The organism is Paractinoplanes deccanensis (assembly GCF_016862115.1).
Taxonomy (GTDB): Bacteria; Actinomycetota; Actinomycetes; order Mycobacteriales; family Micromonosporaceae; genus Actinoplanes; species Actinoplanes deccanensis.
Genome location: NZ_BOMI01000057.1, coordinates 1 through 89,840 on the forward strand (window position 1 = coordinate 1; position 89,840 = coordinate 89,840).

The following is an 89,840-nucleotide window of genomic DNA, read 5'->3' on the forward strand; positions in this document are numbered from 1 at the left end:
GCGAAGGGCAGGGGAGACAAGCAAGCGAAGGGCAGGGGAGACAAGCGAGGAAAGGGCCGAGGAGCCAACCCGGGAGAACAAATCCGGCAGGCATCGCCGAGACACCGGACGGCGAGCTCGTCGAAGCGCGCACCCCCGACGCGTAGCGGCAGCGTCACGTGCGGCGCGATGCCCTGAGGGGCGCCGGCCGCGCGGACCGGCGCCCCAGGAGCTACGAGACGACCGTGCCGGCCTGGACGACCGTGCGGTTGGCCGGGCCGGCCCACAGCACCGACGCGTCCTCGAACGGGTTGCCGTCGATGATGAGGAGGTCGGCAACGCAGCCGGGGGCCACGCGGCCCAGATCGTCGCGGCCGATCAGGGCGGCGTTCACCGAGGTGGCCGACTGCAGGGCCGTGGCTACGCCGTCCACCTCCACCTGGAGGCGCAGGCCCTGGAGCTGTTCCTCCTCCAGGACGCCCATCAGGTCCGTGCCGAAGCCGACCCGCACGCCGGCGGCGCGGGCCAGCTCCACGGCCCTGCGGCCGGCATCGAGGACCTCCCGGTTCTTCCGCTGTGACACCGGCGGCATGCCGAGCGCATCGCCGCGGCGGTCCATCGCGTCGTACGCGGCCAGGGTGGGCACCAGGAAGGCGCCCTCGGCGGCCATCAACGACGCGGTGTCGGCGTCCAGCAGGTTGCCGTGCTCGATGGTGCGGACACCGTTCGCGACCGCGTGCCGGATCGCCTCCGGCGAGTAGGCGTGGGCCGCCACATAGCTGCCCCGCCTCGCCGCCTCCGAGGTGACCGCGCGAATCTCCTCCGGCGAGTACTGCGGGATGCGGATCGGGTCGGTCAGCGACACCACGCCGCCCGACGCCATGATCTTGATGGCGTGGGCGCCGCGCCGGAGCCGGTCGCGGACGGCCACGCGCAGCGGATCCACGCCGTCGACCACCTCGACCGTGTGGGCGTTGCAGCCGCACACGTCCGAGTCGGCCGCGCGTACGTCACCGTGTCCTCCGGTCTGGCTCAGCGCCGCACCCGTCCACAGATAGCGCGGCGACGGGATCAGCCCCTCCCGGACGGCCCGGTCCAGCCCCGCGTCGCCGCCGGACGGGTCGCGCACCGTCGTGAAGCCCCGCCTCAGCGCACCCGCCAGCCGCTTCGCCGCGGCCAGCGCCACATAGCTGAGAGGCCGCGACTCCAGCGACAGCATGTTCAGATCGATGCCGTACGCGTGGCAGTGCGCGTCGATGAGCCCCGGCAGCACGGTCCGCCCGCGCGCGTCGAGCACCCGGTCGGCGTCGGCCGGGGCGCCGCCGCCGACGGCCGTGATCCGGCCGTCGGCGACGTGCACCGAGCCCTCGACGAGATCGCCGTTGACCCCGTCGAAGATCGTCGCGTTGATGATCGACAGCGAGCCGCTCACGCCGGGCTCCCTGCGCACAGCTCCCCACCACGGGACCCGCCCTCCCAGGGGGCCTCCCCATCAGCCATTCTCCTGGAGAGGGGCTTGATCGTGCTGGAGGGCTGTGGATAAGTCGCTGCTGTGGACAACGGGAGCGGGGTCATGCCGGCATCGCGGTGCGCAGTTGGGTGGTGGCCTCGGCGTCGACCTCGAAGGTTACCGGGTCCACGACGACGCCGTAGGAGGCTGCGGCGGCCCCGGCCGAGACGAAGCCGTTGCGGACGTCGGCTGCCACGCGGGACGGGTCGCGTTCGAAGGGGTTGCCGTAGCCGCCACCGCCGCCCGTGTTGTTGACCAGGACGTCGCCCGCGTCGAGCAGGTTGTAGCTGCCGCCGGTCACCTTTTCGCGGTCGGTGCCGGGGTTCAGGACGATGTGGTTGTTGTCGCCCTCGCGGCCGCCCTCGATGGGCCACGGCTTCGTCTTCGTCTTGTAGACGATGCAGATGCCGGTGGACGGCGCCGTGAAGCGGTACGACCTGCCGACCCCCACGCCGCCGCGGTGCTTGCCCGCGCCGCCGGTGTCGGGGCGGTAGCCGTACGACTCGATGAACATCGGCGACTTGGTCTCGAGCACCTCGACCGGGTTGTTGCGGCAGCCCGGCTCGGACAGGTGCATGATGCCGTCCGCCCCGTCGCCGCCCGCGTGGCCGCCGAAGCCGACCGCCTCGTTCGTGGCCTCCAGCCACGCCTCGCCGTTGCGCGGGTTGACGCCCAGCCCCATCATCGAGCACACGTCCCCGCCCGAGCAGGCCGGCACCAGGTCCGGCATGCCCTGCGCGAGCGCCTTCAGCACCACCTCGCCGCCGAGCAGGCCCGTCCAGAGCGTGAACGTCGGCATCGGCGGCACCGCGTGCATCACCGAGCCGGGCTCCGTGATCACCCGCAGCGGCCGGAAGTTGCCCGCCACCACCGGCGTGTCCGGTGTGGTCAACGACTTGAAGATGAGGCTGCAGAACGCCTCCGTCTGCCCGACCGGCAGGTTGATCGGCCCGCGCACGTCCTTCTCGCTGCCGGTCCAGTCGACGATCATCTCGTCGTCCGTGACGGTCACCGTCACGTTCATCTTGATCAGACGGTCGAGGTCGACGCCGTCCTGATCGACGAAGTCGTACGCCGTCCAGGTGCCCTTCGGCAGCTTCGCCAGCGCCAGCCGGGCCAGCTTCTCGCCGTGGTCGTTGATCGCCTCCATGGCCTCCGTCAGCACCGGGGCGCCATATTTCGAGGCGATCTCCTGGGTACGCCGTACGCCCGTGACGCACGCCGACACCTGCGCCTGGAGGTCGCCGATGGTCCGCTCCGGCATCCGGCTGTTGAACCGGACCACGTTGAAGACGTCCTCGTTGGCCACCCCCTCGCGGTACAGCTTGGCCGCCGCGAAGAAGATGCCCTCCTGGTACATGTCCGTCGAGTCGAGCACGTACCCGGCGTCCTTCTGCTTGAGGTCGAGCACGTGGATCCGGCAGGACGCGAAGCCGATCAGCGTGCCGTCGCTGTGGATCGGCGCGAAGACCAGCGGGTCCAGCGTGTGCGCCGACGACCAGTACGGATAGTTGAGCAGGAACACGTCGCCGGGCAGCATCTTGTCGGCGCCGAGGAACTCCACGGCCCGCTTGATGCCGTGGTCGTTGCCGCGGGTGAACACGGCGATGCCGGGCGCGTCGGCGACCACGTCGCCCGCCGCGTCGTGGATGCCGATGCCGTAGTCGTGGATCTCGTAGACGACCGTGTTGTACGCCGTCCGGCACAGGTTGCGGGCCATTTCCTCGGCGGCGGCCAGCAGACCGTGCCGGATGACCTCGATGGTGATGGAGTCGATCATGATGCCGCCTTGATGGTGATGACCATTTCGCCGTGCGAGCCGACCCGCAGGTGGTCGCCGGCGTGGATGACGGTGGTCGCGGTGTGCTCGTGGATGACGGCCGGCCCGGCGATCTCGTCACCGGCCAGCAGGGCCTCGCGGGTGTAGAGCGCGTACGGGACGGCGGGCTCGGCGGCGGAGACGTACACGTCGCGGGTGCCCTCGGCCCGCACGGGGCCGGAGTCGCGCTCCGGCAACAGCGAGAGCGCCGGCTTCTCGACCCGGCCGGTGGCCCGCAGGCGCAGCGTCGTGACCTCGATCGGGTCGTCCATGACGTGCCCGTATTGCCGCTCGTGAAGCTCCGTGAACTCCCGCATGACAACGGCGGCAAGGGAGGTGGGGGCGGGGGAGAGGGAGGTGGGGGCGGCGGCAAGGGAGGTGGGAGCGGCGGCAAGGGAGGTGGCGGCGGGGGAAAGGGAGGTGGGAGCGCCGGCAAGAGAGGTGGGGGCGGCGGCAAGGGAGGTGGGGGCGGGGGCAAGGGAGGCGGGCGAGGTCAGGGCGGCGGCGGGCGAGGTGCCGGCAGGGGGCGTGGCGGGCACGGGGACCGTGACGCTGTGCTCCTGGCCGGCGTAGCGCACGTCGACGCTCCGCGTCAGCACCTGAGCGTCCGCCCCGAAGCCGTCGGCGGCCAGCGCGGCCGCGGCGTCGAGGCCCATCTCGGCGAAGGAGGCCTCGACCTCGGGGGAGTCGAGCGAGGCGAGCGGCGTCACCGCCGTCCGCGCGAAGTCGTGCTGCACGTCCGCGAAGAGCATCCCGAAGGCCGAGAACGCCCCCTGCCCCGGCGGCACGATGACCCTCGGGATGCCCAGCTCGTGCGCCACGTCGACGGCCACCAGGCCGCCACCGCCGCCGAAGGAGAGCAGCGCGAAGTCCTTGGGGTCGCGGCCCACCTCGACCGTGATCGCCCGTACCGCTCCCATGATCTTGGTGGTGGAGATCCGGATGATGCCGCGCGCGAGAGCCAGCGGCGACATGTCCAGTTTGTCGGCCAGCAGCGACAGCGCGTCCAGCGCGGCACGATCGTCCAGCGTCAGCCGCCCGCCGAGCGCCGCCGAGCCGCCCATGTAGCCCACCGCGAGGGCCGCGTCCGTGAAGGTCGGCTGCGTGCCACCCTTGCCGTACGACGCCGGCCCGGGATCGGCCCCCGCGCTCTGCGGCCCCACCTGGAGCGCGCCGGCCCCGTCGAGCCAGGCGATCGAGCCGCCGCCCGCGCCGATGGTGTGGATGTAGAGCGACGGCGTGTTGATCGGCAGGCTCTCGAACTCGGCGCCCTGGTGCAGCACCGGCTGGCCGTCGATCACCAGCGACGCGTCCAGGCTCGTCCCGCCCATGTCGATCGTGATCAGATTGTCCGAGCCGATCAGCTTGCCGAACTCGGCGGCGCCGATCACGCCGCCCGCCGGCCCGGACAGGATCAGGCTGACCGGTTGTTCCCGGGCCGCGCTCGCGGTCATCGCGCCGCCGCCCGAGCGGGTCATCAGGAAGCGCCCCTCGAACCCGCCGGCGGCGAGCTCGCCCTCCAGCCGGGTGAGGTAGCGGCGCACGATCGGCTTCACGTAGGCGTCGAGCACCGCCGTGCTGGTCCGCTCGTACTCGCGGTACTCGCGGGAGAGCTCGTGCGACACGGTGACGACCACGTCCGGCGCGACCTCGGCGAGGATCTCGCGCATCCGGGTCTCATGGGCGGGGTTCGCGTACGAGTGCAGGAAGGCCACCGCCACCGAGTCGTATCCGCGCGACGCGATCTCGGTCGCTACCGCACGGGCCGCGTCCTCGTCGAGCGGCAGGTGCACCGACCCGTCGAAGAGGCTGCGCTCGGGCACCTCGAACGTGTCGTACCGCTCGAGCAGCGCCGGCGGCGGCCGGTAGGTGATGTCGTAGTTCGTGCGCCGGTCGGTGCGGCCGAGCAGGTAGACGTCGCGGAAGCCGGCCGTGCCGATCACCGCGGTGCGCGCGCCCGTGCGGGTCAGCAGGGCGTTGAGGCCGAGCGTGGTGCCGTGGGTGAACATGCCGATGTCGGCCATCGGCGCCCGCGTGGTGCCGAACGCGTCGAGCACGCCGGCGGTCGGCTGGGACGGGGTCGTGGGCACCTTGCCGAACCGGATCTCCCCGGTGGCCGGCGTCAGCTCCACGACGTCGGTGAAGGTGCCCCCGACGTCGATGGCCACGCGGCTGGTGCTGGTCATGGTGTTCGCCTTTCGCCAGAGCGCATGCGGCGGCGGAGCCAGGAAGGCATGCGGGAGGAGACGGCTGTCAGAAGGAGCCGAAGGAGAATCGCCGGTTGGCGCGGCGAGAGGCCGAACGTTTCACGGGGTCAAGAGCCGTGTCAATCGTGAACGGCGGGCACGCCGGCGCCGCGGGACAGCGCCCGAACGGTGCCTGCACAGCGAACGGCCGCGCCGGTGTGCTCGGCGCACATCCGTGGCGGACCGGCCACCGTCAGCATTTGCCAACTCCTGAACCCGTGAGCACCGGGAGGTCCCATGTTCCGCAGCGTTCTCACCCTCCGGGCGGCGTCCGGCAAGGCCGCCGACCTCGAAGCCTTCTACGCGGACCACCGGGTCCTGGAGCGCGCCCGATCGTTCCCCGGGTGCCGTGCCGCCGAACTGTTGCGATCCGTCGACGCCGGCGCCGCGACCCACATCGTCACCGCCGATTGGGACACCGCGGCCGACTACGGCAACTGGGTCGCCGACCCGTGGCGGGCCTCTTTGTCCGAGGGGCTCACCGCACTACTGGACATCCGGGAGGACGAGCCGCTCGTTGGCGGAGTTTTCGAGCTCGTCGAGCCCTCTTCGCAGACAGAGGAGCACCAGTGATACGAGTTGCCCGTTATGTTGGAGCCGGCCTGGCCGCCGCGCTCCTGGTCGCCGGTTGCAGCAAGCCGGACACCGAGGCCGCCGGCAGCGCCGCCACGGCCGCCCCCGCCGGCAAGAAGCTCAGCATCGGCTTCTTCGGCTTCGCCAAGGCGAACTCCTTCGCGCAGGCCACCTGGGCCGGCATCCAGGAGTACGCGGCCGCGAACAACGCCGAGGCCACCTTCCTCGACTCGAACTTCGACGGACCCACCCAGGTCAACCAGCTGCAGGACGCGGTGACCTCCAAGCGGTACGACGTCATCATCGTCCAGGCGAACGACGGCACCGCGATGGTCAACCCGGTGAAGCAGGCCGTGGCCGCCGGCATCCCCACGGTCATCGAGTTCACCCCGGTCGGCGGCAAGTACGACACGGCCGACCCGCAGATCCCCGGCACCATCAACATCATCGACCCGCCCACGGTCAACGGCGACGGCCTGGCCAAGCTCGGCACCGAGGCGTGCGCGTCGATCGGCGCCGCGACCGGCTGCAAGGTGGCCTACTTCCAGGGCTTCGCCAACTACCCGCTCGACACGGCCCGCACCGACGCCGCGGTCAAGGCCCTCAAAGCGGGCGGCGCGTCCGAGGTCATCGCCAACTTCGTCGGCGGATACACCCCCGACAGCGGTCGTACGGCGATGCAGAACCTGCTCCAGGCGCACCCCGACGTGGACGTGGTGATCGGCTCGTCGCAGGCGCTCGAGGGCGCCACGCCGCTCGCCGCCGGCAAGAAGATCACCTTCGTCGGGAACGGCGGCTCGACCCAGGCCTACGACTACGTCAACAAGGGCACCTGGTACGGCGTCTACTCGGTGCCCGAGAAGAAGTCCGGCGCGAAGGCCGCCGAGCTGGGCCTCGCCAAGGCGCGCGGGCAGAGCGCTCCGGAGTCGACCGTGGTCTGCACGACGCTGACCACCTTCAACTGCCTCGGCACCAAGACCACCCTCGCGGGCCAGACGGCCGACTACTCCGACTGATGAGCACCGACGGCAACCGGGCCCCGTCCATCTCGGTGCGGGGCATCGGCAAGAGCTACAGCGGCGTCTCCGTCCTGCGCGGCGTCGACCTCGACATCGCGCCGGGCGAGGTGCACGGCCTGGTGGGCGAGAACGGCGCCGGCAAGAGCACCCTGCTGAAGATCCTCGGCGGGGCGATCCGGGCGGACGCCGGCACCATCGGCTTCGACGGCGAGCAGGTCAGCATCGCCAGCCCTCGCGACGCCATCGCGCACGGCGTCAGCCTGATCTCCCAGGAGGGCGCCCTGGTGCCGGCGCTGTCCGTGCTGGACAACGTCTTCCTGGCCGGCTGGTCGCACCGCGGCGGCCTGGTCCGCGCCCGGCGCGACAAGCGCCGGCTCGCCGAGCTGGTCGAGCTGACCGGGTTCACGGTCGACCCGGACGCGCGGGTCGACCGCCTCCCGATCGGCGTGCAGCAGCAGGTGGAGATCCTGCGCTCGCTGGCCCGCGGCGCCCGGGTCATCGCGCTCGACGAGCCCACCGCGGTGCTCGGCGAGCACGAGAAGGAGAATCTGCTCGGGCTCATCCGGCGGCTCGCCGCCGCGGGCACCACGGTCATCCTCATCTCGCACTTCCTCGACGAGGTGCTGTCGGTGGCCGACCGGATCACCGTGCTGCGCGACGGCAACCTCGTGCGCACCGGGGACGCGGCGGACACCTCGCCGCGCGACCTGGTCGCCCAGATGGTGGGCCGCGAGATCGACGTCCTCTATCCCGACCCCGATCCGGTGCCCGACGGCGCGCCCGTCGTGCTCAGCGCCCGCAACCTTCGCCGCGGCCTGGTGCAGGGCATCGACCTGGAGGTGCGGGCCGGCGAGATCCTCGGCATCGCCGGCCTGGTCGGCAGCGGGCGCACCGAGACCCTGCGGCTGCTGTTCGGCGCCGACAAGCCGGCCGACGGCGTGGTCGAGGTCGACGGCGTGGAGATCAAGCGGGGCGCGCCGCGGCACGCGATGGCCGCCGGGGTGGCGATGGTGCCCGAGTCCCGCAAGGAACAGGGCCTGGTGATGGTCCGCTCGGTCGCCGAGAACGTGGCCCTGTCGTCGCTGCCGGGCCGCCGCGTCGGCCCGTTCGTCCGCAAGAGGGCCGAGGGGGCGGCGGTCGGCGACATCTCGCGGACCGTGGACATCCGCGCCGCGAACCCGGCGGCCGCGATCGAGACGCTCTCCGGCGGCAACCAGCAGAAGGCGCTGTTCGCCAAGTGGCTGCTGCGCGCACCGCGGGTGCTGCTCATCGACGAGCCCACCCGCGGCGTGGACGTGGCCGCCAAGACCCAGATCCACCACCTCATCACCGGCCTGGCCCGCGACGGGATGGCCGTCGTCTGCGTGTCGTCGGAGATCGAGGAGCTGCTCGCGCTCTCGCACCGGGTCCTCGTGCTGCGGCACGGCAGGCCGGTGGGGGAGTTCCCGCGCGGCACCACCCCCGAGACAGTCATCTCAGCCGCGTTCGGCGATCAGGAGGTTCCCACGTGAGCGTGGACGTATCCCCTCAGGCGGTGACCAAACCCCCGGCCGCCGCGAACGTGTCGAGCCTCGCCTTCCGGCTGCGCGACTACGGCATCGTGGCCGCCTTCGTGGTCATCGTCATCGCGCTGTCGGTCAGCACCGACACGTTCCTGACCAGCGCCAACCTCGTCAACCTGCTGGACCAGACGGCGGTGCTGGGCCTGCTGGCGGTGGGCGCGACGGTCTGCATCATCAGCGGCGTCTTCGACCTGACCGCGTCCGCGACGCTGGCCCTGTCGGCGATCATCGGCGTGCAGATCGTCAAGGTCACCAACGTGTACGTCGGGTTCGCCGGCGCGGTCGCCGCGGGCGCCCTGCTCGGCTTCGTCACCGGCATGGTGGTGACCCGCAGCGGCGTCAACTCGTTCGTCGGCACGCTCGCGACCAGCCTCGTCTATCGCGGCCTGGCCGTCATGGTGACCGGCGGCGCGATCGTCTACCCGCTCGCCACCCAGGCCGAGGACTTCGGCATGCTGACCTGGCCGTCGCTGTTCGGCCTGACCTCGGCGACGATCGTCTTCGTCGTGGTGGTGGCGGCGATCGGCGTGATCGTGGCCCGCACGACGTTCGGCCGCCGGCTGTACGCGGTGGGCGGCAACGCCGAGGCGGCGCGGCTCTCCGGCATCCGCGTCGGCTCCATCCACGTGTCGGCGTTCGTGATCAGTGGCGTCTGCTCGGCGCTGGCCGGGTTGATCCTCGCCTCCCGGGCCGGCTCGGCGCAGTCGACGATGGCGACCGGCATGGAGCTGACCGCGATCGCCGCGGCGGTGGTGGGCGGCACGAGCATCCTGGGCGGCGAGGGCGCGGTCTGGCGCGGCGTCGTCGGCGCGCTGCTGCTGACGCTGATCGGCAACGGCTTCAACCTGCTCGGCTGGGACACGATCTACCAGCAGGTGCTCCAGGGCTGCCTCATCCTGTTCGCCGTGACCATGGACCGCTGGCTGCGAAAACGCACACGATAGCGGATTAGGATGTCGCAATGTCGGCACCAACCATCGGGGTGAGTCTCCGGCCCGAGAGGGCATACGCGGCGGTGGTGCACGGCGCCACCGCCGTGCCGGTGGAGCCCGTCGCGCCGGCCCGCAACGACGCGGACGGGGTCATCGCGGCGGCGGTCGCCGAGGCGCGTCGGGCGGCCCCCCAGGGCGCCGACGCGGTGACCGTGGACATCGCGCCGGTGCTGCTCGACGCTCTGCTGCGCCCGGACAGCGAGATCCCGCCCGTGGCGGTGGTGCGCGTCGTGCCGCGCGCCGCCACCGACCCGGTGCTCGCCCAGTCGCCGGCCGCGGCGGTGGAGCGCCGGGTGGCCGGCCGCTGGACCGTCGGCGGCGGGCACGACCTGCTCGGCAACGAGCTGCGCCCGCTCGACCGGCCCGGGCTGGCCCGCATCGCCGCCGAGCTCGCCGCCACCGGCATCCGGCACGTGGCCGTGGTCGCCGCCGGGTCGCAGGCCCGCCCGGCGCACGAGCGCGAGGTGGCCGACGCGATCCAGGCCGCGGTGCCCGGCGCGCGCATCTCGGTGGCGAGCGACTACGGCGGGCAGGGGCTGACCGCCCGCGAGGCGACGGTGGTGCTCGACTGCGCGCTCACCCCGCTGGCCGAGCGGCTGCTCGACCGCTGCGAGCGCACCCTCGCGCGGCTGCCCGGAGACGTGCGCTTGCGGGTGGCCCGCGGCGACGGCGGCTACAGCACACCCTCGCGCATCCGCGTCACCCCGGTCATGGCGTTCGGCGCGACCGACGCGCTGGAGCTGTGCGGGGCCGCCCACCTGGCCGGCCTCGACGACTGCCGGGTCCTGCTCGACCGCGACGGCAGCCCGGCCGCGGGCGAGGTGCGGCACCGGCTCGCCGTCGTCCGCCTGGCCGAGCAGCCCCAGCTCGGCACCGAGCTGGTGGTGCCGACCGCCGCGCTGACGCCGGAGCCCCCGGGGTCGCGGGGCGGCGACGTGCCGGTGATCCGGGCCCCGCACGACCAGCGCCTGCTGGCCTGCGTCGGCGCGGCGATCGCCCGCCCGGCCTCGTGGCTCGACGAGGTGGCGTTCATCGAGTCGGCCGACGAGCTGGAGCGGGTCCGCCGCGACGCCGAGGAGCGCGCCACCGCCATGGTCATGGCCAACGGCGCCGCGCCGGGCACCACCCACATCGCCGAGATCTCCACGGTCGCCGTGCCGTACAGCCCGTCCGGGACGGTCCGGATTCGCGTGCGCGTGGCCGGCGCCCCCGACGACACCCCGGCCGGCCGATGAGCGGCACCGCCGGCTACCTCGGCGCGATGGCGTCGATCAGCGCCGAGGACGTGCCCGCCCTCTACGAGGGGGCCAAGTTCTACTCGCCAGCGGTCGGCGACGCCGGCCGCTCCTCGGTGACGTCGTGGCTGGCCGGGCTGCTGGAACGCAACGGGCCGGTGCCGTTGATGCGCGTCGAGTCGGTCGCGCCCGACACGCAGTGCGTCGCGGTGTGCGTGCTCGGCTCCGGCTCGGCGATGGCCGACCTGCCGCCCGCGGGCGACGAGTTCGTGCTCGCCGTACGCCAGATCGAGCGCCTCCAGAAGGTGCGGTTCGGCGCCGTCTACCCGCTGGCCGCAGCCACGATCAGCGCCCTGGTGCCGGTCGTGACGGCCGCCCAGCTGGGCGTGCCGCTGCTCGACGCGGACGGGATGGGCCGCACCTTCGCGCTGATCCACCACACCGCGATGCACCTGGCCGGGGTGTCGCCGACGCCGCTGGTGGCGGTCGGGCCCACCGGCGAGAGCGTGCTCGTCGAGGTGCTCTCCGGCCCGCGCGCCGATCGCATGCTGCGCGCCAACGTCGACACCGTGGGCGGCTGGGCGGCCCTCGCCGCGTACCCGGTCGATGCCGGAACCCTGCGCCGGGCCGCCCTGCCGGGGACGATGTCGCGGATCACCAACGTCGGCCGGGTGCTGCTGGAGACGACCGACCCGGAGGCGCTGGTGACCCGGCTCGGGGCGATCACCGGCTGCCGCCGCGTCGCGCGCGGGCGGATAGCCGAGCTCGAGCACCTGAGCCGGCAGAACGACGTCACCATCCCGGCCCACCCGTCCAGCCTGGTCGTGGAGGAGACCGGCGGGCTCGGCCGGCAGCTGCGCATCGAGCTGCGCAGCGAGATCGTCGCGGTCTTCGCCGACGGCGCGCTGATCGCGGGCGCGCCCGACCTGATGTGCCTGCTCGACGTCTCGCGCGGCGCGCTCGCCACCCTCGACAGCCTGGAGCCGGGCGACCTGATCGACGTGCTGGTCACCCCGGCCGACGCGGTCTGGTATTCGCCGGAGGGGATGGAGATGGTCGGCCTGGCCTCGCACGGGATCCCGCTCGAGCACCCGAGGCGCCGATGAGAGCGCGCCCGTCGACGTCGCCGATCACGCTGGGCGAGCTGGCCCGTATCCGGCCGCTCGCCGGCGCGGAGCTGCACCTCGCCGATCCGGCCCGCACGGTCGAGCAGGTGGTGCTGGCCGAGACCTTCGACCGGCTGCGCCACTGCCTGCCGCACGAGCTGGTGGTGCTGCACGACGAGGCGGCGACCGGCGGCTGGTCGCTGGCCGCCGCGCTGCACCTCGCCTGGGAGCGCAACCTGTCGGCGGTGGTCGTCTCGCGCACGGTGGCCGGCGCGTCCAGCGCGGCGCTCGCCGAGCGGCTCGCCATGTCGCTGATCGTCGTCGAGGACGACCCGATCGAGGTGGCCCTCCAGCTCGCCGGGCAGGTCAGCGCGCCCGCCGCGGCCCGCGCCCAGCGCCAGGCCCGCATCGCCGAGCTGCTCGCCGAGCAGACCGGCATCCGCGGCGTCCTCGGCGTGCTCAACCGGGAGTTGCAGGGCGTCCCGGTGGCCCTGGTGGTCGGCGAGGTGGTCGTGGCCGGTCAGGCCGCCGCCCTCGCCGAGCGGCCGCAGGCGCGCCAGATCGAGGTGGAGGTGCACGCGGCGGGGGAGCGGTCGGCGGCCCGGCTGGTCGCCGCGGCGCCGGTGCCCGGCCCGGCCGGGGTCGACCAGGTCGCCTCGCTGCTGCGGCTGGCCCGGCCGTCGCTGCAGGCCGCGTGGGCCCGCAGCCGGCTCGACGCGGCCGCCCGCGCGGCGCACGAGCAGGCGGCGTTCGGCCTGCTGCGCCGCCTCGGCGACGGCGAGGCGCCCAGCTGGACGGCGGAGCTGGGCTGGCAGGTGGGGCTGCACAACCGCGCGGTCTGGCTGGCGCCCGAGCGCCCCGAGGGCGAGCCGTCCGAGGAGGTCACCTACCTGATCCGGGCGTCCTGGCAGCGCGGGCACGGCGGCTGGCCGCTGATCGCCGAGGGCGACGGCTGGATCTCCTGGCACAGCGGGCCGGACGCGGACGACGTCGCGGCGCTGCGCCGGGCGCTGACCGGCTTCCGGGACTCGGCGGTCGCGCACCGGCTCGTGGTCGGTGTGGGCCGCGCGCACGAGGGCGTCGGCGGGCTGATGCGCTCGGTGGCCGAGGCCCGGCTCGCCGCGCACGTGGCCCGCGAGGCCGGCGCCGGGTCGGTGCAGTGGTTCGACCAGGTGGGCGCGGCCGCGGCGCTGGCCTGGCTGCCGACCACCGAGATCGCCCAGGTCGCCGACCTGACCCTGGCCGAGCTGATGGCCGCCAAGGACCGGGCGCCGCTGGTGCAGACCGTGCTCGCGGTGCTCGACGCGGGCGGATCGCTGAGCCAGGCGTCCAAGCAGCTCGGCGTGCACCGCAACACGGTGCTGGCCCGGCTCGCGCGGGCCCGGCAACTCGGCCTGACCTACGACGAGCCGGGCCAGCGCCTGGCCCTGCACGTGCTCTGCTACGCGCTCACGACGCTGTGGAGCCGATCCCGTAGCGGGAGCGAGCCGTCTCCGCCGTGATGTTGCGGTCGAGCACGTCGGCGCGGACGTCGTCGGCCGACCGCTCGGTCGGGTCGCCGTAGCCGCCCCCGCCGCCCGTGGCACACCGGACGACGTCGCCCTTCTTGATCTTCATGCCGTTGATCTTGAGGATGCGCCGCTCGTCCGGGCGGCCCGGGTTGATCACAACCTCGGGGCCGACCGCGTCCTCGCCGCCGAACAGCCCCCAGGCGGGCTGCCGCGACCGCTCGAACCACAGCGACACCGCCATGTCGGTCTGCGCCTCGTACTCGCGGATCACGCCGTTGCCGCCGCGCCACCGCCCGGCGCCGCCCGAGTCGGGCCGGATCCGGTACTCGGTGATCCGCCACGGGTAGCGGGTCTCGTGCACCTCGATCGGGATGTCCTTCAGCGAGCCGTTCACGTTGTTGATCAGCGCGCTCTCGCCGTCCGAGCCGTTCCAGGCGCCCCAGCCGCCGACGGTCGCCTCCAGGCTGACGAAGTCGCGGCTCACCCGCGGATCCGTACCGGAGCTCAAAATGATCATCGAGTCGCCGTGCGACGCGCCGGCCACCTGGCCGGGCAGCGCCGGCGCGAGCGCCCGGGCCACCATGTCGATCAGCAGGCCGAGGTGCGAGAAGTACCACTGGCAGGCCGCGGGTGACCGCGCGCCGAGGACGGACCCCTCGCGCACCTGGGTCGTCATCGAGCGGAACGAGCCGCCGTTGCCCGGCAGGTCGGGGCTGACCAACAGCTTGTAGCCGACCCGCAGGGCCGAGACGGCCTGCGAGACGCCGCAGTTGACCGGGCCCACGGTCTGGTCGGCCGACTCGGTGACGTCGAAGTCGATCTCCTCACCGGTCACGGTGATCCGCAACCGGATCGGGACCGGGGTGTCCAGGTCGACGCCGTCGTTGTCGAGCACGCCCTCGGCCGTGTAGACGCCGTCCGGGATCTTCGCGATCACCGCGCGCTCGAGCAGCTCGGTCTGGTGGAAGATCTCGTCGCGCGCGGCCTCGAGCGTGTCCAGGCCGAACCGCCGTACGATCTCCTGAAGCCTCCGCTCGCCCATCTGGATGCAGGCCATCATCGCGTGCATGTCGCCGGTGGTGGGGTAGGGGAAGCGCACGTTCGTGCCGATCGTGTCGATGACCGCGCGCTCCTCCACGCCGCCCGAGACGAGCTTCTGCGGGCCGAGCCGCAGCCCCTCCTGGAAGATGGAGATCGAGTCCATCGAGCCGCCGGGGTCCTTGGAGCCCACGTCGATCCAGTGCGCCCGGCTCGCGGTGAAGCCGACCAGCGTCCCGTCGACGAAGACCGGGCCGAAGATGGTGACGTCGTTGAGGTGCGTGCCGCCCAGGTAGCTGTCGTTGAGGATCCACACGTCGCCCGGCTGCCACACCTCGCGGCCGAAGCGCTCCTCGGTGGCGAGCGTGCACGTCTCCAGGTTGCCCAGGAAGATCGGCAGGCCGGCGGACTGGCCGAGCACCTGGTGGTTCGCGTCGAGCAGGGCCACCACGCAGTCGCCGCACTCGTAGATGATCGGGGTGTACGCCGAGCGGATCAGCGTGGCGTTCATGTCGTCGGCGGCCGCGTTGAGCGCGTTCCGGATGATCTCGACGGTGACCGGGTCGATCATGCGTTCTGGTCCTTCCTGATCACGAGCGAGCCGATGTCGTCGACGCTCACGCTGTAGCCGGGCGGTACGACAGTGGTGGCGGTGTCCTCGACGACCACCGCGGGACCGGTGAAGGTGTGGCCGACGAAGAGGTCGTCGCGCCGTGCCACGATCGCCTGCCGGGGCTCGCCGTCGAAGATCACTTCCCGGACGGCATGGGGGAACTCCGTGCTGGTCGCGGCGGGCCACTTCTGCGGCTCCGGCCTTCCGAGGTCTCCGAAGGCGGCGGTGCGCAGGGCGACGAACTCGATCGGCGCGCCCAGGTTGGCGTGGCCGTAGCGGGACTTGTGCAGGTCGGCGAAGCGCTGGGCGACGTTGGCGAGGAAGTCCTCGTCGTTCGGCTCGTCGGCGCTCGTCAGCGGCACGGTGAGCGTGTACTCCTGAGCGGCGTACCGGATGTCGACGGCGTGTGTCGCCGACCTCTGCTCGGCCGAGACCCCCTCGTGCGTCAACGCCGCCAGGCCGTCCGCCTCCATACGGGTCAGCCGCGCCGACATGTCGGACGTGTTCAGGTCCTGGTCGAGGAAGAAGTACGGCTCGGTCCAGTCCTGCCGGATGCGCGTCTGCAGCATGCCCCACGCCGAGAACGCGCCCGGGAAGCGCGGCACCACCGTCTCGGCGATGCCGAGCTCGCGGGCCAGGAAGACGGCGTGCATCGGCCCGGCCCCGCCGAAGGCGACCAGCGCCGAGTCGCGCGGCTCGATGCCCCGGGAGACCGTGATGGTCCGGATCGCCTGGGCCATCTTGGAGTTCGCGACGTCGCAGATGCCCTCGGCCATCGCCGTGGTGGTCATCCCGAAGACCTCGGCGAGCCCGTCCACCGCCGTCGACGCCGCCTCGGTGTCGAGCGTCATCTGCCCGCCGGCGAAGCCCTCCGGGTCGATGCGGCCCAGCACCAGGTTGGCGTCGGTGACGGTCGGCTCCGTGCCGCCGCGGCCGTAGCAGGCCGGTCCGGGCCGCGCTCCCGCCGACCGCGGGCCGACCCGCAGGCCGCCGGCCTCGGCCCAGGCCACCGAGCCGCCGCCCGCGCCGACGGTGTGGATGTTGACCACGCTCATCAGCATCGGCAGGCCCTCGAGCTGCGCCTCGGCCGACACGTCCGGCTCGCCGTCGACGATCAGCGACACGTCGAAGCTCGTGCCGCCCATGTCCACACCGATCAGATGGGGGCGGCCGGTCTGGCGGGACAGCTCGGCGCACGCGATCGCGCCGCCGACCGGCCCGGAGAGCAGCGTCTGCAGCGGGCGGCGGCGCGCCGACTCGGCGGTCAGGACGCCGCCCGACGACTGCATGACGTGCAGCGGCACCCGCAGGCCCCGGTCCGCCAGCCGCCCCTCCAGGTCGAGCAGGTAACGGCGGACGATCGGGCCCGTGTACGCCTCGACGACCGCCGACGACGTGCGCTCGTACTCCCGCCACTCCTTCGCCGCCTCGTGCGACACCGACACCGTGACGTCGTCGCCCAGCTCCTCGTGCAGGATCTCGCGGGCCCGCAGCTCGTGCGCCGGGTTCTTGTAGCTGAACAGGAACGCGATGGCGACGGCGCCCTCGACCCGCCGGGCGGCCGAGCGGACCGCGTCCTCGTCCAGGGGCACGAGCTCGGTGCCGTCGGCCGCGATGCGCCCGCCGATGCCGAGCACGTCGCGGCGCGGCACCAGCGGCTCCGGCTTGCGGTAGTGCAGGTCGTAGAGCCTGGTCCGCGGGCCACGCGCGATGTGGTAGCTGTCCTCCACGCCCGCGGTGCCCAGCAGCAGCACGGGCACGCCCCGGCGCTCCAGGAACGCGTTGAGGCCCTGCGTGGTCCCGTGCACCAGGAAGTCGATGCCGGCGGGCTCGTCCACCACCGCGCCGAGGCCGGCGAGCACGCCCTCGCTGAGGTTGCCCGGGGTGGTCGACGCCTTGGTGGCCGCGAACGTCCCGCTCTCCTGGTCGTACGTCACGACGTCGGTGAACGTGCCACCGATGTCCATCGCTACTCGATACCGCCCCATCTGTTCTCCCTCGATCGGTCCTCGCAAGCTAGGGGCGGGCGGTGCGGGGAAAGTGTGCGCGCTGCCCAGCGTTCCGCCGCCGCTGCGTGCTTCGCGCACGATCGCCCCCGCGGGCGGCTCTGAAGACTGCGGCCATGACTGTCTTCGCGAAGCGCGACCGCCGGGCCGAGATCGAGGCGGCCATCGATGCGGTGACCTCCTCGGGAACGGCCGATGACGCGGTCGCGCTGGCCCGGCTGCTGACCAGCGCCCCGCCGAACCTGCTCACCCCGGCGGCCGCCGCCTCCTGGGCGTCATCTCTTCCCGGGCTGACCGTCACCGTGCTCGACGCCGCCGAGTTCGGCGCGCTCTCGGCCATCGGCGGGGGCTCCCCGAACGGCCCCCAGATGGTCAGGCTCGACTATCTGCAGGGCCCGCCGCGGGTCGCCCTGGTCGGCAAGGGCATCACCTTCGACAGCGGCGGCCTGTCCCTGAAGTCCCCGGCCGCCATGCAGTCGATGCGGATGGACGTGGCCGGCGCCGCCACCGTGCTGGCCGTGATGGCGGCGCTGCCCGCGGCCGGTTGCCCGGTCCCGGTCACGGCCGTCCTGCCCTTCGCCGAGAACCTGCCCGGCCCGGGCGCGGCTCGCCCCGGCGACGTGGTCACGGCCTGGAACGGCACCGAGATCCAGATCCTGGACACCGACTTCGAGGGCCGGGTGATCCTGGCCGACGCCCTCGCCCTCGCCGCCTCCCTGTCGCCCGCCCTGCTGATCGACCTGGCCACGCTGACCTACCAGGCCGAGATCGCCCTGGGCCCGGAGATCGCCGCCGTCCTCGGCCGCGACGACGACGCCGTCGCCCGCTTCCTGGCCGCCGCGTCCCGCGCCGGCGAGCCGATGTGGCGGCTGCCCTACGACGAGCGCTACATCGACCAGGTCCGCACCCCGTACGGCGTGCGCAACCACCCGTTGCACGACTCCGGCCGTGCGATAACCGCCGCCCTGTTCCTGGGCGAGTTCGTCCCGCCGTCGATCCCGTGGGTCCACTGCGACATGACCGGCCCGGCCTGGAAGGGCGACGCCTCGGCCGACGGCGCCACCGGCTTCGGCGCCCGCACCCTGCTCTCCCTGCTCGCGTGACGGCTGTTACGCCCGTGACGAGGGGCACCCATTTGTTCATCGCGCTTTCGTGGTCCGCCGGAGGCCGACCGAATAGGTTGAGCTTGCAAGCAACGATGAGGGGGGACCATGGGTTTCATCACCACCAATGACGGCGTCGAGATCTTCTACAAGGACTGGGGCTCGGGTCAGCCGATCGTCTTCAGCCACGGGTGGCCGCTGTCGTCCGACGACTGGGACGCGCAGCTGATGTTCTTCCTTCGGCACGGCTACCGGGTCATCGCGCACGACCGCCGCGGGCACGGCCGCTCGACGCAGGTCGCCGACGGCCATGACATGGACCACTACGCGGACGACCTGGCCGCGCTGACCGCGCATCTCGACCTGCACGACGCGATCCACGTCGGGCACTCGACCGGTGGCGGCGAGGTCGCCCACTACATTGCCCGGCACGGCGAGTCGCGGGTCGCCAAGGGCGTCCTGATCAGCGCCGTTCCGCCGATCATGGTGCAGACCGAGGCCAACCCGGGCGGCCTGCCCAAGAGCGTGTTCGACGGCATCCAGGAGCAGGTGGCCACCAACCGCTCGGTGTTCTACCGCGACCTGCCGGCCACCGCGTTCTACGGCTTCAACCGGCCGGGCGTCGAGCCGATCGAGGCGATCATCCAGAACTGGTGGCGCCAGGGCATGATGGGCGGCGCGAAGGCCCACTACGACGGCGTTGTCGCGTTCTCGCAGACCGACTTCACCGAGGACCTCAAGAAGATCACGGTGCCGGTGCTGGTCATGCACGGCGACGACGACCAGGTCGTGCCGTACGCGGACTCGGGCCCGCTCTCGGCGAAGCTGCTGCAGAACGGCACGCTCAAGACGTACGCGGGCTTCCCGCACGGCATGCCCACCACCCAGGCCGACGTGATCAACGCCGACCTGCTGGAGTTCATCCGCTCCTGAGCCGGCCTATCGCGGCGGCCGGCGCGCGGTGAGGAGCACCATCCCGGTGGTCTCGTAACCGTCGCTGGTCGCCACGGAGTCGACCCGGTCGATCGCCAGCTCGTCCGTCAGCGGCGCGAAGACGTCCCGGACGATCGCCGAGTCGACCGGGTGGCCGGGCCACACCGGACCGTCGCCGATCCGGTAGCGGCCCATGTTCTCCATGAACGCGGCGACCAGCCACCCGCCCGGCCGCACCGAGCCCGCGAACGCCCGGCACAGCTCGCCGAACTCCGCCGGGCTCTCGGTCGCGCTCTCGGCCACGAAGTGCATCGAGGCCAGGTCGTACGAGCCGGGCGCCAGCTCGAAGGCGCCGCCGCGCCGCACGCGCACCCGGGCCAGGGCCTCGCCGAGGGTGCCCGGCAGGGCCGGCTGCAAGGCACGGCACCTCCGGTAGAAGACCTCCCAACTGGCATCCGCCCCGTCGCGCACCTGCCGTTGCAGGTAGGCGACGCTCGCCGCGCTCGGCTCCACGGCCTCGATCTCGCGGCTCACCGCGGCGGCCAGCATCAGCGGATACAGGTTGGGCCCGGCGCCCAGCTCCAGCGACCGTCCGAAGTGTCCCGCGGCGAACCGCCGGTAGAACGCCGAGTGGTGGACGAGCACCGCGTCGTCGTCCGGCTGCACGGCCCGATAGAGCTCGTCCACATAGTCGTCCACCGGCCACCGATCCCAGTCGGCGTCCCGGTTGCGCATCTCCATCGGCCGATCATCCGCCTCTTCCGCGGTTCGCGCAGAGCCGCCTCCGCGCTTCACGGAGGTGGCTCCGCGGGCACGATGCGGAGGGTGAGCCGCCGGCCCGCCCCGGCGAGGACGCCGGCGCCGGAGTCGAGCCTGCCCAGCCGGATCAGGCCCGGCGCGGGCACGGTCTGGCCGAGGTCGTCGTAGTAGAGGGCGATGACGCCGGTCGACGGCCAGTAGTAGATCTCGCCCGGTGCCGGGTCGTGGATCGGCGTCTCGCCGGCCGGGTCGAGCGGTTCCGGCAGCGGGCCCGATTTCGCCTGGCCCCACACGTCGCGGAGCGGGACGGTCAAGGGCAGCATCGCGGCGAGCCGGCGCGGCGGACAGCCACTGACGATGGGTGTACTCCCAGGGCATTCCACGGCTCGGCCACCCGTCGTACGGTCGGGGCGTGGACAACCGAGCGGAGGTGCGCGAGTTCCTCACCACCCGCCGCGCCAGGATCACGCCCGCGCAAGCCGGGCTGCCCGACTTCGGGCAGCGCCGGGTGAAAGGGCTGCGGCGCAGCGAGGTCGCGAGCCTGGCCGGGATGAGCGTCGAGTACTACGCCAAGCTCGAACGGGGCGCGCTGGCGGGCGCGTCGGCCGGGGGTGCTCGAGGCGCTCGCGCGGGCCCTGCGCCTCGACGACGCCGAGCGGGCCCACCTGCAGCGGCTCGCCCACGAGGCCGACGGCACCAGCGCCCTGGTGCGCCACCCGGTTCACCTTCCTCGACGGCGCCGCCCGCCGCTTCTATCCGGACTGGGAGCTGGCCGCCGACATGACGGTGGCCAACCTGCGCACCGCGGCCGGCAAGGACCCGCACGACCCGGAGCTGCGCGACCTGATCGCCGAGCTGCGCGCCCGCAGCGACGGCTTCCGCCGCCGCTGGGGAGCCCACGACGTCCGCGCGCACGGTACCGGCGTCAAACAGGTGCGCCATCCCGTGGTGGGCGAGCTCGAGCTCTCGTACCAGAGCCTGGACCTGCGCGACGCCCCCGGCCTGACGATGACCGTCTACACCGCCGAGCCGGGCTCGCTCTCCGCTGAGCGGCTCGCGATGTTGGACATCGCGGCTAGGCCGCCCGCGCGTGCGGCGTCGCGCGCAGGAACGCCTCCAGGCCGGCCAGGTCGTCCGTGTTGATGTGGTCGACGTCGGCGGCGACGAGCTCGCGCCACACGGCCTCGCGCGCCGGGCCGGCGGTGTCCGGGGTGGCCCAGAAGCGCACCCGCCGGCCGGCGGCGTGCGCGTCGCCGACGAACTGGCGCAGCTTCGCGCGTTCGGCGGCCGGCATCGGGCCCACGCCCTGCCAGGTGAACAGGTTGTTCCAGTTGTCGCTGATCAGCGGGATGAGGCTCGCCGGCGCGCCGGAGTCGAGGTCGGCGCTGCGGCCGTCGTAGAACGCGGAGCGCACCCGCTGCGCGGCTATCAGGTCGCGCGGGCGATCACCGCTGATCACGACCGTCACGGCACCGGTCGAGACACGGCCGTTGCGGTAGGTGGTGAGCATGCTCCGATAGGAGCGCAGCACCCGGTCGAGCTCGGTGTAGGTCGCCGCGCCGGTGTTCTTGATGTCGACGAGGAGCTGAAGGGACAGGCGGCTGCCCCGGTAGACCTGCCCGTGGTTGGCGCGCACCCGGCGCAGCAGCGGATCGAGGTAGAGGCTCTGCAGCGTACGGCCGGCAACGACGTCCTCCGGGTCGTGCGCGACCAGCAGCTCGCCGCCGACCAGGTAGATGTCGGCCTCCACGCTGGTGAACCCGTGCGACAGGGCGTCGGCCAGCGGGCGCTCGTGCTCGTAGTCGTTGTGGGCGTGGGCGCGCGGCAACGGGCGCACGCCGTGGCCGCCACCCGCCTGCGCGGCGGCGGGTGCGAGGGTGAGCAGCGCGCACACGGCGGCGACCAGGGTCAGAGCTCTGCGAGTCATGCGGCGAAACGTAACGGCCCATCGTGAATCGTCGATGACGTGCGCATGGTGACAGGCGTAACCCCGTTCGTTCCGAGCGGGGCCGGCGCGCCGGTGCCAGGATCGGGGGATGAACCAGGAGCAGCTGTCGAAGGTCGGGTCGGGCCGGGGTTTCCTCGCGGCGCTGGATCAGAGCGGCGGGAGCACCCCCAAGGCGCTGGAGCAGTACGGTGTGCCGGCGTCGGCGTGGTCGGACGACGACGAGATGTTCGACCTCATGCACGAGTTCCGGTCGCGGATCATCACGGCGCCGTCGTTCACCGGCGACCGGGTGCTCGCGGCGATCCTGTTCGAGCAGACCATGGACCGCGACGTCGACGGGGTGCCCACTCCCTCGTACCTCTGGGACCGCAAGCGGGTCGTGCCGTTCGTCAAGGTCGACGAGGGGCTGGCGGAGGAGCGCGACGGCGTACGCCTGATGAAGCCTTTCACCCGGCTCGACGGGCTGCTGGAGCGGGCCACGGGGCGCGGCGTCTTCGGCACCAAGATGCGCTCGTTCATCGCGCGGGCCGACAAGGGTGGCATCGCGGCCGTGCTCGACCAGCAGTTCGGCTATGCCGAGCGAATCCTCGCGGCCGGGCTCGTGCCGATCATCGAGCCGGAGGTGGACATCCACAGTGGTGACAAGGCCGCGGCCGAGGACCTGCTGCTGGAGGGCATCGTCGACCGGCTCGCGGGCGTGCCGGAGGGCCGCCAGGTGATGCTGAAGCTGTCGATCCCGAGCCGCGACGACTTCTACGCCGGGCTGATCGCCGACCCCAAGGTGCTGCGGGTGGTGGCCCTCTCCGGCGGCTACACGCAGCAGGAGGCCGACGAGCGGCTGGCCCGCAACCACGGGCTGATCGCCAGCTTCTCCCGCGCCCTCACCCAGGACCTGCGCCGCGACCAGAGCGACGCCGAGTTCGACGAGGTGCTGGCCAAGGCCATTGCCGCCATCTCCCGCGCGTCGGGCACCTGAGAGGAAGCCGCGCGGGAGATCATCCGTTGGTCGGCGTCGGCATCACCGTTTCGGATGATGTCGCCAAGAGTTCAGCGGAGCATCATGGTCCGGTCTGATCGAGAAAGTGTGACCATGTTCAAGACAGTTGCCGCCGACTCCCGCTCGGCCACCGCGCACGAGATCGCCGCCCTGCTCCGCGCCCAGTACGTGGCGAGCGGCGACCGCGCCTACCTGCACGCCGCCGCCATCGCCCTCGGCCAGTCGGCCCCGGGCAGCACCAGTGCGCCGGAGCCGCAGCCGGCCCGCTGAGGGCGACTCTAGCGGTCCGCCCGGACGGGCCGGGACAGCGTCGTGATGATCCGGTCGATCTCGGTGAGGGCGTACGAGGCGAGCCCGCGCTGTGCCTCCTCGGCCGCCGCGCCGGTCTCCTCGAGGTCGCCGAGGACCACGATGTTCTCGTCGTTGAGCGTGGCGGCGGGCGCCGTGTAGTTGAAGCTGCCGGCGATGACCAGCCGCTCGTCGATCACCATCAGCTTGTGGTGGACCTTGCGGACGCCGTTGCCGGGAGCGTTCTCGAACAGCTGCGCGCCCGCCTCGCGCAACGGCCGGGTGGCCGCCCACGCCTGGCTGCCCTGCGCCCGGTCGAGCACGCCGCGCACCGCGATGCCCGCGCGCAGCAGCCACGCCATGGTGTCGTCGATGCCGGACGACTGGGCGAAGGTGAACATCGCGAAGTCCACCCGCTGCCGGGCCTTGAGCATCTGCTTCATGATCTCCATCTCGGGGCCCTGGTGCGGCGCGAAGATGGGCTTGACCCGCAGCTGCCCGAGGCGGAACTCGGCCGGCCGGGGTTCCCGCCGCTCGCGCAGCTCGCCGAAGGTGCCGCTGCGCAGCCGTTCGAACTCGCGCTGGTAGAGCGCGGCGGCCGTGCGGCCGCGCAGCACGAGGACGTGGTTGAGGTTGTTGCCGGGCTTGGCCTGCCCGCCGGGCGGGTTGGTGCCGGTGTCGGTCAGCGTGAAGTTCGCCGAGCCGGTGAGGACCGCGGCGGTGGGCTCGCCCGGGTCGCGCACGATGAACTTCTGGTGGAAGATCTTCGGGTTGAGGTCGGTGATCAGGTCGACGCCGCCGCGCAGCAGGGCCGCGTGGATCACCCGGTTGACCTCGTTGTCGCCGGCCAGGCTCCACGGGTCGGCGGCGGGCGGGTCCTCCAGCAGGTAGTCGCCCTCGAGGACGATCTGCACGCGCACCTTCTGGGCCTTGGCGGCCAAGATCTCCTCGGCGATCGCGCGGGAGTCGAGCTCCTGTACGGCGATCAGCAGCGACGTCGTGGCGCCGCCGATGAACTCGCGGATGACCCTGTCCAGGTCGTCCGGCCCGCCGAGCGCGGGCGGCCCGGCGTAGAGCTCCACGTTTCCCAGGTCGATACCCATGCCGCCAGTGTTCTGGCGATCGTGAGCGGCCGCAGTCGCGTCGGTGACTGATGCGCCTATCGAGCACGGAAGGCGGCTCGGTAAGCCTCCGGGCCCACGCCGCGCGCGCGGCGGAAGTGGCGGCGCAGGGTGTCGACGCTGCCGAAGCCGCATCGGCGGGCGACCGAGGCGATCGTGCCGTCGGCCCGCTCCAGCAGCTGCTCGGCACGGCGCACGCGCTGCTCGCGCACCCACGCGGCGGGAGTCGCACCGGTGGACGCGGTGAAGTGGCGGATGAACGTGCGCGGCGACATCGCGGCGCGGGCGGCGAGCGCCCCCACCGACAGGTCGGCCTCCAGGTGATCGGCGGCCCAGTCGAGCAGCTCGGCCAGGCCAGGCCCGGCGTTCGGCGGCGTCACCGGGCGGCGGGAGAACTGCGCCTGGCCGCCGCTGCGGTGGGCCGGCACCACCATCTCGCGGGCCACCCGATTGGCGACGTCCGCGCCGTGCTCCCGGCGGATCAGGTGCAGGCACAGGTCGATGGCGGCCGACGCGCCCGCGCTGGTGGCGATCGGGCCGTCCACCACGTAGATGCGGTCGGGGTCGACGGTGACGGCCGGGAAGCGGGTGGCCAGCTCCTCCGCGTACTGCCAGTGGGTGGTCGCCGTCCGCCCGTCGAGCAGGCCGGTCGCGGCGAGCGTGAACGCGCCGGTGCACAGCGCCGCCACGGTCGCGCCCCGGCCGGCGGCCCGGTGCAGCTCCGCCACGAGCTCGGCGGAGGGCGGCGGCACGGGCGGGGCGGCGCCGGTGACGATGATCAGGCCGGCGCGGCGGAGCCGGTCGAGCCCCGCCGACGGCGTCACCAGGAAGCCGGTCGAGGTGCGCAGCGGGCCGGGCGCCGCGGCGCACACCTCGTACCGGTAGCGGGGCAGCTCCGGGTCGGCCCGCGGCAGCCCGAAGATCTCGCTGGCGATGCCGAGCTCGAACGCCGGCACCGGCTCGCCGACGACCACGGCGACCTCGTCCGTCATGCCCCTCAGGATGGCACGAACTGCGGCACGGATGGCAAATCTGCCACCTCGACGCGGGTACGGCAGAGCCATGAGCTTCGTCGGACCGCTGATGATCGTGTACGTCGTGTGGGGCTCCACCTATCTGGCGCAGAAGGTCGGGCTGGAGGGCGTGCCGCCGCTGACGATGAACGCCGTCCGCTTCCTGATCGCCGGGGCGCTGCTCTACGCGTACTGCCGGTATCGCCGCATGCCGCACCCGGACCGCCCGCAGTGGCACGCCGGCGCGATCCAGGGACTGCTGCTGCCGGCGGCGGGCACGGGTGGCGCGGCGTGGGCCGAGCAGTGGCTCTCCTCGGGCATCACGGCGCTGTTCCTGGCCAGCATCCCGCTCTGGATCGTGCTCGGCCGCCGCGTCGCCGACCACGAGCGGATCACCTGGCCGGTGGCCCTCGGCCTGGCCGCGGGGTTCGCCGGCGTGGCGACGCTGGCCCGGCCCCAGGGCGGCGGCGACGCGGTGGCGATCGCGGTCGCCCTCGCCGGGGCGCTGTGCTGGGGCCTCGGCACCGTCTACGCCGGGCACGCGCCCCGCCCCGCCTCGGCCCTGATGGCCAGCGCCGTCGAGATGCTCAGCGCGGGCGCCGTCCTGGCCGTGCTCTCCGGCCTCACCGGCGAATGGTCCCGCATCGACGTGACCGCCCGCGCGGCGCTGGCCGTGGGCTACCTGATCGTCTTCGGCAGCCTGGTCGCCTACACCGCGTACACCTGGCTGCTGGACCACGTCGCGCCCCGGATCGCCGGCACGTACGCCTTCGTGAACCCGGTGGTGGCCGTCCTGCTCGGCTGGTGGCTTCTCGGTGAGCCGCTGACCGCGCGCACGCTGCTCGCCACCGCCGTCATCGCCGTGGGCGTCGCCCTGATCGTGCTGGCCCCCGCCCCGCTCGACCAGGACGAGCGCGCCGCGGCGGGCGCGCGTACGGTGAACGACCGTGCGGGATGAACTGCCGGAGGACTGGCCGCGGCCGCCCAGGTCGGCGCGCAGGGTGCTGACCGCCGCCGGCCTGGTGGTGTTCGCCCTGCTCCTGGTGTTCGTCACGGTGGGCGCCGCCGCCGACGGGGACGCCGGGGCGGCGTTGCTCCTCGGGGCCGGCGCCGTCCTGCTCGCGCATGTCGCGGGGTTGTCGGTCAGCCTGCTCCGGCGTCCCCGCGCGGCGGTGGGCGGCCCGGCCGAGGGCGTCACCGATCAGGGCGAGAAGGGGCGCGCGTTCCGGTACTCGCGATGGCCCTACTACTGGTTGTCGGTGACGCTGGGCGCTGCCGTCGTCCTCGCCGCCGGATACGCGGTGCTGCTCGCGCTCGGCGGCACGACGGCCGGGTTCGTGGTGGCCGCGCTCCTCGGCGGCGTGGCGCTCTTTCTCGGGTGGTTCCTCGTCGTGCTGCTGCGGCTGGCGCCCGGCGTGATCGTCGTGACGCCGACCGGCGTCTATCACCGCTCGCTGGTCCTGGAGCACTTCGTGCCGTGGCACGCCGTGACCGGCGTCGAGGCGCAGGGGCCCGAGCCGCTGCTCGTGGTCAAGGCGATGCCCACCCCCGACATGCGGGTGCGCCGGCACACCGGGCGGCTCGGCGCCTTCGAGGGGCAGTTCCTGCCGTTCCTGGTCGCCCGCGCCTTCTGGCTCGGCGGCAACGCCGTCCCCGCCTACGAGGCCCTGCGCGAGCTCAGGCCGCCGCGGGCTGACGCTGCCTGAGCAGGTCGTCGATCGCCTCGGCGGGCAGCGGGCGGGCGAAGTGGAAGCCCTGCGCGTGCCGGTAGCCGAGCTGGTGCAGGCGCCGGGCCTGCTCCGCGGTCTCGACGCCCTCGGCCACTGTGCGCAGGCCCATCGTCTCGGCGATGCCGGTGAGGGCGGTGACGATGGCCTCCTGCTCGGGGGTGCCGCCGAGGCCGTCCACGAAGGACTTGTCGACCTTGATGGCGTCGACCGGGCAGGTGCGCAGCAGGCCCAGCGACGAGTGGCCGGTGCCGAAGTCGTCGAGGGCGATGCTGACGCCCAGCGCCGACAGGGCCTTGACCGTGGCCAGGGCGCGGCCGCCGCCGAAGACCGCCGTCTCGGTGATCTCGATGGTCAGCCGGGACGGGGGTACGCCGTGCCGGGACAGCGCGGCGGCGACCACGTCGGGCAGGGCCGGGTCGAGCAGCTGCCGCGCCGAGACGTTCACCGCGACCGAGCGCAGGCCGGGCCACGTCGCGGCCCGGGCGCAGGCGGTGTCGAGGATCCAGGCGCCCAGCTCGACGATGAGGCCGGTGTCCTCGGCCACCGGGATGAAGTCGGCGGGGGAGACGACCTCGCCGGTCGGGCGGCGCCAGCGCACCAGCGACTCGACGCCGTCGAGCTCGCCGCCGGGCAGCGCGACGACGGGCTGGTAGAGCAGGTGGAACTCGCCGTCCGTCAGGGCACGGCGCAGGTCGGCGGCGAGCGTCGCCCGCTGGCGCAGCTCGCACTCGAGGGAGGCGTCGTAGCGGACGACGCGGCCGCCGGCGGCCTCGCGCAGCGCGATCTCGGCGTCGCGGTAGGAGTCGCCGATGCCCACCGAGACGTCGACGATCATGTCGTGACCGGCGGCGCGCAGCGGCTCCGCGGTGGCGGCGACCAGCCGCGCGGCGAAGTCCGTCGCGCCCGGCAGGAGCACGCCGAACTCGTCGCCGCCGATCCGGGCCACCACCGCGCCGGGGCCGGCCAGCTCGGTGAGCCGCCCGGCGAACGCCACGAGCAGCGCGTCGCCCGCCTCGGGCCCGAGCCCGTCGTTGATGGCACGGAAGTCGCGCAGGTCGATCATCACCACGGTGTGGCCGGGCGCGACGGCCTCGGTGAAGTGCCGCCGGTTGTACAGGCCGGTGAGGTCGTCGTGGGCGGCCCGGTGCGCGACGGCGCCGAGCAGCCGCGCGTTCTCGGCGAGCGCCACGGCCTGCCGCGCCACCACGAGCAGCAGCAGGGCCACCGTGCCGGCCACCTGCGCGGTGCCGAGGTCGCCGGTGCGCACGTACACGGTCGCCAGAAGCACGCTGGTCAGGCCGGTGGCGACCAGCGGGACCGCGGTGCCGCGGCGGGACGACTGGTGCGACACCGCGGCGGGGCCCTCGGAGCGCGCGGCCAGCACGCCGAGCAGGCCCACGAACGGCAGCACCGCGGCGCTGCCGTTGAGGTGCGGCCACGGCAGCAGCAGGGTCATCAGCACCGTGGAGAGCGGCCCCGCGATGCCGACCGGGGCCAGCCACCACAGGGCGGCCCGTGGCACCGGGCTCTGCCCGGCAGACATGATCTTGACGACGACCACGATGCCGGCGACCGCGATCGCCATCATCGCGATGTTCAGCCACCAGGCGGAGCCGCTCACGCCGAACCGGTCGATGAACCAGCCCTGGTACGCGGACGCGCCGATCCCGGCGGTCACCGCCACCACGGCCACGTCGAGCACGGCCGTCGTCAGCCGGCTCCGGCTACGGCCGCCGCCCGGCAATCGGAGCAGGGCCGCGATGGCGAGGAGCGTGCCCACCACGTACAGCAGAAGGGTCCTCGCCCCGATCGGCGGCATGCCCGACCAGGTGGTCGTGGCGAGGTCGGCGACCTGGCTGACCGCGGCCAGCAACACCGCGGTCATGGCGACCATGACGCGGCGCCAGAACGTCCGCAGGGAGCCCTCGGCCGAGGCGGTGGCGCTGCGATAGGCCGCGACCGCCAGCGCGAGCCCGGAGACGGCCGGCACCCACACGAGGAGCCACGAGAACGCGACGTGGGTGCCGACCGCGATCAGCACGATCTCCGCCAGCGCCGCAGCGACCGCCAACGGCGTGTACCAGGCCCTGGGCATGGTGGCTCCTCCCCTCATGGGGGAGTGATCGGCGCCGGAGCGGCCGAGCTGAGCGAATCTCAGGCCGCGGCGCGCACGTCCGGCCCCGGCTCCGGCCTCGGCGGCGCCTCGGGCCCGGCCTTGGCGTCGATGAACTCGTGCAGGCGCTGCCACTCGGTCTCGAGCACGGCGCCGTACGCCCGGGCCTCGTCGACCAGGTCGCGAGCCCGCGCGTAGTCACCGGCACCGAACGCGGCACTCGCCGCGGCGTTGGCCTGCCGTCCCTGCTCCCGGCGTATCTCGTTCCACTCCGCCGCGCTGCGGGCGGGCCCGGCCGGCGCCTTCTGGCGCTTCAGCCAGGCGAGCTCCTCCTCGCTCGCCTTCGTGATGCGCCCCACGTACGAGGGCCCCCACTGCTCCAGCGCCAGCAGCAGTTGCCGCTGCCGGATCGCCGCCCGCCGCCGGTCCAGGTCGTCCGCGTTCATCGTTCCCCCCTGAAGATCATCAAGGGGATCCATTTCCCCGGCCGCCGCGCGACTAACCGTGCCGTGCGACACGACCCGGTAACGGTCCGCCTGCCCGTACGGGATTTAAGGTTCTTTAATGTGCGGCGCTCATCCGGGGCCGTCGATCACCCCGTAGTTGTCGATCGAGAGAGCCCGACAGCTTCCGAGGAGCGATGCGATGTACCGGACCCGCCGCAGCACGATGTCCCCGACGACCCGCAAGGTGGTGCTCGGCGCGTCCGCCGTGGTGCTCGCGGGCGGCGCGTTCGCCGTCGGCACCGGGCTGAGCAGCGCGGGGGAGAACTGCGCCGGGCTGGACCAGGCGCTGCGGCAGAACCTTCAGTTCATCGCCGGGCAGCGGGCGGCGCCGGACGCGCAGTCGCAGGCGCGCATCGCCAACCGGCAGGCCGTCGTCGACCTGATCAACCAGCGGCGTCAGGTGGCGGGGTGCGACGCCGACGTGGCCGCCGAGGTTCCCGCGGCAGCGCCGGCAAATCCGGCGAAGCCGACGACGGCGGCCCCCGCGGCCCCGCCGGCCGCCGGGGCCGGCGAGGTCGTCTGCAAGGGCTCGACCGTCACGCTCTCCGGCGAGGCCGGGGCGCCGTTCGCGTCGAGCGGCACCTTCCCGATCGGCACGACCCTCAAGGTGACCAACCTCGACAACAACAAGAGCATCACCGTCAAGGTCGAGACCACGTCGGGCAGCTGCGTCCTGCTCAACAACGCCGCCTTCGAGCAGATCCGCGAGCCCGGCAAGTTCCTCGTCCGCCGGGCCGTGATCGAGCGCGTCGGCTAGTTACTTGCCGAGGTCCTTCAGGTCGACGACGTCGGCGGCGGCCGGCACCTTGAGATCGGCGAACGTCTCGCCGTACTCGGTGAACGCCAGGCTGCCGTCGGCGGCAGTCGGGCCGTCCAGGCGCAGCGGGTAGGGCTCGCCCTCGGTCGCGACGTAGAGGACGCCGCCGTCCTTGCCGTCCGCCGAGTCGGTCAGCGCGATGGCCTTCTTGCCGTCGACCTGCTTCGTCTCGCCCTTGGCGACGGTGCCCTCGTTCTTCAGGGCGTCCTCGATGTTCGTGATGCTGAACATGTCGGCCGAGCTCGTGTCGGACGGGTCGACCTTGACCCAGCGGTCGCCGATGGCCTTCGCCACGGTCTTGCCCTCGGCGCCCTGCGCGGTCCAGAAGGCCGGGTCCGGCCGGAAGAAGCGCTGCTGGCCCACCGCGAGCAGTTCGATCTTGCCGTCCTTCGTCGTGACGTGGCCCACGACGTCCTCACCGGCGATCTTGAGGTCGATGGTGGTCTTGTCGCCCTCCTCGACCATGCTGCCCGCGACGTGGTAGGACTTGGCGTCCTTGAGCGCGGCCCGCGCCTTGTCGAGGATCTCCTGCCCGGTGAGCGCCTCGACCCCGTTGCCGGTGCTGGTCGACGACGCCGCGGCCGGGCTGTCCTTGGCGTCGCTGTCGCCGTTGCCGCCGCAGCCGCTCAGTGCCACTGCCGACGCAAGCACGATCGCGGTGCCCGTTATCGATCCGATCTTCATGATCGTCATCCCCGTTTCTCAGCCATTTCTCAGCGGCGACCAAGATAGCCGGGCCTGACGCCGGGTGCCGCATCGCCCTACGCTGGCCGGCATGCGGATACTGGTCGTGTCGGCTCCACTACTCGGTCATGTCTTTCCCCTTGTCCCGCTGGCCCGGGTGCTGCGCGACGCCGGCCACGACGTGCTCGTCGCGACGGCCGGTGACGCGCTCGCCGTCGGCCAGGCCGGGCTCGCCGTGCACGACGTGGCGCCCGGCTTGCGCTTCGGCCCGGTGGCGGCCCGGGTCGCGCTGCGGCACCCACTGCTCGCCCGCTCGGAGATGGCCGGCCGCGCCGGCACCCGGATGGTGGGCAAGCTCTTCGCGGCGGTGAACGAGCGGATGGCCCGCGGCCTGGCCGAGGCTACCGCACGCCATCAACCCGCTCTGGTCGTCCACGAGCCGCTCGCCGTGCCGCCGCGCGGTGTCCCCGCGGTGCTGCACGAGAACTCGCTGTACGACGGCCCGGCACTGGTGTCGGCGGTCGATCCGCAGGCACCGCCCCCGGCCGCGATCATCAGCATCGCGCCGCCCAGCGTCCTGCCGGGCCGTTCCGGGTTGCCGATGCGGGCGGTCCCGTACGCGGGGGAGGGCGCCCCGCCACCGGAGCTGACCGCGCCGCCGCGCCGCGCCCGCGTGCTCGTCAGCCGCAGCACCGTGCCGGGGCCCGGCCGCGACCGGCTGATGCGAACCGTCGTGGCCGCGGCCGCCGAGGTCGACGCCGACTTCGTCCTGCTGCGCCCCGACGTCCGCGGGCCCCTGCCGGCGAACGTGACCGCGACCGGCTGGGCGCCGATCCCGGACGTGCTCGCCCAGTGCGCCGGCATCGTGCACCACGGCGGCGCCGGGACCACCCTCGCCGCCCTGCACGCGGGCGTCCCGCAGCTGGTCACGAACGGCCCCGGCGACCGCCGCCACAACGCCGGCCTGGTGGCACGGCGCGGCGCCGGCCTGGCCCTGGACGAGCGTGACATCACCCCGGCCGCCCTCACCCGGCTGATCACCGATGGTTCGTTGGCCAAGGCCGCGGCCGAGGTTCGCGACGAGATGGCGGCCATGCCCGGGCCGGAGACGGTCGTCGAAGTGCTGGCGCGGCTTGGCTAGCCTCAGATCATGTTGACCGCGGAGAAGAAGAGCATGTGGCGCGGCCAGTACAGGATGGTCGCCGACGGCCGCGAGGTCGCCGTGTGGGACCCGTCGTGGTGGCGCACCGGCGGAGACTTCGAGGTCGACGGCCGCGCCTTCGCCGTGCGCTCGAACGCGTGGGGCAGCCGCTTCCGCATGCTCGACCAGGCCGGCGGCGAGGTAGCCCACGTCGAGCGGGCCGGCCGCAAGAACTGGTCGGTGCACGCGGGCGGCCGCGTCTACGAGTTCCGCCGCACCTCACTCTGGGGCAACCAGCAGGAGCTGCTCTCCGCCGGCATCAAGGTGGGCTCGCTGCGCCGCACCAGCGCGTGGTCCGGCGAGGTCGAGGCCGACCTGCCCGGCATGCCGCTGCCCGTCCAGATCTTCGTGGTGGGTGTGCAGATCGCGCTGTGGCAGGCGTCGCAGGCCGCGGCCGGCGGCTGATCACCGCCGGCGATAGTCCTGCGGGCTGACCCCGTACCGCCGCTTGAACGCGTTGCTCAGCGAGAACGCGCTGCCGTACCCCACCTGGCGGGCCACCGCCTCGAGCGTCGCGTCGCCCTGGCGCAACAGGTCGGCCGCGAGGGTGAGACGCCAGCCCGACAGGTAGGCCATCGGCGGCTCGCCCACCAGCTCCCCGAAACGCCGCGCGAACGAGGCCCGGGAGACGCCCGCCGTGCTCGCCAGGGCGGAGACGGTCCAGCCGTACGCCGGATCGCCGTGCACGTGGCGCAGCGCCGGCCCCACCACCGGGTCGGCCTGCGCCTGATGCCACCCCGGCCGGCCGGGCGAGGGCGTCGCCAGCCACGACCGCAGCACCGACACCAGCACCAGGTCGAGCAGCCGGTCGAGCACCAGCTCCTGGGCCGGCTCGGTGCTGTCCATCTCGCGCACGAGCAGGTCGATCAGCGCGCGGTCGCTCGGCTCCACCGGCCGCACCAGCACGCTCGGCAGCGCGTCGAGCAGCCGCCGGCTGACCTCGCTGTGCATCTGGTAGGTGCCGCTCACCATCACGGTCGCGCCGTCCGGCCGCGCACCCCACGTCCGCACGCCCTGCCCCGTCATGCGCAGCTCCGTGCCGTCCGCTGCTTCGCAGCGTTGCCCCGGATGGATGACCACCTGCGGTTTCCGGCCTGGCTGATCACCTAGTTCGTACGGGGATGAGCCGCTCACCACCGCGACATCCCCGGGCCCGATCCGCGAGCCGGCCTCGCCCGCGCGCATGATCCACGCGTCGCCCCGCGCCATCGTGATGACCGACAGCGGCGACTCGTCCTGGATCCGCATCCCCCACGGCGGGTCGAGCACCGACCGCAGCAGGAACGCTCCGCGCGCCCGGGGCCCGTCCAGCAGTCCGCTCAGCGCGTCCATGCCCGACACCGTACCGGCCGCCCCGGTCACGGCTGTCCGGTGCCGGACAGGCGCGCAGGCCGAGCAGGACCGGGACGCGCACGCCGGCGGCACTTGCCCGCTCCCGGCGATCAGGCCGGGTCCCACACTCCGGTGGCCGCGCACCGGGCCGCGTATTCGGCGAAGCCCCGCGCCGGCCGCCCGAGCGCCTCCCGTACCCCGTCGGCCGTGCGCACGTTCCGCCCGTCGAGGATGTGCCGGAACATGTCGCCGAGCTCCACCGGCAGGCCCGCTTCCCGCAGAACGTCCCGATACCGCTCATGGGTGATCGGCGTGTACCTGACGGTCCGCCCGGTGGCCCGGCTCAGCTCCGCCGCCACGTCGCCGAAGGTCAGCGCGCGGGGCCCCGTCAGCTCGTACCGCCGGCCCTGATGTCTTTGATCTGTCAGCGCCGCCGCCACCACGTCGGCGATGTCCTCGGCGTCCACGAACGGTTCCGGCACGTCCCCCGCGGGCAGCGTGATGTCGCCGCCGCGCACGGCGTCCACGAGGAAGTCCTCGCTGAAGTTCTGCATGAACCAGGCGCAGGTCACGATCGTCCACCCGGTGCCCGCGTCCTGAACCCTGCGCTCGGCCTCCTGCGCCAGCTCCTCGCCCCGCCCGGAGAGCAGCACCAGCTGGCCGGCCCCGCTCTTGGCGGCGAGCTCGGCGAACGCCCCCACCTTGTCCGCGGCCCCCGGCAACCCCAGATCGGGATAAAAGGTGATGTACGCGGCCCGCACCCCGTCGAGCGCCGGCCCCCACGTCGACTCGTCGTGCCAGTCGAACGGCGTGGCACTGCTCCGCGACCCGACCCGCACCTCCACGCCGAGCCGCTCCAGGCGCTCGGCCACCCGCCGTCCCGTCTTGCCCGTCCCACCGATCAGAAGCGTCGTGTTCGTCATGCACTCCAGTACAGCGGCGCGCGGCGAGACGCAGAATGCCCAGAACTCGCAACGACATAAGCGAAACGCTCGCCGCCGCTACTTCCGCAGGGTGGCGATCGCCGAGTTGCCGAGGTCCGCGAGCAGGGCGGCCGGGTCGTCGTAGACGGCCACGGCGCCGGCCTCGGTCAGTTCGCCGCCCGAGGTGCCGCCGCAGGCGACGCCGATGCACGGGATGTCCAGCTTGGCGGCGGCCCGCACGTCCCAGACCGAGTCGCCGACGAAGACGGCGGCTCGCGGATCGATGCCGGCCTGGTCGATCGCGGCCTGGAGGATGTCGGGCGCGGGCTTGCTCTGCTCGGCGTCGGCGGAGGACGTGGCCGCCGCGATCACGTCGTCCGCGTCGAGCACCCGGCGCAGCTGTCGCAGCTCCGGCGCCTTGGCCGACGAGGCCAGCACGACCGCGAGGCCGCGCCCGGCGACCGCGCGCAGCAGCTCGGCCGCCTTCGGCAGCGGGCGCAGCCGCTCCCACCAGGCGCCGTAGAGGACGTCGTGTGCGTTCGAGGCCTGCTCGTCGCCGTCCCGGTCGCGGTCGGTCCCGAGCAGGTGATCGAGCAGCTTGTCGGAGCCCATCCCGATGGCCCGGTGGATCCGCGCCATCGGGACGTCCTCGCCGAGCTGGCGCAGCACCTCCCACCAGGCGACCGTGTGCAGGTAGGTGGTGTCGACCAGGGTGCCGTCGACGTCGAAGAGAACACCGGATCTCATGGCTGCCGGGTACCCATGATCTTCGCCGCGAACACTCCGCCGCCGTGCCGCCTGTGATCTGCGCCGGGTCGGCGGGCATCGGGCGGGCGCTGATGGCAGGCTCGGGCGATGGAACATCAGAGATGGCCGCGGCTGCGGGTGACCGACTGGGCCGACACGCGCGACACACTCCAGCTGTGGACGCAGATCGTCGGCAAGGTCCGGATGGCGCACGCACCGGCGGTCAACCACTGGTGGCACGTGACGCTCTACCCGAGCGCGCGCGGCCTCACGACGTCGGCCATCCCGCACGGGGACGGATCGTTCGAGATCGAGTTCGACTTCCTCGACCAGGTCCTCCGCGTCGCCACGAGCGACGGCCGCTCCCGCACGGTCGCCCTGGAGCCCAAGACCGTCGCGCGGTTCTACCAGGAGACCATGCTCGCCCTGGCCGAGCTCGGCATCGAGACGGTGATCCATCCCGTGCCCAACGAGGTCGACCCGGCCATCCCCTTCGCCGAGGACGAGCAACACAAGTCGTACGACGGGGAGGCCGCGCGCCTGTTCTGGCGCCAACTGCTCCAGGCCGAGCGCGTGATGAGCCGTTTCCGCTGGGAGTTCCTCGGCAAGACCAGCCCGGTCCACTTCTTCTGGGGTGCGATGGACCTGGCGCACACCCGCTTCTCCGGCCGCGGCGCCCCGCAACATCCCGGCGGCGCCCCGAACTGCCCGCCGTCGGTCATGCACGAGGCCTATTCGCACGAGCTCGCCAGCTTCGGGTTCTGGCCCGGTGGCGGCGAGGAGGGCGCTTTCTACGCGTACGCCTATCCGGAGCCCGACGGCTACAGCTCCTATCCGGTACGCCCGGAGGCGGCCCACTACGACCACGACATCCGGGAGTTCCTGCTCCCGTACGAGGCGGTGGCCTCCGCCCCCGATCCGGACGCGGCCCTGACCGAGTTCCTCCGATCCACGTACGAGGCCGCGGCCGCCCTCGCCAAGTGGGATCGCGCCGCGCTCGAGCGCTAGCGTGCGGGTATGACATCGGGGGAGGGCCTGGGCTCTCGCGTCAGGGACGGCCTCGGCTCTCGCTTTGGGGGCGGCCGTCGGTCGGGCGGGTCGCTGGAGGCCGCGGTCCTCGCCGAGCTGTGGCGGCGCGGCGAGCCGGCCACGGTGGCCGAGGTGCGGACCGCGGTGGGTGGTGACCTCGCTTACAACACCGTGCAGACCATCCTGATCCGGCTGCACGCCAAGGGCGCCCTGCTGCGCCGCCGGGCCGGCCGCGGGCACGTCTACTGGCCCGCGCGCGACGAGGCGACCACGGCGGCCGCCCAGATGAACGCCGTGCTGGCCGGCCGCCCCGACCGGCAGGCCGTCCTGCGGCAGTTCGCCGCCTCGCTCGACCAGGGCGACGCCGAGCTGCTGCGCGCCCTGCTCGACGACCCGGCCGCGAACTCCTACAGCGTGTAGGTTTGCGCGATGGGCCCGTCCTTCCTCGATCCCGAACGGCTGATCTCGGCGTTCGGCCTGATCGGGCTCCTCGCGATCATCTTCGCCGAGTCCGGCCTGCTCGTCGGCTTCTTCCTGCCCGGCGACTCGCTGCTGTTCACGGCCGGGCTGCTGGTGGCCGGCGGGACGTACCTGCACCAACCGCTCTGGCTCGTCTGCCTGCTCGCCTCGGCCGCCGCCGTCGCGGGCGACCAGTTCGGCTACGCCTTCGGCCGCCGCTTCGGCCCGGCACTGTTCCGCCGCCCCGACTCCCGCCTGTTCAAGCAGCAGAACCTCACCCGCGCCCGAGCCTTCTTCGCCCGGCACGGCCCCCGCTCGGTGGTGCTCGCCCGCTTCGTCCCCATCGTCCGCACGTTGACCCCGATCGTCGCCGGCGCCGGCCACATGCACTACCGGACCTTCCTCACCTTCAACCTGATCGGCGGCACCGGCTGGGCCTGCGGCGTCACGATCCTCGGCTACTTCCTGGGCCAGGTCGCCTTCGTGCGCTCGAACATCGAGCTCATCCTCATCGCCATCGTCCTGGTCTCCCTGATCCCGGTCGGGATCGAGCTCCTGCGGGCCCGCCGCCGAACGGCCACCCGCGAGTAGCGCTTCTCCTTCGCTCGGTTTTCGGTCCCCCGCGCTGTCATGGGACACGAGGGCGGGCGCTCGGTGTGTGCCCCCAACCCCGGGCGTCCGCCCGTTCCAGCCCGCCGGCGAGAGGAGCGAAGCCATGAGCATCGAAGGTCTGGGCCCGGTGCCCCGCGGTCCGCGGTTCCTGTCTCCGGGGGTTGCTTCCGCTCCGGGCCCTTCGTCTGCCAGCACTTCGGCTTCGGCCGCTTTCCGGCGGTCCGCGTTCGCGTCGGCCGATTCGCCGCTGACGGCTCTTCCTCGGGCCGCTTCGGCGCCGGCCGCATACGCGCCGGCCGCATACGCGTCGGCCGCTTTGCCGTCGGGTGCTGCGACGCAGTCGGTGCCGGCGAAGGGGTCCGTGAAGATGGCGGCCGGACTCCTGGCGGTGGGCCTGGCTTTGGCCGTGGGCGCGGGCGGGGTGGCCGGCTACGTGGCCGGCCGTGACACCGGCTCGGTGGCGGCGGCTCCGGTGGCCGGGGTGCCGGGCGACCTGGTCGGCGCGGCGGCCCGGGTGCTCCCCGGGGTGGTGTCGGTGCGGGCGGGCAACGGATCCGGGTCCGGCTTCGTCTTCGACGACCGCGGGCACATTGTCACCAACCACCACGTCGTCGCGGCCGGTGGCACGGTCGCCGTGGTCGGCGCGGACGGGCGCAGCCTCACCGCCACGGTCGTCGGATCGGATCGGGCCAACGACATAGCCGTCCTGCGCGTGGACGCGTCGGCCGATCTGCCGCCGCTGGCGCTGGCCGGTCCCCGTACCGCCAGGGTTGGTGAATCGGTCCTGGCGGTCGGCTCGCCCTTGGGGCTGTCCGGCACGGTGACGGCCGGCATCATCAGCGCCCTCGACCGCCCGGTGCGCCTCGGCGACGGCGCGCGCCGAACCGCCGTCCAGACGGACGCGTCCATCAACCCCGGCAATTCGGGCGGCCCCTTGGTGAACGCCCGCGGCGAGGTGATCGGCGTCAACACGGCCATCGCCACCCTCGAAGGCGGCGGCAACATCGGCATCGGTTTCGCCGTCCCGATCGAGCGCGCCCGCCAGGTCGCCACCGACCTGATCGGACGTGGATAGGCATCGGCCGCCTGCCATGTAAGGCCGCCGGCTCACTCACTGCCGCCTTCGACGTCCGTCGCGGGACGGGCCGAGGCCGCCGGCTTCGGTGGCGGTCTCCTGCGCCGACCGTGCGACGCGGGTGTCCGTCACCAATAGGCGCTTGTCGTCCTCTGTTCGGCGCCCCGGCTGAGGGCGAGGATCGCGTAACCGAAGGCGACACAGCACGCCTGCACGGTCACCACGAAGACGATGTAGACGGCCGTGGCCTGCCAGTTCGACGGCTGGTAGTGAATGCTCGCGAACATGATGGGCTCTCGGAAATCGTGGTGCATGGCGCCGTACCAGATGGCGCCGAAAATGCTGGTGCCCACATCACCGACGGTCATCAAGAACCACAAAAGGCCCCACAGAACGGACCGGAAGGCCTGCTTGAGCACGGGAAGAAAAACGGCGAAGCCGGTGAGAAAAAGCCCCACCACCGAGGCGACAACATAGTCCGGCGCGTCTTCCGCCCCGATCGAGCCGGCGATGGACTGGATCGAGAACCACGCGTCGATCACGCTCAGCACAAAGCCGAACGGCAGGATGGCCCAGGCCACGCGCGAACTCACGACCACCGCCCATAGAACAAAGCGAACACCGCGACAACCGCAAGAAACGACGCCGCGAGCCCCAAAATGATCGGCACCTTCTGCTGCGCGATCATCCGCCCGATCGGCGGGTGGTGCGCGCCCATCGGGTCGCTCGGCTCGCGCTGCCCACCTGGCGGGCCGGGCGGTTCGTTCATGCTCGGTGGGGCGCTGGGCTCGTGTTGCCGAGAGAGGGCCGGTGGGGCGAGCGCCTCGAGCTTGGCGACCAGGGACTCGGCGCGGAGCACGGCATTCTCCAGCCGCGCCACGAGCGACTCCGCGGTGTTCGGATCCGGCACCTCAGGCTCCTTTTCGATCATCTTGAGGTCACTCGCGGAACACCAGGAACAGCCAGACCGCGCAGCCGGACAGAAGCACCATGATGTAGGCGTACTCCGGCGCGCCGAACGTCCGTCTTTCCTGGATGAGGCGCATGTAGCCGACCAGCAGCCCGGCCGCCGTGAACAATCCGAGGAAGTAGCCGACGATGTCGGCCAGGTCTCCCTTGACATCGCTCTCGCCGGACCGCTCACTCGCCAGAAGCGCGAGTCCCCATATGTCCATTGAAGGCACAATGGCACAAGATCCCAAAACGCGGATTGGCCCTAATGGCCTATTCGGGGCCGGTCACCCGTTAACCGAACGGACCACATATTCTCCCTGCTCCGCCACCCCTCGGCCGCGTGCCCCAAACATGAAAGAGAATCAAAGGCGCAGGCGGACACGTCGAATGCGGTCGCGACACTTCGCCGTAACCGCATCCGGCGATCTCGAGTGGTCCCGCCTCCGCGGCGTCGTCAGTCGCCGTCCGAGAAGCGCGCGTACTTGGCACGGAACTTCTCGATGCGCCCAGCCGTGTCGAGCACGCGGCTGCGACCGGTCCAGAAGGGATGGCTGGCGGCCGAGATCTCAACGTCGACGACCGGGTAGGTGTTGCCGTCCTCCCACTCGATCGTCTTGTCGCTGACCGCAGTCGACCGCGTCAAGAACTGATAGCCGGCACCACGGTCGCGGAACACGACATAGCCGTACGAGGGATGAATGTCCTTCTTCACAGGTGATCCTCCAGGGTAGAAGCGGAACGGAGTGTTCCGTTCCGCAGGCGGGTCGCGCCCTGGCAAGGGCGTGAAACGGAGCGTTCGGCTTCCGGGCGGTGCAGGCGCCGATCGGGCACCGGAACGGACTGTTCCGTTCCGTGCGGGCTTGGGGGCGCGGCGGACCGGATCGGAGTGTTCCGTTCCGTGCGGGCTTTGAGGGCGCGGCGGACCGAAGGGGCGGTTCCGTTCCGCAGTGGATTGGCGTCGGGGTGGGGGAACGGAGTGTTCCGTTCCGTGTGGGTTTGGGGGCGCGGCGGATCGGATCGGAGTGTTCCGTTCCGTGCGGGCTTTGGGGGCGCGGCGGACCGGATCGGAGTGTTCCGTTCCGTGCGGGCTTGGGGGGCGCGGACCGAAGGGGCGGTTCTGTTCCGCAGTGGATTGGCGTGGGGTAGGGGAACGGAGTGTTCCGTTCCGCGAGGGCTTGAGGGCCGGCGGATCGGATCGGGCTGTTCTGTTCCGGCGGTGGCTTGGCGGGCGTGGGGGAACGGACTGTTCCGTTCCCGGTGGGGTCAGGTGGCTAGGCGGGCTATCAAGCCGTGGCGGGGGGCGAGCAGGTGGGCCAGGAGGAAGGCGGCGGTCAAGGTGAGGACGATGGTGCCGCCTACGGGGAGGTCCCAGGACCAGGAGAGGTACAAGCCGATGGCGGCGCAGGTGGCGCCGATGGTGGGGGCCAGGGCCATCATGGCGGGCAGGCGGTCGGTCAACAGGCGGGCTGTGGCGGCCGGGGTGACCAGCAAGGCCAGGACGAGGATGTTGCCGATGGTTTGGACGGCCATCACGACGGCCAGGGTGACCAGGACGTAGAGCACCAGGTCCAGCCAGAAGACGCGCAGGCCCAGGGCGCGGGCCATCTCGCGGTCCAGGGTCACGGCCACGAACTCCTTGTGCAGCAGCAGCACTGCCAGCAGGACGGCGATGGTGGCGGCGGCTACCACGTACAGGTCTCGGTCGGGGATTCCGGTTATGGAACCGAACAGGAACTGCTGGAGGGAGCCGGCGTAGCCGGGGGCGCGGGAGATGACGACGATGCCCAGGGCGAAGGCGGCGACGAAGAAGATGCCGATGACGGAGTCCTCTTTGAGGCGGCGGTTCTGGGCGAAGACGGCAACCAGCAGAGCGGTGACGACGCCCGCGACGGTGCCGCCCAGGACGAGGCTGCCGGAGAACAGGAAGGCGACGGCCAGGCCGGGGAAGACCGCGTGGGCGACGGCGTCGCCGATGAAGGCCATGCCGCGCAGGACGACGTAGCAGCCGACCACGCCGCACATGATGGCGGAGAGGGTGGCGATGGTGAGGGCCTTCGGCAGGAAGGCCAGGTCGGGGTTGGCCAGGTCGGCGAGGAACTGCAGGGGAGACACGGTCACGCTCCGAAGCGGCCGGGGGAGAGTGCGGCGGCAGGCACCGTCACGCTCCTACGAAGCTGGACAGGGACTTGAGGACGTGGCTGCCGGGCCCGACATCGAAGGTGCGCATCCAGACTTCGGGGTCGTTCAGCTCGGCTGCGGGAGCGGAGGCGACGACGGTGCGGTTGAGCAGGATCAGGCGGTCGCAGGTGTACGCGGCGGCGGCGAGGTCGTGGGTGGCCATGACGACGGCGCGGTCGCGGGCGATGGTGGTGAACAGGCCGGTCAGGGTTTCCTGGGCGGGCAGGTCGAGGCCGGTGAACGGCTCGTCCAGCAGCAGCACGGGCGGGGCGAGGACGAGGGCGCGGGCGACGAGGACGCGTTGGCGCTGGCCGCCGGAGAGCTCGCCGACCGGTCTTCGGCGCAGGTCGGCGAGATGGACCTGATCGAGGGCGTCCCAGGCGGCCTGCCAATGGCGGGCGCGCGGGCGGCGGAACAGTCCTATGTGGCGCACCAGGCCGCTGAGGACGGCGTCCTCCACCGAGGCGGGGAAATCCCAGGCGAACTCGTGGCGCTGGGGGACGTAGCCGGCGGGGGAGCCGCCGCGGCGCACGGGGCGGCCGTCCACGGCGACCCGGCCATGGCGCAGGGGGACCAAGCCCAGGGCGGCGCGCAGCAGCGTGGTCTTGCCGGCGCCGTTGGGGCCCAGGAGGCCGAGAAACTCGCCGGTGTCCACGCGCAGGGTCGCCTCCCGCAGCGCGGGGCGGCCGCCCAGGTCGACGCTCACGTCCGTCATCTCCAGGGCGGCGGTCATCGCGCGGCCTCCCGGTCGCGTTCGGCGCGGCGGCGGACCGTGCCCTGCCGTACGGCGAGGGCGGCGACGGTCACGGCGAGCAGCACGCCGGCGGTGGCCAGGAGTGGGAGCTGCCACGGACGGCTGGGGGGATCGGACTGTGCCGCGGCCTGCGCGGACATCGAAGGCAGGGGCTGGGTGAACGCGGCCGTGCGGGCCGAGGCGGGGTCGGTGGTGTCGCCGACGGCCAGGCGCAGCACGGTGCTCGCGGTGGCGGTGGAGCCGTCGGCCAGGTCGGCGCTGATGTCGACCGCGAGCAGGTAGCTGCCGGGCTCGCCGAAGACCCAGTTGGCGTGGGTGTGGGTGTTGGTCTCCACCCAGATCGGTTGAGGGTAGGGCTTTTTCGAGCTCCACAGCACCTGGGGCGCGCCCAGGTTGCCGGACTGGAGGAAGACCGAGAACGTGCCGGGGCCCTGCACGCCGCGCAGGGTCATGGTGACGCCGCGGCTGATCGCCTTCAGGACGCCGGGATCCTGCGTGTTCCAGCCGATCCAGACCACGCCCTGGCGCTCGGTCTGCGGCACCACGTGCACCTGCTTGCCGGGTTTCTCGCCGAGGAACGCGTACGCCTCGTCGTCGGGCACCGGCTGGCGCGCGGTGTCGCGTACCCGTAGGACGGTCTCCGCCGGATCGCGCCAGACCGACGGCACCGCGTGGTCGTCGTGGATCTGGATGGTCCAGGTGCCGTCGCGGTGGCGCGGGCCGATGTCGACGTGGCCGGTCTCCAGGACGGCGTTTCCGCGCGCCTGCTGCTGGTCGGCGTCGAGCGTCTGCTCGAGCCCGCCGGAGGGCGCGGGCACCGTCGGTGTGGCGGCGGCCGCGGGAGTGGCGAGGGAGGCGAACGCCAGGACGGCGGCGGCCGCGAGGCGCGGTAGCGAGAAAGGCAAGGGGAGTCCTCGTCAGGTCAGGCAGCGGGCAAGGGAATCGGCGTTGAAGCGCATCATCGCCACGTAATCGGTGACCCGGTCGTCGAAGGCGTCGCCGTAGATGTCGCAGACGCGCACGCCCTCCTGGCGCGCGACCTCGACGAGCGTCGACGATCGGGCGCGCAGGTTCGGTTCCAGGAAGACCGCGCGCACGCGCAGGTTGCGCAGGGTCTCGGTGAGGCGCCGCCGGTCGGCCAGGCTCGGTTCCACGGCGGGGTTCGGGGTGACAAAACCCGCGATCACCATTCCGTACGCCTTCGCGAGGTAAGCAAACGCATCGTGCGTCGTCACCAGGTACCGGCTCGGCGCGGGTATCGCGGTGATGCGTTCGCGCACGTAGTCGTCGAGCGCGGTCAGCTCGCGCAGGTATCGGTCGGTGTTCGCCCGGTAGGTGGCCGTGCCGGCGGGATCGGCAGCGATGAGGCTGTCGCGGATCAGTTCGGCGTACGCCTGGGCGTTGCGCACGTCCTGCCACAGGTGCGGATCGATCTCGCCGTGCACGTGCCGGCCGAGAACCGCCTGCGGCAGTTGGTAGACGCGCGTGCCGGGCCGGCCGAGGAAGCGCAGCCCCGGGCCGGCGGGCACCTCGCGCAGCGCCTTGGCGGGCACCTCGATGACGGTGCGGGCCGGATCGAGCCGTTTGTCGTCGGCGAGCAGGTGGATGTCGCCGCTGTCGAGGTCGGCGGTGATGTCGGTGTGGCCGCCGCGCAGCACTGTCGCGCCCGCCATGCCGGGCACGGTGTGCGGGTCGACGCCGACGGCGAAGGTGAGCGTCCGTTCGCCCATCGGCACGGGCCTGCTGTCGGCGCTGACGGCCAGTTGCGCGCGCAGGGTGAGGCGGTAGGCGCCGGCCTCGCTGAAGGCCCAGCTCATGTGGGTGTGCGCCTCCGGTGGCAGGACGGCGGTGTCGTCGCGGTAGCCGTTCGCCGGGTCGAAGCCGTCGCCGGAGTCCACGAAGACGTCCGGGTTGCCGAACGACTCGGTCAGGTAGGCCGTGAGCCGTCCCGGCCCGTCGGCCGCCGTGGCGGTGAGCCGGACGTCCGAGGTGCGGTCGGCGCCCAGGTGTGCGCCGTCCCCGTGCACCCGCAGGCCGAGCCAGACCGTGTCGAGCGAGACGTCCTCGACCAGCGGGATGATCTCGGCGGCGTACTTGGTGGCGCCCTCGGCGAGCGAGATCTGCTCGACGCCGTCCGGGAGGTTGGCGTCCAGGGCCTTGATGACGTTCTGCGCCTCGAGCAGCAGGTAGTTGCTGAAGGCCAGGTCGGCGTAGACGATGTTGCGGACGTCGCGCAGGGTCGGCTCGTAGGCGTGCGCGTCGGCGCTGTCCGGGACGATCGAGTCGACGAGGACGCGCTCGCCGCCGACGTTGCGGACGAGGTCGGCCAGGATGCCGGTGGTGGTGACGACCTGGACACGGCCGTCGGCGTCGCTGAGGGCGGGCGGGGGCGAGCAACCGGCCACGGCGCCGAGCAGCATCGTCGCGGCGAGCAGGCGTTTCATGAGACTCCGGGTACGGTGGGCGTGGGCCCGCTCCAGTTGCGGTGGAGCGGGCCCGCGCGCTTACGGCAGGACGGTGAAGGTGAACGCCTTCGCGCCGGTGGTGACGGTGGCCCCGGTGCTCGCGAGCCGGCCGGTCACCTCGAAGGTGACGGTGTAGGTGCCGGGCTGGGTGAAGCCCCAGTTGGCGTGGGCGTGCACGTTGCGCGCCACGGTCCGGCTGTCCGGCAGGCCGTCGCCGGAGTCATACAATGTGGACGGTGTTCCCGCCGAGACGGTGTAGACGCTGAACGCGCCCGGGCCCGTGACGGAGGCCAGCTTGACCGTCACGGAGTTGCCCTGGAGCACGCCGCTCGGGATCTCGAGTGTGTTCCACCCGGCCCAGAGCAGCCCGGCGGTGCTCGCCTGCGGCAGCACCCACGCGGTCGAGCCCGCGGCGCCGAGGAACGACCAGGCGCTGCCGCTCGGCACGGTGATCTTCGAGGCGGCGGGCACCTGGAGGACCACGTCGGCGGGGTCGCGCTCGACCTCGCTGCCGCCGGTGCCGTCGTTGACGCTCAGCGAGAGCGCGCCCGCGGCGTAGTCGACGTCGAGGACGTCCACGTGCCCGCTCGTGAGGGTCACCGGGGCAGCCCCGGCCGGAGCGGCGGACAGGCCGAGGACGGCGGCGGCGGTCAGCAGCGCCACTGCGGCCCTCACGGCTGCACCACGATCCGGTAGACGGCCGGCTCCGACGTCACGGTGGCGCCCGTGGCGGCGAGGGTGCCGGTGGCGCGCACCTTGATGAGGTAGGTGCCCGCCTTCTGGAAGCCCCAGCTGGCGTGCTGGTGCGCGCCGGCGGCGAGCGGGAACGCGTCGGGCAGGCCGTCGCCGCTGTTCACCAGGATGTGCGGCGTGCCGACCGCGTCCTCGGTCCAGACGGCCACGCGGCCGGGGCCGGCGACCCCCTCGACCCGCGCGGTGACCGTGTCGCCGGTGAAGACGCCGGCCTCGATCTCCTCGGCGGACAGGCCCGGCCAGAGCAACTCCTCGTTCTGGATCTCGGGAAGCACCCAGACGCGGGCGCCGGGCGCGCCGAGGAAGCCGAACGCGGTGCTGTCCGGGACGGTGGTGCGGGCGGCCCGCTTGACGAGCAGCACGACGTCGTCGACCTCGCGCTCGACGTCCGGTTCGACGGTCTCGTCGTGGACGCCGATCTCGAGGGCGCCGTCCTCGTAGGCCACGTCGACGACGTCCACGTGGCCCGCGCTGAGAACGACGGGGGTGGCGTACGCCTGCGCCGGCACGGCGGTGGTCAGCAGCGCGGTGGCGAGCACGCCGCTGCCGAGCAACAGGCGGAGGGATCTGTGCAAGGTGGTCTCCTTGTGATGGGTCCGGCCGACGTCGACCGGATCGATCCGAAGCTTAATGGTTTTCATTTTCATTAGGAAGGGTCGGGTGTGGACGCAGGGTGTCGCCGGCGGCGGGCGGCGATGACCGCGGCCGTTCCGGCCGCCAGGAGGAGGGCGCCGCCGCCGGCTACGGAGACGACGTTCGCGCCGGTCTTGGCGAGGTTGCCGCCGCTGCCGGCGTCACCTGCCGCGGCGTTGCCGCCGGAGGCCGAGCCATCGCCCGATCCGGTCCCCGAGCCACTGCCCGACCCGGTCCCCGAGCCGCTGCCTGAGCCGTCACCCGAACCATTGCCCGAGCCGTTGCCGCTGCCGTTGCCGTTGCCGCTGCCGTTGCCGTTGCCGTTGCCGTTGCCGTTGCCGCTGCCGTTGCCGTTGCCGCTGCCGTTGCCGCTGCCGGGGTCGGGGTCGGTGGTGTCGCCGACGGCGATGGTCAGCGTCCGGGTGTCGGAGACCGTCTTGCCGGCGGTCGTGGTGGCGGTCATGTCCACGGTCAGCCGGTAGCGGCCGGCCTCGGTGAACGCCCAGTTGCCGTGTGCGTGCGTGTTCGGGGCGATCGCCAGCTGCTGCGGCAGGCTCTTGGCCGAGTCGAAGACGACCTCGGGCGTGCCGAACGAGCCGGTGAGGAAGAGCTTGAACTCGCCGGGCCCGTCGACTCCGCGCAGCCGCCAGGTGACGTTGCCGCGGGTGCCCTGCACGACGGACTCGTGCTGGGTGTTCCAGCCCGGCCACACGATGCCCGCCTGCTGCGACTGCGGCAACAGGTAGACCTGCTCGCCCGCCTTGCCCAGGAACGCGTATCCGGCGCCGGACGGGACCGCGATCCGCGCCTTGTCGGTGACCTTCAGGACGACATCGGCGAGCTCGCGCCAGGTCGGGGGAGTGGTCGAGTCGTCCTTCAGCCTGATCCGCAGCGCGCCGGCGTTGAGCTGGGGCCCCATGTCGACGTGCCCGTCCGAGATGACCCTCCGAGAGGCCGCGGCGGCGGTGGAGCCCTGCGCCCTCATCGGGGCCGCAGCCGCACCGGCCGCCCGCTCGGACGTCACGGGGCCTTGGGCGGTGGGCGCCTTGGCTGCCGAAGGAGGGGTGGGGGCAGGAGCGGTGGGTGGCGGAGCGGACGCGGGCACAGCGATGGAATAGGTCGCGTCGTCCTGCGACACCCCCGACTCGGTTCGGGCCTTGGCGCGCAGGGTCACCCGGTATTCGCCGGGAGCGCCGAACGCCCACACCACACCGCCGAGGCGCCGTCCCGCCGGAAGCTGGACGCTCCGGCGGCCGTCGCTGTCGAGCAGCAGTTGGGGCCGCCCCCAAGCCGACAACGTATAGGCCGCGAACGCGCCCGGTCCCTCCACGGAGGCCAGGTCGAGCGTCACTGTGCCGTCGCTCACCCTCCCCGGAGCAACCCCGGTCGTGTCGAAGGCCGGAAGCCGAGACCCGTCGTCCCGCAGCGCCCACACCGAGGTGCCGGGCTTGCCGAGAAACGCGAACGCCGAGTCGCCCGGCACCGCACCGACCGGCCCCGCCTGCGCGGTGAACCGCAGCGATGCGGGATCCGCCGCTGTGTCTTGCGAGCGGAATCCCAGCCGCAGCCCGCCCTGGCCCAGCGACAGGGCCAGAAGGTCGGCACCGCCGTCCACAGTGGGCTGGTGCGGATCGGCGAGGGCGGGGGCGGCCGGCAGGAAGGCCACAAGTGATGCCGTGGCCGTCACCACGGTGGTCCGGAGGCCCTTCATGAGCTCCCTTCCTTGTCCAGGACGTGATCGGAGCCGCGCCGATCCGGCGCGGCGGCCTGGTCGCGGCCTCGCTGTTCGGCCTCGGCGATGGCGGCTGCCAGGCGGATGCGGCGGCGGCGCCGGTTCAGGAGCCGGCCGGCCACCAGGGCCGCGGCGAGGGCGAGCAGCGCCAGCTGGGGCCACGGCACCAGCCAGACCGTGCGGCGTGCGGCGCCGGTCGAGGGGGAGGCCGCCAGCGTGACCTGCGAGCGGAACAGCGGCGGCACCGAGTCGAGCCGCACGGACGTGCGTACCGACCCGCCCGGCAGGATCTCGGCGACCGGCGCGCCTGCCGCGGTCGTCGCGCCGATACCGAACGGGCCGGCCGCCCGGGCCGACGGCCGCGCGCTCAGGCGTACGTTCCCCGTGTTGGCGATGGTGAATGTGGCGGTGAGCCGCGGTAGCGCGAGCGGATTCCACGGCGTCGAGGTCGTCAGGTGTACGTCTGTGATGCTCAGGGCCGGGCGCACCGGCCCCGTCACGCGCAGATAGACGCGCGTGCCGACCCGATGGTCCACAGTGAATGATTCGCCGGTGCCCGAGGTGAGCGAGGCGACCACCCCGGCCGCGTGGTCGCCCGGAGTGGCGTTGGCGGGCACGGTGAGGGTGAGCGGCACGATGACGCGGGACGACTTCGGCAGCGTGACCGTGGTGCGGCCCAGCCGGATCCAGCTGCCCGCGCCCGTCGGCTTCGTGGTGCCGGCCAGCAGGTCGAAGCCGCCGCCCGCGGTGGTGAAGGCGTCGCTCGCGTACAGCCGGAGAGTCAGAGGCCGCGCCGAGTGGTTGGTGACCGCGACGTGGTCGGTGAGGGTGGCGCCGGGGTCGAGTTTGTAGTCGAGGGCCGGGCGGCCGTTCGGGCCCTGGGGACCCGACGGCGACACCGACCAGGTGAGCGGGTCGTTGCCGGGTGCGGCGTTCGCGGGCGCGGGAACCAGCAGCAGGGCCAGGACGGCGGCGGCGATGCGGGTGTGCATGAGAGGGTCTTCCGTCCGCAGGTCGCGGGGCGGCCAGGGGCACAGCGGCCGCCCCGCGACGTCATCAGATGGCGGTGAGGGTGAGCGTGCCGGTGTAGGTGCCGGCCGCCGTGTCGGTGGGAACGCTGAGCTTCAGTGCGGCGTCGAGCTCGGCGGTGCCGAGTCCCTTGCCCGCCGGCGCCGACGCGAGGACCGCGCTGCCGCCGAGGCCCGTGCCGGGCTGCCCCGCGACGTACGGGACGGCGACCGGCCCGGCCACCACGCCCTGCTGGCCGCCCTGCCGGGTGACGGCCGGCGTCCAGCCCAGGTAGCCGCCCGCGAAGGCCGTGCCGTCGTCGCCCTTGAAGCCGTCGGGCACCTGCCCGGACGCCGTCCAGCCCGGCTTGGCCCGCCGGGTGTCGGTGACGGTGACCGGCCGCAGGGCGCCGGAGGTCTCCCACCGGTCGCCGGAGGCGGACAGCGTGGCGGCCGGCAGCGCGACGGACCGGTCCTCGGGGTCGACGCTGAGCACGAGGGCGCCCTCGGCCGCGCTGATCGTCGCCGTGACCGACTTGGTGGCGCTGCTGCCCTCGGGCGGGAACGCCACCCAGAGCGTGACGAGCTCGCTGGTCGCCGCCACGGTCTCGCCGTCGTAGAGCTTGACGAGGTAGTCGGTGCCGTTGAGCGCGCGGGTGGCGGTGAAGCTGTAGGACGCGCCGGTCTCGCCCTCGATCGGCGCGTAGTCGTCGCCGCCGGGCTTCCTGCTGAACCACTGGTACTTCGTCAGCGCGCCCTGCGGCGTCTGCACGGCCTGCAGCGTGACGGTGTCGCCGGCCTGGTATTCGTCGGCCATGCCGGACACCGCGAGGCTGAGCCCCTGACGGTCGCCGACGACGAACCGGTAGTCGACCGGGCCGGTGCTCACCGCCGCGCCGTTGGTGAGCGTGGCGTCCGCCTGGAACTTCAGGGTGTACGCGCCCGGCTGTGAGAACACCCAGCCGGCGTGCGCGTGGGTGTGCACGGGCACGTCGAGCCGGTCGGGCAGGCCGTCGGTGCTGCGGAACTTGATGGCTGGCGTACCGAGGGAGTTGGTGTCGAACAGCGTCACGTCGCCGGGGCCGTCGGCGCCGACGAGGCTGATGGTGACCTTGTCGCCGGCGAAGACGCCGGAGCTGAGCTTGGTGGTGTTCCAGCCCGGCCAGAGCAGGGCGGGGTCCTGGACCTGCGGCAGCATCCAGATCTTGCTGCCCGGCTCGCCGAGGAAGGCGAAGGACGGCAGGTCGGGCACGGTGGTCTCGGCGGCCGGCAGCACCTGGAACGTGACGTCGGCCGGGTCGCGCACCACCGACGGGCTCACCGTGTCGTCGTTGACCTTCAGCCTCAGCGCGCCGTCCTCGTAGTGCACGTCGACGGCGTCGGTGTGGCCCTTGGACAGCACCACCGCCTCGGCCGCCAGCGCCGGCGGGGCGCCGAAGAGCGTGGCGGCCGCCAGGCATCCGGCGGCCGCGACCGCGACCCGTACGCGGGGTCTCTTCACGCATCGTCTCCTTTCGGTCCATACATGAAAACGGGTCTCGTTTTCAACGCGGGGACCGTAACATGGACGATGCTGTTATTGGAAACGGTTTTCATTGTATGGTGACGCCCATGGCAAAGAGCACCGACATCCGGCCCGTCATCAAGCTGCGCAGCACCGCGGGCACGGGCTACACCTACGTGACCCGCAAGAACCGGCGCACCAACCCGGACCGCCTCGTCCTGCGCAAGTACGACCCGATCGCCCGCCGCCACGTCGACTTCCGCGAGGACCGCTAATCTCCTATCGGCTATATATGTGTTATAGGTCTCTTGGCGGGGTCAAACCGGGTGCGGCGTCCTTACGATCAGCGCCGTCCCACCCGCACCGCCCCGCCAAGAAGGAACCGTGGTCGTCGACATCCCGCTCGCTCCGGCGCGGCATCCCCTGCGCAGGCTGCTCGCCGATCGCTGGGCGGTGGCGGGCGGCGCCACCATCCTGGTCCTCCTGCTCGTCGCCGTCGCCGCGCCGCTGCTGTCCTCGGTGGAGGGTCACGACCCCTACACGTACGACCTGAGCGCGCTCGACGACTCCGGCAAGCCGCTGGGCCGGGGCGGCGGCATCAGCGGGGACCACTGGTTCGGCGTCGAGCCGATGACCGGGCGCGACCTGTTCGCCATCGTGGTGCACGGCGCGCGCACGTCCCTGCTCGTCGGTGTCGGGGCGACCCTCATCGCCGTCGCGATCGGCGTGCTCGTGGGGGTCACGGCCGGCTACTTCGGCGGCTGGTTCGACCGCGTGCTGAGCCGGATCACCGACGTCCTCCTCGGTTTTCCGTGGCTGGTCTTCGTCATCGCGCTCGGGGCGATCGCGCCTGCCCGCTTCCCCAAGCAGCTGCTGCTGGTCCTGGTGATCGGCCTCTTCGGCTGGCCGGGCATCGCCCGCGTGGTCCGTGGCCAGACCATGGCCCTGAAACAGCGGACCTTCGTGGTCGCCTCCGCCGCGCTCGGCGCGGGCACGGGCCATCAGCTCCGCCGCCACTATCTGCCGAACCTGATGTCGACCATCATCGTCTACGCCACCATGACGATCCCGGGGATGATCGGCTCGGAGGCCGCCCTGTCGTTCCTCGGCGTCGGGGTGCCGCCGCCCACGCCGGCCTGGGGCCGCACCATCGGCGAGGCGATCGCCTGGGTGCAGACCGATCCGATGTTCCTGGTCTTCCCCGGCGCCGCGCTCTTCCTGGTGACGCTCGCCTTCAACCTGTTCGGCGACGGTCTGCGTGACGCGCTCGACCCGAGGACGGCCAAGCGATGAGGACCCTGCGCTTCGCCGGCTTCCGCCTGCTCGGCATGGCGAGCACCCTGCTGGTGATCAGCTTCCTCACGTACGCCGTCTTCTACGTGCTGCCGGCCGACCCGGCGCGGCTGTCCTGCGGCCGTCCGTGCACCCCGGAGCGGCTCGCCGAGGCGAGCGCCTTCATGGGCTACGACAAGCCCTGGCTGCAGCAGTATCTCGACTTTCTCGGCGGCATCTTCACCGGCCGGCACTTCGGCGCCGGCCAGGCCGCCGTCGACTGTGCCGCGCCCTGCTTCGGCTACTCGTTCCGGCTCAACGAGCCGGTCACCCAGCTCATCGGGGAGCGGGCACCGGTGACCTTCTCGATCGCCGTCGGCGCGGCCGTGCTGTGGCTGCTGCTCGGCGTCTCGTCCGGCGTCGCCGCCGCCGTCAAGCGTGGCACCCTGCTCGACCGGTCGGCGATGGTGTTCTCGACCATCGGGGTCTCCTCGCCGGCCTACCTGGTGGGCCTGCTCGGCATCCTGCTCTTCGGCTTCACGCTCGACATGGTGCCGGTCGGCGGCTACGTCCCGCTCACCGAGAGCCCGGTCGACTGGCTCTGGCACCTCGTCCTGCCGTGGTGCGTGCTCGCTCTGATCAACGCGGCCCTCTACGCCCGGCTCACCCGAGGCCAGATGATCGAGGTGCTGGGCGAGGACTACATCCGGACGGCCCGGGCCAAGGGACTGCGCGAGCGCCGCGTGATCGGCCGGCACGGGCTGCGCAACGTGCTCATCCCGGTCGTCACCGTCTTCGGCCTCGACCTGGGGCTGCTGCTGGGCGGCGCGATCATCACCGAGCGCGTGTTCAGCATGCAGGGCCTCGGCGCGCTGCTCATCGAGGCGGTCGGCACCGTCGACCTACCGGTGATCGTCGGCATGACGCTGTTCGCCGCCTTCCTCGTCATCGTCGCCAACTTCGCCGTCGACCTCGTCTACGGCGTCCTCGACCCGCGAGTCTCGCGGTAGTGAAAGGAAATCCCCCCAGTGATCAGAAGAACGGCCGCTGTGGCGCTGACGGCGCTGCTCACCCTCGCGGCCTGCGGCGCCAACTCGGCGGACGACAAGAAGGAGAGCGAGGGCTCGGCGAAGGGTGGCAAGCTGACCATCCTGACCGCCCAGACCGACATCAACTTCGATCCGGCGAAGAGCCAGAACCTCGCCATCACCACGCTCGGCCTGGTGCTGCGCCGCCTGACCACGTGGGACGTGCAGCCGGGCAAGCCCGCCCAGGTGGTGCCCGACCTCGCCACCGACACCGGCACGAGCAGCGACGGCGGCAAGACCTGGACCTACACGCTCAAGGACGGCCTGAGCTACGCCGACGGCTCGCCGATCACCAGTAAGGACATCAAGTACGGCGTCGAGCGCTCGTTCGCGCCCGAGCTGTCCGGCGGCCTCGGCTACCACAAGGGCCTGCTCGCCGGCGGCGACAAGTACAAGGGCCCGTACACCGGCGGGGAGCTCTCGTCGATCGAGACGCCGGACGACAAGACGATCGTCTTCCACCTCGACGCCGCGTACGGCGACTGGCCCTGGATCGTCTCGATGCCCGCCTTCACGCCGGTGCCCAAGGCCAAGGACGACCCGAAGACGTACACCCAGAAGCCGGTGGCGTCCGGCCCGTACGAGATCGAGACGTACCAGCAGGGCTCCGCGGTGACCCTCAAGCGCAACCCCAAGTGGGACGCGAAGACCGACACCGTGCGCACCGCGGGCCCCGACCAGATCGTCTTCCAGCTCGGCCAGGACACCACCGTCGCCGCGCAGCGGCTGATCGCCGACGCCGGCGACGACAGGAACGCCTTCGGCGCGGGCTTCGTGCCCCCGGCCCAGCTCGTGCAGGTGCAGTCGAACCCGTCGGCCAAGCAGCGGCTGGTCACCTCGGACGCCGGCGCGCTGGCCTACCTGGCCCTCAACACCCAGCGCGGCCCGCTCAAGGACGTCAAGGTGCGCCAGGCCGTCGAGTACGCGGTCGACAAGAAGGCGTTCCAGGTGGCGTCGGGCGGCGCGACCGGCGGCGACATCGCCACCACGCTGATCACCCCGGGCATCGCCGGCCGTCAGGACTACGACCTCTACCCGGCCGGCCCGTCCGGCGACGTCGCCAAGGCGAAGCAGCTGCTCGCCGAGGCCGGCCGGACGAGCCTCGACTTGACGCTGCTGTCGGAGAACGACTCGGACAGCCTCGCCAAGGCCCAGGCCATCCAGCAGGGCCTCCAGCGGGCCGGCATCAAGGTGACCATCAAGCCGGCCGAGGAGTCCACGGTCACCGACACCATCACCGGCGACAAGGGCGACTACGACCTGACCGTCAGCAGCTGGCAGCCGGACTTCCCGAGCGCGAACGGCAACATCCAGCCGCTGTTCCAGTCGAGCGAGATCGGCGGCGGTGGCTACAACATCTCCCGCTACTCGCAGCCCGAGGTGGACAAGCTCATCGAGCAGGCGCTCGCCGAGACCGACGCCACCAAGGCGCAGGCGCTCTGGGCGCAGGCCGACAAGCGCATCCTCACCGACGCGCCGGTCGTGCCGCTCATCTACACGAAGAACTCGTTCCTGCACGGGTCCGGTGTGCAGAACTTCTTCGTGGCGGCCTTCCCGGCGTACCCCAACTACCTGAAGGTCTCGCTGAAGCAGTGACACTCCTGTCAGTGGAGGACCTCTCCATCGCGTTCGAGGCCGAGGCGACCCGCGGTGTGGCTTTCGAGCTGCGCCGCGGGCGCGTCCTGGCCCTCGTGGGCGAGTCCGGCTCGGGCAAGAGCGTCTCCGCCATGTCGATCCTGGGCCTGCTGCCGGGCACCGCCCGGGTGAGCGGCAGCATCACCTTCGAGGGCGAGCAGCTCGTCGGTGCCGACCCCGAGCGGCTGCGCGAGCTGCGCGGCGGGCGGATCGGCACGGTGTTCCAGGAGCCGATGACGGCGTTCAACCCGGTCTTCACCGTCGGCAACCAGATCGCCGAGGCGCTCCGTACGCACGACAAGCCCGCCAGCCGGCAGCGCGTGCACGACCTGCTCGGCCTCGTCGGGCTCGACGACCCGCGGCGCGTGGCCCGCTCGTACCCCCATCAGCTCTCCGGTGGCCAGCTCCAGCGCGCCATGATCGCGATGGCGATCAGCTGTGACCCCGTGCTGCTCATCGCCGACGAGCCGACCACCGCGCTCGACGTGACCGCGCAGGCCGGGATCCTCGCCCTGCTGCGTGACCTGCGCGAGCGGCTCGGCATGGCGATCCTGTTGATCACCCACGACATGGGGGTGGTGGCCGGTCTCGCCGACGACGTCGTGGTGCTCGAGAAGGGCGTGGTGGTGGAGCGCGCGCCCGCCGGCCGGCTCTTCGCCGCTCCCGAGGACGGCTACACGCGGGCGCTGCTGGACGCTGTGCCCCGGCTGGGATCGGCCACCCGCGAGGCGATCGAGCCTTCCGGGGACACGCTCGTGCTGACCGACGTCGTCGTCGAGTACTCCGGGCGGTTCCGCGCGGTGGACGGCGTCTCGCTGACCGTCGGCGCGGGCGAGATCCTGGGCCTGGTCGGCGAGTCCGGGTCGGGAAAGTCCACGATCGGCCGGGCCGTGGCCGGTCTCGTGCCGGTGACCGCGGGCACCGCGCTGGTCGGTGGCGCGGACATCGGCCGGGCGGCCCGGCACCCGTGGCGCCGCGCGGCCCAGCTGCGGCGCATCCGGTCGGGCATCGGCATCGTCTTCCAGGATCCGGCGTCCTCGCTCAACCCGCGGGTCACCGTGGCCGACAGCATCGCCGAGCCGTTGGTGCTCCATCGTGACCTGGACGCCGCCGCGCGCGGCCGCCGGGTGGCCGAGCTCCTCGACGCGGTGCGGCTTCCCACGGCGTTGCGCGATCGCTACCCGTACGAGATGTCAGGGGGTCAACGGCAGCGGGTCGCGATCGCGCGTGCGCTGGCGCTGAACCCGCCCCTGCTGATCGCGGACGAGCCCACCAGCGCGCTGGACGTGTCGGTGCAGGCGCGCGTGCTGGAGCTGCTGCGGTCGTTGCAGGACGAGTTCGGCTTCGCCTGCCTGTTCATCAGCCACGACCTGGCCGTGGTCGAGCGGCTGGCGCACCGGGTGGCCGTGATGCACCGCGGCACGATCGTCGAGCAGGGCCCCGCGCCGGACGTGCTGCGCGCGCCGGAACACCCGTACACCCGGCGCCTGCTCGCGTCGGTGCTCGTGCCGGACCCGGCCCACCGGGGCTGATCGTCCGCGGCGGGCCGGGCCGTTCGTCAGTGCTGGTGGAGCAGGCTGTGCGTCCGGCTGATCTGCGCCCACGACTTCGGGGCGGCCGGGGCTGTGCGGGCGAGCGTGGTCGCGACCACCGGCTTGGACGGGGTGGAGAGCCACGCCTCGAACAGGGCGCCGAGGTCCTCGCCGGAGATCTTCTCGGCCAGGCCGGTGAACTGCTCGGTGGTGGCGTTGCCGTAGCGGTGCTCGGCGGCCCAGGCGCGCAGGATCTCGAAGAAGTCGTCGTCGCCCACCGCCAGGCGCAGCTGGTGAAGCGTCATCGCGCCGCGGTCGTAGACGGCGTCGCCGAAGAGCTGGGCCACCCCGGGATCGGCCGGCGCGGTCGTCCAGATCGGAGCGTCGGGCGGAGAGGTCGCGTACAGGTAGTCGAAGATCTCCTGGGCGGTGCCCTCGTCGTTCCTCTCCGACCACAGCCACTCGGCGTAGGTCGCGAAGCCCTCGTTGAGCCAGATGTGCCGCCAGTCGGCCACCGAGACCGAGTCGCCGAACCACTGGTGGGCGTTCTCGTGCACGACCACCGAGGTGTTGGAGCCGCGGGTGAAGAAGCGGGTCGAGTAGTTCGGCCGGGTCTGGTTCTCGAGCGCGCAGCAGAGCGTGTCGGGCGGGGCGACGACGCCGCCGCGTGCCTCGAAGGGGTACGGGCCGAAGAGCGTGGTCTCCCAGTCGGTGATCTCCGCGGTGCGCTCCACGCTGGCCTGCGCCGCCTCGCGCAGCTCCTGGGTCATCAGCCGCGAGTACGCGTTGTAGACGGGCCGGCCGCTCGCGGTCGTGTCGGTCGTGACGTCGTACTGCCCGACGGTCATGAACGTCAGGTAGGCTGCCTGCGGCTTGAGCGAGCGCCAGCTCCAGCGGGTGTAGCCCAGCGTCTCCCGCACCGGCGGGCGGGGCATGACCCCGTTGCTGATCGCCTCGACGCCGTCGGGCACCGAGATCGAGACGTCGAAGGTGGCCTTGTCGGTCGGGTGGTCGTTGCTCGGGTACCACCACCAGGCGATCTCCGGCTCGCCGATGGCCATGGCGCCGTCGGGCGTGCGGATCCAGGCGGTGAAGCCGGCCGCCACCTTGGTGGACGGCACGCCCGAGTACCGCACCACGATCGTCATGGCGCCGCCGTCGCTCACCGGCCGGGCCGGGGTGACGACCAGCTCGTGATCGCCCTGCCGGGCGAAGGTGGCCGGGCGGTTGTTCACCAGCACCGACGACACGTCGAGCACGAAGTCGAGGTTGAAGCGGCTCAGGTCCTGCTCGGCGGTCGCCAGGATCGTGGTGGTGCCGGTGAGCAGGTCGGTCGCGGGGGTGTAGCGCAGGCGGACGTCGTAGTGGGACACGTCGTACCCGCTGTTGCCGTAGTCCGGGAAGTAGCTGTCGCCCACACCGGGGCCGCCGGGCGCGGGCGCGGCATGCGCGGCCACCCCCGTACCGGCGAGGGTCAACGCTGTGGCGGTCAGCGCCACGAGCAGTCGTCGCACGGGACTTCCTTCCGTCGGCGGAAAGAGACCCGGCGAAGTATCGAAAGACGTCGAAAGATCGCCGCCCCGTCGGCGGCTACCGGCGGAGGCCGGCGAGACGGCGGCGGAAGCGCTCGGCCGTCGTGTCGCGGCCGATCTCGACGCTGACCCGCAGACCCTCGCGCAGGGCGGCGGCCGCCTCCTCCTCGCGGCCCGCGGCCAGCTGGGCGTCCGCGAGGCCGTCCAGGTTGCGCAGGACGAACTGCCACAGGTTGGCTTCGCGGGACAGCCTCAGGCCGCGCTCGTGCACCTCGACGGCGGTGCGCCAGTCGCCGAGGGCGGTGTGGTCGAGCCCGATCGAATAGAGGACGTCGGGTACGAGCGACGCCGCCGCCTCGGGGCTCAGCCGGTCGTAGCTCGCCAGCAGCCGTTCGTGCCGCTCCAGCGCCTCGGCGGGCCGGCCGCGCAGCCGGTCCAGGTCGCCGAGGGTGGCCAGCGCGGTGCCGGCGCCCTCCAGGTCACCGGCCCGCTCGAAGAGGATCCAGGCGCGCTCGGCCACGTCCGCGGCGTCGTCGTACTCCTTGCCGGCGAAGTGGATGTCGCTCAGCATGCGCAGCGCCCACGCCTGCTGCACCGGATCGCCGGCCTCCTCGGCGACGGCGAGCGCCTGCCGGGCGTACCCACCGGCGATGTCGAACCGGCGCCCGATCGCCGCCGCCGCCCACGAGAGGTGGTTGAGCTGGGTGGCCTCGGCGACGCGGTCACCGACGGCGGCGGCGCTTTCCCGGGCGAGGTTGAAGACCTCCTCCCACCGGGTCCAGTCGGTCCAGCGCTCGGAGAACCAGTGCATCGCGTCGGCCGCGCCGATGACCTCGCGGTGCCGGCCCGCCGCCGCGGCCAGGCGCAGCGCGCCCACCCAGTTGTCGCCCTCGGCCTTGAGCCACTCCTCCGCGGCGGCGGCGCCGGCGAACTGCCCGCCGCCCTGCGCGCCGGGCTCGAACCAGTTGCCGGCGGCGGTGGCGGTGGCGACCAGCCACGCCGCCATCGGGCCCTCCTCGGCACGGTCCGCCGGGCTCAGCCGCTCGCGGGCGAAGAGCCGGAGCAGGTCGTGGAAGCGGTAACGCAGGTCGGCCGACGACTGGAGCAGGGCCAGGTCGAGCAGCTCGTCGAGGGCGTCCTCGGTCTCCTCCTCCGGCAGGCCGGCGAGCACGGTGGCGAGCTCGATGCCCGCGTCCGCGCCGGGCACCAGGGCGAGCCGGCGAAAGACGGTCGCCGCCTCGGCGGACAGCTGCCGGTACGACAGCTCGAAGGCACCCGCCACACCGCGGTCGCTCTCCCCGGCGAGCCTGCCGGCCAGGTCCTCCAGGTCCCACTCGGGCCGGCTCAGCAGCCGGTTCGCGGCGATCCGCAGCGCGAGGGGCAGATGGCCGCACAGCTCGGCGACGCGCGGCACCGCCTCGCCGGCCCGGTCGCCCACAATCTCGCGGAGCAGGGTGGCGGACTCGGCCTCGGTCAGCGTGTCCAGGTGGACGCGGCGGACCCGCTCCAGCCCGGCGAGCACCCGCCGGCTCGTGACGAGGGTGAGCGCGGCCGCGTCGTCGTGCAGCAGCGGGCGCACCTGAGGCTCGCCGGCCGCGTTGTCGAGCACGATCAGGGCCGGCTTCTCGCGTACGACCGACCGGTACAGCTCCTCCCGGTCCGCCGGCTCGGCCGGGATCTCGCCGGGGGCCGTGCCGAACGCCTGGAGCAGCTGCCCGAGCGCATCGGCGGCGCTCGGCGGGCTCTCGTCCAGGCCGCGCAGGTCGACGAGGAACGTCCCGGCCGGATAACGACCGGCGAGCCGCCGGGCGGCCTGCGCCGCGAACGTGGTCTTGCCGACTCCCGGCGCGCCGGTGACCACGACGACCGGACCGCCCGGCCGCTCGACGGCGGCCAGCTCGGCGGCCCGGCCCACGAAGTCGCCGGCCACCCGTCCGCCCAGGTCGTCGCCCGCCGCCGGCGCGGCGATCTCGACACCGAGCGCGCCCGCGAGCAGGGCCAGGGTCCGCGCCTGCGGCCGCCGGCTGCGCCCGCGCTCGATGTCGCCGATGCCGCGCACGCTCACGCCCGAGCGCTCGGCCAGCTCCTCGACGCTCAGCCCCGCCGCGTGCCGGGCCCTGCGCAGGCGCTGCCCCAGCGGCTCGCGGTCGGCCACCTCAGCGCCAGCTGTGCTGCGGCTCGTACCCGAGGACGCGGCGCGCCTTGTCGATGGAGAGCAGGGTCTCGTGCTCGCCGAGCTCCTTGGTCACGGGCACGCCCGGATAGACCTCGGCCGCGAGGCTCGCCGACGACCGGCTCATCACCGTGTCCGCGTTCGCGATGATGAAGACCTCGACGCCCGGATTGTCGTAGGCGAGGGCCTTGCGCACGGCCTGCGCGCCGTCGCGGGCGTCGATGTAGCCCCACAGGTTCCACTTGCGCAGCCGGGGGTCGTGGTCGAAGGAGGGGAACTGCTCGTAGTCCGCCGGCTCCATGACGTTCGAGAACCGCAGCCCGATCATCTTGAGCGTGGGATCCCACCGGCAGAACTCCGCCGCCATGGTCTCCTCGAGGTGCTTGGCCAGCGCGTACCGCGACTCGGGGCGGGCCGGGTATTCCTCGTCGAGCGGAATGTACGGGGGCGGGGTGTCGAACGGGATGCCGAGCAGCGTCTCGCTGGACGCCCACACCACGTTGGTGATCCGGGCCGCCTTCGCCGCCGCGAACACGTTGTAGGTGGCGGTGATGTTGTTGTGGAACGTGGCGGCGTTGCCGGTGATCCCGGGAGCCGGGATGGCCGCGAGATGCACGACGGCGTCGATCCGGTCGTACCGGTCGTCGATCGCGGTGAGCGCCTCGACCGTCTGCCCGTAATCGGTGAGATCGATCCGAATGTCCGGCCGCTCCGCCGCCGCATCCAGATTGATCACCTCGTGACCGTGCTCCCGCAGATCGGCGACTACGGCCCGGCCCAGCTTGCCCGTGCCCCCGGTGACGGCGATCCGCATCTGGCCTCCCCTAGAACGACATGCCAGCCGTCAAGATAGCCCGCGGCCCGCGCCGCCGTTCCCGCAGCCTCTGCCGGGTCCCCGCCGAGCTCGAGCAGGCGACGACCCGGCAGCCCCGCACCGTCAGACGGGCTGGCCGATCGGGCGGATCGTCACCGTGTTGAGGTCGACGCCGTCCGGCCGGCCGAGCGCGAAGCCGATCGCCTCGGCCACCGCGTCCGGGCTCATCGCGATGGGCGGGGCCTGGCCGTGCCAGAACGCGGTGTCGATCATGCCGGGGTTCACCACCGTGACCCCGACGCCGCGGGTCGTGGCGTGCAGGCGGAGGTTCTCGGCGAAGCCGACCACCGCCCACTTCGTGGCGGAATAGAGGTTGCCGGGGCTGTTCTTGATGCCGGCCACGCTGCCGAGCAGCACCAGCCGGCCGTGGGACCGCTCGAGGTGGGGCAGGGCCGCCTCGGCCAGCAGGGCCGGGCCGAGCACGTTGGTGAGCACCATCGGTGCCCACAGCCGCGGGTCGCCACCGTCGAGGACGCCGGGACTGCCCGGCCGGAAGTGATCCGGCGACGCGCCGCCCGCGTTCGCGACCGCCGCGTCGAGCGACCCGAAGCGCTCCACCGTGCTGGTGACCGCCGCGTTCGTGGCGTCCCAGTCGGCGGCGTCCGCCACCAGGCCCAGGACGCGGTCCGTGTGGCCGGTCTCGTCGAGGAAGGCCGCGAGGCGGCCGGGGTCGCGCCCGGTGACGGCGACCCGGTGGCCGCGCCCGAGCAGGAGCCGAGCGGTCGCGGCGCCGATCCCGCTCGTGCCGCCGGTGATCAGGACCGTCTTGAGTGAGGTGTTCATGGCGTTCACTCTGTGACGCGGCGCGGGCCCGCGACAGATGCTCCGGAAGGTGGGGACGGCATCCCCTGGCAGCGGCGGCACCACCCGGGGAAGCTGTACGTATGCCGAACACGAGGTACTCCGAGCTCGGTGGCTTCCTGCGCTCGCGACGCGAGCGGATCCGCCCCGAGGAGGTCGGGCTCGCGCCCGGCCCGCGGCGCCGCGTCCCGGGCCTGCGCCGCGACGAGGTCGCCGTCCTGGCCGGCGCCTCGGTGGAGTACTACACCGAGCTCGAGCGCGGTGCCGGCTCGCAGCCCTCCGACCAGATGCTCGCCGCGCTCGCCCGCGCCCTGCGCCTGAGCCACGACGAGCGCGACCATCTGTACCGGCTGGCGAACCGCCCGATCCCGCAGCGGGGCGGGACGGCGTCACACGTCCACCCCGCGATGCTCGACCTGCTGACCCGCATCGACGGCACCCCGGCGATGGTGAGCACCGACCTGCACACCGTCCTGGTGCAGAACCCGCTCGCCGTCGCGATGCTCGGCGACCTGTGCGCGCACCGCGGCCGCGCGGCGAGCTTCCTCTACCGGTGGTTCACCGACCCGGCCTCGCGGCAGATCTACCCGCGGGAGGACCTGGCCCCGCAGTCACGCTCGTTCGTCGCCGACCTGCGCGCGGCGGTCGGGCGGCGCAGCCCGGGCGACGCCGAGGCGGCCGAGCTGGTGGACGAGCTGCTGCGGGAGTCGCCGGAGTTCCGGTCGCTCTGGGCCGGCCAGGAGGTGGAGGTGCGCCGGGACGAGCGCAAGCGGATCCTGCACCCCACCGTCGGCCTGCTCGACCTGCACACCCTGAGCCTGTTCAGCGAGGACGGCCGGCAGCGGTTGCTCTGGTTCACCCCGCGTGCCGGCACCGACACCGCCGAGAAGCTCGCCCTGCTGACCGTCGTGGGCACCGAGGCGATGCCGACCGTTGCCGGCTAAGGCGTGTTTCAGAAATGGTTGCCGGTGAAGGTCACGGCGTGGCGGTGATCGATGACTGACGAGGCCTCCGGCAGATGATTCAGCGACCAAGCTAGAACTTCATACTGGAGACCTCGTGGCCACCTTAGACCGTGTGTCGTTAGGGGTTGTTGCTCGTCAGCAGGTTGAGGCGATCGGCGCGGCGGTAGCAGATCAGAGCGCAGGCCAGGCGCGGGAATCCGAGGAAGTGGGAAGCCTTGCGTTCGTAGCGGCGGGCCAGGCGGCGGAACCGGGTGGTCCATTCCAGACCGCAGTTCATCCCGGTCCTGCGCCGTATCAGGGTGACTCGCCTCGGGATCGGACGGCCCCGCACCAGCCCCCGCGTTCGACAAGGAGCTCTACCGGCTACGCCACGCCGTTGAGAACGGCATCGCCCGACTCAAGCGCTACCGCGGCGTCGCCACCCGATACGACTCGCCGTCCGTTACCAAGCCGTCCTGACCATCACCATCATCGGCGAGTGGCTCTGACCAGGTCATGAAACACGCCTTAGGTCAGCGCTCGTCTCGGTGGGGGCCGGTGGCCCAACTGCGGAACTGGTGAATGGCCTCGCCGAGGTTGAGGGGTCCGCAGGCGGCCTCGAACCGCTCGTCGGCCACCCGGGCGATGAACCAGTCGTGCTCGCCGCGGTGCACCTCACGCCTCGCGAACGGGCGGCCTTCCAGGGCGGTGTCGCGCAGGTCCACTCGCAGGGACCAGCCCGGGTTGTCGAGCGTGTCGATCGACACGCCGTACTCGTGTTCCCACTCTCCGTCGCACTGGGTGGCGTACCAGCCTTGGAGCCAGGTGAGCGCGTCAGGCGTCGGCGGGTCGAGGTCGGCCATCGGGTCATGATGCCGGGCCTGCCGGCCGGGCCCTGGGTGGGGCTCGGCCGGCAGGGCGCCGGACCGCTCAGTGCGTGGCGGAGACCGCCACGTCGAAGACGTGCATGATGCCCTTGTCGGTGGACTCGGGCAGGATCACGGCGTCGACGGTCTTCGTGGTGTCGAGGGTGGCGGGGGTGGTGGCGAAGACGCGGAAGGTGCCCGTGCCCGCCGTGCCGTTGGCGTTGTTGCGGCCGTTCAGGGTGATCAGGGCCGTGGGGTCGGCCGCGGCCCAGTCGGCGAACGTGACGGGGACCTGCTGGGTCGTCCTGTCCGTGTAGACGACGGTCGCCGTGCCGGTGGCCGGGCCGTTGGTGGACAGGCCGAGGAACGACACGGCGGTGGCCGGGCGGTTCGGCAGGTCGACGCGCTGGCCGTGCGGGATCCAGTTGTCGGGGGTGCCGGGCTCGGCGGTGGGCCAGGTGAAGGCGATCCCGGTGTCACTAAGCGGCAGCGACGCGCCGGGAGTGGCGCCCGCGGCGGCCAGGGCCTCGCGGGAGAACGACCAGTCGCTCAGGTCCATCGAGCCGAGGTTGCCCTTGCCGTCGGGGGTGGTGCCCACGTTGTTGCGGGCGTCGGACCCCTGGGTGTACGAGGGCGGCACGTCCTTGGCCGCCGTGCCCCACGTGCCCGGCGTGGCCGCCATCGTGAAGTCGAGCCGGCCGCCGGTGCGCACGAAGCGGGCGTCCAGCCAGTTCGCCGTCGTGCGGGCGCCGTTGACGCGCAGCGCCGACACGTACCGCTTGCCGTCCCGCACGCCGGGAGCGGTGATCCGGATGCCGCCGAGGACGTCGCCGACCGGGTCGATGGTGATGCTGCTGTACATCGGGGCGCTGATCACCAGGTCGCCGGTGCCGTAGATCGCCGGGTAGACGCCGAGGTTCGCGAAGACGTACCAGGCGCTCAGTGAACCCTGGTCGTCGTTGCCGGGCAGGCCCGACGGCGTCGTGTCGTACATCTCCGCGACCGCGCGGTAGAGCGCGTCCGTGCCCTTGGCGGGCGCCTGCAACCAGTTGTAGACCCACGGGGTGTTGAAGGCCGGCTGGTTCGACAGGTAGTTGCCGGTCTGGGTGTACGCCCCGGCGTCCAGCTGGGCCATCAGCGTGTCGAGCTGGGCGGTGGCCGCCGCGACGCCGCCCCGCTTGGCGATCAGCGTGCCGAGGTTGTGCGGGACCAGCCAGCCGTACTGGTAGCCGGTCGACTGGTTGAACTGGCCGCGGCCGGCACCGTCCTCGCGCACCCGCAGGTCGAAGGTGCGGTCGAAACCGGTGCGCTCGCGCGGGCGGATGTGCTGGGTGACCGGGTCGAAGACGTTCATCCAGTTCTGCGCGCGGGCCATGAAGAACGCCTCGTCCCGGTCGGACCCGAGGCGGCCGGCGAGCTGGGCGACGGCGAAGTCGTCGATCGCGTACTCCAGGACGCGGGACGTCGCGAAGTCGCCCTTCCGGTTCTCGATCATGCCGGTCGCGAAGTACTGGTAGGCGTCCGAGCGCGAGGTCGAGACCGCGGGCAGCTTCTGGGTGGCGACCATCGACGCGAGCGCCGCCCGGCGGTCGTAGCCGGTGATGCCCATGTCGTCGAGCGTCGCCAGGATGACCTGGTAGTTGTCGCCCTGCATGCGCGCGTTGCCGGGCGCCCACGAGCCGCGCTGCTTCACCATGTCGACGATCGACTGTGCCATGTCGTTCGCGACCTTCGGGAAGGTCAGCGCGATCAGCTGCGCCTGGCTGCGGTACATGTCCCAGCCCGAGCCGGCGAAGTTGAGGTTCGCGTAGAAGTGCCGGCCCCGCTGCACGAGGTGCACCTGGTTGTCGTACCCCAGGTATTGGCCGTTGACGTCGTCCCGCACGTTGGGGTGCAGCAGCGAGTGGTAGAGCGCGGTGTAGAACGCGGTTCGCCGCGCATCGGTGCCACCGGCGATGTCGATCGTGCCGAGGGCCTGCTTCCACTGTGACGCCGCGCGGGCGCGTACGGCCTCGAAGCGGGTCTTGCCCACCTCTTTGTCGCGGTTGGCGGCGGCGTTGGCCACGCTGACATAGCTGAAGCCGGTCTTGGCGGTGACCTTCGCGCCGTCGGCGAAGGTGATCCAGGCGCCGGTGTCGTGCCGGTAGTCCACGCTCGTGTCGGTGGTGCTCTTGATCGCGTGGGTGGAGCCGGCGGTCATCTCGGCGTCGTTCCAGGTGCCGTAGGAGGCGAACGGCTGGTCGTACGTGGTGGAGAAGTACGCCTTGTAGTAGTTGCCGACGTCGCACACGTCGACGCCGTACATCCAGCCGCTGACGGTGCGCGTGGCCGGGTCGATGGTGACCTCGCTGCCGAACGAGCGGTTGTTCTGCCCCGACACGTCGAGCAGGAGCGTCGCCTTGCCCGGGAACGCGAACCGGCTCACCGCGGTGCGCGTGCTCGCGGTCAGCTCGGTGGTGACGCCGTTGTCGAGGGCCACCTTGTAGTAGCCGGGGTCCTCCACCTCGTTCGCGTGGCTGAAGCTCAGGTAGTACGGCTTCACGTCCACCGACGGGTTCGTGGGGATCCTGCCGTCGACGAGATCACCCGCGTACGGGATGGTGGGGAACTCGTAGCCGCCGTAGCGCCCCGTGCAGCCCGTGCCCGAGTAGCGTGTCATGCCGAAGCCGCGGATCAGGCCCGCCGTGTACTCGTAGCCGCCCTTCTCGCCGACCAGCGCGTTGCCGGCCTTGTAGGTGGTCGGGCTCGGCTGCACCATGCCGAACGGCACCGCGGCGCCCGGGAACGTGTTGCCGTACGCGTCGTTGCTCTTGTTCTGCGTCGTGTCCATCTCGGTGCCGATGAACTGGTTCACCGCGTCGAACGGCGACAGTTCCCGGTGCGCCTGCGCGGGCGCCGCGAGCACAGCGGTCGACAGGAGCGGCGCCAGCGCGAAGGCCAGATACCGTTTGCGCATTCGTGTTCCTTCTCGTGGGGTATCGATCAACTACGAAGCATCGCTTCCGCAGAGGACCCCCACATGACCGGAAACCCGACTAAAGATCAACATCAAGTCGAACGGCTTGTGCACCCAGCAGGTCGTCGACGCCCACCCGCACCGAGTCGAACCGGCCGCCCTCGGGCAGCGCGGCCTCCGCCTTCTCCCGGTCCCGCGCCGCGCCCTCCGGGTCCCCGCCGATCAGCAGCGCGAGCGCCCGCAGGTCCCACAGGTCGTGGTCGGCCACCGGCTGGCGCAGCCAGCAGTCGCCGAAGTCGCCGACGGCCTGCTCGGCGTAGTGCCGGGCGGTCTCCGGCTCGCCGCGGTGCGCGGCCACGACCGCCAGGCGAACCCGCGCCACCATGGACAGCGCCGGTTCCAGGCGCATCGCGGCCTCGTAGCCCTTGACGGCCTCGTCCAGGCTGCCGCCCTCGCTGCCGGCCACCACCTTGCGCAACTCGACGTCGGCCGCGCCGAGCGAGAGCCGCCCGTCGTCGCGGCACGCGGACATCGCCTTGCGGTAGGTCTCGGCCGCGGTGGCGAAATCGCCCTGCCACACGTACGCCCGCCCGAGCCCGTCCCACGCGCCGGCCGCCGCCTCGTCGCGCACGAGGGCCTCCCGGTACGCCTTCACCGCCTCGCCGTAGGCGGCCTGCGCCAGGTAGATCGAGCCGAGGGTGACCAGCGGAGAGGCCAGTTTCGGCTGGCGCTCGTGAGCCTCCTGGGCGGCCTCCAGGGCCTGCGCGTGCCGTCCCTCGGCCAGCGCGACCCGCGCCAGGCCGTCGAGCGCGTAGGCAACCGCGGCCGCGTCGTCACCGGCCTGGTCCAGGGTCATGTGGAAGTGCCGGGCGGCCTCGGAGTAGTCGCGCAACCGCTCGTAGGCGTCGCCGATGCTGTTGCGGGCGTAGGTGGCCCGCTCGTCGATGCGGAGCGCCCTCTCGTTCTCGGCGATCGAGGCCGCGTAGTCTCCGCGGGCCGCCAGGACGTCGGCGATGCCGTGCGGGGCGTACGCGTCCGCGGGGTTGATCTTCAATGCGGCCTCGTGCATCTTGCGCGCCAGGTCGAGGTCGCCGAGGGCCAGGAGCGCCTTGCCGATGCCGTCGAGCGCGTACGAGTTGTCCGGATCCCTGCTCAGCGCCCGCTCGTGCGCGTGCAAGGACTCCTGGAACATGCGCGCCCGGCGGTAGGCGTCACCGAGCTGGTTCCACCCCCACGGCTCCATCGGGTTCTCCTCGGCCGCCTGCCACAGGCTCTCGCGCTCCAGCTCGCCGCCGTCGTCGAGGATCCGGGCCGCCCGGGCGCGACCGTCCCAGGCCACCGCGTCACGCGGGTTGGACCGCACGGCCTTGTCGAAGGCGTCGAGTGCCTCGTCGGCGCTGTGCCGGTCGAGGTGCAACTCGCCGAGGTTGCGCCACACGTACGCGGCGCAGTTGTCGATGTGCAACGCCCTCTCCAGGACCTCGCGCGCCCGGTCCAGGTCACCCTGCCGGCGGTACGTGTCACCGAGACTGCTCAACGTGTACGGGTCGTCCGGGCGCAACTCGAGCGCCCGCTCGTGCGAGCCGACCGCCTCGCGGTACCGCCCCAGCGCCGCCTGCACCTCGCCGAGACCGTTCCAGGCCTGGGCGAAGCTCCCGTCGTGGCGCAGCGCCTCGTTGTAGTGGTCGAAAGCCTTCTGATAGCGGCCCCGGCGCGCCTCCAGGTTGCCCAGTCCGCACCGCGCGTGCGCGGACGTCGCGTCGATCAGCAGCGCTCGGCCGTACGCCCGCTCCGCGTCGTCCCACCGATGCTGCTGGAGGTAGGCGTTGCCGAGCCCGGTGTGCGGCGCCGGCGAGACCTTGCGCTCGGCGGCCTTGCCGTACGCCTCGATCGCCTTGACGTAGTCGGCCAGCTCCACATAGGTGTTGCCCAGCCAGTTCCACGGCGCGAACGCGCACTCCTCGCGGGACGGACGGTCCCACAGCTCGGACGGCCGCAGCTGGGTGGCGAGCCGCAGCATCTCCTCGGCCTCGGCGAACCGCCGCTGCTCGAAACAGAGCATGCCGACGGCGTTGCAGATGATCGCGTCCAGCGGATCCGAGCGGCGCGCGCGCAGCAGCAGCGCTTGCGCCGAGCCGAGGTCGCGTGCCTGGAGGCAGCAGACGCCGAGGTTGTAGACCAGCCCGCGCACGTCGGGCTGCCGCTCGTCGGCGGGCGGGATCCGGCCGGCCTCGTCGACCGCCGCCCGAAGGCTCTCGGGCTCGTCGTGCCGCTGGAAGTCGTGGTAGTGCTCCAGGGCGCGGGTGAGGTGTGCGAAGCCGGCGTTGCTGAGGCCCTTGTCGCCCGGCGTGAGCTCGTAGGCGATGTGGCTGGCGGCCGCCGCGACCAGCTTGTTGTAGCTCTGCCACGCGTCGTCCCACGGCTCGGTCAGGGTGAACTCGTGCGGCGTGGCCTTGCGCGACCGGCGCACGTGCACGGTCAGCGTCAGCGTGTCGTCGCGGCGGTAGAGCCGCCCGATGATCGCCGGTCCGGATCTCGGCAGGGGCCAGAGCTGCTTCACGGCGAGCAGCATCGACCCGAGCGGCAGGCTCGCGCCCGCGACGTCGACGGTGCCGATGGCGGCCACCGCGTCGGCGCGCCCGCTCGGCGCCAGCGGGGTGCGGACGCTGGGCGCCATGGTCTCGCGCCGGCTCAGCACGGCCGGTTGCAGGCTCACCGACCGGGCGGCGGCCCGGTGTTCCGGCGGCCGGGCCCCGGCCGCGTGCACGGCCTCGATCCGCTGGAGCTCGCCCGCGATCGACTGGGCCAGCGGTGCGCCGTCGAGCTGCTGGTCGCCGGTGGCGTTCTCGAAGGCCATGCCCATCGGCTGGGACATCCAGACGATCAGCCCGGCGGCCAGGAACAGCAGCAGCAGGATGCCGCCGAACTGGAGCAGCGCGAGAGCGGCGTCGCGGAACTGGCGCAGGCCGTCGCGGCGCCCCTCGTCGGTGAGGACGACGAGGACGGTGAGCAGGCCGGCGCCCGCGAGCAGCGCCACCATGGTGCGAACCAGGAGCCGCCCGCGCCGGGTCCAGCGAAGCGTGTCCCGATGCAGGGTCACCACGGCCGCAGCTTAGTGAGGGCGGCCACACCTGCCGCAGCGTTGTGGCCTCGATCCGACATCGGCGAGCCGGCGCATCCGAGTCGAACGACTCGTGCCGCGCCGGTCCGCCGGGAGCGATCATGGCGGCATGGAGAAGATCATGGCCGCCAACCGGGCCTATCTGAGCCGATGGGGCGCCGAGACCGGGGACCGGCCGCTCACCTATCGGAGCGGGGTGCCGCACCCGACGCTCAACGGCGTGATCCGGGTGTGCGGCCTCACGGCAGCGGAGGCGTACGAGAAGGCTCGCCCCCGCCTCGCCGGCGTCCCGTGGGTCTGGTGGGCCGGGCCGGACAGTGACCCGGGCATCGCGGACGGCCTGGTCGCGCTGGGTGCCCGCGAGCTCGGGCGGCTGCCGATCATGGCGGTGGAGACGTCCGAGGTGGCCCCGCCGGGGTTGCCGGTGGAGGAGGCGGCCGATCCGGCGGAGTTCGTCGCCGCGTACGCCAAGGTCTCGGGCATCCCCGAGGAGGGAGTCGCCGCTGCGGTCGAGCGGGAGAGGACGTTCGGTCCGGACGTGGCGCGGCTGGTGCTCCGGCGGGACGGGCGGATCGCCGGGACGGCGGAGGTCTGGTTCAGCCACGGCATCGCGACGCTCTACTTCGTCGGCACGCAGGCGGAGCACCGCCGCCGTGGCATCGGCGCGGCGGTGACCAGGGCGGCTGTGCGGCTCGCCCACGAGCGCGGAGTGCGCACGGTCAGCCTCACCTCGAGCCCGATGGGTGAGCCGCTGTATCGGTCGCTCGGCTTCCGCGCGGTGGGGGAGTATCGCCTGCTGGCGTTCTGAGACACCCGGCGGCCACCGCCACCAGCACGGCCGGGACCACGGCGGCGGCCCAGGTGGCGACGTTCGCCAGCGCCGCCGTCGCCGCCGCGCCCGCCACCAGCGACATCAACGGCACGAGCGCCGGGCCCGCCTTGCGCAGGTCGCCGGCGAGGGCCGTGGCAAGAGCGCCTGTCATGTACGTGGTGGAGGCGCGCAACCGGAGCCCGACCACGCTCTGCCCGCCCATCGCCAGCGCCGCCACCGCCAGCAGCACGCGCCGCGCGCCGGCTCCCGGATCGGCGATCAGGCCACCCGCCAGCACGGCCAGCAACCCCAACTCGGCCAGCAGCGGCACGGTCACCGTGGCCGGCAGCAGACGCCACAACAAGACGCCCAGGCCGTACGCCGTGACGGCGATCGCCACCGGCACGATCCGCGACGGCTCGGCCGTGCCCACGCCGAACCCGAGCGTCACCAGGTTGCCGGTGACGATGCTCGCGAACGCCCCGCCCAGCACGGTCAGCGCCAGCAGATCCGTCGCCCCGGCGGCGGCCGCCAGCGCCACCACTCCGGCTCGTTGCCTCATGGGCCGAGTGGATACCCCGGCGGCCGCCCGCCCAGGCGAAACGTGATCAGGGGCGCAGGGTCTCCTGCTCGACCGTGTTCTCCGTCCGGGCCGCGCGCGCGGCCGGTGTCGGGTTGTCGGCCGTCTGGTGCAGGCCCGGGGCGCGGTCCTCGATGACGAACGTGGCCCGGGTGTGCACCGGCGCGCCGGGCGTGGTCACGTACGGCACGACCCGGAAGTCGGCGGTCATCGAGTCGGGGGTGATCGTCGTGCGCACGTAGCCGCGCTGATTGTTGTAGAAGCGCAGGTGCGGGTTCCAGGCCGCCCACGGGTGGTTGCCGGAGGGCACGTCGGCGCCGTTGCCGGTCGAGGTGATGGACGAGCAGACCAGCTCGGTGCCGACCGTGCGCGAGGTCGGGTCGGCGTAGTCCAGCTTCAGCTCGTCGGCCCAGTGGGCGTGCACGTCGCCGGTGAGCACGACCGGGTTGCGGACCCCGGCGTCGACCCAGCCGCGGGTGATGCGGTCGCGTGAGGCCGCGTACCCGTCCCAGGAGTCCATGCTCGTGACGACCTGCGGGCCGGAGTTGTTGTCGCGCTGGCCGAAGAAGACCTGCCGGCCGAGGACGTCCCAGCGGGCCGACGAGCGGCGGAAGCCGTCGAGCAGCCATTTCTCCTGCTCCGCGCCGGTGATCGAGCGGGCCGGGTCGTACGCGGCGGCGCACTCCTTGTAGCCGTCGCCGCAGGCCTGGTCGTCGCGGAACTGGCGGGTGTCGAGCATGTGGAACGTGGCCAGCCGGCCCCAGTGCAGCCGCCGGTAGAGCTGCATGTCGATGCCGCGCGGGATCGAGGTGCGCCGCAGCGGCATGTTCTCGTAGTACGCCTGGAAGGCGGCGGCCCGCCGGGGATGGTGTAGACGCCCGCCTGGTACTCGTACTGGTAATCGCCCAGGTGCAGGATCAGGTCGGGCTCGTCCTCGGCGAGATGGCGGTAGGCGGTGAAGTAGCCGTGCTCGTACTGCGAGCAGGAGGCGAACGACATCGCCAGGGTGCCGCCGGCCGCCCAGAGCGGCGGCGCGGTGCGGGTGCGGCCGGCCGGTGAGACGTAGCGCTCGGCCTTGAAGCGGTAGAAGTACTCCCTGCCGGGCAGCAAGCCGCCGAGCTCGACATGGACGGTGTGCGCCGACTCGGGCCGGGCCGCGGTCACGCCGCGCCGGACCACCAGGCGGAAGCGCTCGTCGGCGGCGAGTTCCCAGGCCACCGGCACGACGCGCGAGGGCATGCCGCCGAGGCCGTCCTCGGCGAGCGGGGTGGGCGCGAGGCGGGTCCAGAGCACGAAGCCGTCGGGGTCCGGGTCGCCGGAGGCCACGCCGAGGGTGAACGGGTCGGAGCGCAGCGGTCCCCATAGATGTATCTGGATGAATGCGCTGCTTACGGCGCGGCGAACCTGACCGGAACGGCCGGAACGGCTGACCGAGTGACTACTTACGCACGGACCGTAGTCGATCTATGTTGCTGGATATTTGCCGTCATCGAAGGGAGTGCATCGTGCGAAGACGCCTCATCGGCGCGGCCGCCGTCGCCGTACTGCTGGGAAGTTTCGCCCTGTCCGCCCCCGCGCAGGCCGGTGGCACCATCAAGGACCTGCCGCGCGCGGTCACCCTGGCCGGGCTGCTCCGGCACCTCGTGGCCTTCCAGGCGATCGCCGACCGCAACAACGACACCCGTGCCTCCGGCACACCCGGGTACGACCGCAGCGCCGACTATGTCGCCACGCTCCTGAAGCTCGCCGGATACAAGGTCACCCGGCAGCCGTTCGACTTCAACTACTGCACCGACGACGCGTCCACGTTCACCCAGAACACGCCGGCCCCCACCACGTACGTCGACCAGGAGGACTACGACGTGCTGGACTGCTCGGCCGGCGGCACGGCGACCGGCGCGGTGGTGCCCGTCGACCTGCAGCTGACCACCCCGAACACCAGCACCTCCGGCTGCCAGCCCACCGACTTCCCGGCCGCCGTGTCCGGCGGCATCGCGCTCGTCCAGCGCGGCGGCTGCCCGTTCGGCCAGAAGGCCGCGAACGCGGAGGCCGCCGGCGCGATCGGCGTCATCATCATGAACCAGGGTGACTCGACGGCGCCGGACCGCCAGGACCTGTTCGCCGGCACGCTCGGCGCCCCGGTCGGCATCCCCGCGATCTCGGTCTCGTACCCGCAGGGTGTCGCCTTCGCCGGCACGGCGAACCTGACCGTCACCATCACGGTCGAGGCGGAGGCGGAGGTGCGCGGCACCGAGAACGTCATCGCCGAGTCCCGCTGGGGCGACCCGAACGAGGTCGTCATGTCCGGCGCCCACCTCGACTCCGTGCCGGGCGGCCCGGGCATCAACGACAACGGCACCGGCAGCGCGGGCATCCTCGAGGCGGCGCTCCAGGCGAGCAAGCACAAGACGAAGAACAAGCTGCGCTTCGCCTGGTGGGGCGCCGAGGAGGCGAACCTCGTCGGCTCGACCTACTACGTGAACAACCTCACCGAGGCCGAGCAGGCCAAGATCGCGCTCTACCTGAACTTCGACATGATCGGCTCCCCGAACTACACCCTCGGCGTCTACGACGGCGACGACTCGGCGGCCACCGGCGCCGGCCCCGGCCCGGCCGGCTCGGCGCAGATCGAGGAGGTCTTCCTGAAGTTCTTCGCCAAGCGGGGCGAGGCCACCTCGGCGTCCGACTTCACCGGCCGCTCCGACTACGGCCCGTTCATCGCCACCGGCATCCCGGCCGGCGGCCTCTTCACCGGCGCCGAGGTCATCAAGACCGAGGCCGACGTGGCCCTCTGGGGCGGCGTCGCGGGCCGGCAGTTCGACCCGTGCTACCACGAGGCCTGCGACAGCCTGACCCCGGAGAGGGACGGCGCGGACGCCGCCGTCTACCGGCAGCTGCGCCAGGAGTACCGCCTGTTCGGCAACGTCAACACGTACGCCTTCGACCTGAACGCCGACGCCGTGGCCACCGCGATCGCCACCTTCGCCCAGGACACGTCGTCCCTCCCGCCCCGCCCGGCCGTGACGGCGGCAGCCGCAGCCGCCCGCACGTCCGGCGAGGCCCTGCTCGGCTAGCGAACACGGTCTGCCGGCCGGTCCCAGGAGTGGGCCGGCCGGCAGGTACCCACGGGTCACCGTCGTCGTGGTTGAATGGCGGGCCGCTGCATTGATGGTCATCAGCGGTTTCACGGGGGAGATGTTCGTGAGGCGTAGGCAATTTCTTCTTGGCGCGGTCGCGGTCTCGGCCGGTGTCCTGGCGGCGCCGTCGCCGGTGACGGCGGCGCCGGTCCTGGTGACGGCGGCTCCGGTCCTGGTGACGAACCCGGCGCAGGCCGACCGGGATTTCGCGCGCTGGCTGTCGGTGCACGACCCGCGCGAGGGCGTACGGTCGGCGGCGCGCTCGGCCCTCGACACCGGCGGCGCCACGGCGTTCCTCGCTTCCGGGTACGCGTCCGCGGTGGACCGCGCGGCGCGGGCCCGCACGGGGCACCTCGACTTCGCCAACCGGATGGCGGCCGAGCACACGCCCCAGTCCTACCCCTGGGTGCATGCGGCGGCCCGGCGCGCGGCGATCGGCACCGACGCCGAGCTGGCGGAGTTCGCCGCCACCGGATACCCGGCGGCGTTGCAGAAGGACCAGGCCAAGGTGCCGTACGACGACGGCGCGGCCCAGGTGACCGACGAGGACCGTGATCTCGCGGCGAGCCTGGGCGGCGTCCCGCTCGGTGCCACGGTGCAGGAGCGCGCCGCCGACCTGACGACCGACGCCGGGATCGCCGAGTTCCTGCGCCACGGCCTGCTCAGCGCCGCCGGTATCGACGCGGACACGCACCGCGCGCAGTACGTCGCCCACGAGTGGGCGCAGTGGAACGAGGCCCGGCAGCTGACCCTCCAGGCCCTCGCCGCCGAGGAGTCGGGCGACCCGGACGCCGTCGCCTGGGCCTGGCAGACCGTGACCACCCGCTTCCCCCGCCAGCCGTCCGGCTGGTCCGAGCGCGAGCGCCTCGCCCGCAACCGAGCGGACGCCTGGGCCTGGCTCGCGGCCGGGGCCACCCGTTCGGAAACCCTGCTCCAGGCCTCGGCCGTACGCGAGCAGTGGCTGTCCGAGACCACCACCGCCACCGAGCGCAGCACCTGGTGGACCGAGCTGCTCCGCTACGCGCTGTCCGCCGCCTGATCGTCGCCTAGGCTCCTGGCATGCCCAAGATCCCGATGCCTCAGCAGCTCCTCGACTTCCTCCGGCAGCCGCATCCGGCGGTGATGGCCACGGTCGCCGCCGATGGGCGGCCGGTGACCGTGGCCACCTGGTATCTGGTGGAGGAGGACGGGCGGGTGCTGCTGAATCTGAGCGCCCAGCGTGCCCGTCTCAAGCATTTGCGCGCCGATCCGCGGGTCTCGCTGACCGTGCTGGCGAGCGACGACTGGTACACGCACCTCAGCCTGCAGGGGCGGGCCGTCTCGATCACCGACGACGAAGGGCTGACGGACATCGACCGCCTGGCCGTGCACTACACCGGTGAGCCGTACGCGAACCGGGAGAGTCCCCGGGTCAGCGTCCAGGTCGAGATCGACCGCTGGCACGCGTGGGGTGACCTTCACGACGTCAGATGACAGCGATGGTCCGGGGTGCCCGCTCCGCCCGGCTGAGCGCGCGGATCACGGCGCTGGTGCCGTGCCGCCGGGTGGCCAGCCGGGCGAGCAGGGCGATCACCGTGTCGAGGCCGTCCGGTGGGAGGGCGGGGCATGCCACGCCGAGGCTCGCGGCCAGGTCGTCGCAGTGCACGGCCAGCTCCAGCAGCCGGGTGACCAGGTAGTCGTCGAGCGTGAGGGACCATGGCCCCCACGGGAGCTGGATGACCCGGTCGGGCGGCTCGTACGGCAAGCGCCTCGCCAGCTCCTCGAGGGCCGCACCGGCCGCCGTGGCCACCGCCGCGTGCCCGGCGGCCGCGGCCTCCTCGGAGGCGCGGCGGATGAAGGTGTTGACGTCGCTGTCCAGGTCGCCGTCGGTCCACGTCGAGCGGGCGAAGTGCTCGGCCAGCGAGACCCGCTCGTGGACCACCGGCGCGTCGAGCACCGGGGGCACCTGGACGAGCTGACCGGCCAGGTGGGCGGCGAGCGCGCCGACCCGCATCCTCGCCAGGGCGCTCGGCTCCGCCCAGCGCTCGGCCACCGCCGGATGGGCCAGGAAGGCGCAGGTGGCCGCGGCCGACGCGAGATAGAGCTCCCGGACCGTCACGCCACCAGTCTGCGGACGGCCGGACCCACCCCTCAAGCCTCGGGGCGTACGTCGGCACGCGCGCACGATGGGTTGGCACTGTCAATCGGGTGAGCGGACAGCCCGTTCCGGCACTCTGCCGATGAGATTTGCCCTGCCCACGCCGGGTACGCTGCGGCGCGGGGGGATGTGATCTCGTGGCGGAGGAGATGCTGCGCGGCCGGCGGCGCGAACGGGAGGAGCTCGACCGGCTGCTGAGGGACGTGCGGTCGGGGCGCAGCCGTGCCCTGGTGCTGCGGGGCGAGGCCGGCGTGGGCAAGAGCGCGTTGCTCGACCATCTGGCCGGTCAGGCCGAGGGGGTACGAGTCGAGCGCGCCGCCGGCGTCGAGCTCGAGTCGGAGATCACCTACTCGGCTCTGCAACAGTTGTGCGCGCCGCTGCTGGCGTCCGTCGACCGGCTGCCGGCGCCGCAGCGGGCGGCCCTCATGACGGCGGTGGGCCTGGCCGCCGGCAAGCCGCCCGAGCCGCTGCTGGTCGGCCTCGCGGTGCTCGGCCTCTTCTCGGAGGCGGCGTCGCAGCGGCCGCTGCTCTGCATCGTCGACGACGTGCAGTGGCTCGACCGCATGTCCGAGCTGATCCTCACCTTCGTGGCGCGCCGCCTGGACGCCGAGTCGGTGGCGCTCGTCTTCGCGGTGCGCGCCCCGGCCACCTCACCCGCCGGTCTGCCCGAGATGACCGTCGAGGGGCTCGCCGACGCCGACGCGCGGGTGCTGCTCGACTCCGCGCTGCCGGGGCCGGTCGATTCCCGCGTACGGGACCGGATCGTCGCCGAGACCCGGGGCAACCCACTGGCGCTGCTGGAGCTGCCGCGCGGGTTGTCCGCGGCCGAGCTGGCGTTCGGCTTCGGCGGGCTGAGCGCGGCGCCCCTGGCCGGCCGGCTCGAGCACAGCTTCCAGCGCCGCATCGCCGCGCTGCCCGCCGACACGCGCAAGGTGCTGCTCGCCGCGGCCGTCGAGCCCGTGGGCGACGTACACCTGCTGTGGCGGGCCTTGGATCTGCTGGGGATCGGGCCCGAGGCCGCGGTGCCGGCGGAGACCGCGCAGCTCATCGACCTGAGCCGGCGGGCGCGTTTCCCGCATCCGCTGGTGCGTTCCGCCGCGTGGCGTTCCGGCAGCGCCGCCGACCTGCGCGAGGTGCACCGCGTCCTGGCCGAGGTGACCGATCCGCAGACCGACCCGGACCGCCGTGCCTGGCATCGCGCGCACGCCGTCGCCGGCCCCGACGAAGAGGTCGCCGACGAGCTGGAGCGCTCCGCCGACCGGGCCCGGGCCCGCGGCGGATGGTCGGCCGCCGCCGCGTTCCTGGAACGGGCCGCCCAGCTGACCCTCGACCCGGACCGCCGGGTGTCGCTGCTGCTCGCCGCCGCGCGGGCCCACTCCGACGCGGGCTCGTTCGCCCAGGTGCCCGAGCTGCTGGGCGCTGCCGAGATGGGCCCGCTGCAACCGTTGCAGCGAGCGCGGGTGGAGCAGGTGCGCGCGCACGTGGCGTTCGTGCTCAACCCGGGACGCGAGTCCGGGCCGCCGCTGCTCGAGGCCGCCCACCAGCTGCGCGACCTCGACCCGGCGGCGGCGCGCGAGACCTACCTGACGGCGATCGGCGCGGCCGTGCACACCGGGCGGGCCGACCCCGAGCTCCTGCCGTCGGTGGCGCGGGCCGCCGCGCAGGCGCCGCCCGGCGACGACCTCGCCGGCCTGATGCTGACCGGGCTCACCGCCTGGGTCCTCGACGGCTACGAGGCGGCGGCGCCCGCCATGAACCGGGCCGTCGAGGCGATGACCGCGATGCCCGACGAGGACCTACGGCTGATCTGGCTGGCCGCGCCGATGGCGTACGAGATGTTCCGCTTCGACGTGCTCGACCAGATCACGTCCCGGGCGGTACGGGTGGCGCGCGACACCGGTGCGCTGTCGCTGCTGCCGAACGCGCTCGCCCTGCGCGCCGGCGTCATGCACTACCTGGGGCGCCTCGACGACTCGTCCAGCCTGGTCGACGAGGCCGAGGGCCTGATGCGGGCGACCGGCAGCGCGCTCCAGCTGTCCGGCGCGGTGCCGCTCGCGGCCTATCGGGGCCGGGAGCCGTACGCCTCGCAGCTCGTGAACGCCATGTTCCGCGAGGCGTCGTCGCGCGGCGAGGGCTGGTCGCTGGGCATCGCCGGCTATTTCAAGGCCGCGCTGCACAACGGGCTCGGCGACTACCCGGAGGCCTTCGAGGCGGCGCGCGAGGCCGCCTCGTACCCCGATCTGGCGATCTATCACTGGAACCTGGGCGAGCTGGTCGAAGCGGCGACCCGCACCGGAGCGTCCACAGTGGCCGCCGACGCCCGCGAACGGCTGTCGCTGCGCACGTCGGTCACCGGCACCGACTGGGCCCGGGGCGTTCAGGCGCTCGCCGACGCGCTGGTGCTCGCCGACGAGGGCCGGTTCCGCGACAGCATCGCGTACTTCTCGTCGGCCGGCATGGGCATGCAGATGGCCCGCGCCCACCTGCTCTTCGGCGAGTGGCTGCGCCGCGAGGCCCGCCGCTCCGAGGCCCGCGCGCAGCTGCGCACGGCCCACGACGCCTTCACCCGCATCGGCGCCGAGGCCTTCGCCGGCCGGGCCGCCCGCGAGCTGGCCGCGACCGGCGAGACCGTGCGCGCCAAGGCCCCCGGCACGGCCGAACAGCTCACGTCGCAGGAGACCCAGATCGCCCGCCTCGCCGTCACCGGCCGCACGAACCCCGAGATCGGCGCGTCGCTGTTCCTGAGCCCCCGCACCGTCGAGTGGCACCTCCGCAAGATCTTCACCAAGCTGGGCATCACCTCACGCCGCGAGCTGGCCGCGGTCCTGCACTTCTAGGCTTGGCCGTCATGGAGAACCGGAATCCGGCGCTCGCCGCCGCCGAAACTGAGGTGTCGAGCAGTCACCCGGCCGGTATCTTCACCGGCATGCCGACGCTGTCAGGTGCCCTCGTGACCCTGCGCCCCGCGACCGAGGACGACGTCGCCGCGCTGACCCGGATCCGGGCGACGCCCGAGGTGCGCGAGCGGTGGGACGACGGCCCGGTCGCCGAGGAGCTCGCCGATCCCGACACCGAGGTGCTGGTCGTGTTGTACGAGGACCGCGTCGTCGGCGCCGTCCAGTGGAGCGAGGAGAGCGACCCCGACTACCGCCACGCCGGCATCGACATCTACCTGGCGCCCTCGGTGCACGGCCGCGGCCTCGGCACCGACGCCGTGCGCACGGTCGCCCGCCACCTCATCGACGACCTGGGCCACCACCGCCTCGTCATCGACCCGGCCGCCGACAACCACCCCGCGATCCGCTGCTACGAGAAGGCCGGCTTCCGCCCGGTCGGCATCATGCGCCGCTACGAACGCGGCCGCGACGGCACCTGGCACGACGGCCTCCTGATGGACCTCCTCGCCGGCGAGCTGACCTGACGGCCGTCAGCGCGGCGACAGGCCCAGCAGGCGGGCGGCGTTCTCCTTGAGGATCTTCGGGCGTACGGCGGGCTTGATGTCCAGGGTGGCGAAGTCGGCGAGCCAGCGGTCCGGGGTGAGCACCGGATAGTCGGAGCCGAAGAGCACCTTGTCCTGGAGCAGCGAGTTGGCGTAGCGGACCAGCTGGGGCGGGAAGTACTTCGGTGACCAGCCGGACAGGTCGATGTGGACGTGCTCCTTGTGGGTGGCGACCGCCAGGGCCTCGTCCTGCCACGGGAAGGACGGGTGGGCCAGGATGATGCGCAGGCCGGGGAAGTCCACCGCCACGTCGTCGACGAGCATGGGGTTCGAGTGGCGCAGCCGGATGCCGCCACCGCCGCGGACGCCGGCGCCGATGCCGGTCTGGCCGGTGTGGAAGAGGGCGGGGACGCCGAGCTCCTCGATGGTCTCGTAGAGCGGGTAGGCGAGGCGGTCGTTCGGGTCGAAGCCCTGCAGGCTCGGGTGGAACTTGAAGCCGCGCACGCCGTGGCGGTCGACCAGGCGGCGGGCCTCGAGCACGCCGGCGCGGCCGCGGTGCGGGTCGATCGACGCGAACGGGATGAGCACGTCGGGGTGCTCGGCGCAGGAGTCGGCCACCTCCTCGTTCGGGATGCGCGGATGGCCGGTCAGATGCTCCGCGTCGACGGTGAAGACCACGGCCGCCATGCGCCGGGCGCGGTAGTACGCGGCCATCTCGTCGATCGTCGGCTGGCGATGCCCGTGTGCCTTGAAGTACGCCTCGGAGGCGGCCAGCAGCTCGCCGCTCAGCGACCTGTGCCCGTCCCGGCCGACCTCGGCGTGGGTGTGCACGTCGATGGCCTCGAGCGCGCCGACATCCAGAGCGTCCATATCGCCTCCCGTCGATCGTCATCGTCGGCGCCGGTCTCGAAGGCTGTCAATGGATGACGATCCATATCCTCAAGCTCTCAATCGAGTGCGATTCAGTATTTGTGCCCGTCCGGGGCGCGGGCCTACGTTGGCAGGATGAGCTCGGCCTATCTCTACGCCGCCGTCCGTACGCCGTTCGGCCGCTTCGGCGGCGCCCTCGCCGAGGTGCGCCCCGACGACCTCGCCGCGACCGCGCTGCGTGGTGTGCTCGACCGGGCGCCCGGCCTCGACCCGGCGGCGATCGGCGACGTGGTGTGGGGCTGCGCCAACCAGGCCGGCGAGGACAACCGCAACGTCGGCCGCATGGCCGTGCTGCTGGCCGGCCTGCCCGCCGAGGTGCCGGCGACCACCGTCAACCGCCTCTGCGGCTCGTCGCTCGACGCCGCGATCATCGGTTCCCGCGCGATCGAGACCGGCGACGCCGACGTGGTCGTCACCGGCGGCGTCGAGTCGATGACCCGCGCGCCGTGGGTTCTGCCCAAGCCGTCCCGGGCGTTCCCGGCCGGCAACGTGACGGCGGTGTCGACCACGCTGGGCTGGCGCCTGGTCAACGACGCCATGCCCAAGGAGTGGACCGTCTCGCTCGGCGAGGCCAACGAGCTGCTGGGCGACAAGTTCGGCATCTCCCGCGTACGTCAGGACGAGTTCGCCGCCCGATCGCACAACCTCGCCGACGCCGCCTGGGCCGCCGGCTTCTACGACGACCTCATCGTCCCGGTCCCCGGCGTCGAGCTGGCCCGCGACGAGGGCATCCGGCCCGGCTCCACGGCCGGGAAGCTGGCCGCCCTCAAGCCGTCGTTCCGCCCCGACGGCACGATCACCGCGGGCAACGCGTCACCCCTCAACGACGGCGCGTCGGCCGTCCTGCTCGGCTCGTCCGCCGCGGCGGACCAGATCGGCAGCGCCCCGCTCGCCCGGATAGCCGGCCGCGGTGTCTCCGCCGTCGAGCCGCCGATGTTCGGCTACGCCCCGGTCGCCGCCGCCGACCGCGCCCTGGCCCGCGCCGGCATCACCTGGGACGACGTCGCCGCCGTCGAGCTGAACGAGGCGTTCGCCGTGCAGTCGCTGGCCTGCGTGGACGCTTGGGACATCGACCCCGCCATCGTGAACGCCAAGGGCGGCGCCATCGCCATCGGCCACCCGCTGGGCGCCTCGGGCGGCCGCATCCTCGGCACGCTCGCCGCCCGCCTCCGCGAGTCCGGCGACCGCTGGGGCGTGGCCGCCATCTGCATCGGCGTCGGCCAGGCCCTGGCGGTGGTCCTGGAGAACGTCGCGTAGAAGCCGCTCATCCGCGCCGGACGAGGCGGACGGCGGGCCGCGGCCGTACCTTGGCGATCATGGACGCGTACGTCTCCACCGGGCATCTGCCGTCGCCCGAGCAGGTGCGTCTCGCGATCGACGAGGCGTACGAGAAGTTCCGCACGGTGACCGAGGGCGCGCCCTCGCACGTCTATCCGGCGCCGGCCCGCGTGCCCGTCGACCTCTTCGGCATCTGCGCGGCCGGCACCCGCGGCGGCCGGTACGCGGCGGGCGACGCGGACCACGGCTTCACGATCATGAGCGTGGCGAAGCCGTTCGTGTTCGCGCTGGTCTGCGAACAGCTGGGCGCCGAGACGATGCGGCAACGGCTCGGCGTGAACGCCACCGGGCTGTCCCGCTTCGCGGGCCGCCCGCTCGAGACCGATCAGCAGACGTACGCGTCCGCGTCCGCCACGAACCATCGCAACCGCGCGCTCGCCGACCTGCTCCCGACGTACGGAATGCTCGGATGTGACCCGATGGAGGCGGTCGGCCTCTACATGAGGCAGAGCGGCGTCAACCCGATCACCAGGGAACGCGTCGTGGAGTCGCCGGGCAAGGGTGCGCTGTCGACCGTCGCCCCACCCCTCGACCGGTACGGCAACAGCGTCCGCGGCCAGCTCGCGGCCCGCTATCTGGCGACCCGGCTCGGCCTCACCCTCTTCGCCTCGGAACCGGCGTCGTGACCTGGGTGGCCGTTCGCGGGCACAAGGTCTATGTCCGCAAGGGCCGCGAGGTGCCCGGCTCCACGCCGATCGTGCACGTCCACGGCTTCGCGATCTCCGGCAGCTACATGCTGCCCACCGCGCGGGCGCTCGCGCACCGGGCCACGACGCTGGTGCCCGACCTGCCCGGCTACGGCCGCAGCCCGGCGTGGGGGCACACGCTCGGCATCTCGTCGCTGGCCTGGGCCCTGCTCGAACTGCTCGACGCGCTCCGCCTCGACCGGGTGGTGCTGGTCGGCAACTCGATGGGCGGCCCGGTGTCGCTGGAGGTCGCGCACAGCGCGCCCGAGCGGGTGGCCGGCGTGGTGCTGGCCTCACCGGCCGGGGGTGAGCACAACCAGCCGCTGACCCGCGCGCTCGTGCAGCTCGCCCGCGACGTGCCCCGGGAGAGCGGCCGCATGGTGCGGGTCGCGCTCCCGGACTACCTGCGCTTCGGCCCGGTCAACGCCGTGCACCTGTTCGGCGAGCTCGTGCGGTTCCCGTCGCTCGAGCGGCTGCTGCGCACGCCGGTGCCGACGCTCGCGGTGCTCGGCGGCCGCGACCCGTTGATGCCGCCCGAGCACCGGGTTCGGGAGTTGAGCCATCTCGCCCCGCCGCACCTGAGCGTCGCGGTGATCGAGGGGGCGGCGCACGCGATGAACTTCAGTCACCCGGCCGAGCTCGCCCACGTGATCGGATGCTGGCTCGACGGGCAGGCGGGCTGACTACAGGTGGGCCGACAGGAACGCCGCCACCATGGCGACGTTGCGCGGAGTGTCGAAAGCCGGGTCCTCGTGGGCGGCGCCGCCGAGCAGGATCAGGGTGGAGTCGGCACCGGCGTCGACCAGAGCGTCGTGCAGGACCGTGGACTGGGCCGAGGGGACCAGGCGGTCGCGGTCGCCGTGCATGATCAGGAACGGTGGGGCGCCGGCGTGGGCCAGCCAGCGGGGGCTGGCGGCTCGGGCGGCCTCGACGTCGTCCAGGGGGCTCGCCAGGCCGAGCAGGTCGCCTTCGGGGCTGGCCAGGTAGCGGGGCTCGACCGGGCCGCGCGGGGCGGCGCGCACCAGGTCGGTGGTGGCGAACCAGGCGACGGCGGCGGCGATCGGCGGCGGGGAGGTCAGCGCGGCGGCGGCCGCCAGGTGGGCGCCGGCCGACGCGCCCCACAAGGCGATTCTCGTGCCGTCCGCCCCGTACCGCTGGGCGTTGTCCCGAAGCCAGGCGACGGCGGACTGCACGTCGTGCAGCTGGGCGGGGTATTTGGCTTCGCCGCTGAGGCGGTAGTCGACGGAGGCGACCGCGAGGCCGTGCCGGGTGAGGGCCTGCTGGCGTGCGGGATTGTCCTGGCGGGAGCCGACCTTCCAGGCGCCGCCGTGCAGGTAGACGACGACCGGGGGAGCGGCCGGCGCGTCGGGGACGTGCAGGTCGAGCAGGAGTCCGCGGTCATACTCGAGACCAAGGTGACTCGTCAATGCTGTTCCTCAACGACGGCGGGTTTCGTGACGGCCGGCGGGAACTTGCGCAGCACCCACTGTTGCTGGCCGAGCGTCACCAGGTTGTTCGTCACCCAGTAGATCACGACGCCGATGGGGAACAGGACGCCCGAGACGAGCAGGGATGCCGGAATTCCGTACAGCATGAGCCTTTGGATCATCTTTTGCTGCGGATCCTCGGCCCATCCCGTCTTGAGGATCATCTGACGGCTGGTGAGGTACGTCGTGAGCATCATGGTGACGACGAGGATGCCGGCGACGACCTGCACGGTCCCGCCGCCCGCGCTGAAGTGCGCGGGGAGCGGGGCGGTGAACAGGGCGGCGTGGCTGGCGTCGTAGAACTGGTCGGCCGTCCACCCGTACCGCGTCGTCCCGAGGTTGTCGGGGGTGAGCCGGCGCAGCACGTGGAACAGGCCGAGGAAGACGGGGATCTGCACGAGCATCGGCAGGCAGCCCATCAGCGGGTTCGCCTTCTCGGCCCGGTAGAGCTCCATCATCTCGGCCTGGAGCTTCTGCGGCTCGTCCTTGTGCTTCTCCTGCAACTCCTTGATCTTCGGCGCCAGCGCCTGCATCGCCCGCTGCGACTTGATCTGCTTGACGAAGACCGGGAAGAGCAGCGCGCGCAGCGTGACGACCAGGAACACGATCGCCAGGATCCACGTCCAGTTGGTGCCCAGCACGAGGCCGTCCGGCACGCCGACGGCGCTCCACAGGTCTTGCCAGCGCAGCAGGATCCAGGAGATGACGTAGTAGATCCCGTCCAGGCTCATGGCGGACGATGGTAGCGAATGGCAACAGCGTGTTGCCTGTCAGCGGCGCTGCCGCGCCATCCACTGCCAGATGTGCATGCCGTTCATGCTCGGATCGTTGCGGGCCACGTAGATCCACGACCAGTGGCCGGGGAACTGGTGACCGTTCCAGATCACGTTGTCGTAGAGGGTCATCCGCGAGCGCGGGATGAGGTCGTGCGCGTGCACGGTGTTGGCGATCGGGTCGACCGTCGTGTCGTCGCGAGAGGTGACCAGCCACGTCGGGGTGGTGATCGCGGCGAGCTCGGCGTCCGGGATGAGCGGCGGATTTCCGGCGACGACCCCGCAGATGGGTACGGAGGAAGCGAAGTCCGACGGGTAGACAGTGGTCATCTTCATGCTCATGTACCCGCCGTTGCTGCAGCCCACGACGTGGATGCGGTCCCGGTCGACGTCGTGCCGCCGTACCACCTCGTCGATGATCTCGCGGATCAGCGGGGCGAACCGGGGGCCGTCCTGCATCCACGCGGAGAAGCTCTGCGGCGCCACCACGTACGCGCCGTTGAAGATCTTCTGGGCCTCCCGCGTCGAGAACCCGAGGGCGCCGCGGTTGGCGCGCAGCGTGGTCTCGTTGTCGTAGTAGTTGTCGGGCAGGGACGCGCCCTCCCCACCGCCGTGGAGCCAGACGATCAGCGGGCGCTTGCCGCCTCGGTGCGGGCTGTAGAGACGGTACTTCATGCCGGAGCGCGACTGGTGATAGCTGTACGCGTCCACCTCGGGATTGGACAGCCGCCCCTGCGTGAACGTGTCGATCGTGACCGGTCGGCCGCGGGCGACGAAGGGCGCGTTCTGCGTGATCGTGTAGACGAGGTTCAGCCGTACGTTGCGGCTCCTGCTGAAGATGTAGCCGAGCGTGCCGCCGCCCGGCTGCCCCTCGGCGTAGCTGAGCTCGAGCACGATGTTGCCGCGCCGGTCGACGCGCGCCGCGGTGACCGCGCGGTCGAGGTCGTAGCCCGGGTCGGGGGTGACGGGGATCGGGCTGGTGGCCGTGACGTGCACGCTGAAGGTGCCGGTGGTCAGGCTCGACGGGCGGATCGGCCCGAGGCGTGACGTGTCGAGGGTGAGCGAGACGACCTGCTCACCGCCGTCGAGCGTCACCGCGTCGAGCGTGAAGCCGACCTCGCGGCTCTTCGTTCCGGCGGTGGCCTGGGCGGTGGTTGCGGTGGTGGCCTGGGCGGCGGTTGCGGGGATGGCGACGCCGGCTGCGGCGCCCGCGCCGGCGACGAGGACGGTGCGACGACTGAGCGACATGACGGTGGGCTCCCTCACGACAATATCGACAGTCGTCACAACGTATCGCTTGAGTAATCTTGTGGCAACACTGCGGAAACGAGGGAGCCCGTCCGTTTTGCTACGACGCGTACGTTTCGAACTCCGCGATCCGGGGAGTCGAGCCGGCGGCCGTGATCTCGAAGGTGAGCTTTGTGAGGCTGGCCGCCGTGAACGTGATGGTGCCGGCGCCGGTGCCCGTCTTGAGCACGGCGCCCGTGTCGGCGTTGAGCAGCCGCCACGTGCCGACCGCGCCGGTGGCGCCCGAGTGCTCGCGGAGGACGGCGCGTGACACCGTGGTGGCCGAGCCCCACTTGATCGAGATGGAGCCGGTCGTGCCGCTGGGGGACCAGTAGGTGTTCACGTTGCCGTCGCGGACGTCGCCGTAGCTGGTGCCGCTCGCCTTGCTGGACCCGTCGGAGCCGGCGCCGATGCTGAGGTTGGTGCCGCTCGGCGGCGGGGTGGTGGGCGGCGTCGTCGGCGGTGTGGTGGGCGGGGTCGTCGGTGGTGTCGTGGGCGGCGTCGTGGTGGGGTTCGTGGTGGAGCAGCTCCCGGTGGACGTGCGCAGGCCCGTGTTGGCGCCGGCCGTCTGCCGCACGACGTCCGGCACGCAGGACGCGTTGTCGAGCCGATAGCTGTACGGGACGGAGACGCTCGTCGTCGACGTGAGGTTCGGGCCCGCCGGGTTGGTGTCCTCGCCCGGGCTCGACCAGGTCACGTTGTCGAGAATGTTGCCCGCGACCTGCCAGTAGCCCGCCGCGTCGGTGTAGAAGGTGCCGAGCACGTCCTTCGAGTCCTCGAAGTAGTTGTTCTCCACCTTCGCCCGCGCCCCGGCGCGGCTGTTGATGCCCGACTCGTTCAGGCTGAAGTAGTAGTTGTTGAAGATGTGCGCGACCCCGCCGCGCAACAGGGGCGTGCGGGAGTCGATGTTCTCGTACCGGTTGTGGTGGAACGTGATGTTGCTGTTGCCGGTGTCGCTCTCGCTCGACCCGATGAGCCCGCCCCGGCCGGAGTTGCGCAGGATGCTGTACGACAGCGTCACGTACTCGGTGTCGTCCTTCATGTCGAACAGGCCGTCGTAGCCCTCCGCCTCGCCGCCGCTCGCCTCCAGCGTCACGTGATCGACCCAGACATTGCGGACGGTGCTCTCCATGCCGATGGCATCGCCGCCGTTCGAGGTGGGTGAGCCGGACTTCTTGACGTTCCGCACCGTCACGTTCTGAATGATGATGTTGCTGGAGTCCCGGATGTGGATACCGAGCTGGTCGAAGACCGCTCCGCCGCCCACCCCGATGATCGTGACGTTGCTGATCTCCTTCAGCTCGATCTTGTCAGCCGCGGTGTTGCAGCTGTCGCCGGAGACCTTGGTCGTGTTCCCATGGTTGATCGTGCCCTGCACCTCGATGGTGATCGGGGTGCTGCTGCTGGCCCGGCCGCACAGGGCCTGGTGGATCTGCGTCCCGGTGGTGGCGCGCACGGTGGCGCCGCCGTTGCCCCCGGTCGTGCCGCCGTTGACACTGGCGTAGCCCGTCGCCGTGCCCACCGCCGCCGCTTCGGCCTGTGGTGACGCCAGGGCCACCAGTACCGCCGCCCCCGCCACCCCGGTTACCAGGGCCGATGCTGTTCTCACCCGCATGTCGCTCCTCCTCGCATACTCCAGGCGCTGCCACTACGAACCAATGCCGTCTCCCACGCCGACCGAGGATTCGTATGCAGGAAAGCGCTTACCTTCGGTGCTTGGCTGAGAATAGAAACCCATCAATGCTAGGTGCAAGCGTTTGCAGTGTTTGCAGTCCGCTGACGCAGACTTCGGCTCTGTGGGCTGCCGGGTGGTCGCCTACCCTCGGGTTCGTGATCTCGGCGCTCTCCGGTCTCGCCGCCATCGCCCTGATCGTCGTCGCCGGCTGGATCGCGGGCCGGTGGGGCCGCCTCCCCGCGGACACCGTGACCGTCGCGGGCCGCCTCGCCTACACGGTTTTGTCACCGTGCCTGCTGTTCACCAGCGCCTCGGCGTCCGACCCGAGCGTCCTGTTCTCCGAGCCCCTCGTGGTCTCGGCGCTGGCCGCGCTCCTCTGCTTCGCCCTGCACGCCCTGGTCACCCGGCACCGCGACCGCGGCACCCGCATCGTCGGCGCCCTGGCCGCCGGCTACACCAACGCCGGCTACATCGGCCTTCCCGTCGCCGCGTACGTCCTCCACGACGCCGCCCTCGTCCTCCCCGTGATCATGTTCCAGCTGCTCATCATCACGCCGGTCGCGCTCACCCTCTTCCGCATCGGCTCCTGGCGCACGTCACTGACGGCCCCGCTCCGCAGCCCTCTCACCGTGGCGGTGATCCTGGGCGTGCTCGTAGCCGTAACGGGCCTCCGCCTGCCGAACGTGCTCCTCACCCCCGTCTCCGCCATCGGCCAGGCAGCAGTCCCCGTGGTCCTGCTCGCCTTCGGCATGTCCCTCTCCGGCGTCCGCGTCCTGGCCCGCGGCCCCGACCGCCTCCCGACAATCACCGCGGTACTGCTCAAGAGCTTCTTGATGCCGGCTTTCGCTCTCGCTCTCGCCCTCCTCCTCGGCTTGTCCCCAGCAGAGACCTATGCCGTGACGGTCCTGGCCGCCCTCCCCGCCGCACAGAACGTCTTCCTGTACGCCCAGTCCTTCAGCGCCGGCGTGACTCTCGCCCGCGACGCGGTCTTCCTGTCGTCCGTGCTCTGCGTGCCGGTCCTCCTCGCGATCGCCTTAACAGGCCCAATGTGGTCGTGACGCCGCCAGCCTGCCGCAAGACGTCGCTTGCCTGCCGCCTGACGGGTAGCGCGTTGTAGACGACGCCTCTCCGGTGACCTGCGTCGCCAGAAGCCGCACCGCCGCTGGTGGTGACCGCGCGGCTGGTGGTGACCGCGCGGCCGGTGGTGACCGCGCGGCTGGTGGTGACCGCGCCGCTGGTGGTGACGCGCGGCTGGTGGTGACCGCGCGGCACGATAGCGTTGCTTCACGTGGATTTGGATCATGCGGCTCTCCTGGTGGCCGGGGGTGTCGGATCCGGGCTGACCGGCTCGATGGCCGGGCTCGCGTCGCTCGTCAGCTATCCCGTGCTGCTGGCCGTGGGCATCCCACCCGTGGCGGCGAACGTGACCAACACGGTCGCCCTGCTGTCGAGCGCGGCCGGCGCCGCAGCCGGCTCCCGGCACGAACTACGCGGCCAAGGCTCCCGCCTTCTCCGGCAGTGCGCGGTGGCCGCAGCCGGCGGCCTGGTCGGCGCGGTGCTGCTGATCAGCACTCCCGCTTCGGCGTTCGAACGCATCGTCCCCTTCCTCGTGGCCCTCGGCGGAATCACGCTGCTGCTCCGCGACCCCCTCCGCATCTGGTACGCGAAGCCCGGCTTCCGCCCACCGCTCGGCTTCGGCATCCTCTTCATCGCCATCTACGGCGGCTACTTCGGCGCCGCCGCCGGTGTCCTCCTCCTGGCCGCCATGTCGCTGGCCCTGGCCGAACCACTCCCCGTGACGAACGCCGTCAAGAGCGTCGTCCTAGGCGCCTCCAACCTGGCCGCCGCCATCCTCTACGCGCTGACAGCTCCGGTGCACTGGACCGCGGCAGCCCTGCTGGCCGCCGGCTGCCTGCTCGGCAGCCGCCTCGGCAGCCGCCTCGGCCCGGTCCTCGTCCGCCGCCTCCCGGAGCGCCCCCTGCGGGTGGCGATCGCCCTCGGCGCCTTGGCGCTCGCCGTCTCGCTCTGGCTCAACCCTTGACCCTCCTTCCCGTTCGTGCAGCCCGTGGCCAGGCCGGTCGGCCTTAGTGGGCGGTCCTGCGTGCCAGCCGGGCTGAATGGTCCTGTGTGCCGGCCGTGCTGAGCGGTTTCGTGCGCCGACTGTGCTGATCGTCCTATGTGTCGGCC

At 72.4% G+C, this 89,840-nt stretch carries 82 protein-coding genes and 3 pseudogenes; 39 read left to right on the forward strand and 46 right to left on the reverse strand.

The window, feature by feature from the left end; all coding sequences use genetic code 11:
* Positions 1-211: 211 nt before the first annotated feature.
* From Ade02nite_RS14755 to Ade02nite_RS14765, 3 genes are all read right to left on the reverse strand, one after another.
* On the reverse strand, positions 212-1,411 hold the full coding sequence (locus Ade02nite_RS14755; RefSeq protein WP_203762377.1) for a metal-dependent hydrolase family protein: 1,200 nt from the start codon (positions 1,409-1,411) through the stop codon (positions 212-214).
* Between the two features lie 139 nt (positions 1,412-1,550).
* Positions 1,551-3,269 (reverse strand): hydantoinase B/oxoprolinase family protein, encoded by a 1,719-nt coding sequence (locus tag Ade02nite_RS14760; protein ID WP_203762379.1) that lies wholly within the window; start codon positions 3,267-3,269, stop codon positions 1,551-1,553.
* Positions 3,266-5,494 carry a hydantoinase/oxoprolinase family protein gene (locus Ade02nite_RS14765; RefSeq protein WP_239168758.1) on the reverse strand — a complete coding sequence of 743 codons (2,229 nt, stop codon included), beginning with the start codon at positions 5,492-5,494 and terminating at the stop codon, positions 3,266-3,268. The genes Ade02nite_RS14760 and Ade02nite_RS14765 overlap by 4 nt, the downstream gene beginning before the upstream one ends.
* Before the next feature lie 297 nt (positions 5,495-5,791).
* Between Ade02nite_RS14765 and Ade02nite_RS14770 the strand changes: the two genes are divergently transcribed.
* From Ade02nite_RS14770 to Ade02nite_RS14800, 7 genes are read left to right on the forward strand one after another with little or no spacing between them, the layout of a single operon-like run.
* On the forward strand, positions 5,792-6,127 hold the full coding sequence (locus Ade02nite_RS14770) for an antibiotic biosynthesis monooxygenase family protein (RefSeq protein ID WP_203762381.1): 336 nt from the start codon (positions 5,792-5,794) through the stop codon (positions 6,125-6,127).
* A complete protein-coding gene (locus Ade02nite_RS14775) occupies positions 6,124-7,143 on the forward strand; it encodes a sugar ABC transporter substrate-binding protein (protein WP_239168759.1) in 1,020 nt (339 codons plus the stop codon). The genes Ade02nite_RS14770 and Ade02nite_RS14775 overlap by 4 nt, the downstream gene beginning before the upstream one ends.
* The gene (locus Ade02nite_RS14780; protein WP_203762383.1) at positions 7,143-8,657 is read left to right on the forward strand and encodes a sugar ABC transporter ATP-binding protein; all 1,515 of its coding nucleotides are present in this window, start codon (positions 7,143-7,145) and stop codon (positions 8,655-8,657) included. The genes Ade02nite_RS14775 and Ade02nite_RS14780 overlap by 1 nt, the downstream gene beginning before the upstream one ends.
* Entirely contained in the window at positions 8,654-9,652 is a 999-nt protein-coding gene (locus tag Ade02nite_RS14785; RefSeq protein ID WP_203762385.1) for an ABC transporter permease, read from the forward strand. The genes Ade02nite_RS14780 and Ade02nite_RS14785 overlap by 4 nt, the downstream gene beginning before the upstream one ends.
* A 17-nt stretch (positions 9,653-9,669) precedes the next feature.
* Positions 9,670-10,935: a hydantoinase/oxoprolinase N-terminal domain-containing protein gene (locus Ade02nite_RS14790; protein ID WP_203762387.1), complete on the forward strand. Its 1,266-nt coding sequence runs from the start codon at positions 9,670-9,672 to the stop codon at positions 10,933-10,935.
* A complete protein-coding gene (locus Ade02nite_RS14795) occupies positions 10,932-12,041 on the forward strand; it encodes an S-methyl thiohydantoin desulfurase family protein (protein WP_203762389.1) in 1,110 nt (369 codons plus the stop codon). Before Ade02nite_RS14790 ends, Ade02nite_RS14795 begins: the two co-directional genes overlap by 4 nt.
* Positions 12,038-13,543, forward strand: coding sequence for a PucR family transcriptional regulator (locus Ade02nite_RS14800; RefSeq protein ID WP_203762392.1), 1,506 nt, complete (start codon positions 12,038-12,040; stop codon positions 13,541-13,543). Before Ade02nite_RS14795 ends, Ade02nite_RS14800 begins: the two co-directional genes overlap by 4 nt.
* Here the strand turns inward: Ade02nite_RS14800 and Ade02nite_RS14805 are convergent.
* The gene (locus tag Ade02nite_RS14805) at positions 13,491-15,161 is read right to left on the reverse strand and encodes a hydantoinase B/oxoprolinase family protein (protein ID WP_203762395.1); all 1,671 of its coding nucleotides are present in this window, start codon (positions 15,159-15,161) and stop codon (positions 13,491-13,493) included. The genes Ade02nite_RS14800 and Ade02nite_RS14805 overlap by 53 nt on opposite strands.
* The gene (locus Ade02nite_RS14810; RefSeq protein ID WP_239168760.1) at positions 15,158-17,191 is read right to left on the reverse strand and encodes a hydantoinase/oxoprolinase family protein; all 2,034 of its coding nucleotides are present in this window, start codon (positions 17,189-17,191) and stop codon (positions 15,158-15,160) included. The genes Ade02nite_RS14805 and Ade02nite_RS14810 overlap by 4 nt, the downstream gene beginning before the upstream one ends.
* 134 nt (positions 17,192-17,325) lie before the next feature.
* Here Ade02nite_RS14810 and Ade02nite_RS14815 point away from each other — a divergent pair, with 134 nt between their 5' ends.
* Both Ade02nite_RS14815 and Ade02nite_RS14820 read left to right on the forward strand, forming a co-directional pair.
* Positions 17,326-18,312 (forward strand): M17 family metallopeptidase, encoded by a 987-nt coding sequence (locus tag Ade02nite_RS14815; protein WP_203762398.1) that lies wholly within the window; start codon positions 17,326-17,328, stop codon positions 18,310-18,312.
* A gap of 108 nt (positions 18,313-18,420) precedes the next feature.
* Entirely contained in the window at positions 18,421-19,245 is an 825-nt protein-coding gene (locus tag Ade02nite_RS14820) for an alpha/beta fold hydrolase (protein WP_203762401.1), read from the forward strand.
* 6 nt (positions 19,246-19,251) lie between these two features.
* On the opposite strand, the gene Ade02nite_RS14825 is transcribed toward Ade02nite_RS14820, so the two are convergent.
* Together Ade02nite_RS14825 and Ade02nite_RS14830 are read right to left on the reverse strand one after the other, a co-directional pair.
* Complete coding sequence (locus tag Ade02nite_RS14825; protein ID WP_203762404.1) at positions 19,252-19,986, reverse strand: class I SAM-dependent methyltransferase; 735 nt, start codon at positions 19,984-19,986, stop codon at positions 19,252-19,254.
* A 50-nt stretch (positions 19,987-20,036) separates the two neighbouring features.
* Positions 20,037-20,387, reverse strand: a complete 351-nt coding sequence (locus Ade02nite_RS14830; protein WP_275409910.1) for a cyclophilin-like fold protein — start codon at positions 20,385-20,387, stop codon at positions 20,037-20,039.
* Here Ade02nite_RS14830 and Ade02nite_RS14835 point away from each other — a divergent pair.
* Positions 20,362-21,147 carry an MmyB family transcriptional regulator gene (locus Ade02nite_RS14835; RefSeq protein WP_239168761.1) on the forward strand — a complete coding sequence of 262 codons (786 nt, stop codon included), beginning with the start codon at positions 20,362-20,364 and terminating at the stop codon, positions 21,145-21,147. The two genes, Ade02nite_RS14830 and Ade02nite_RS14835, sit on opposite strands and share 26 nt — an antisense overlap.
* On the opposite strand, the gene Ade02nite_RS14840 is transcribed toward Ade02nite_RS14835, so the two are convergent.
* The gene (locus Ade02nite_RS14840; protein WP_203762410.1) at positions 21,080-21,931 is read right to left on the reverse strand and encodes a phosphatidylinositol-specific phospholipase C/glycerophosphodiester phosphodiesterase family protein; all 852 of its coding nucleotides are present in this window, start codon (positions 21,929-21,931) and stop codon (positions 21,080-21,082) included. The two genes, Ade02nite_RS14835 and Ade02nite_RS14840, sit on opposite strands and share 68 nt — an antisense overlap.
* A 109-nt stretch (positions 21,932-22,040) precedes the next feature.
* On the opposite strand from Ade02nite_RS14840, the gene Ade02nite_RS14845 reads away from it, so the two are divergent.
* Entirely contained in the window at positions 22,041-22,928 is an 888-nt protein-coding gene (locus Ade02nite_RS14845) for a fructose bisphosphate aldolase (protein ID WP_203762413.1), read from the forward strand.
* A gap of 114 nt (positions 22,929-23,042) precedes the next feature.
* Entirely contained in the window at positions 23,043-23,219 is a 177-nt protein-coding gene (locus tag Ade02nite_RS14850; protein ID WP_203762415.1) for a hypothetical protein, read from the forward strand.
* Positions 23,220-23,227: 8 nt separating this feature from the next.
* On the opposite strand, the gene Ade02nite_RS14855 is transcribed toward Ade02nite_RS14850, so the two are convergent.
* Together Ade02nite_RS14855 and Ade02nite_RS14860 are read right to left on the reverse strand one after the other, a co-directional pair.
* The gene (locus tag Ade02nite_RS14855; RefSeq protein ID WP_203762417.1) at positions 23,228-24,340 is read right to left on the reverse strand and encodes a phospholipase D-like domain-containing protein; all 1,113 of its coding nucleotides are present in this window, start codon (positions 24,338-24,340) and stop codon (positions 23,228-23,230) included.
* Between the two features lie 56 nt (positions 24,341-24,396).
* A complete protein-coding gene (locus tag Ade02nite_RS14860) occupies positions 24,397-25,350 on the reverse strand; it encodes a GlxA family transcriptional regulator (RefSeq protein WP_203762419.1) in 954 nt (317 codons plus the stop codon).
* A gap of 70 nt (positions 25,351-25,420) precedes the next feature.
* On the opposite strand from Ade02nite_RS14860, the gene Ade02nite_RS14865 reads away from it, so the two are divergent.
* The gene (locus Ade02nite_RS14865; protein WP_203762421.1) at positions 25,421-26,329 is read left to right on the forward strand and encodes an EamA family transporter; all 909 of its coding nucleotides are present in this window, start codon (positions 25,421-25,423) and stop codon (positions 26,327-26,329) included.
* Positions 26,319-27,077: a hypothetical protein gene (locus Ade02nite_RS14870; protein WP_203762423.1), complete on the forward strand. Its 759-nt coding sequence runs from the start codon at positions 26,319-26,321 to the stop codon at positions 27,075-27,077. The genes Ade02nite_RS14865 and Ade02nite_RS14870 overlap by 11 nt, the downstream gene beginning before the upstream one ends.
* Here the strand turns inward: Ade02nite_RS14870 and Ade02nite_RS14875 are convergent.
* The gene (locus Ade02nite_RS14875) at positions 27,049-29,196 is read right to left on the reverse strand and encodes a putative bifunctional diguanylate cyclase/phosphodiesterase (protein ID WP_203762425.1); all 2,148 of its coding nucleotides are present in this window, start codon (positions 29,194-29,196) and stop codon (positions 27,049-27,051) included. The genes Ade02nite_RS14870 and Ade02nite_RS14875 overlap by 29 nt on opposite strands.
* Before the next feature lie 59 nt (positions 29,197-29,255).
* The gene (locus tag Ade02nite_RS14880) at positions 29,256-29,660 is read right to left on the reverse strand and encodes a hypothetical protein (protein ID WP_203762428.1); all 405 of its coding nucleotides are present in this window, start codon (positions 29,658-29,660) and stop codon (positions 29,256-29,258) included.
* 199 nt (positions 29,661-29,859) lie between these two features.
* On the opposite strand from Ade02nite_RS14880, the gene Ade02nite_RS14885 reads away from it, so the two are divergent.
* Positions 29,860-30,477 (forward strand): SCO2207 family protein, encoded by a 618-nt coding sequence (locus Ade02nite_RS14885; RefSeq protein ID WP_203762431.1) that lies wholly within the window; start codon positions 29,860-29,862, stop codon positions 30,475-30,477.
* Here the strand turns inward: Ade02nite_RS14885 and Ade02nite_RS14890 are convergent, their stop codons facing one another.
* Positions 30,478-31,221 (reverse strand): hypothetical protein, encoded by a 744-nt coding sequence (locus Ade02nite_RS14890; protein WP_203762434.1) that lies wholly within the window; start codon positions 31,219-31,221, stop codon positions 30,478-30,480. It lies immediately after the preceding gene.
* 91 nt (positions 31,222-31,312) lie between these two features.
* Between Ade02nite_RS14890 and Ade02nite_RS14895 the strand changes: the two genes are divergently transcribed.
* A complete protein-coding gene (locus Ade02nite_RS14895) occupies positions 31,313-32,362 on the forward strand; it encodes a glycosyltransferase (RefSeq protein WP_203762437.1) in 1,050 nt (349 codons plus the stop codon).
* A 9-nt stretch (positions 32,363-32,371) separates the two neighbouring features.
* A complete protein-coding gene (locus Ade02nite_RS14900) occupies positions 32,372-32,827 on the forward strand; it encodes a hypothetical protein (RefSeq protein ID WP_203762440.1) in 456 nt (151 codons plus the stop codon).
* Here Ade02nite_RS14900 and Ade02nite_RS14905 read toward each other — a convergent pair whose 3' ends face one another.
* The 3 genes from Ade02nite_RS14905 to Ade02nite_RS14915 form a co-directional block, all read right to left on the reverse strand.
* The gene (locus tag Ade02nite_RS14905; RefSeq protein ID WP_203762443.1) at positions 32,828-33,754 is read right to left on the reverse strand and encodes an AraC family transcriptional regulator; all 927 of its coding nucleotides are present in this window, start codon (positions 33,752-33,754) and stop codon (positions 32,828-32,830) included.
* 110 nt (positions 33,755-33,864) lie between these two features.
* Entirely contained in the window at positions 33,865-34,677 is an 813-nt protein-coding gene (locus tag Ade02nite_RS14910; RefSeq protein WP_203762446.1) for an NmrA family NAD(P)-binding protein, read from the reverse strand.
* Between the two features lie 78 nt (positions 34,678-34,755).
* Positions 34,756-35,424, reverse strand: coding sequence for an HAD family hydrolase (locus Ade02nite_RS14915; protein WP_203762448.1), 669 nt, complete (start codon positions 35,422-35,424; stop codon positions 34,756-34,758).
* Positions 35,425-35,532: 108 nt separating this feature from the next.
* Here Ade02nite_RS14915 and Ade02nite_RS14920 point away from each other — a divergent pair, with 108 nt between their 5' ends.
* The 4 genes from Ade02nite_RS14920 to Ade02nite_RS14935 all read left to right on the forward strand — a co-directional run bounded on the left by Ade02nite_RS14920 (position 35,533) and on the right by Ade02nite_RS14935 (position 38,599).
* Complete coding sequence (locus Ade02nite_RS14920; protein ID WP_203762450.1) at positions 35,533-36,432, forward strand: DUF5996 family protein; 900 nt, start codon at positions 35,533-35,535, stop codon at positions 36,430-36,432.
* 9 nt (positions 36,433-36,441) lie between these two features.
* Positions 36,442-36,873 carry a BlaI/MecI/CopY family transcriptional regulator gene (locus tag Ade02nite_RS14925; RefSeq protein ID WP_203762452.1) on the forward strand — a complete coding sequence of 144 codons (432 nt, stop codon included), beginning with the start codon at positions 36,442-36,444 and terminating at the stop codon, positions 36,871-36,873.
* 9 nt (positions 36,874-36,882) lie between these two features.
* Positions 36,883-37,503, forward strand: a complete 621-nt coding sequence (locus Ade02nite_RS14930; protein WP_203762454.1) for a DedA family protein — start codon at positions 36,883-36,885, stop codon at positions 37,501-37,503.
* 388 nt (positions 37,504-37,891) lie between these two features.
* Positions 37,892-38,599: a S1C family serine protease gene (locus Ade02nite_RS14935; protein ID WP_203762456.1), complete on the forward strand. Its 708-nt coding sequence runs from the start codon at positions 37,892-37,894 to the stop codon at positions 38,597-38,599.
* 128 nt (positions 38,600-38,727) lie between these two features.
* Here the strand turns inward: Ade02nite_RS14935 and Ade02nite_RS14940 are convergent, their stop codons facing one another.
* The 13 genes from Ade02nite_RS14940 to Ade02nite_RS15000 all read right to left on the reverse strand — a co-directional run bounded on the left by Ade02nite_RS14940 (position 38,728) and on the right by Ade02nite_RS15000 (position 50,576).
* Positions 38,728-39,180: a hypothetical protein gene (locus Ade02nite_RS14940; protein WP_203762458.1), complete on the reverse strand. Its 453-nt coding sequence runs from the start codon at positions 39,178-39,180 to the stop codon at positions 38,728-38,730.
* An 8-nt stretch (positions 39,181-39,188) separates the two neighbouring features.
* Positions 39,189-39,530: a hypothetical protein gene (locus Ade02nite_RS14945; protein ID WP_203762461.1), complete on the reverse strand. Its 342-nt coding sequence runs from the start codon at positions 39,528-39,530 to the stop codon at positions 39,189-39,191.
* A gap of 7 nt (positions 39,531-39,537) precedes the next feature.
* Positions 39,538-39,774, reverse strand: a complete 237-nt coding sequence (locus Ade02nite_RS14950; protein WP_203762464.1) for a hypothetical protein — start codon at positions 39,772-39,774, stop codon at positions 39,538-39,540.
* A gap of 233 nt (positions 39,775-40,007) precedes the next feature.
* Positions 40,008-40,265, reverse strand: coding sequence for a type B 50S ribosomal protein L31 (locus tag Ade02nite_RS14955; RefSeq protein ID WP_203762480.1), 258 nt, complete (start codon positions 40,263-40,265; stop codon positions 40,008-40,010).
* Between the two features lie 551 nt (positions 40,266-40,816).
* Positions 40,817-41,665, reverse strand: a complete 849-nt coding sequence (locus Ade02nite_RS14960; protein WP_203762587.1) for an anchored repeat-type ABC transporter permease subunit — start codon at positions 41,663-41,665, stop codon at positions 40,817-40,819.
* A 46-nt stretch (positions 41,666-41,711) separates the two neighbouring features.
* Positions 41,712-42,464, reverse strand: coding sequence for an anchored repeat-type ABC transporter ATP-binding subunit (locus Ade02nite_RS14965; RefSeq protein ID WP_239168762.1), 753 nt, complete (start codon positions 42,462-42,464; stop codon positions 41,712-41,714).
* Positions 42,461-43,390 (reverse strand): choice-of-anchor M domain-containing protein, encoded by a 930-nt coding sequence (locus tag Ade02nite_RS14970; protein WP_239168763.1) that lies wholly within the window; start codon positions 43,388-43,390, stop codon positions 42,461-42,463. The genes Ade02nite_RS14965 and Ade02nite_RS14970 overlap by 4 nt, the downstream gene beginning before the upstream one ends.
* Positions 43,391-43,402: 12 nt before the next feature.
* Positions 43,403-44,929 carry an anchored repeat ABC transporter, substrate-binding protein gene (locus Ade02nite_RS14975; protein ID WP_203762483.1) on the reverse strand — a complete coding sequence of 509 codons (1,527 nt, stop codon included), beginning with the start codon at positions 44,927-44,929 and terminating at the stop codon, positions 43,403-43,405.
* Between the two features lie 60 nt (positions 44,930-44,989).
* A complete protein-coding gene (locus tag Ade02nite_RS14980) occupies positions 44,990-45,625 on the reverse strand; it encodes a choice-of-anchor M domain-containing protein (RefSeq protein ID WP_203762486.1) in 636 nt (211 codons plus the stop codon).
* Positions 45,622-46,278, reverse strand: a complete 657-nt coding sequence (locus Ade02nite_RS14985; protein WP_203762489.1) for a choice-of-anchor M domain-containing protein — start codon at positions 46,276-46,278, stop codon at positions 45,622-45,624. The genes Ade02nite_RS14980 and Ade02nite_RS14985 overlap by 4 nt, the downstream gene beginning before the upstream one ends.
* 71 nt (positions 46,279-46,349) lie before the next feature.
* On the reverse strand, positions 46,350-48,047 hold the full coding sequence (locus Ade02nite_RS14990; protein WP_203762492.1) for a TIGR03773 family transporter-associated surface protein: 1,698 nt from the start codon (positions 48,045-48,047) through the stop codon (positions 46,350-46,352).
* Positions 48,044-49,060, reverse strand: a complete 1,017-nt coding sequence (locus Ade02nite_RS14995; RefSeq protein ID WP_203762495.1) for a WxL protein peptidoglycan domain-containing protein — start codon at positions 49,058-49,060, stop codon at positions 48,044-48,046. Before Ade02nite_RS14995 ends, Ade02nite_RS14990 begins: the two co-directional genes overlap by 4 nt.
* A gap of 64 nt (positions 49,061-49,124) precedes the next feature.
* On the reverse strand, positions 49,125-50,576 hold the full coding sequence (locus Ade02nite_RS15000; protein ID WP_203762498.1) for a choice-of-anchor M domain-containing protein: 1,452 nt from the start codon (positions 50,574-50,576) through the stop codon (positions 49,125-49,127).
* A gap of 110 nt (positions 50,577-50,686) precedes the next feature.
* On the opposite strand from Ade02nite_RS15000, the gene rpmG reads away from it, so the two are divergent.
* The 5 genes from rpmG (at position 50,687) to Ade02nite_RS15025 (ending at position 56,106) form a co-directional block, all read left to right on the forward strand.
* Positions 50,687-50,854: a 50S ribosomal protein L33 gene (gene rpmG, locus Ade02nite_RS15005; protein ID WP_203762501.1), complete on the forward strand. Its 168-nt coding sequence runs from the start codon at positions 50,687-50,689 to the stop codon at positions 50,852-50,854.
* A gap of 109 nt (positions 50,855-50,963) precedes the next feature.
* Positions 50,964-51,872, forward strand: a complete 909-nt coding sequence (locus Ade02nite_RS15010; RefSeq protein ID WP_239168764.1) for an ABC transporter permease — start codon at positions 50,964-50,966, stop codon at positions 51,870-51,872.
* Positions 51,869-52,861, forward strand: a complete 993-nt coding sequence (locus Ade02nite_RS15015) for an ABC transporter permease (RefSeq protein ID WP_203762504.1) — start codon at positions 51,869-51,871, stop codon at positions 52,859-52,861. The genes Ade02nite_RS15010 and Ade02nite_RS15015 overlap by 4 nt, the downstream gene beginning before the upstream one ends.
* 18 nt (positions 52,862-52,879) lie before the next feature.
* Positions 52,880-54,535, forward strand: a complete 1,656-nt coding sequence (locus Ade02nite_RS15020; protein ID WP_239168765.1) for an ABC transporter substrate-binding protein — start codon at positions 52,880-52,882, stop codon at positions 54,533-54,535.
* Between the two features lie 11 nt (positions 54,536-54,546).
* Positions 54,547-56,106, forward strand: coding sequence for a dipeptide ABC transporter ATP-binding protein (locus Ade02nite_RS15025; protein ID WP_239168766.1), 1,560 nt, complete (start codon positions 54,547-54,549; stop codon positions 56,104-56,106).
* A gap of 26 nt (positions 56,107-56,132) precedes the next feature.
* Here the strand turns inward: Ade02nite_RS15025 and Ade02nite_RS15030 are convergent, their stop codons facing one another.
* The 4 genes from Ade02nite_RS15030 to Ade02nite_RS15045 all read right to left on the reverse strand — a co-directional run bounded on the left by Ade02nite_RS15030 (position 56,133) and on the right by Ade02nite_RS15045 (position 61,468).
* Complete coding sequence (locus Ade02nite_RS15030) at positions 56,133-57,620, reverse strand: M1 family metallopeptidase (protein WP_203762510.1); 1,488 nt, start codon at positions 57,618-57,620, stop codon at positions 56,133-56,135.
* Positions 57,621-57,696: 76 nt separating this feature from the next.
* Positions 57,697-59,793 carry a helix-turn-helix domain-containing protein gene (locus Ade02nite_RS15035; protein WP_203762513.1) on the reverse strand — a complete coding sequence of 699 codons (2,097 nt, stop codon included), beginning with the start codon at positions 59,791-59,793 and terminating at the stop codon, positions 57,697-57,699.
* 1 nt (position 59,794) lies between these two features.
* Positions 59,795-60,625, reverse strand: coding sequence for an NAD-dependent epimerase/dehydratase family protein (locus tag Ade02nite_RS15040; RefSeq protein WP_203762516.1), 831 nt, complete (start codon positions 60,623-60,625; stop codon positions 59,795-59,797).
* 123 nt (positions 60,626-60,748) lie between these two features.
* A complete protein-coding gene (locus tag Ade02nite_RS15045) occupies positions 60,749-61,468 on the reverse strand; it encodes an SDR family oxidoreductase (RefSeq protein ID WP_203762519.1) in 720 nt (239 codons plus the stop codon).
* Positions 61,469-61,569: 101 nt separating this feature from the next.
* On the opposite strand from Ade02nite_RS15045, the gene Ade02nite_RS15050 reads away from it, so the two are divergent.
* Complete coding sequence (locus Ade02nite_RS15050; protein ID WP_203762522.1) at positions 61,570-62,430, forward strand: MmyB family transcriptional regulator; 861 nt, start codon at positions 61,570-61,572, stop codon at positions 62,428-62,430.
* Positions 62,431-62,569: 139 nt separating this feature from the next.
* Here Ade02nite_RS15050 and Ade02nite_RS15055 read toward each other — a convergent pair whose 3' ends face one another.
* Positions 62,570-62,728 (reverse strand): hypothetical protein, encoded by a 159-nt coding sequence (locus Ade02nite_RS15055; protein ID WP_203762525.1) that lies wholly within the window; start codon positions 62,726-62,728, stop codon positions 62,570-62,572.
* 68 nt (positions 62,729-62,796) lie between these two features.
* Here Ade02nite_RS15055 and Ade02nite_RS50920 point away from each other — a divergent pair.
* A pseudogene (locus tag Ade02nite_RS50920) lies at positions 62,797-62,939 on the forward strand (IS5 family transposase); the annotation flags it as partial.
* Positions 62,940-62,963: 24 nt separating this feature from the next.
* On the opposite strand, the gene Ade02nite_RS15065 reads toward Ade02nite_RS50920, so the two are convergent.
* The 3 genes from Ade02nite_RS15065 to Ade02nite_RS15075 all read right to left on the reverse strand — a co-directional run bounded on the left by Ade02nite_RS15065 (position 62,964) and on the right by Ade02nite_RS15075 (position 69,355).
* Positions 62,964-63,293, reverse strand: coding sequence for an immunity 53 family protein (locus Ade02nite_RS15065; RefSeq protein WP_203762528.1), 330 nt, complete (start codon positions 63,291-63,293; stop codon positions 62,964-62,966).
* Between the two features lie 67 nt (positions 63,294-63,360).
* Positions 63,361-66,252, reverse strand: coding sequence for a GH92 family glycosyl hydrolase (locus Ade02nite_RS15070; RefSeq protein ID WP_203762531.1), 2,892 nt, complete (start codon positions 66,250-66,252; stop codon positions 63,361-63,363).
* A 79-nt stretch (positions 66,253-66,331) separates the two neighbouring features.
* Positions 66,332-69,355 carry a tetratricopeptide repeat protein gene (locus Ade02nite_RS15075; RefSeq protein WP_203762534.1) on the reverse strand — a complete coding sequence of 1,008 codons (3,024 nt, stop codon included), beginning with the start codon at positions 69,353-69,355 and terminating at the stop codon, positions 66,332-66,334.
* A gap of 127 nt (positions 69,356-69,482) precedes the next feature.
* Here Ade02nite_RS15075 and Ade02nite_RS15080 point away from each other — a divergent pair, with 127 nt between their 5' ends.
* On the forward strand, positions 69,483-70,181 hold the full coding sequence (locus Ade02nite_RS15080; protein ID WP_203762537.1) for a GNAT family N-acetyltransferase: 699 nt from the start codon (positions 69,483-69,485) through the stop codon (positions 70,179-70,181).
* Here the strand turns inward: Ade02nite_RS15080 and Ade02nite_RS15085 are convergent.
* The 3 genes and pseudogenes from Ade02nite_RS15085 to Ade02nite_RS49265 all read right to left on the reverse strand — a co-directional run.
* Positions 70,099-70,746, reverse strand: coding sequence for a DUF1275 family protein (locus tag Ade02nite_RS15085; protein ID WP_203762540.1), 648 nt, complete (start codon positions 70,744-70,746; stop codon positions 70,099-70,101). The two genes, Ade02nite_RS15080 and Ade02nite_RS15085, sit on opposite strands and share 83 nt — an antisense overlap.
* Before the next feature lie 46 nt (positions 70,747-70,792).
* A complete protein-coding gene (locus Ade02nite_RS49260; protein ID WP_239168767.1) occupies positions 70,793-71,590 on the reverse strand; it encodes an alkaline phosphatase D family protein in 798 nt (265 codons plus the stop codon).
* A gap of 92 nt (positions 71,591-71,682) precedes the next feature.
* A pseudogene (locus tag Ade02nite_RS49265) lies at positions 71,683-72,090 on the reverse strand (alkaline phosphatase D family protein); the annotation flags it as partial.
* A 179-nt stretch (positions 72,091-72,269) separates the two neighbouring features.
* On the opposite strand from Ade02nite_RS49265, the gene Ade02nite_RS50925 reads away from it, so the two are divergent.
* The 3 genes from Ade02nite_RS50925 to Ade02nite_RS15105 all read left to right on the forward strand — a co-directional run bounded on the left by Ade02nite_RS50925 (position 72,270) and on the right by Ade02nite_RS15105 (position 75,374).
* Positions 72,270-73,838: a M20/M25/M40 family metallo-hydrolase gene (locus Ade02nite_RS50925; protein WP_379035963.1), complete on the forward strand. Its 1,569-nt coding sequence runs from the start codon at positions 72,270-72,272 to the stop codon at positions 73,836-73,838.
* 127 nt (positions 73,839-73,965) lie between these two features.
* On the forward strand, positions 73,966-74,940 hold the full coding sequence (locus tag Ade02nite_RS15100) for a hypothetical protein (protein WP_203762542.1): 975 nt from the start codon (positions 73,966-73,968) through the stop codon (positions 74,938-74,940).
* 20 nt (positions 74,941-74,960) lie between these two features.
* Positions 74,961-75,374 carry a PPOX class F420-dependent oxidoreductase gene (locus tag Ade02nite_RS15105; RefSeq protein ID WP_203762545.1) on the forward strand — a complete coding sequence of 138 codons (414 nt, stop codon included), beginning with the start codon at positions 74,961-74,963 and terminating at the stop codon, positions 75,372-75,374.
* Here Ade02nite_RS15105 and Ade02nite_RS15110 read toward each other — a convergent pair.
* A complete protein-coding gene (locus Ade02nite_RS15110; protein ID WP_203762548.1) occupies positions 75,367-75,999 on the reverse strand; it encodes a maleylpyruvate isomerase N-terminal domain-containing protein in 633 nt (210 codons plus the stop codon). The genes Ade02nite_RS15105 and Ade02nite_RS15110 overlap by 8 nt on opposite strands.
* A gap of 176 nt (positions 76,000-76,175) precedes the next feature.
* On the opposite strand from Ade02nite_RS15110, the gene Ade02nite_RS15115 reads away from it, so the two are divergent.
* Together Ade02nite_RS15115 and Ade02nite_RS15120 are read left to right on the forward strand one after the other, a co-directional pair.
* A complete protein-coding gene (locus Ade02nite_RS15115) occupies positions 76,176-78,875 on the forward strand; it encodes a helix-turn-helix transcriptional regulator (RefSeq protein WP_307871217.1) in 2,700 nt (899 codons plus the stop codon).
* Between the two features lie 89 nt (positions 78,876-78,964).
* Entirely contained in the window at positions 78,965-79,459 is a 495-nt protein-coding gene (locus Ade02nite_RS15120) for a GNAT family N-acetyltransferase (protein ID WP_203762608.1), read from the forward strand.
* A 6-nt stretch (positions 79,460-79,465) separates the two neighbouring features.
* Here Ade02nite_RS15120 and Ade02nite_RS15125 read toward each other — a convergent pair whose 3' ends face one another.
* Complete coding sequence (locus tag Ade02nite_RS15125) at positions 79,466-80,347, reverse strand: amidohydrolase family protein (RefSeq protein WP_203762551.1); 882 nt, start codon at positions 80,345-80,347, stop codon at positions 79,466-79,468.
* A 135-nt stretch (positions 80,348-80,482) separates the two neighbouring features.
* On the opposite strand from Ade02nite_RS15125, the gene Ade02nite_RS15130 reads away from it, so the two are divergent.
* The 3 genes from Ade02nite_RS15130 to Ade02nite_RS15140 are packed head-to-tail and all read left to right on the forward strand — an operon-like array spanning position 80,483 to position 83,114.
* Positions 80,483-81,664 carry a thiolase family protein gene (locus Ade02nite_RS15130; protein ID WP_203762554.1) on the forward strand — a complete coding sequence of 394 codons (1,182 nt, stop codon included), beginning with the start codon at positions 80,483-80,485 and terminating at the stop codon, positions 81,662-81,664.
* 59 nt (positions 81,665-81,723) lie between these two features.
* On the forward strand, positions 81,724-82,371 hold the full coding sequence (locus tag Ade02nite_RS15135; RefSeq protein ID WP_203762557.1) for a glutaminase: 648 nt from the start codon (positions 81,724-81,726) through the stop codon (positions 82,369-82,371).
* Positions 82,368-83,114: an alpha/beta fold hydrolase gene (locus tag Ade02nite_RS15140; protein WP_203762560.1), complete on the forward strand. Its 747-nt coding sequence runs from the start codon at positions 82,368-82,370 to the stop codon at positions 83,112-83,114. The genes Ade02nite_RS15135 and Ade02nite_RS15140 overlap by 4 nt, the downstream gene beginning before the upstream one ends.
* On the opposite strand, the gene Ade02nite_RS15145 is transcribed toward Ade02nite_RS15140, so the two are convergent.
* The 4 genes and pseudogenes from Ade02nite_RS15145 to Ade02nite_RS15160 all read right to left on the reverse strand — a co-directional run bounded on the left by Ade02nite_RS15145 (position 83,115) and on the right by Ade02nite_RS15160 (position 87,593).
* Positions 83,115-83,858: an alpha/beta hydrolase gene (locus Ade02nite_RS15145; protein WP_203762563.1), complete on the reverse strand. Its 744-nt coding sequence runs from the start codon at positions 83,856-83,858 to the stop codon at positions 83,115-83,117.
* Between the two features lie 35 nt (positions 83,859-83,893).
* Positions 83,894-84,649 (reverse strand): annotated as a pseudogene (yidC, locus tag Ade02nite_RS15150) (membrane protein insertase YidC); the annotation flags it as partial.
* Between the two features lie 39 nt (positions 84,650-84,688).
* Positions 84,689-85,939, reverse strand: coding sequence for a PHB depolymerase family esterase (locus Ade02nite_RS15155; protein WP_203762569.1), 1,251 nt, complete (start codon positions 85,937-85,939; stop codon positions 84,689-84,691).
* Positions 85,940-86,039: 100 nt separating this feature from the next.
* Complete coding sequence (locus Ade02nite_RS15160) at positions 86,040-87,593, reverse strand: pectate lyase family protein (protein WP_203762572.1); 1,554 nt, start codon at positions 87,591-87,593, stop codon at positions 86,040-86,042.
* A 215-nt stretch (positions 87,594-87,808) separates the two neighbouring features.
* Between Ade02nite_RS15160 and Ade02nite_RS15165 the strand changes: the two genes are divergently transcribed.
* Together Ade02nite_RS15165 and Ade02nite_RS15170 are read left to right on the forward strand one after the other, a co-directional pair.
* Complete coding sequence (locus Ade02nite_RS15165) at positions 87,809-88,711, forward strand: AEC family transporter (protein ID WP_203762575.1); 903 nt, start codon at positions 87,809-87,811, stop codon at positions 88,709-88,711.
* 230 nt (positions 88,712-88,941) lie between these two features.
* Positions 88,942-89,694, forward strand: coding sequence for a sulfite exporter TauE/SafE family protein (locus Ade02nite_RS15170; protein WP_203762578.1), 753 nt, complete (start codon positions 88,942-88,944; stop codon positions 89,692-89,694).
* Positions 89,695-89,840: the final 146 nt, after the last annotated feature.

Excerpts from the sequence above, each read along its gene's own strand:
- Ade02nite_RS14760 (WP_203762379.1), bottom strand. The coding sequence starts at position 3,269 with ATGATCGACTCCATCACCATCGAGGTCATCCGGCACGGTCTGCTGGCC.
- Ade02nite_RS14765 (WP_239168758.1), bottom strand. The coding sequence starts at position 5,494 with ATGACCAGCACCAGCCGCGTGGCCATCGACGTCGGGGGCACCTTCACC.
- Ade02nite_RS14770 (WP_203762381.1), top strand. The coding sequence starts at position 5,792 with ATGTTCCGCAGCGTTCTCACCCTCCGGGCGGCGTCCGGCAAGGCCGCC.
- Ade02nite_RS14780 (WP_203762383.1), top strand. The coding sequence starts at position 7,143 with ATGAGCACCGACGGCAACCGGGCCCCGTCCATCTCGGTGCGGGGCATC.
- Ade02nite_RS14790 (WP_203762387.1), top strand. The coding sequence starts at position 9,670 with ATGTCGGCACCAACCATCGGGGTGAGTCTCCGGCCCGAGAGGGCATAC.
- Ade02nite_RS14795 (WP_203762389.1), top strand. The coding sequence starts at position 10,932 with ATGAGCGGCACCGCCGGCTACCTCGGCGCGATGGCGTCGATCAGCGCC.
- Ade02nite_RS14800 (WP_203762392.1), top strand. The coding sequence starts at position 12,038 with ATGAGAGCGCGCCCGTCGACGTCGCCGATCACGCTGGGCGAGCTGGCC.
- Ade02nite_RS14805 (WP_203762395.1), bottom strand. The coding sequence starts at position 15,161 with ATGATCGACCCGGTCACCGTCGAGATCATCCGGAACGCGCTCAACGCG.
- Ade02nite_RS14810 (WP_239168760.1), bottom strand. The coding sequence starts at position 17,191 with ATGGGGCGGTATCGAGTAGCGATGGACATCGGTGGCACGTTCACCGAC.
- Ade02nite_RS14815 (WP_203762398.1), top strand. The coding sequence starts at position 17,326 with ATGACTGTCTTCGCGAAGCGCGACCGCCGGGCCGAGATCGAGGCGGCC.
- Ade02nite_RS14820 (WP_203762401.1), top strand. The coding sequence starts at position 18,421 with ATGGGTTTCATCACCACCAATGACGGCGTCGAGATCTTCTACAAGGAC.
- Ade02nite_RS14825 (WP_203762404.1), bottom strand. The coding sequence starts at position 19,986 with ATGGAGATGCGCAACCGGGACGCCGACTGGGATCGGTGGCCGGTGGAC.
- Ade02nite_RS14835 (WP_239168761.1), top strand. The coding sequence starts at position 20,362 with ATGGGTGTACTCCCAGGGCATTCCACGGCTCGGCCACCCGTCGTACGG.
- Ade02nite_RS14840 (WP_203762410.1), bottom strand. The coding sequence starts at position 21,931 with ATGACTCGCAGAGCTCTGACCCTGGTCGCCGCCGTGTGCGCGCTGCTC.
- Ade02nite_RS14845 (WP_203762413.1), top strand. The coding sequence starts at position 22,041 with ATGAACCAGGAGCAGCTGTCGAAGGTCGGGTCGGGCCGGGGTTTCCTC.
- Ade02nite_RS14850 (WP_203762415.1), top strand. The coding sequence starts at position 23,043 with ATGTTCAAGACAGTTGCCGCCGACTCCCGCTCGGCCACCGCGCACGAG.
- Ade02nite_RS14855 (WP_203762417.1), bottom strand. The coding sequence starts at position 24,340 with ATGGGTATCGACCTGGGAAACGTGGAGCTCTACGCCGGGCCGCCCGCG.
- Ade02nite_RS14860 (WP_203762419.1), bottom strand. The coding sequence starts at position 25,350 with ATGACGGACGAGGTCGCCGTGGTCGTCGGCGAGCCGGTGCCGGCGTTC.
- Ade02nite_RS14865 (WP_203762421.1), top strand. The coding sequence starts at position 25,421 with ATGAGCTTCGTCGGACCGCTGATGATCGTGTACGTCGTGTGGGGCTCC.
- Ade02nite_RS14875 (WP_203762425.1), bottom strand. The coding sequence starts at position 29,196 with ATGCCCAGGGCCTGGTACACGCCGTTGGCGGTCGCTGCGGCGCTGGCG.
- Ade02nite_RS14880 (WP_203762428.1), bottom strand. The coding sequence starts at position 29,660 with ATGAACGCGGACGACCTGGACCGGCGGCGGGCGGCGATCCGGCAGCGG.
- Ade02nite_RS14885 (WP_203762431.1), top strand. The coding sequence starts at position 29,860 with ATGTACCGGACCCGCCGCAGCACGATGTCCCCGACGACCCGCAAGGTG.
- Ade02nite_RS14890 (WP_203762434.1), bottom strand. The coding sequence starts at position 31,221 with ATGAAGATCGGATCGATAACGGGCACCGCGATCGTGCTTGCGTCGGCA.
- Ade02nite_RS14895 (WP_203762437.1), top strand. The coding sequence starts at position 31,313 with ATGCGGATACTGGTCGTGTCGGCTCCACTACTCGGTCATGTCTTTCCC.
- Ade02nite_RS14900 (WP_203762440.1), top strand. The coding sequence starts at position 32,372 with ATGTTGACCGCGGAGAAGAAGAGCATGTGGCGCGGCCAGTACAGGATG.
- Ade02nite_RS14905 (WP_203762443.1), bottom strand. The coding sequence starts at position 33,754 with ATGGACGCGCTGAGCGGACTGCTGGACGGGCCCCGGGCGCGCGGAGCG.
- Ade02nite_RS14910 (WP_203762446.1), bottom strand. The coding sequence starts at position 34,677 with ATGACGAACACGACGCTTCTGATCGGTGGGACGGGCAAGACGGGACGG.
- Ade02nite_RS14915 (WP_203762448.1), bottom strand. The coding sequence starts at position 35,424 with ATGAGATCCGGTGTTCTCTTCGACGTCGACGGCACCCTGGTCGACACC.
- Ade02nite_RS14920 (WP_203762450.1), top strand. The coding sequence starts at position 35,533 with ATGGAACATCAGAGATGGCCGCGGCTGCGGGTGACCGACTGGGCCGAC.
- Ade02nite_RS14925 (WP_203762452.1), top strand. The coding sequence starts at position 36,442 with ATGACATCGGGGGAGGGCCTGGGCTCTCGCGTCAGGGACGGCCTCGGC.
- Ade02nite_RS14930 (WP_203762454.1), top strand. The coding sequence starts at position 36,883 with ATGGGCCCGTCCTTCCTCGATCCCGAACGGCTGATCTCGGCGTTCGGC.
- Ade02nite_RS14935 (WP_203762456.1), top strand. The coding sequence starts at position 37,892 with ATGGCGGCCGGACTCCTGGCGGTGGGCCTGGCTTTGGCCGTGGGCGCG.
- Ade02nite_RS14945 (WP_203762461.1), bottom strand. The coding sequence starts at position 39,530 with ATGATCGAAAAGGAGCCTGAGGTGCCGGATCCGAACACCGCGGAGTCG.
- Ade02nite_RS14950 (WP_203762464.1), bottom strand. The coding sequence starts at position 39,774 with ATGGACATATGGGGACTCGCGCTTCTGGCGAGTGAGCGGTCCGGCGAG.
- Ade02nite_RS14965 (WP_239168762.1), bottom strand. The coding sequence starts at position 42,464 with ATGACCGCCGCCCTGGAGATGACGGACGTGAGCGTCGACCTGGGCGGC.
- Ade02nite_RS14975 (WP_203762483.1), bottom strand. The coding sequence starts at position 44,929 with ATGAAACGCCTGCTCGCCGCGACGATGCTGCTCGGCGCCGTGGCCGGT.
- Ade02nite_RS14990 (WP_203762492.1), bottom strand. The coding sequence starts at position 48,047 with ATGAAGGGCCTCCGGACCACCGTGGTGACGGCCACGGCATCACTTGTG.
- Ade02nite_RS14995 (WP_203762495.1), bottom strand. The coding sequence starts at position 49,060 with ATGCACACCCGCATCGCCGCCGCCGTCCTGGCCCTGCTGCTGGTTCCC.
- rpmG (WP_203762501.1), top strand. The coding sequence starts at position 50,687 with ATGGCAAAGAGCACCGACATCCGGCCCGTCATCAAGCTGCGCAGCACC.
- Ade02nite_RS15015 (WP_203762504.1), top strand. The coding sequence starts at position 51,869 with ATGAGGACCCTGCGCTTCGCCGGCTTCCGCCTGCTCGGCATGGCGAGC.
- Ade02nite_RS15040 (WP_203762516.1), bottom strand. The coding sequence starts at position 60,625 with ATGCGGATCGCCGTCACCGGGGGCACGGGCAAGCTGGGCCGGGCCGTA.
- Ade02nite_RS15045 (WP_203762519.1), bottom strand. The coding sequence starts at position 61,468 with ATGAACACCTCACTCAAGACGGTCCTGATCACCGGCGGCACGAGCGGG.
- Ade02nite_RS15050 (WP_203762522.1), top strand. The coding sequence starts at position 61,570 with ATGCCGAACACGAGGTACTCCGAGCTCGGTGGCTTCCTGCGCTCGCGA.
- Ade02nite_RS15055 (WP_203762525.1), bottom strand. The coding sequence starts at position 62,728 with ATGAACTGCGGTCTGGAATGGACCACCCGGTTCCGCCGCCTGGCCCGC.
- Ade02nite_RS15065 (WP_203762528.1), bottom strand. The coding sequence starts at position 63,293 with ATGGCCGACCTCGACCCGCCGACGCCTGACGCGCTCACCTGGCTCCAA.
- Ade02nite_RS15070 (WP_203762531.1), bottom strand. The coding sequence starts at position 66,252 with ATGCGCAAACGGTATCTGGCCTTCGCGCTGGCGCCGCTCCTGTCGACC.
- Ade02nite_RS15080 (WP_203762537.1), top strand. The coding sequence starts at position 69,483 with ATGGAGAAGATCATGGCCGCCAACCGGGCCTATCTGAGCCGATGGGGC.
- Ade02nite_RS15085 (WP_203762540.1), bottom strand. The coding sequence starts at position 70,746 with ATGAGGCAACGAGCCGGAGTGGTGGCGCTGGCGGCCGCCGCCGGGGCG.
- Ade02nite_RS49260 (WP_239168767.1), bottom strand. The coding sequence starts at position 71,590 with ATGCCGCTGCGGCGCACCTCGATCCCGCGCGGCATCGACATGCAGCTC.
- Ade02nite_RS15105 (WP_203762545.1), top strand. The coding sequence starts at position 74,961 with ATGCCCAAGATCCCGATGCCTCAGCAGCTCCTCGACTTCCTCCGGCAG.
- Ade02nite_RS15120 (WP_203762608.1), top strand. The coding sequence starts at position 78,965 with ATGCCGACGCTGTCAGGTGCCCTCGTGACCCTGCGCCCCGCGACCGAG.
- Ade02nite_RS15125 (WP_203762551.1), bottom strand. The coding sequence starts at position 80,347 with ATGGACGCTCTGGATGTCGGCGCGCTCGAGGCCATCGACGTGCACACC.
- Ade02nite_RS15130 (WP_203762554.1), top strand. The coding sequence starts at position 80,483 with ATGAGCTCGGCCTATCTCTACGCCGCCGTCCGTACGCCGTTCGGCCGC.
- Ade02nite_RS15135 (WP_203762557.1), top strand. The coding sequence starts at position 81,724 with ATGGACGCGTACGTCTCCACCGGGCATCTGCCGTCGCCCGAGCAGGTG.
- Ade02nite_RS15155 (WP_203762569.1), bottom strand. The coding sequence starts at position 85,939 with ATGTCGCTCAGTCGTCGCACCGTCCTCGTCGCCGGCGCGGGCGCCGCA.
- Ade02nite_RS15160 (WP_203762572.1), bottom strand. The coding sequence starts at position 87,593 with ATGCGGGTGAGAACAGCATCGGCCCTGGTAACCGGGGTGGCGGGGGCG.